Annotated in this window: 111 protein-coding genes, 1 other RNA gene, 2 pseudogenes and 2 other annotated features (1 of these 116 running past the window's edge); of the genes and pseudogenes, 104 read left to right on the top strand and 10 right to left on the bottom strand. The window is 55.2% G+C overall.

Annotated elements, in window-relative coordinates; all coding sequences use genetic code 11:
• The 10 genes and pseudogenes from AC3WQH_RS08605 to AC3WQH_RS08560 all read left to right on the top strand — a co-directional run.
• Positions 1-368, top strand: a pseudogene (locus tag AC3WQH_RS08605) (bifunctional metallophosphatase/5'-nucleotidase); it begins 1,506 nt to the left of the window's first position.
• Positions 369-494: 126 nt separating this feature from the next.
• Positions 495-824, top strand: a complete 330-nt coding sequence (locus tag AC3WQH_RS08600) for a PadR family transcriptional regulator (protein ID WP_005826524.1) — start codon at positions 495-497, stop codon at positions 822-824.
• Positions 811-1,362, top strand: a complete 552-nt coding sequence (locus tag AC3WQH_RS08595; protein ID WP_005826522.1) for an HAAS signaling domain-containing protein — start codon at positions 811-813, stop codon at positions 1,360-1,362. Before AC3WQH_RS08600 ends, AC3WQH_RS08595 begins: the two co-directional genes overlap by 14 nt.
• Position 1,363: 1 nt before the next feature.
• The gene (locus tag AC3WQH_RS08590) at positions 1,364-2,212 is read left to right on the top strand and encodes a DUF4097 family beta strand repeat-containing protein (protein ID WP_005826520.1); all 849 of its coding nucleotides are present in this window, start codon (positions 1,364-1,366) and stop codon (positions 2,210-2,212) included.
• A 139-nt stretch (positions 2,213-2,351) separates the two neighbouring features.
• Entirely contained in the window at positions 2,352-3,389 is a 1,038-nt protein-coding gene (hemE, locus tag AC3WQH_RS08585; protein WP_005826518.1) for a uroporphyrinogen decarboxylase, read from the top strand.
• Positions 3,390-3,405: 16 nt separating this feature from the next.
• Positions 3,406-4,338, top strand: a complete 933-nt coding sequence (gene hemH / locus AC3WQH_RS08580; RefSeq protein ID WP_005826517.1) for a ferrochelatase — start codon at positions 3,406-3,408, stop codon at positions 4,336-4,338.
• A gap of 12 nt (positions 4,339-4,350) precedes the next feature.
• Positions 4,351-5,760: a protoporphyrinogen oxidase gene (gene hemY / locus AC3WQH_RS08575; RefSeq protein ID WP_005826515.1), complete on the top strand. Its 1,410-nt coding sequence runs from the start codon at positions 4,351-4,353 to the stop codon at positions 5,758-5,760.
• Positions 5,761-5,935: 175 nt separating this feature from the next.
• Positions 5,936-7,402 (top strand): LysM peptidoglycan-binding domain-containing protein, encoded by a 1,467-nt coding sequence (locus AC3WQH_RS08570; protein ID WP_025847016.1) that lies wholly within the window; start codon positions 5,936-5,938, stop codon positions 7,400-7,402.
• A gap of 14 nt (positions 7,403-7,416) precedes the next feature.
• Positions 7,417-8,415, top strand: coding sequence for a hypothetical protein (locus AC3WQH_RS08565; protein ID WP_005826512.1), 999 nt, complete (start codon positions 7,417-7,419; stop codon positions 8,413-8,415).
• Positions 8,402-9,397, top strand: a complete 996-nt coding sequence (locus AC3WQH_RS08560) for a protein kinase family protein (RefSeq protein WP_007782449.1) — start codon at positions 8,402-8,404, stop codon at positions 9,395-9,397. The genes AC3WQH_RS08565 and AC3WQH_RS08560 overlap by 14 nt, the downstream gene beginning before the upstream one ends.
• A gap of 39 nt (positions 9,398-9,436) precedes the next feature.
• Here AC3WQH_RS08560 and AC3WQH_RS08555 read toward each other — a convergent pair whose 3' ends face one another.
• The gene (locus AC3WQH_RS08555) at positions 9,437-9,622 is read right to left on the bottom strand and encodes a YszA family small membrane protein (RefSeq protein WP_290426192.1); all 186 of its coding nucleotides are present in this window, start codon (positions 9,620-9,622) and stop codon (positions 9,437-9,439) included.
• Positions 9,623-9,806: 184 nt separating this feature from the next.
• Here AC3WQH_RS08555 and AC3WQH_RS08550 point away from each other — a divergent pair, with 184 nt between their 5' ends.
• The 30 genes from AC3WQH_RS08550 (at position 9,807) to AC3WQH_RS08405 (ending at position 41,233) form a co-directional block, all read left to right on the top strand.
• Positions 9,807-11,615 carry a PP2C family protein-serine/threonine phosphatase gene (locus tag AC3WQH_RS08550; RefSeq protein WP_290426193.1) on the top strand — a complete coding sequence of 603 codons (1,809 nt, stop codon included), beginning with the start codon at positions 9,807-9,809 and terminating at the stop codon, positions 11,613-11,615.
• Between the two features lie 26 nt (positions 11,616-11,641).
• Positions 11,642-12,880 carry an ATP-binding protein gene (locus tag AC3WQH_RS08545; protein WP_005826500.1) on the top strand — a complete coding sequence of 413 codons (1,239 nt, stop codon included), beginning with the start codon at positions 11,642-11,644 and terminating at the stop codon, positions 12,878-12,880.
• A 107-nt stretch (positions 12,881-12,987) separates the two neighbouring features.
• A complete protein-coding gene (locus AC3WQH_RS08540) occupies positions 12,988-13,338 on the top strand; it encodes an STAS domain-containing protein (RefSeq protein WP_005826498.1) in 351 nt (116 codons plus the stop codon).
• A gap of 33 nt (positions 13,339-13,371) precedes the next feature.
• Positions 13,372-13,611 (top strand) — a binding site (T-box leader).
• 42 nt (positions 13,612-13,653) lie between these two features.
• Entirely contained in the window at positions 13,654-16,326 is a 2,673-nt protein-coding gene (locus AC3WQH_RS08535; protein ID WP_290426194.1) for a valine--tRNA ligase, read from the top strand.
• Between the two features lie 43 nt (positions 16,327-16,369).
• Positions 16,370-17,743, top strand: a complete 1,374-nt coding sequence (locus AC3WQH_RS08530; protein ID WP_005826495.1) for a bifunctional folylpolyglutamate synthase/dihydrofolate synthase — start codon at positions 16,370-16,372, stop codon at positions 17,741-17,743.
• Between the two features lies 1 nt (position 17,744).
• Positions 17,745-19,127 carry a UDP-N-acetylmuramate--L-alanine ligase gene (murC, locus tag AC3WQH_RS08525; RefSeq protein WP_005826492.1) on the top strand — a complete coding sequence of 461 codons (1,383 nt, stop codon included), beginning with the start codon at positions 17,745-17,747 and terminating at the stop codon, positions 19,125-19,127.
• Between the two features lie 230 nt (positions 19,128-19,357).
• A complete protein-coding gene (locus tag AC3WQH_RS08520) occupies positions 19,358-20,350 on the top strand; it encodes a ketoacyl-ACP synthase III (RefSeq protein WP_492331983.1) in 993 nt (330 codons plus the stop codon).
• Between the two features lie 118 nt (positions 20,351-20,468).
• The gene (locus AC3WQH_RS08515) at positions 20,469-21,761 is read left to right on the top strand and encodes a hypothetical protein (protein WP_448791806.1); all 1,293 of its coding nucleotides are present in this window, start codon (positions 20,469-20,471) and stop codon (positions 21,759-21,761) included.
• A 171-nt stretch (positions 21,762-21,932) separates the two neighbouring features.
• Positions 21,933-22,172, top strand: coding sequence for a DUF4321 domain-containing protein (locus tag AC3WQH_RS08510; RefSeq protein ID WP_005832348.1), 240 nt, complete (start codon positions 21,933-21,935; stop codon positions 22,170-22,172).
• A gap of 8 nt (positions 22,173-22,180) precedes the next feature.
• Positions 22,181-22,771 carry a Maf family protein gene (locus AC3WQH_RS08505; RefSeq protein WP_007782425.1) on the top strand — a complete coding sequence of 197 codons (591 nt, stop codon included), beginning with the start codon at positions 22,181-22,183 and terminating at the stop codon, positions 22,769-22,771.
• Positions 22,772-22,870: 99 nt separating this feature from the next.
• Entirely contained in the window at positions 22,871-23,569 is a 699-nt protein-coding gene (gene radC / locus AC3WQH_RS08500) for a RadC family protein (protein WP_005832352.1), read from the top strand.
• Positions 23,570-23,616: 47 nt separating this feature from the next.
• Positions 23,617-24,660 carry a rod shape-determining protein gene (locus tag AC3WQH_RS08495; RefSeq protein WP_005832354.1) on the top strand — a complete coding sequence of 348 codons (1,044 nt, stop codon included), beginning with the start codon at positions 23,617-23,619 and terminating at the stop codon, positions 24,658-24,660.
• A 14-nt stretch (positions 24,661-24,674) separates the two neighbouring features.
• The gene (gene mreC / locus AC3WQH_RS08490; protein ID WP_005832356.1) at positions 24,675-25,667 is read left to right on the top strand and encodes a rod shape-determining protein MreC; all 993 of its coding nucleotides are present in this window, start codon (positions 24,675-24,677) and stop codon (positions 25,665-25,667) included.
• Entirely contained in the window at positions 25,668-26,192 is a 525-nt protein-coding gene (gene mreD / locus AC3WQH_RS08485) for a rod shape-determining protein MreD (protein WP_283859009.1), read from the top strand. It begins immediately after the preceding gene.
• Positions 26,193-26,234: 42 nt separating this feature from the next.
• Positions 26,235-28,679 carry a peptidoglycan D,D-transpeptidase FtsI family protein gene (locus tag AC3WQH_RS08480; protein ID WP_005832360.1) on the top strand — a complete coding sequence of 815 codons (2,445 nt, stop codon included), beginning with the start codon at positions 26,235-26,237 and terminating at the stop codon, positions 28,677-28,679.
• Positions 28,680-28,788: 109 nt separating this feature from the next.
• On the top strand, positions 28,789-29,466 hold the full coding sequence (gene minC / locus AC3WQH_RS08475) for a septum site-determining protein MinC (protein ID WP_005832362.1): 678 nt from the start codon (positions 28,789-28,791) through the stop codon (positions 29,464-29,466).
• 20 nt (positions 29,467-29,486) lie between these two features.
• Positions 29,487-30,281, top strand: coding sequence for a septum site-determining protein MinD (minD, locus tag AC3WQH_RS08470; protein ID WP_007782416.1), 795 nt, complete (start codon positions 29,487-29,489; stop codon positions 30,279-30,281).
• 57 nt (positions 30,282-30,338) lie between these two features.
• The gene (gene rodA, locus AC3WQH_RS08465; protein ID WP_005832368.1) at positions 30,339-31,469 is read left to right on the top strand and encodes a rod shape-determining protein RodA; all 1,131 of its coding nucleotides are present in this window, start codon (positions 30,339-30,341) and stop codon (positions 31,467-31,469) included.
• A 232-nt stretch (positions 31,470-31,701) separates the two neighbouring features.
• Positions 31,702-31,902 carry a cold-shock protein gene (locus AC3WQH_RS08460; RefSeq protein ID WP_005832370.1) on the top strand — a complete coding sequence of 67 codons (201 nt, stop codon included), beginning with the start codon at positions 31,702-31,704 and terminating at the stop codon, positions 31,900-31,902.
• A gap of 166 nt (positions 31,903-32,068) precedes the next feature.
• A complete protein-coding gene (locus AC3WQH_RS08455; protein WP_005832372.1) occupies positions 32,069-32,848 on the top strand; it encodes a M23 family metallopeptidase in 780 nt (259 codons plus the stop codon).
• A complete protein-coding gene (locus tag AC3WQH_RS08450; protein ID WP_005832374.1) occupies positions 32,841-33,677 on the top strand; it encodes a M50 family metallopeptidase in 837 nt (278 codons plus the stop codon). The genes AC3WQH_RS08455 and AC3WQH_RS08450 overlap by 8 nt, the downstream gene beginning before the upstream one ends.
• Before the next feature lie 251 nt (positions 33,678-33,928).
• Positions 33,929-35,422 carry an Rne/Rng family ribonuclease gene (locus AC3WQH_RS08445; protein ID WP_327991141.1) on the top strand — a complete coding sequence of 498 codons (1,494 nt, stop codon included), beginning with the start codon at positions 33,929-33,931 and terminating at the stop codon, positions 35,420-35,422.
• A 52-nt stretch (positions 35,423-35,474) separates the two neighbouring features.
• Positions 35,475-35,553, top strand: a sequence feature (ribosomal protein L21 leader region).
• 10 nt (positions 35,554-35,563) lie between these two features.
• Positions 35,564-35,875: a 50S ribosomal protein L21 gene (rplU, locus tag AC3WQH_RS08440; protein WP_005832378.1), complete on the top strand. Its 312-nt coding sequence runs from the start codon at positions 35,564-35,566 to the stop codon at positions 35,873-35,875.
• Between the two features lie 15 nt (positions 35,876-35,890).
• Positions 35,891-36,241 (top strand): ribosomal-processing cysteine protease Prp, encoded by a 351-nt coding sequence (locus AC3WQH_RS08435; RefSeq protein WP_005832380.1) that lies wholly within the window; start codon positions 35,891-35,893, stop codon positions 36,239-36,241.
• A 7-nt stretch (positions 36,242-36,248) separates the two neighbouring features.
• Entirely contained in the window at positions 36,249-36,542 is a 294-nt protein-coding gene (gene rpmA, locus AC3WQH_RS08430) for a 50S ribosomal protein L27 (protein WP_005832382.1), read from the top strand.
• 180 nt (positions 36,543-36,722) lie between these two features.
• Positions 36,723-37,307 carry a Spo0B C-terminal domain-containing protein gene (locus AC3WQH_RS08425; RefSeq protein ID WP_005832384.1) on the top strand — a complete coding sequence of 195 codons (585 nt, stop codon included), beginning with the start codon at positions 36,723-36,725 and terminating at the stop codon, positions 37,305-37,307.
• A 13-nt stretch (positions 37,308-37,320) separates the two neighbouring features.
• The gene (obgE, locus tag AC3WQH_RS08420) at positions 37,321-38,598 is read left to right on the top strand and encodes a GTPase ObgE (protein ID WP_005832387.1); all 1,278 of its coding nucleotides are present in this window, start codon (positions 37,321-37,323) and stop codon (positions 38,596-38,598) included.
• A 9-nt stretch (positions 38,599-38,607) separates the two neighbouring features.
• A complete protein-coding gene (locus AC3WQH_RS08415; protein WP_005832390.1) occupies positions 38,608-39,273 on the top strand; it encodes a PilZ domain-containing protein in 666 nt (221 codons plus the stop codon).
• A gap of 292 nt (positions 39,274-39,565) precedes the next feature.
• The gene (locus AC3WQH_RS08410; RefSeq protein WP_005832392.1) at positions 39,566-40,015 is read left to right on the top strand and encodes a DUF1641 domain-containing protein; all 450 of its coding nucleotides are present in this window, start codon (positions 39,566-39,568) and stop codon (positions 40,013-40,015) included.
• A gap of 39 nt (positions 40,016-40,054) precedes the next feature.
• A complete protein-coding gene (locus AC3WQH_RS08405) occupies positions 40,055-41,233 on the top strand; it encodes an NAD(P)/FAD-dependent oxidoreductase (protein ID WP_005832394.1) in 1,179 nt (392 codons plus the stop codon).
• A gap of 90 nt (positions 41,234-41,323) precedes the next feature.
• Here the strand turns inward: AC3WQH_RS08405 and AC3WQH_RS08400 are convergent, their stop codons facing one another.
• Positions 41,324-41,476 (bottom strand): hypothetical protein, encoded by a 153-nt coding sequence (locus AC3WQH_RS08400; RefSeq protein ID WP_007782400.1) that lies wholly within the window; start codon positions 41,474-41,476, stop codon positions 41,324-41,326.
• A 185-nt stretch (positions 41,477-41,661) separates the two neighbouring features.
• On the opposite strand from AC3WQH_RS08400, the gene AC3WQH_RS08395 reads away from it, so the two are divergent.
• From AC3WQH_RS08395 to AC3WQH_RS08365, 7 genes are all read left to right on the top strand, one after another.
• On the top strand, positions 41,662-42,105 hold the full coding sequence (locus AC3WQH_RS08395) for an ACT domain-containing protein (protein WP_005832396.1): 444 nt from the start codon (positions 41,662-41,664) through the stop codon (positions 42,103-42,105).
• 24 nt (positions 42,106-42,129) lie between these two features.
• Positions 42,130-43,431, top strand: coding sequence for a homoserine dehydrogenase (locus tag AC3WQH_RS08390; RefSeq protein WP_005832398.1), 1,302 nt, complete (start codon positions 42,130-42,132; stop codon positions 43,429-43,431).
• The gene (gene thrC / locus AC3WQH_RS08385; protein WP_007782391.1) at positions 43,431-44,513 is read left to right on the top strand and encodes a threonine synthase; all 1,083 of its coding nucleotides are present in this window, start codon (positions 43,431-43,433) and stop codon (positions 44,511-44,513) included. Before AC3WQH_RS08390 ends, thrC begins: the two co-directional genes overlap by 1 nt.
• Positions 44,510-45,439, top strand: coding sequence for a homoserine kinase (gene thrB / locus AC3WQH_RS08380; protein ID WP_007782388.1), 930 nt, complete (start codon positions 44,510-44,512; stop codon positions 45,437-45,439). Before thrC ends, thrB begins: the two co-directional genes overlap by 4 nt.
• Positions 45,440-45,463: 24 nt before the next feature.
• Positions 45,464-46,327 (top strand): prephenate dehydratase, encoded by an 864-nt coding sequence (gene pheA / locus AC3WQH_RS08375; RefSeq protein WP_005832402.1) that lies wholly within the window; start codon positions 45,464-45,466, stop codon positions 46,325-46,327.
• Between the two features lie 113 nt (positions 46,328-46,440).
• The gene (locus AC3WQH_RS08370; RefSeq protein ID WP_327991140.1) at positions 46,441-47,859 is read left to right on the top strand and encodes a LysM peptidoglycan-binding domain-containing protein; all 1,419 of its coding nucleotides are present in this window, start codon (positions 46,441-46,443) and stop codon (positions 47,857-47,859) included.
• An 11-nt stretch (positions 47,860-47,870) separates the two neighbouring features.
• Positions 47,871-48,899 (top strand): phosphotransferase, encoded by a 1,029-nt coding sequence (locus AC3WQH_RS08365; RefSeq protein ID WP_005832405.1) that lies wholly within the window; start codon positions 47,871-47,873, stop codon positions 48,897-48,899.
• An 86-nt stretch (positions 48,900-48,985) separates the two neighbouring features.
• Here the strand turns inward: AC3WQH_RS08365 and AC3WQH_RS08360 are convergent, their stop codons facing one another.
• Positions 48,986-50,974 (bottom strand): bifunctional 2',3'-cyclic-nucleotide 2'-phosphodiesterase/3'-nucleotidase, encoded by a 1,989-nt coding sequence (locus tag AC3WQH_RS08360; RefSeq protein WP_005832406.1) that lies wholly within the window; start codon positions 50,972-50,974, stop codon positions 48,986-48,988.
• A 259-nt stretch (positions 50,975-51,233) separates the two neighbouring features.
• Between AC3WQH_RS08360 and AC3WQH_RS08355 the strand changes: the two genes are divergently transcribed.
• Entirely contained in the window at positions 51,234-51,803 is a 570-nt protein-coding gene (locus AC3WQH_RS08355) for a BofC C-terminal domain-containing protein (RefSeq protein ID WP_005832408.1), read from the top strand.
• Between the two features lie 83 nt (positions 51,804-51,886).
• On the opposite strand, the gene AC3WQH_RS08350 is transcribed toward AC3WQH_RS08355, so the two are convergent.
• Positions 51,887-52,969, bottom strand: a complete 1,083-nt coding sequence (locus AC3WQH_RS08350) for a hypothetical protein (protein ID WP_007782375.1) — start codon at positions 52,967-52,969, stop codon at positions 51,887-51,889.
• Between the two features lie 132 nt (positions 52,970-53,101).
• Here AC3WQH_RS08350 and AC3WQH_RS08345 point away from each other — a divergent pair, with 132 nt between their 5' ends.
• The 9 genes from AC3WQH_RS08345 (at position 53,102) to yajC (ending at position 60,537) form a co-directional block, all read left to right on the top strand.
• Positions 53,102-53,293: a hypothetical protein gene (locus AC3WQH_RS08345; protein WP_005832411.1), complete on the top strand. Its 192-nt coding sequence runs from the start codon at positions 53,102-53,104 to the stop codon at positions 53,291-53,293.
• Positions 53,294-53,420: 127 nt separating this feature from the next.
• Positions 53,421-53,921 carry a crossover junction endodeoxyribonuclease RuvC gene (gene ruvC, locus AC3WQH_RS08340; RefSeq protein WP_005832413.1) on the top strand — a complete coding sequence of 167 codons (501 nt, stop codon included), beginning with the start codon at positions 53,421-53,423 and terminating at the stop codon, positions 53,919-53,921.
• Positions 53,918-54,535 carry a Holliday junction branch migration protein RuvA gene (gene ruvA, locus AC3WQH_RS08335; protein ID WP_005832414.1) on the top strand — a complete coding sequence of 206 codons (618 nt, stop codon included), beginning with the start codon at positions 53,918-53,920 and terminating at the stop codon, positions 54,533-54,535. Before ruvC ends, ruvA begins: the two co-directional genes overlap by 4 nt.
• Before the next feature lie 4 nt (positions 54,536-54,539).
• Positions 54,540-55,538, top strand: coding sequence for a Holliday junction branch migration DNA helicase RuvB (gene ruvB, locus AC3WQH_RS08330; protein WP_005832416.1), 999 nt, complete (start codon positions 54,540-54,542; stop codon positions 55,536-55,538).
• The gene (locus AC3WQH_RS08325; RefSeq protein ID WP_005832418.1) at positions 55,535-55,753 is read left to right on the top strand and encodes a DUF2905 domain-containing protein; all 219 of its coding nucleotides are present in this window, start codon (positions 55,535-55,537) and stop codon (positions 55,751-55,753) included. The genes ruvB and AC3WQH_RS08325 overlap by 4 nt, the downstream gene beginning before the upstream one ends.
• A gap of 184 nt (positions 55,754-55,937) precedes the next feature.
• The gene (locus tag AC3WQH_RS08320; RefSeq protein ID WP_492331982.1) at positions 55,938-57,881 is read left to right on the top strand and encodes a SpoIID/LytB domain-containing protein; all 1,944 of its coding nucleotides are present in this window, start codon (positions 55,938-55,940) and stop codon (positions 57,879-57,881) included.
• Between the two features lie 42 nt (positions 57,882-57,923).
• On the top strand, positions 57,924-58,952 hold the full coding sequence (gene queA, locus AC3WQH_RS08315) for a tRNA preQ1(34) S-adenosylmethionine ribosyltransferase-isomerase QueA (protein WP_005832421.1): 1,029 nt from the start codon (positions 57,924-57,926) through the stop codon (positions 58,950-58,952).
• Positions 58,953-59,070: 118 nt separating this feature from the next.
• A complete protein-coding gene (gene tgt, locus AC3WQH_RS08310; protein ID WP_005832423.1) occupies positions 59,071-60,201 on the top strand; it encodes a tRNA guanosine(34) transglycosylase Tgt in 1,131 nt (376 codons plus the stop codon).
• 15 nt (positions 60,202-60,216) lie between these two features.
• Complete coding sequence (yajC, locus tag AC3WQH_RS08305; protein ID WP_005832425.1) at positions 60,217-60,537, top strand: preprotein translocase subunit YajC; 321 nt, start codon at positions 60,217-60,219, stop codon at positions 60,535-60,537.
• Positions 60,538-60,601: 64 nt separating this feature from the next.
• Here yajC and AC3WQH_RS08300 read toward each other — a convergent pair whose 3' ends face one another.
• Entirely contained in the window at positions 60,602-61,003 is a 402-nt protein-coding gene (locus AC3WQH_RS08300) for a TIGR04086 family membrane protein (protein WP_005832427.1), read from the bottom strand.
• 132 nt (positions 61,004-61,135) lie between these two features.
• Between AC3WQH_RS08300 and corA the strand changes: the two genes are divergently transcribed.
• Positions 61,136-62,113, top strand: coding sequence for a magnesium/cobalt transporter CorA (gene corA, locus AC3WQH_RS08295; protein ID WP_005832428.1), 978 nt, complete (start codon positions 61,136-61,138; stop codon positions 62,111-62,113).
• A 68-nt stretch (positions 62,114-62,181) separates the two neighbouring features.
• Complete coding sequence (locus AC3WQH_RS08290) at positions 62,182-62,895, top strand: DUF421 domain-containing protein (RefSeq protein WP_122952975.1); 714 nt, start codon at positions 62,182-62,184, stop codon at positions 62,893-62,895.
• Positions 62,896-62,898: 3 nt separating this feature from the next.
• On the opposite strand, the gene spoVB is transcribed toward AC3WQH_RS08290, so the two are convergent.
• A complete protein-coding gene (gene spoVB / locus AC3WQH_RS08285; protein ID WP_005832431.1) occupies positions 62,899-64,485 on the bottom strand; it encodes a stage V sporulation protein B in 1,587 nt (528 codons plus the stop codon).
• An 87-nt stretch (positions 64,486-64,572) separates the two neighbouring features.
• On the opposite strand from spoVB, the gene AC3WQH_RS08280 reads away from it, so the two are divergent.
• The 9 genes from AC3WQH_RS08280 (at position 64,573) to AC3WQH_RS08240 (ending at position 74,659) form a co-directional block, all read left to right on the top strand.
• On the top strand, positions 64,573-64,809 hold the full coding sequence (locus tag AC3WQH_RS08280; protein ID WP_005832434.1) for a post-transcriptional regulator: 237 nt from the start codon (positions 64,573-64,575) through the stop codon (positions 64,807-64,809).
• Positions 64,810-64,987: 178 nt separating this feature from the next.
• On the top strand, positions 64,988-66,226 hold the full coding sequence (gene secD, locus AC3WQH_RS08275; RefSeq protein WP_005832436.1) for a protein translocase subunit SecD: 1,239 nt from the start codon (positions 64,988-64,990) through the stop codon (positions 66,224-66,226).
• A complete protein-coding gene (gene secF, locus AC3WQH_RS08270) occupies positions 66,216-67,130 on the top strand; it encodes a protein translocase subunit SecF (RefSeq protein WP_005832437.1) in 915 nt (304 codons plus the stop codon). The genes secD and secF overlap by 11 nt, the downstream gene beginning before the upstream one ends.
• Before the next feature lie 105 nt (positions 67,131-67,235).
• Positions 67,236-68,144: a cation diffusion facilitator family transporter gene (locus AC3WQH_RS08265; RefSeq protein ID WP_007782353.1), complete on the top strand. Its 909-nt coding sequence runs from the start codon at positions 67,236-67,238 to the stop codon at positions 68,142-68,144.
• Between the two features lie 73 nt (positions 68,145-68,217).
• Positions 68,218-70,572: a single-stranded-DNA-specific exonuclease RecJ gene (gene recJ, locus AC3WQH_RS08260; protein ID WP_310669930.1), complete on the top strand. Its 2,355-nt coding sequence runs from the start codon at positions 68,218-68,220 to the stop codon at positions 70,570-70,572.
• A 12-nt stretch (positions 70,573-70,584) separates the two neighbouring features.
• A complete protein-coding gene (locus tag AC3WQH_RS08255; protein ID WP_005832442.1) occupies positions 70,585-71,097 on the top strand; it encodes an adenine phosphoribosyltransferase in 513 nt (170 codons plus the stop codon).
• 289 nt (positions 71,098-71,386) lie between these two features.
• Positions 71,387-73,558 (top strand): RelA/SpoT family protein, encoded by a 2,172-nt coding sequence (locus AC3WQH_RS08250; RefSeq protein ID WP_221843239.1) that lies wholly within the window; start codon positions 71,387-71,389, stop codon positions 73,556-73,558.
• 84 nt (positions 73,559-73,642) lie between these two features.
• Positions 73,643-74,080, top strand: a complete 438-nt coding sequence (dtd, locus tag AC3WQH_RS08245) for a D-aminoacyl-tRNA deacylase (protein ID WP_005832446.1) — start codon at positions 73,643-73,645, stop codon at positions 74,078-74,080.
• Positions 74,081-74,107: 27 nt separating this feature from the next.
• Positions 74,108-74,659: a short-chain dehydrogenase gene (locus AC3WQH_RS08240; RefSeq protein ID WP_026558420.1), complete on the top strand. Its 552-nt coding sequence runs from the start codon at positions 74,108-74,110 to the stop codon at positions 74,657-74,659.
• Between the two features lie 86 nt (positions 74,660-74,745).
• Here AC3WQH_RS08240 and AC3WQH_RS08235 read toward each other — a convergent pair whose 3' ends face one another.
• Positions 74,746-76,626: an N-acetylmuramoyl-L-alanine amidase family protein gene (locus AC3WQH_RS08235; RefSeq protein ID WP_242507378.1), complete on the bottom strand. Its 1,881-nt coding sequence runs from the start codon at positions 76,624-76,626 to the stop codon at positions 74,746-74,748.
• A 198-nt stretch (positions 76,627-76,824) separates the two neighbouring features.
• Between AC3WQH_RS08235 and AC3WQH_RS08230 the strand changes: the two genes are divergently transcribed.
• The 7 genes from AC3WQH_RS08230 (at position 76,825) to AC3WQH_RS08200 (ending at position 84,621) form a co-directional block, all read left to right on the top strand.
• On the top strand, positions 76,825-76,995 hold the full coding sequence (locus AC3WQH_RS08230; RefSeq protein ID WP_005832458.1) for a hypothetical protein: 171 nt from the start codon (positions 76,825-76,827) through the stop codon (positions 76,993-76,995).
• 94 nt (positions 76,996-77,089) lie between these two features.
• Entirely contained in the window at positions 77,090-78,613 is a 1,524-nt protein-coding gene (locus AC3WQH_RS08225) for a coproporphyrinogen III oxidase (RefSeq protein ID WP_309479576.1), read from the top strand.
• A gap of 481 nt (positions 78,614-79,094) precedes the next feature.
• Positions 79,095-80,375, top strand: coding sequence for a histidine--tRNA ligase (gene hisS, locus AC3WQH_RS08220; RefSeq protein ID WP_007782338.1), 1,281 nt, complete (start codon positions 79,095-79,097; stop codon positions 80,373-80,375).
• Positions 80,376-80,409: 34 nt separating this feature from the next.
• A complete protein-coding gene (aspS, locus tag AC3WQH_RS08215; protein ID WP_025847095.1) occupies positions 80,410-82,200 on the top strand; it encodes an aspartate--tRNA ligase in 1,791 nt (596 codons plus the stop codon).
• A 49-nt stretch (positions 82,201-82,249) separates the two neighbouring features.
• A non-coding RNA gene (gene ssrS / locus AC3WQH_RS08210) (6S RNA) lies at positions 82,250-82,431 on the top strand.
• Positions 82,432-82,500: 69 nt separating this feature from the next.
• Entirely contained in the window at positions 82,501-83,256 is a 756-nt protein-coding gene (locus AC3WQH_RS08205; protein WP_005832465.1) for a tRNA threonylcarbamoyladenosine dehydratase, read from the top strand.
• A gap of 6 nt (positions 83,257-83,262) precedes the next feature.
• Positions 83,263-84,621 carry an AAA family ATPase gene (locus AC3WQH_RS08200; RefSeq protein WP_005832466.1) on the top strand — a complete coding sequence of 453 codons (1,359 nt, stop codon included), beginning with the start codon at positions 83,263-83,265 and terminating at the stop codon, positions 84,619-84,621.
• A 16-nt stretch (positions 84,622-84,637) separates the two neighbouring features.
• Here the strand turns inward: AC3WQH_RS08200 and AC3WQH_RS08195 are convergent, their stop codons facing one another.
• Positions 84,638-84,811: a hypothetical protein gene (locus tag AC3WQH_RS08195; RefSeq protein WP_007782328.1), complete on the bottom strand. Its 174-nt coding sequence runs from the start codon at positions 84,809-84,811 to the stop codon at positions 84,638-84,640.
• Positions 84,812-84,909: 98 nt separating this feature from the next.
• Between AC3WQH_RS08195 and cymR the strand changes: the two genes are divergently transcribed.
• The 8 genes from cymR to AC3WQH_RS08155 all read left to right on the top strand — a co-directional run bounded on the left by cymR (position 84,910) and on the right by AC3WQH_RS08155 (position 92,078).
• On the top strand, positions 84,910-85,329 hold the full coding sequence (gene cymR, locus AC3WQH_RS08190; RefSeq protein ID WP_005832467.1) for a cysteine metabolism transcriptional regulator CymR: 420 nt from the start codon (positions 84,910-84,912) through the stop codon (positions 85,327-85,329).
• A 32-nt stretch (positions 85,330-85,361) separates the two neighbouring features.
• Positions 85,362-86,510 (top strand): cysteine desulfurase family protein, encoded by a 1,149-nt coding sequence (locus AC3WQH_RS08185; RefSeq protein ID WP_007782325.1) that lies wholly within the window; start codon positions 85,362-85,364, stop codon positions 86,508-86,510.
• 211 nt (positions 86,511-86,721) lie between these two features.
• Positions 86,722-86,910: a hypothetical protein gene (locus tag AC3WQH_RS08180; protein ID WP_005832471.1), complete on the top strand. Its 189-nt coding sequence runs from the start codon at positions 86,722-86,724 to the stop codon at positions 86,908-86,910.
• Positions 86,911-87,027: 117 nt separating this feature from the next.
• A complete protein-coding gene (locus AC3WQH_RS08175; protein WP_026558417.1) occupies positions 87,028-88,692 on the top strand; it encodes a methyl-accepting chemotaxis protein in 1,665 nt (554 codons plus the stop codon).
• Between the two features lie 101 nt (positions 88,693-88,793).
• Positions 88,794-91,055: an SF1B family DNA helicase RecD2 gene (gene recD2 / locus AC3WQH_RS08170; RefSeq protein ID WP_007782317.1), complete on the top strand. Its 2,262-nt coding sequence runs from the start codon at positions 88,794-88,796 to the stop codon at positions 91,053-91,055.
• 74 nt (positions 91,056-91,129) lie between these two features.
• Entirely contained in the window at positions 91,130-91,627 is a 498-nt protein-coding gene (locus AC3WQH_RS08165; protein ID WP_005832478.1) for a PRC-barrel domain-containing protein, read from the top strand.
• Positions 91,628-91,645: 18 nt separating this feature from the next.
• Positions 91,646-91,852: a YrzR-like zinc ribbon domain gene (locus tag AC3WQH_RS08160; protein ID WP_005832479.1), complete on the top strand. Its 207-nt coding sequence runs from the start codon at positions 91,646-91,648 to the stop codon at positions 91,850-91,852.
• 31 nt (positions 91,853-91,883) lie between these two features.
• Positions 91,884-92,078, top strand: a complete 195-nt coding sequence (locus AC3WQH_RS08155; protein WP_235694726.1) for a hypothetical protein — start codon at positions 91,884-91,886, stop codon at positions 92,076-92,078.
• Between the two features lie 118 nt (positions 92,079-92,196).
• On the opposite strand, the gene AC3WQH_RS08150 is transcribed toward AC3WQH_RS08155, so the two are convergent.
• Positions 92,197-92,883, bottom strand: coding sequence for a TerC family protein (locus tag AC3WQH_RS08150; protein WP_007782307.1), 687 nt, complete (start codon positions 92,881-92,883; stop codon positions 92,197-92,199).
• 376 nt (positions 92,884-93,259) lie between these two features.
• Here AC3WQH_RS08150 and AC3WQH_RS08145 point away from each other — a divergent pair, with 376 nt between their 5' ends.
• The 14 genes from AC3WQH_RS08145 to AC3WQH_RS08080 all read left to right on the top strand — a co-directional run bounded on the left by AC3WQH_RS08145 (position 93,260) and on the right by AC3WQH_RS08080 (position 109,861).
• On the top strand, positions 93,260-94,324 hold the full coding sequence (locus AC3WQH_RS08145; protein ID WP_007782304.1) for an AI-2E family transporter: 1,065 nt from the start codon (positions 93,260-93,262) through the stop codon (positions 94,322-94,324).
• 323 nt (positions 94,325-94,647) lie between these two features.
• The gene (alaS, locus tag AC3WQH_RS08140; RefSeq protein ID WP_005832487.1) at positions 94,648-97,296 is read left to right on the top strand and encodes an alanine--tRNA ligase; all 2,649 of its coding nucleotides are present in this window, start codon (positions 94,648-94,650) and stop codon (positions 97,294-97,296) included.
• 121 nt (positions 97,297-97,417) lie between these two features.
• On the top strand, positions 97,418-97,678 hold the full coding sequence (locus AC3WQH_RS08135; protein WP_005832489.1) for an IreB family regulatory phosphoprotein: 261 nt from the start codon (positions 97,418-97,420) through the stop codon (positions 97,676-97,678).
• Between the two features lie 9 nt (positions 97,679-97,687).
• The gene (ruvX, locus tag AC3WQH_RS08130) at positions 97,688-98,104 is read left to right on the top strand and encodes a Holliday junction resolvase RuvX (protein WP_007782299.1); all 417 of its coding nucleotides are present in this window, start codon (positions 97,688-97,690) and stop codon (positions 98,102-98,104) included.
• Positions 98,105-98,110: 6 nt separating this feature from the next.
• Entirely contained in the window at positions 98,111-98,401 is a 291-nt protein-coding gene (locus AC3WQH_RS08125) for a DUF1292 domain-containing protein (protein WP_005832492.1), read from the top strand.
• An 86-nt stretch (positions 98,402-98,487) separates the two neighbouring features.
• Entirely contained in the window at positions 98,488-99,945 is a 1,458-nt protein-coding gene (locus AC3WQH_RS08120) for a sigma-54 interaction domain-containing protein (RefSeq protein WP_005832494.1), read from the top strand.
• Positions 99,946-100,227: 282 nt separating this feature from the next.
• A complete protein-coding gene (locus AC3WQH_RS08115) occupies positions 100,228-101,127 on the top strand; it encodes an NAD(P)-dependent oxidoreductase (RefSeq protein ID WP_005832496.1) in 900 nt (299 codons plus the stop codon).
• A gap of 25 nt (positions 101,128-101,152) precedes the next feature.
• Complete coding sequence (locus AC3WQH_RS08110; RefSeq protein ID WP_005832498.1) at positions 101,153-102,613, top strand: CoA-acylating methylmalonate-semialdehyde dehydrogenase; 1,461 nt, start codon at positions 101,153-101,155, stop codon at positions 102,611-102,613.
• Positions 102,614-102,678: 65 nt separating this feature from the next.
• On the top strand, positions 102,679-103,872 hold the full coding sequence (locus AC3WQH_RS08105; RefSeq protein ID WP_007782289.1) for an iron-containing alcohol dehydrogenase: 1,194 nt from the start codon (positions 102,679-102,681) through the stop codon (positions 103,870-103,872).
• 12 nt (positions 103,873-103,884) lie between these two features.
• Positions 103,885-105,222, top strand: coding sequence for a GntP family permease (locus AC3WQH_RS08100; protein ID WP_492331981.1), 1,338 nt, complete (start codon positions 103,885-103,887; stop codon positions 105,220-105,222).
• A gap of 188 nt (positions 105,223-105,410) precedes the next feature.
• Positions 105,411-106,511 carry an endolytic transglycosylase MltG gene (gene mltG, locus AC3WQH_RS08095; RefSeq protein ID WP_283859024.1) on the top strand — a complete coding sequence of 367 codons (1,101 nt, stop codon included), beginning with the start codon at positions 105,411-105,413 and terminating at the stop codon, positions 106,509-106,511.
• A 71-nt stretch (positions 106,512-106,582) separates the two neighbouring features.
• On the top strand, positions 106,583-107,227 hold the full coding sequence (locus AC3WQH_RS08090) for an O-methyltransferase (RefSeq protein WP_221843234.1): 645 nt from the start codon (positions 106,583-106,585) through the stop codon (positions 107,225-107,227).
• Positions 107,228-107,269: 42 nt separating this feature from the next.
• Positions 107,270-107,911 (top strand): uridine kinase, encoded by a 642-nt coding sequence (gene udk / locus AC3WQH_RS08085; RefSeq protein ID WP_005832508.1) that lies wholly within the window; start codon positions 107,270-107,272, stop codon positions 107,909-107,911.
• Positions 107,912-108,031: 120 nt separating this feature from the next.
• A complete protein-coding gene (locus tag AC3WQH_RS08080) occupies positions 108,032-109,861 on the top strand; it encodes a peptidoglycan D,D-transpeptidase FtsI family protein (RefSeq protein WP_122952984.1) in 1,830 nt (609 codons plus the stop codon).
• Between the two features lie 91 nt (positions 109,862-109,952).
• Here AC3WQH_RS08080 and AC3WQH_RS08075 read toward each other — a convergent pair.
• Positions 109,953-110,174 (bottom strand): annotated as a pseudogene (locus AC3WQH_RS08075) (Mov34/MPN/PAD-1 family protein); the annotation flags it as partial.
• A gap of 260 nt (positions 110,175-110,434) precedes the next feature.
• Here AC3WQH_RS08075 and AC3WQH_RS08070 point away from each other — a divergent pair.
• From AC3WQH_RS08070 to AC3WQH_RS08040, 7 genes are all read left to right on the top strand, one after another.
• The gene (locus tag AC3WQH_RS08070) at positions 110,435-111,499 is read left to right on the top strand and encodes an HD-GYP domain-containing protein (protein WP_005832511.1); all 1,065 of its coding nucleotides are present in this window, start codon (positions 110,435-110,437) and stop codon (positions 111,497-111,499) included.
• A 205-nt stretch (positions 111,500-111,704) separates the two neighbouring features.
• Positions 111,705-112,271 (top strand): GNAT family N-acetyltransferase, encoded by a 567-nt coding sequence (locus AC3WQH_RS08065; protein ID WP_007782270.1) that lies wholly within the window; start codon positions 111,705-111,707, stop codon positions 112,269-112,271.
• A 277-nt stretch (positions 112,272-112,548) separates the two neighbouring features.
• A complete protein-coding gene (locus tag AC3WQH_RS08060; RefSeq protein ID WP_007782266.1) occupies positions 112,549-113,178 on the top strand; it encodes an SMI1/KNR4 family protein in 630 nt (209 codons plus the stop codon).
• Positions 113,127-113,543, top strand: coding sequence for a hypothetical protein (locus AC3WQH_RS08055; RefSeq protein ID WP_007782264.1), 417 nt, complete (start codon positions 113,127-113,129; stop codon positions 113,541-113,543). Before AC3WQH_RS08060 ends, AC3WQH_RS08055 begins: the two co-directional genes overlap by 52 nt.
• Entirely contained in the window at positions 113,540-113,959 is a 420-nt protein-coding gene (locus AC3WQH_RS08050) for an immunity 22 family protein (protein ID WP_005832514.1), read from the top strand. Before AC3WQH_RS08055 ends, AC3WQH_RS08050 begins: the two co-directional genes overlap by 4 nt.
• Before the next feature lie 391 nt (positions 113,960-114,350).
• Entirely contained in the window at positions 114,351-114,635 is a 285-nt protein-coding gene (locus AC3WQH_RS08045) for a DUF4183 domain-containing protein (protein WP_005832515.1), read from the top strand.
• A 230-nt stretch (positions 114,636-114,865) separates the two neighbouring features.
• A complete protein-coding gene (locus AC3WQH_RS08040) occupies positions 114,866-115,273 on the top strand; it encodes a DUF4183 domain-containing protein (RefSeq protein ID WP_007782260.1) in 408 nt (135 codons plus the stop codon).
• Positions 115,274-115,343: the final 70 nt, after the last annotated feature.

The raw sequence follows: 115,343 nt of genomic DNA, 5'->3' as shown, positions 1-115,343 counted from the left end.
ACACGCTGGCGATCGTGGAAGTGACAGGGGCAGAGCTGAAGCAAGCGCTGGAGAACGGCGTGAGCCAGGTGGGAACAGGCGCAGGACGCTTCCCGCAAATCAGCGGCATGAGCTTTACGTACAACCCGACCAAGCCTGCAGGCGAGCGTGTTCTGGAAGTGAAGGTTGGCGACAAGCCGCTTGATCTGACCAAAACGTACAAAGTCGCGACCATCGACTTTTTGGCAGCAGGTGGAGACGGCTATGAATCGTTCAAAAAGCCGTTCTTCAACACAGGCTTGTCCATGTACAGCATCGTGGAAGAAGGTCTGATGAAGCGCAAAGTGGTCAATCCGAAAGTAGAAGGCCGCATCGTCGAAGTAAAATAAGCTGGCAGGGAAAACATGCGTGTGAGAGAGGACAGGGAGAAAAGCCGGCTCCCTGTCCTCTTATATCATAAAGTACCTTGCAATATACAGTACCTCTTTGGTAAGCTTTGACATGGGTGATGTGCATTGAACGTACAGTTTAAAAAAGGGGTCCTGGAGCTGTGTGTTCTCGTTTTGACAGCGAAGCAGGACAGATACGGCTACGAACTGGTTGCGAGCATCTCGGAGCGGTTTCATATCGCCGAAGGGACGGTGTATCCTTTGCTGCGGCGCTTGACCCAGGAAGGCTTTTTCATAACCTATTTGGCAGAGTCGCAAGAAGGGCCGCCGCGAAAATATTATCAGCTAACGGAGCGGGGGAGACAGTACATGAACGATCTCGTGCTGGAATGGCGAATATTCAATCGCGGCGTCAACGAAATGATAGAGGAGGGACTGGGCTATGACAAGGCGTGAGTTTATGGACGAGTTGGGGGCATTGCTTGGCGATTTGCCGGACAAGGAGCGTCTGGACATTCTCGCTGATTATACTGAACATTTTTTGATCGGGATCAAGCAGGGGAAAAGCGAACACGAAATTGCCGACAGCCTGGGCAGCCCCAAAGCGCTGGCGAGAGAGCTGCTTGCGGGCTACCGGATCGATCAGGCGCAGTCCAATGCGTCCGTGGGCAACATGTCCAGAGCGATCATTGCCACGATCAGTTTGGGCTTTTTCAACCTCGTGTTCGTCCTGGGGCCGTTTTTCGCGCTGATCGGCGTGCTGATCGCCTGCTACGCCGTCTCCTTGTCGCTTTTGGTGGCGCCGCTCGGCATTTTGATGGAATACGGGTTTCCCGCGCCGTCTCAGGAACGGCTTTTGCTTTTGTTCGGAAGTCTCGTTTCGCTTGGGCTGGGGGGAATGCTGGCGGTAGGCTTGCTGCGGCTGACGAAGTGGCTGTACCGTCTGTTCCTGAAGTATCTGCAGTTTAACGTGCAGATGATTAGGGGGAAATAAGATGAAGAATTGGGGAAAAAAGCTGTTCGGCATAAGCTTGCTGCTGTTTGTCGTGGGAGTGTGCGGGCTCGTCTGGCTGTTTGCCAAGCAGGAGCACTTCGCGTTTTCCTTAAAGAAAATAGAGGAGCAGCGCATCATCGAGCAGCCGTTCAAGGCGGTGGCCGTAGAGACGGGAACAGCGGATCTCGTCATCACGCCTACGAAAGCGGCACAAGCGACCGTGCGTCTGACAGGGGAAATCTCGGAGCAGCAAAAGGAACGGCTGCAATGGACGAGCGAGGTCACGGAAGACGGAACCTTGCGCGTCCAGGTGCAGGAAAAGCTGCACGTCAGCCTGTTTTATCCAGGTAGCGGGGAGTTGAAGCTGGAAATCATGCTGCCGGAAAAAGAGTACGAGAGCATCCGGCTGGAAACGGCTACGGGGGATATCAAAAGCGGAGCGCTCACGGCGAAAACGGGGGAAGTGTCGTCCAGCACAGGTGATGTCGATTTGACCGGGTATGCCGGAGAGCGCCTGGACGTGCGGACAGATACGGGCGATCTGAAGCTGGCCGGTATTCGCGCCAGCCTGAACATCGACAGCTCCACGGGCGAAATCGACAAACTCGTCTTGCCCGAGTTGACGCGCGATGTAACCGTGCGCACGGATACGGGCGATGTGCGGATTGCGGTGGAAAAGCAGCCGGAAGCAGCGCAGTTGGAGCTGGCATCCGACGTGGGCGACATCGAGGTCAAATGGGCCACCCTTTCCTATGCGAAAAGAGAAGAGCAAAACATCAAGGCTTCCGTAGGGACTGGCGGTCCAAAGCTGTCCGTGAAGACTTCTACGGGAGATATCCGCATTCAATAGAAGAAGTTTGGCAACAATGATGGATAGGATTGGAAACGCGCGAAACGAAAAGATTTTGACACAAAAGAGCCATTACTTGTCGAATGCCCAGTGGTATCATATTGGTGGGATAGATTATTGTGCAAAGAGAGGTTTATTCATGACTTCCAAACCATTTAACGATACGTTTTTGAAAGCATGCCGCAAAGAGGCGACAGAGCGTGTCCCTGTCTGGTACATGCGCCAAGCCGGACGCTATCAGCCCGAATACCGCGCCATCCGCGCGAAGTATAGCTTTTTTGAGATGAACTACATACCGGAAGTATGCGCCGAAGTGACCCGTCTGCCTGTCGAGCAGTTGGGCGTGGATGCTGCGATTTTGTTTGCCGACATCATGACGCCGCTAAAGCCGATTGGAGTCGACGTGAACATCGAGTCGGGAATTGGGCCTGTGATCGGCAATCCGATTGAATCGTTGGCGGATGTAGAGCGTCTGCTCGATCTGGAGCCGGAAACGCACGTGCCGTATATTTTGGAATCGATCAAGCTGTTGCGCGAGCAGTTGTCTGTTCCGCTGATCGGCTTTGCGGGAGCGCCATTCACGCTCGCCAGCTACATGATCGAGGGCGGTCCTTCCAAGCATTACCACAAGACAAAGGCGTTCATGTACACCGAACCTGCTGCGTGGCAGGCATTGATGGAAAAGCTCGGCGACATGACGATCACCTATCTGAAGGCACAGATCAAGGCCGGCGCCCAAGCGGTACAGGTGTTTGACTCCTGGGTAGGCGCATTGAACGACGAAGATTACCGCGAGTACATAACGCCTGTGATGACGCGAATTTTCCAGGCGCTGAAAGAAACCGGAGTGCCGACGATCTACTTCGGAATCGGGGCAGGCCATCTTTTGCTGGATTGGAACCGCTTGCCTGTCGATGTTGTCGGTCTGGACTGGCGCACCTCGATTACGACTGCGCGCAACATGGGCGTGACCAAGACGTTGCAGGGCAACCTCGACCCGACGCTGTTGCTTGCTCCGTGGGAGAAGCTCGAAGCCAAAGCAAAAGAAATTCTCGACGAAGGCACGAAGCAGCCGGGATTCATTTTCAATCTGGGGCACGGTGTATTCCCTGACGCCAAAGTAGAAACGTTGCAAAAACTGACCGCATTCATCCATAGCTACAAAAGGGACGTGTGACCAGGAGGGGTATGAGATGTCAAAGCCAAAAACAGGGCTTTTGCTGATGGCGTATGGAACGCCGCGCAGTCCAGAAGAAATTGAGCCGTACTACACGCACATTCGCCGTGGCCGCAAGCCGCCGCAGGAGCTGCTTGACGACCTGCGGGCGCGCTATGAGGCGGTAGACGGCCTGAATCGGTTTGCGGACATCACGGACGAGCAGGTGCGCGCGCTGGAGCGGGAAATGAACGAGCGCTACCCGGACCGGGAGTTTGTCGGCTACCTGGGGCTGAAGCATATTGCGCCGTTCGTGGAGGATGCGGTGGAGCAAATGAAGCGCGACGGGATTACCGAGGCGATCAGCCTGGTGCTCGCTCCGCATTACTCCAGCTACAGCGTCAAAGAATACAACGGCAGAGCTTGCGAGCATTCGCAAGCGATCGGCGGACCGACAATCAAGAGCATCGACAGTTGGTACAGGGAGCCGGGCTTCATTGAGTACTGGGCAAAAGCGATCGAGGACACGTTTGCCTCGATGCCAGCCGAAGAACGCGAACAGGCCGTAGTCATCTTCTCCGCGCACAGCCTGCCGGAAAAAATCTTGAAATCCGGGGACCCGTATCCGCAGCAACTGGAGGATACCGCCAAGCTGATCGCCGAGCAGGCAGGGATTGCCCGGTACGCCATCGGCTGGCAGAGCGCCGGCAATACGCCGGAGCCGTGGCTCGGCCCGGACGTCCAGGATTTGACGCGAGAGCTGTACGAGGCGCATGGCTATCGCTCCTTTGTCTACTGCCCGGTCGGCTTCGTAGCGGAGCATCTGGAAGTTTTGTACGACAACGATATGGAGTGCAAGGCAGTAACGGAAGAGCTGGGTGTTCATTACCATCGTCCGCCGATGCCTAACGCCAGACCTGCGTTTATCTCCTGTCTGGCTGATGCCGTCGGGAAAAAGCTGGCGAACTAGGGGATGAAGCACATGAACGAGAAAGCTTGTCATGTCACGATTGTGGGCGGCGGCATCACTGGATTGACCGCTGCTTTTTACTTGCAAAGGGAGATCGAGGCGAAGCGCCTGCCGATCCGCTTTCAACTGATCGAGGAACAGGACCGTCTTGGCGGCAAAATCAAGACGTGGCGGCACGAAGGGTTCGTCATCGAGCTGGGCCCGGATTCCTTTTTGGAGCGGAAAACAAGCGCAGGCGAGCTGGCGGCTGACCTCGGGCTTGCCGATGAGCTGGTTCGCAACAGTACGGGGCAGGCGTACATCTGGCACAAGGATCGGCTGATGGCGATTCCGGAAGGGGCCGTGATGGGCGTGCCGACCAGGCTGATGCCTTTTGTGACGACCGACCTGATCTCCTGGCCGGGCAAAATTCGCGCAGCGCTTGATCTGATTTTGCCCGCTTCCAAAGGCAACGAAGACATTTCCGTAGGGGAGTTTTTTCGGCGCAGGCTCGGTGACGAGGTCATTGACAACCTGATTCAGCCGCTTTTGTCCGGCGTCTACTCCGGCGATCTCGACAACCTCAGCTTGCTCGCGAGCTTCCCGCAGTTCGCGCAAATGGAAAAGCAGCATCGCAGCCTGATTTTGGCGATGAAGCATTCCCGCCCGCAGGCGAAGGCGCAGGGCAAGCCAAAAGGCATTTTCCTGACGCTCGCGAACGGATTGCAGTCGCTCGTGGAAGGCATCGAAAAAAGCTTGCCTAGTGAAGTGTTGCAAAAAAACAGCGGGATAGCCAAGCTGGAAAAGCAGCCGAACGGCAAGTACACCCTCGTTTTGAAAAACGGCCAGGTGATCGAGACGGACGCTGTCTTGTTCACCGTGCCGCACGCGGTTTCGGAGCCTCTGCTCAGGCCGTACGCCAGCGTGCCTGCTCTGCCGACCGCCAAGCCGCACATGGTGGCGACGATTGCGATGGCATTTCCGGAGAGCGGGATCGAGCTGGGGATGGAAGGGACAGGCTTCATCGTGCCGCGGCACTCGGGCGCGACGATCACGGCGTGCACGTGGGCGCATCGCAAATGGCCGCACATGGCGCCGCCAAACAAAGCGCTCTTGCGCAGCTTTGTCGGAAGAGCGACAGAGCAATCGTTCATGCAGATGAGCGACGAGGAGATTTTGGAGGTCGTGCTGCGCGATTTGCGCAAGATCATGACGATTCGCCAGCAGCCCGAGTTTTACAGCGTGACGCGCCTGCAAAATGCGATTCCGTACGTAGTCGGCCATCAGGCGTGGGTGAAAGATGTGAAGCAGAAGTTGCAAACGAATTTGCCGGGGGTACTGGTGGCAGGCGCCTCCTACGACGGAGTGGGCGTGCCTGATTGTATCGCGCAAGGAAAAAAAGCCGTTTCGGAATTGATCGCATCTGTGCAACCGGGGAGATAACCCCGGTTTTTCCTTTTTTCGGTGCTAAACGGCTCGTCCTGTCCATATAGTATAGGGAAATGTCCTGCACTTGGTCGAGAAAAGGCGGGTTGCCTTGAGTATCGACCTTGGCGCAACAAGGCGTCGCCCAAAAAAAGCTTGGCGAAGCCAAGTTTTCGAAAAAGGAGGAGCACGAATGGCGTTACAGGATGGGCTGCTTTCGTTTGCCATCAAGGAGACCATTTTCCTCTCATCCGATAGAGCCGGAATCGGCGAATTGCAAGAGCTGGAATTGGTACCCGATGTAGAGGTTCTGGAAAACGACTCCTACGTCTCCATCACGGGCTGCTTGCAATTGGTAGGAAAATACGAGCCGATCAGGGAAGCCGCAGAAGCGAACAGCGGCGGGACGGAAACGCTGGTTGAGGCCTTCACTTTTCCGCCATTTCGCCAGGAAGTGTCGGAGGAGGCGCAATACGGCTGGGAGGAACAGATCGGCCATCGCATACCGTTGAACATCACCATTCCGTTGGACCGGATCGCGGAAATCGGCGACATTTATGCCATCGTGGACAGCTTTGACTACAAGCTGGAATCCCCGCATCAAATGTTGATTGACGCCGACCTGAAGATCATGGGGATACTGCTCGGCGACAGTCAGACACAGCCGGCTTCCGCCAACCAGGAGTCAGCGGAGGGGGCACAGGCCTGGGAGTATGCCCGTGTAGCGGACGAGACGCTGCAAGCGCACGCTGCGCCTTCTTCCCTGGACGAAATCGAGGAAAAGCTGAGCGCTTTGGAGGAGGAGCTGGAGCGGGAAGCATTGCCGGCGTCCTATGATTCGGCTGAATCGCCTTCCGTGTTCGACGCCCCTGCGATCGCCTACAACCAGCAGGAGGAGTACCAGCAGCAATACGGGGAAGTGCAGGAGCAGTACGGCGAGGTGCAGGAGGTGTCCAGGAGCGAATCGCAGCAGCCTTGGATCGCAAATCCGGCCGCCTACGGCTCAGATGCGCAGGCAGAGGCCCAGTATGATTCCCCGGCGTACGATGCGCTTGCCTATCGCGATATTCAGACGACAGAGCCTGTCAAAAGGCAGCCGGAAAAAGAAGAGCCGATTTTGGCGATTCACGAGCAGGACGATGTGGATTACGCTCAGGTCGCTACCGATCCAGCCGAGTCCGAGTCTCTCTACGAAGCGGAGCAGGTGCAGGAAGTGCATGCGGACGGCGAGGAAGAAGCGGCAGAGCCGGTAGTCGCGCAGCCGGAAGCGGTGGAGGAGACAGAGCTCAAGGTAGCCATCTCGGGCAAGGCATCCCGCGAAGAGCAGAGCAACGTCAACATTACGTCGATTTTCTCGCAGGCTACGCGCGCCAAGCAGGAAGCGCAGGCGATCGAGGCGGAATCCTCGTCCAGTTCCTCCCGGCAAAGCGCGTCCGTCAGCACCAGCCCGGCGACCGTGGAGGCGATGCAAAATCTCACTTCCTTTGTGCGGCGCAAGGAGGAGAGCACGAGCCAGTTGAAAATGTGCATCATCCAGCGCGACGAAACGCTGGAGCATATTTCCCAGAGATACCAACTGCCCGTTTCCAAAATCGTCGAAGTGAACAGGCTGGCTTCCGAGCAGGTTGTCGCGGGACAAATTTTGTACATCCCACAATAAAGGAGTGGGGGACCGTGGATAAGATCGATCTCTCCGAAGTGTGCCAGCATTATCGAGCGCGCGTGATCCGCATCACGCCGCTCGATGACTGCTATTTACTGGAGACTAACCGGGGCCCCAAGGAACTCCACGTCTGGCCGCGTGTGGATGTGATGCGCTGGTCGTTTGCCTGGCGCGAGCGATTGGCTCGTCAGGGGTTTCGCGCAGTGGAAAGGTTTATACGGACGCGAGACACCAAGCCGTTTCTGGTTGTGGGCAAGCGCGGTGTAACGATGACCGATCACGTCAGGCACATCGAAGCCTGCGAGCCTCGCGCCGAACTTGCCCGAAGCTGCGGCAGAGTCATCGGGATGATGCATCTGTCCCAGCAGGAGAGTCCGCTTCTCTCCGGCGCGGATTACTTGAAGCAGGAGCAGATCGCCGCCGACGCAAAGTGGACGCGGACCAAGGCTTTCGCCGAAGCGTTCCGCAGCAAGCACGGACGCGAGCCGGGAGAAAAAAGGTGGGTAGCCGAGCTGATGCAGCCGATGCTGCAGCGCATGGAGCGTTCCTCGGCCATGCTTTCGCATGAAAGCGTAGCGCCGGATACGGTCAGCGTGTCGCACCGGGAGTTGCAGCGGGACAATTGGGGCATGGTGAAGGGCGAGCTGTACTTGCGGGGCTTTTTTCGGCCAGCTTTGTCCGTGCAGCAGCGCGATGTGGCAAGCTTTTTGCGGGATCATTACTTGACGCACAAAGACATCGGCCAGATTGACGCCTTTTTGGACGGATACGAGGAGGTCAAGCCGCTCAGTTACGGAGACTATATTTTGCTGCTCGCCTTCATGGCTCGTCCGCGCGAGGTGTACAGAAGCATCGAAGCTTATACGAAGCGGGTTGCAGGCAAGGAAGAGGCTTCTGTCAAAGCGATTGAACAGGCTCTGCGCATCCAGGAGTCCGTCGACCAACTGCTGCAGCACATTGCCTACCGGGCAGAGCAATCGAGGAGGGAGGGAGTACATGAGCCGCTATGACGAGATCTACCCGTTGTTCCAGGAGTACGACATGTACGCGCAGAGCATCGAGCCGCTGAAGGAACCGAACGTGTACAAGGCGGCGACTCCCTATGGCTCCTACGTCTGCAAACGGTCCAATATGCCTGCCAAGCGGCTGGTTTTCGTAAGCGACATGCTGCGCCAGTTGCAGCAGCGCGGCTGGGACGGGGCGGTTCCGTTCACGTACACGAAGTTCGACGATCCGTTTGTTGCGCTCGGGGACTCGCTGTACTACGTGACGCCCTTTCAGCCGGGGAACGAGGAGTGGACCGAACAGCCGCTGGCCTGGGCTACCCCGGCGATCGAGCGGCTCGCGGAGTTGCACCATCTGACGCAAAATTACCGCTTTGACGACCCGCGGCAGGTGGAGCCGCTGATCGACTCGCTATTAAACCGTTGGCAGTATTGGCAAAACCAGATGGAAAAAGCGGCGGAGGTAGCGGGAGGGCGGAAGTACCAGTCGCCGTTTGACCTGGTGTTTTTGGCCAACAAAGGGTTTATTACGGAGATGAGCCAGACGGCGACCGAGCTGTTGACGGACTGGAAGGAGCGGCACGAGACGCATGCGCATTTTCGCTTGTCGCTCATTCACGGCTATCCGCATCCGGCGCATATCGTGCCGGATCGCTTTGGCAAAGGAAAGCTGCTCAATTTTGACCGGGCCAGCTTCGATACGCCTGTGCGCGACCTCACACTGTTTTACCGGACGTATTTTCAACTGGCGGGAGATGAAGCAGGCGCCTCCCAGCTTTATCATCGCTACGCTGCCATCTTCCCGTTGCGGCCGGAAGAAATCGAGCTGTTGGCATCGTTTCTCTCGTACCCGGAACGGATCATGAGAGACATCGACATCTACTACCACAACCGCAGGGAGTGGAGCGAGCTGTACGCGGTGAAGCGCCTGGAAAAAGATATGGACCGCCTGATGCGTCTGCATCGCTGGGTCCAGCAAGCCTTTTAACGAGCAACGTCTCACAAGGTGGGGCGTTGCTTTTTGCATTTACAGCCACTCCAGGACGATGGCGACGTACAGCACGGCAAGCAGACCGAGCAGAATCACGTCAAACGAGGTGGGAAACAGGACGGTGCGGATGAACTGAAAAATCATCAAAGGGCTCAGCACTTGTTTGCACCCGTATTTGATTCGCAGGTAGGTAGGGTTATACTTCCAGCGAAAATTCATCATCGGCATATCACCTCATTTCAGCATATGCGAGGCTTCCTGGGACAGTGTCTATATTTCCTCGGACAAAGGCCGGTTTCGCCCGAGGCGTATTTTCTCTACGCCAGTTGTGACACAGGTTTGAGAATGGGAGGAAACGGGAACGTATAGGGCAGGAAGGCCAGGACGAACTTGTAAAGGTGAGCAGATGATCTGGAAAATAGCACTCTACTTGTCAGGAATAGGTGCAGGTGTGTACTTGATTCGCTTATCCTACGGCTTGCAACGGCAAGCGCAGAGAGGGTTTGACCTGTCTTTGCTGCACGGCATCGGGCTGGTGGCCTGGGGGATCGGCAGCTTGCTCGTGCTGTCTTTTGCCTGGTGGGGCAACGGGCTGGGGGTGCCGGTCTGTACAGGGACGTATCTCGCAGGGATCATCTCGCTTGTCTTTTTGCTGCAGACGCACAGACGCTTGCGCCAAAAGACGGAGAGCGAAGGCGCACACGTGGAGTCGCAGCTTTTGCTGGACTGGCAGAGGATCACGCGGCAGCATACGGGGATGGTGCAGGTCATTCTGCTGGTCATAGCCGCGTCTTTGCTCGCGCTGCCCGAGATGCCGCTTTATGTTAAAGGGGGACTGGCGGTCGCCATAGCTTACATGAGTGTTCTTGCATACTTAAACAATCGGGACCATCACTATTTGATGACGGAGACATTGTCATCGGTGAGCACGCTCGAATCGAGGCTGACCCAGCAGCTCGCGCATTCCGAATGGATGAACCAGCAATTGTCGCTCGTCGGGGAACTGAAGCAAAGCTATGAGGGACTGTTGATTGCCAGCAACAAAATCAGCGTGAGCGACGTCCATTACGATAGCATTCACCAGTTGACCAGCGAGCTTGTCGACGCCTGGTTTGGCCAGATTCATACGCTCGTCTATTTGGGCATAAGCTGGGAGTCCGAGCAGGGGGATGTCTATTTTCACACCGAGCGCGGCAAAAGAGCCGATCGAGGTGCGGTCCAGTTTATCGAGGAGCGCATCGTCGTCTCGGAGCAATGGGACACGGCCAAAACGCCGCGGTACGTCAGGCTGGTGGCGCAAACCGCTATCGGCGAGCACGATATGGAGACAAAAGAGCTGGAGCAGTCCTTTTTTCAACTGCTGCTTGTGAACGTGAGAGGACTGATCTTGCGGTGTCTGCACGAACATCAGTCGACAGAGCTGAAGGAGCTGGAGCTGGGAATGGGCCTGGCCCGCCGAATCCAGTCGATGCTGATTCCAAAAGAGGAATGGCAAGTGAACGGCCTGCGCGCCAGGACGGTCTACGTGCCCGTCACCTACGTCGGGGGAGACTACATTGATTTTGTGCGCATCAATGAGCGCTACACCTGTTTTATCGTGGCAGACGTATCGGGACACGGCTTGCCCGCGAGCATCTGGGCGACGGGGATTCGGATTGCGGTTCGCGCCGTTTTGCAGACGAGCTGGTCACCCGATGAAATTTTGCAGCGGCTAAACCAGCTACTGTATGCCGATCTGGCGAAAACCCGCTCGTACATTACGATGCTTGTCGCGGTCTACGATGCGACCCGCCACGAGTTGCTGCTTGCCAGAGCGGGCCATCCGCAGCCGATCTATTTGTCCAGCACGCAAAAAAACGTCTTGCGCTGCCGGGGCGGGGTAGGACTAGGGCTTTTGTCCGATAGCACCTATCAACTGGAAGAAGTACCCTTATTAGAAGAAGGTATATTGCTACTATACACAGATGGATTGTTGGATACGGGAAGAAAAGACGTGCTTCGCAGCTCTCACGGCCTGCTCGAAGATCTTGCCGCCCTGCTGGACGAGCCAGGCAAAGAAGAGACGATGGAACGCGTCGAATCGTACCTGTGGGCGATGACGGGCCAAGGCCAGCAAACAGACGACATCTCCGTTTTGATTTTGCAGTTTCAATCCGGCTCTCATGCCGGACAACGAAGAAGTGAAACTCCTGCACTGATGGAGTACCCGAGCTGAAGCGCCCGTGAATAGGAGGATGAACGGTGATTCTGTGTGAACAGTGTCCGGACAATCCCGCTTGTCGCAACTGTCTTCTTGAGCTCCGTTCCGGCGGGTCTGCCCAAAAAGTGCTGCCGCCGCGCAAGGTGAAGGTGACGGAGCTTGCGACAATGGAAACAAGTCAAGCCCAATTGATAGCAGTCAGCCGGACAGCTATCGGCCTGCTTAGTCCGACCAAAAAGTTGCATGGACGCATGGAGGTCGAGCTCGCTTTCGATTTTCGCATTATCGGCAGCGGGCTGCAGGGAATCAACGGTGTTCCTTACTATGTCGTTGATATCGAGAAGGTTTTGCGCAAGGAAGAAGTGCTGGAACGGTTGCTTCTGGAAGAATTTCATACGTGGCATATGTGCAACGAGCTGAATCCTACAGACGTATTGCATAGTTATAAAGATCGGGATGACGAGCGAGGCCGTCTCATCAAGCAGGAGCTTCAGAAGCTGTCCATCCTGCGCCAGATCGAGACGATTTTCCTCTATCTGCTTGACGATGGCAAAGTGCGTCCGCTCGGCTCGAACCGTGCGGCCCCCGATGTCGAGGGGGAAATGCAGCGCCTGATTGGTGAGGCGACCGTCCACGGCAACTCGTTGCGGGAACAGATTGTCAGTCACGACGGGAAAAAAGTGTTTGAAATGTACGCGTCGATTTTGCCGGATCGCACCTGTGGGATCGCCCTGATTGACGTGACGGCTGCCATCGCGGAAGAACGCAGAAGAAAACGGCGCGAGTGGGAAATATACAGAGACATTCTCGGCGTGGTCACGGCAGGCAAGCTGCTGTTGCTAAGCGACGAGGAGCTGTTTTTTCTGCTGCGCGAGGGGCACAAATCGCTCGCGATGGACATTCAGGCGCCGGAGGATTTGGCTCTGCTCAGAAGGTCGTTCAAGCGCACGCTGGAGCCGCTGGGGTTTGTCGCCAAACGTTTTTTGCACTTTCTCGTCGCCGTCAACGAGGCGGCTTCGAACACGCTCAAGCACGGCAGCGGAGGAACGATCACGCTCTATATCGCCCACGATCAAGATTTGTGCCGGGTGGTCATCCACGACCAGGGCCAGGGCATTTTGCTCGAAGATTTGCCGCGGGCGACGTTGCAGCAAGGATTCTCGACGCGCAATTCGCTGGGAGCGGGCTTTCACGTCATGTTGCAATACTGTGACCGGATTTATTTGAGCAGCACGGCGGCTGGAACGAAGCTGATTTTGGAGTGTGCGCTGACAAGCTGATGAACATTGGAGAAAATACCAAATGTTTGCAAGTCGGGTGAAGCGGGTAACATGAGTGAGAGAGAACAAAATCAGCTACACCGATACCTATTGAGAGGAGTTTGAGCATGGACTACCGAGCAACAGAGACGAACGGACAGGCTACGCTGTTTTTCGCCGGAGAGCTGGACATGGCTGTGGGAGATCGAGTGGGTGAATTGCTCCAGCAGTACGGAGGGCGCAATCATTCCGTTACCGTCGATTTTCAAGGTGTATCCTTTGTAGATTCTTCCGGTATTGGAAGTCTGTATTTTACGACGAAAGAACTGCTTGCTTCTGGCAAACAGGTAGAGATTGTCAATGTCCGCGAAGAAATTTTGGATATTTTAAGCGTACTGGGCTTTACCGAGGCGCTGGGCATTACGGTGGGAAAAGTGGGCGAAACCGGGTTTGACGCGAAACAGCGTGATTGTATATAATAAGCAAAGGCAACGATACCACAATTACATATCGAATCAACGATGATCGGGAAGAGTAGGTCAGGACCCCTTTGCAGAGAGGAGAATCAGTTGCTGGAAGATTCTCTAAGGAGAGATGGACTGAAGGTCGCCCGGGAGTTGTTTTTGGTGAACACGATGTGTCTAGCCAAAAGCGGTTCGCAGCCGTTATCTTGTTTGAGGGAACATACGCTGGACTCTTCTTGCCGTATGTTAACAAAGGTGGTACCGCGAAATAATCCTTTCGTCCTTTGGATGAAGGGTTTTTTTATTTTTCCTAGAGGAGGAAGCCTACCCATGTCAACTCAGCCAACAACCGACATCGACCAATTGCTGCCGAAGAACTACGACCCGAAGGCAGCCGAAAGCAAATGGTATCCGTACTGGATCGAAAAGCAGTTTTTCAAGGCGGAACGCGACCCGGAGAAGCGTCCGTTCACGATCGTGATCCCGCCTCCGAACGTGACGGGCAAGCTGCACTTGGGCCATGCGCTCGATACGACGCTGCAAGACATCATCACCCGCGCAAAGCGGATGCAAGGCTACAGTACGCTGTTTTTGCCCGGGATGGACCACGCCGGGATCGCTACGCAAGCCCGCGTAGAAGCGACGCTGCGCGAAGAGGGCATCTCGCGTCACGACCTCGGCCGCGACAAGTTCATCGAAAAAGTATGGGAATGGAAGCACATTTACGCTTCGCACATCCGCGAGCAGTGGGAAAAGCTGGGTCTTGCGCTGGACTACTCCCGCGAGCGTTTTACGATGGATGAAGGCTTGTCCAAAGCTGTGCGCGAAGTATTCGTCCGCCTGTACGAAAAAGGGCTGATTTACCGCGGCAACCGCATCATCAACTGGGACCCGGCTGCCCGTACCGCCCTGTCTGATATCGAGGTCATTTACAAGGAAGTAAAAGGCGCCCTGCACCATATGCGCTATCCGCTCGCTGACGGCACAGGCTACATCGAAGTGGCGACGACCCGTCCGGAAACGATGCTGGGCGATACGGCTGTCGCTGTCCATCCGGAAGACGAGCGCTACAAGCACCTGATCGGAAAAACCGTCATTTTGCCGATTGTCGGTCGCGAAATCCCGATTGTCGCGGATACGTACGTCGATCCAGAGTTCGGCTCCGGCGCGGTAAAAATCACGCCTGCGCACGATCCGAACGACTTCGAGCTGGGACTGCGCCACCAACTGCCGCAAATCGTCGTCATGGACGAGACTGGCACGATGAACGAGCAGGCAGGCATCTACAAAGGGCTGGACCGTTTTGCCTGCCGCAAGCAAATCATCAAAGACCTGACAGAGCAAGGCGTCATGTTCAAAATCGAGGAGCACATCCACCAGGTAGGCCACAGCGAGCGCAGCGACGCCGTTGTAGAGCCGTATTTGTCCACCCAGTGGTTCGTGAAAATGCAGCCATTGGCTGACCTCGCGCTTGCCAACGCCAACAGCGAAGACAGCGTCAAATTCGTTCCGGAGCGCTTCAAGACCAACTACCTGCGCTGGATCGAGAACATTCGCGACTGGTGCATTTCCCGCCAGCTCTGGTGGGGCCACCGCATTCCCGCCTGGTACTGCCAAGAGTGCGGCGAGACCGTCGTCTCCCGCGAAGATGTCACCGAATGTCCGAGCTGCCACAGCCACAAGCTGGAGCAGGACAACGACGTGCTCGATACCTGGTTCTCCTCTGGTCTGTGGCCGTTCTCCACGCTCGGCTGGCCGGAAGAGTCCGAGGACATGAAGTATTTCTATCCGACAAACGTCCTCGTAACCGGCTACGACATCATTTTCTTCTGGGTAGCGCGCATGATGTTCTCCGGTCTTGAGTTCACCGGAAGAAGCCCGTTTGAATCCGTGCTGATTCACGGCATTATCCGCGACTCCGAAGGCCGCAAAATGTCCAAGTCGCTCGGAAACGGCGTCGATCCGATGGAAGTGATCGAAAAATACGGCGCGGATGCCCTGCGCTTCACGCTGGCGACAGGCAACTCGCCAGGGAACGACCAGCGCTTTTACTGGGAAAAAGTCGAGGCGAACCGCAACTTCGCCAACAAGATTTGGAACGCCTCCCGCTTTGCCCTGATGAACCTGAGCGGATTTACGTACGACGACATTGATCTTAGCGGCGAGCTGTCGACGCCAGACAAGTGGATTCTCTCCCGTCTGCAAGCGACCATCGCTGACGTGACGCGCCTGTCCGACGCATTTGAGTTTGGCGAAGCGGGCCGCGTGCTGTACAACTTCATTTGGGATGACCTGTGCGACTGGTACATCGAGATGGCGAAGCTGCCGCTGTACGGCAGTGACGAAGCAGCGAAAAAGACGACGCAATCCGTGCTCGTGACGGTGCTCGACCAAACGCTCAAGCTGCTCCATCCGTTTATGCCGTTCATCACCGAGGAAATTTGGCAGGCGCTGCCGCACCAAGGCGAGAGCATTACCGTAGCACCTTGGCCGACGGTGAACGAACAATGGATTTTCACCGAGGCGGAGAGCGAGATGACCATGCTGATGGAAATTATCCGCAGCGTGCGCAACATCCGTGCTGAAGTAAACGTGCCGATGTCCAAAAAAATCGAGCTGTTGATTAAGCCAAGCGATGCGACCTCTGCGGCTCGTCTGGCGCGCGGCGAAGAGTACATCGCCCGTTTCTGCAATCCGGAGACGCTCACGATCAGCGCGGAGCTGGCGATCCCGGAAAAGGCGATGTCTGCGGTTGTGACAGGAGCGGAGCTGTTCTTGCCGCTGGCTGGCCTGATCGACATCGAGCAAGAGCTGAAGCGACTGGAAAAAGAACTGGCTACTTTGCACGGCGAAGTGGAGCGGATCGAGAAAAAGCTGAACAACGCCGGCTTTATGGCCAAGGCACCGGAAAAAGTCGTGGAAGAAGAAAAAGCGAAAATGGCTGACTACATGGAAAAACGGGATAAGGTCATCGCTCGCCTTGCCGAACTGAAGGGCGAATGATCCGCCGTACCAACGCATATTTTTGAGAATGGAGCATTTTGGTATGCATGCTGAAGCACAATTTGTTGAATACAAAGAAGCGCTCGACTGGCTGCATGGACTGCTTCGCTTCGGTCAGCGGCCGGGGCTTGAGAGAATGCAGTGGGTACTTGAGCAACTGGACCATCCGGAACGGAGAATCCCGTTCATCCATGTGGCAGGCACCAATGGAAAAGGCTCGACGTGCGCGTTCCTGACGCAAATGCTGATGGAGGCCGGCTACAGTGTCGGCACGTTCACCTCGCCTTATCTGGTAGATTTTCGCGAGCGCATTCGCTACAACGGGAGCATGATCGAGGAAGCCGATCTGCTCCGGCTGGTGAATGAAGTCAAGGTCTTGATCGAGCGCTGCGAGCGCGAGACGGAATTTGGCTCGCCTACAGAGTTTGAAGTCATCACGCTGATCGCCATTCTTTATTTTTCGAGAGTGGCGAGACCGGCTGTCGTCGTCTGGGAGACGGGGCTGGGAGGACGGCTGGACTCGACGAATGTCGTGCTGCCGCTTGTCTCCGTTATCACAAATATTGGCATGGACCATACACAGGTGTTGGGCGATACCTTGGAGGAGATTGCCCGCGAAAAAGCTGGCATCATCAAGCCGGGCGTACCTGTCGTCACGGGCGAGACCCGACCGGAAATACTCGCCGTGCTCAAGGAGCGGGCTGCTGAGACGAAAAGCACCGTGTACAGCTTGCAGGAGCATTTCTTTGCCGAACAGGTAGAAGAAGAGCTGGGGCAGCAGCGGATTCGCTACAGCAGCATCCATCGGCGCCATGAAGCTACCTATCGCTTGACCATGAACGGCATTCATCAAACGGCAAATGCAGCGGTCGCGTTGATGACCATTGATGTCTTGCGCAACTATTTCTCTTTCCTGCTGGAGGAAGAAGAAATATCCCGTGGTTTGCAACAAACACGCTGGCCTGGTCGTCTAGAAGTCGTCTCGCCAAGACCGCTTGTGATCTTGGACGGGGCACACAACCAGGAGGGAATGGAAGCACTCGCCAATAGCCTGGAGCGGCTTTTGCCGAACGATGCAGGGCTGCACCTGCTGTTTTCCGGCTTGGCTGATAAGCCGCTTTCCGAGATGGCAAAAGCGCTGGCGCCCGTAAAGGCGAAAATCAAGTCGCTGAACGTGACGGAATTTGACTTTCCGCGTGCAGCAGCGGCAAGTACGCTGCGCGATGCGTTTTTGCAAGGCGGATGGGCGGAGGAAAACCTCGAAGCCGTCCCGGACTGGCGAGCGTTTCTCCTTTCTTGGATGCGGGAGAAGCAATCGGCGAAAGCGGATGACTGGTTGGTCGTCTGCGGTTCGCTCTACTTCATCGCCCAAGTGCGCGCATTCTTTCCCACTACAGTAGAAGAGGCAGGTGAATAGGGTGGATCAGGCTAGGCACGTCCACTTTGTGGGCATCGGCGGATATGGCATGAGTGCCATTGCCCGCGTCTTGATCGACCTTGGATACAAGGTAACCGGCTCCGACGTCGCCATGAACGAATTGGCGAAGAAGCTGGAAGCGAGAGGGGCGGTCGTTCATATCGGCCATAATGCTGCCCACGTGGAGGGAGCAGACATCATTGTTTACTCTACCAGCATCCCCAAGGACAATCCGGAGGTAGTCGCAGCAGAAGCGAAGGGAATCCCGGTCATGCACCGTTCCCAAATGCTCGCCCGCATCTTGAACGAACGAACAGGTGTAGCCGTTGCCGGAGCACACGGCAAAACGACCACGACCTCCATGATTTCGCACGTACTGGAGGAGTGCGGGGTAGACCCGACCTTCATCATTGGCGGAGAGCTGATGAATGCAGGGACAAACGCCAAGGCAGGGACGAGTGATTTTGTCATTGCCGAAGCGGACGAGAGCGACGGTTCCTTTTTGGAATACAGACCGATGTACGAAATCGTGACCAGCATCGAGCCGGACCATCTGGAGCATTTCGACGGCGATTTCAACAATTTGAAACAGGCGTACGTCCAGTTTTTGAGTCATCTGAAGCCGGGCGGCAAAGCGATTTTGTGCATAGATGACTCGCACGTTCGCGAAGTGATGCCGTCTGTCGCAGGCACGGTAGTAACGTATGCGATCGATCCGGCTTTTGTGTCGCAGGCCGAGTTTCGCGCCGTGTCGATCGAGTGCGGAGATCGGCGCAGCACATGCCAGGTGTATCATGGAGAAAAACTGCTCGGGACGCTCGCGCTGACGGTTCCGGGCAAGCACAATATTGCCAATGCGCTGGCGGCGATCATCGTCTGCCTGGATGCAGGGCTGTCGTTTGAACAGATTGCCGAGGCACTGACTTCGTTTCGGGGAGCGAAGCGCAGATTCCAGATCATCGGAGAGGCGCGCGACATTCTCGTGGTGGACGATTACGCCCACCATCCGACAGAGATCATTGCGACGTTGAACGGAGCCAAGGCGTCCGGCCGACGGGTCATCGCTGTCTTCCAGCCGCAGCGCTACACGCGGACGTATTTCCTGATGGATGAGTTCAGCCGTGCTTTTTCACAGGCTGACGAAGTCATCGTTACGGATATTTACTCCCCGGCTGGCGAAGCCAAAATCGAAGGGGTAAGCTCTGAGGTGCTAGTTCAAAAAATCCGCACCAACAGCCACCCGCGGGCGCAGTACATCCCGACGAAGGAGCAGATGCAGGAGCAGTTGGTCAAGGAATTGCAAGCTGGCGACCTGGTGCTGACCATGGGCGCGGGAGACATTTGGAAGTCCGCCTACTGGCTGGCAGAAAAGCTGGAAAAATAACAGCAGCACGAGTGCTGCAAAGAAGAAAGACTTGGTTCGGAAGCGGAGCCAAGTCTTTTTTCATACAGAAAAGAATTTATAAGATTCTTATCCAGTATAAGTGCAACTAAGGCTGCGCCAAAGGCTTGGCGCAGCCTTAGTTTTCTAATGCGCAAAAGCATAAATTAGTACCAGGTATTAATATCTAGTGTTATAATGTAGTCACAAACAAGCAGAGGTGATGATTCGATATGATGAACGCAAATGCTATTCCTTCCCGAATAACGGCGATCGGCACCTACGTGCCAAGCGGTGTGCTTCGCAATGCCGATCTGGAAAAGATGGTGGAGACGTCCGACGAATGGATTTTGCAGCGAACGGGCATCCACGAACGGCGCATTGCAGCAAAAGATGAGTTTACAAGCGATTTGGCGATTGCGGCCGTAGAGAACATGGCCGCTGCCTATGGCAAAAACCGCACAGACGTCGACTTGATCCTCGTGGCCACGAGCACGCCGGATTTTCCGTTTCCGAGCGTCGCCAGCCAAATCCAGGCTCATTTCGGCATCGCGCAGGCGGGCGCCATGGATCTTTCCGCCACATGTGCCGGGTTTACGTACGCGCTGCACACCGCGAACGCGATGATCGCCTCCGGGCTGCACCGCAAAGTGCTGGTGGTGGCAGCCGAAACGCTTTCCAAGGTGACCGACTACACCGACCGCACGACCTGCATCCTGTTTGGCGATGGAGCGGGTGCAGTGCTGGTGGAAGCCGACCCGGACGCTCCCGGTTTTCATGCTGCCTATTTAGGCTCGAAGGGAGACGGCGGCATTCACGTCTACCGCTCGGGGCTGTCGACGAGCATGGATGGCAGAGAGCTTGCGGGGAATGGCTGCATCGTGCAAAACGGCAGAGAAGTGTACAAGTGGGCGGTTACGACGGTGCCGACAGGCATGCAGGAGGTCGCAAGCCGCGCAGGCATTGCGCTCGATGAGGTGGATTGGTTCATCCCGCACAGCGCCAATTTGCGCATGATCGAGTCGATTTGCGAGCGCAGCGGCTTTCCACTTGAGAAGACGTTGTACAGCTTGGCCTACTACGGCAACACATCGGCCGCTACGATCCCGCTTGCGCTCGGGCTGGGCATCGAGCAAGGCAAGGTAAAGGCGGGGGACAAAATTTTACTCTACGGCTTCGGCGGGGGACTCGTTCACGCCGGGCTGCTTTTGACCTGGCAGCCGTAAGCTTTGGCGAAAAAGCTTCGCCGCTGTGCTAGAGAATTTGCTAGATTTGCTAGATCGCAGTCATAACCCGTCCCGCCCAGACGTAAGCTAGTACAAAGAGCCTGCAAGCTGGGAGGGCATGAGCGTGAACGGAGAAAAGAAAAATCATGTAACAGTCAAGATGAACGGCAGATTTTGGGACGAAAAGCGCGAGACCATCAAGCAAGAAGCGAGTGTGAAGCGTACCCCCAAAGACGACACGCCACGGGTAAAAATTCAGGGGCCACCTATCCCTTTTCACGGCACGCTTCCACCGAAAAAGGAAAACGACGCCTGGGAACGCATGATGCAACTGAGAGGGGCCGCGCAGCGGGAGACGAGCAGAGAGCCGGGGCCGATCCTCGATGATTCGCCCGAGCTGGAAGAGACGCAAGAGCAGGAGGAACTTCTGGGAGCTTACAGCAGCTCCGGCAAAAATCCTGCAAAGCGCTTCCTCGCTTTTTGGCCGAAAACTCCCATCTGGCGGACCGTGCTGACGACAGGGGGAGCAGTAGCGATCGGGTTGTTGTTCGGCTTTTTGGTGCTGTCGGTTTTCACGCAGGAGGAATTTTCGCAATCGTATGGATCAGTTTTAAGCGAGACCGTGCAGACGTTGACGGCACAAGAGGCAAAAGGCGGGCAGGCAGGAGGCCAGGAGGCGCTGGCTGGCCCCGGTTCGTCCGAGGCAGGAGCAGGAACTGCAGCCGGCAATACCGCTTCTGGCGAGCAGCAAAATGTCTCGCTGCAAGTGCCGCAGATCAGCATGTTCGTCGCCCAGGCAGGCGTGTTTCAGCCGGACGCGTCTCCACAGTCTGCGGTAGAGCCGCTGGCGAAAGCGGGAATCCCGCACCTTTTGTACAAGGATGGCAGCAAGCAGTATATGTTTGCCGCTGCCGCGCCTACGCGAGATGCCGTGCTGGGCTTTGCCGCCAGCTTGAAAAACAAGGGGATGGACGTGTACGTCAAGGAGTTTGCCTTCCCGGCCTTCCAGGGAGCGGTTCCGGTGAGCAAACCGGCTGCCGCCACGGAAGGGCCGAACGTGCAGCAGTTTTTTGACAATGGCGTGAAGCTGGCGCAGGCGCTCTCTGCCCAATCCGGCCTGATTATCACATCGGGACAGCTTTCTGCCTCGGCGCAGGAGACGGCCGACCTGAAGGAATGGCATCGCCAATTTTTGGAGGAAAGCCGCTTGATTCAGGTGCAGGATGCGTGGAAGCCGCTGTTCGAAGGGATGGTCAACGGGATCAATCAGGCGCTGGCCGCCCGCGACAAGATGGAGGAAGCAAGCGCCGGAAAAAAAGGGGAAAGCGCCGAATCGTACGCGTGGCAAGTACAGGCGGGCGTGCTCGGATATTTGGAGAGCTACGCGAGCTGGGTGCAGTTGGCGCGCTAAAGACAAATAAGCGAGCGCTGATAAGGCTTCCGCAAGTTTTCTTGCAGGAGGCCTTTTCTTTTTATACAGTAACTAGCAAGAGCAAACAGGGATTGTTTCACCCCCTTCCATTTGCTAAACTTATGGTTGGCAAAAAGAGAATCCCTTCGTAAAAGGGAGTTGGGAAAAGGAATGGGGAAAGAAACGCTTACACTCGTGTTTCTACTGGTGAGTGGCCTTTTGTGCGGGAGCATCGTCGGGGAAATTCTCGGTCCCTGGGTGCCTTTTCTGACCAAAAGCAAAACGATTACATGGTCACCTGCGGCAGATTTAGAAATTTTGAAGTACGACCTGAACTTTCAGGTAAAACTAAATCTAGCCAGTATCGGGGGGCTTGCCCTCGCGTTTTGGATACATCGACGGATAAAGTAGGTTGAAAAATGACGACAGAAAAACATGATACGCTCATTCTTGCTTCATCATCGCCCCGCCGAAGAGAACTGCTGCAGGCGCTGGGCATTCCGTTTACGGTGATGACCAGCGATGTGGACGAGACGACTGCGCCTGGCTTGTCTCCTGCGCAAGTGGTAGAGGAGCTGTCCTTGCGCAAGGCTAAGGAAGTAGCCGCCCGCCTGACAGAAGGCGTCGTGCTCGGTTCAGACACGATTGTCGTTCTGGATGGACATATTTTGGGCAAGCCGGCAGACGAAGCGGACGCGTTTCGCATGCTGTCCATGCTCCAGGGGCGAGAGCATACCGTCTATAGCGGCGTGGCCCTGATTGATGCAGCGTCTGGGCGCTCAGAAGTGGCGCACAGCCACACCGATGTGAAAATTCGCCCGTTGAGCGAAGCAGAGATCAAGTCGTACATTGCAACGAAAGAGCCGATGGACAAAGCGGGTTCTTATGCGATTCAAGGGATTGGAGCGACGATCGTGGAAGGGATAACCGGAGATTACTTTACGGTTGTCGGGCTTCCGCTTTGCTTGACCTCCAAGCTGCTCGCGCGTTTCGGGATGCCGATTTTGTAGGAAAGCTGTGCTTGTGTGCAAGTGACAACGGCCAACCACCTCACGACCTTCTTCTAGTAAGCCGTTGACGATAATGAGATAGGTGGGAGGCGGCGAAAAATGGCAGTAAATACCTGTAACAAAACAGACGGCAAAAACGTCCCTTACTATGACCGTCCACGTGAACGACTGCTTCGCGAAGGAGCGGTCCATCTGTCTGATACAGAGCTTCTTGCCATTTTACTGAGGACAGGCAGTGAGCAGGAGTCAGTCTATCAGTTGGCTCAGCGCTTGTTAGCCAAATTTGGCGACCTGCGTGGATTGGCGCAAGCCTCTCATGCTGAGCTGAGGGAACTGAAAGGGATCGGCCCGGTAAAAGCAGTGGAACTGCATGCCGCCTTTGAACTCGGGCGCAGAATGGTCGGCGTACCGCGGCAAAGCCGCACCTCCATCCGTCTGCCCCGCGATGTGGCTGACTTGATGTCGCCTGAGCTTGCTCATTTGACACAGGAGCACTTTGTCTGCCTTTTTCTAAATACCAAGAACCACGTGATTGGCAAGCAGACTATTTTTGTAGGCAGTCTGGACGCTTCCATCGTGCACCCTAGAGAAGTCTTTAAAGAAGCGATCCGTCGTAGCAGTGCATCGGTAATTTGCCTACATAACCATCCAAGTGGGGATCCGACACCTAGCAGGGAAGATATCGCGATCACGCATACGCTGCGTGAAGCGGGGGAACTGGTAGGGATTTCATTGTTGGATCATGTGATTATCGGGGATGGCAGGTACGTCAGCTTGAAAGAGCAAGGGTACTTGTAGGATGTAACATTGCTTGTCATTTGTATATTATTGGAAGGAGTTTTTTTATGTTTGGTGGATTTACACGTGACTTGGGGATTGACCTCGGCACTGCCAATACACTTGTTTTCGTTAAGGGAAAAGGAATTGTAGTGCGTGAACCTTCTGTAGTAGCCATTCGTACCAACAACAATTCCATTGAAGCGGTAGGGAATGCGGCAAAGAGTATGATCGGCCGCACGCCTGGCAACATCGTCGCCGTTCGTCCGATGAAGGACGGGGTTATTGCGGATTTTGACACGACTGCAACGATGATGCGCTATTTCATCAATCAGGCCCAGAAAAACCAGGGTCTGTTCAGCCGTCGCCCGAACGTGATGGTCTGTGTGCCATCGGGAATTACCGCTGTCGAAAAGCGTGCTGTTGAAGACGCGACGAAGCAGGCTGGCGCGCGCGAGGCTTACACGATTGAGGAGCCGTTTGCAGCAGCGATCGGAGCCGATCTGCCTGTATGGGAGCCGACCGGAAGCATGGTCGTCGACATCGGCGGCGGTACGACAGAAGTGGCGATCATTTCTTTGGGCGGGATTGTTACCTCCCGTTCCATTCGCGTGGCCGGGGATGAGATGGATGAAGCGATCATCCAGTACATCAAGCGCCGCTACAATCTGATGATCGGGGAACGGACAGCGGAAACGTTGAAGCTGGAGATTGGTTCTGCCATCGCGCCAGAGGAACCGGAAAACGTGGATATTCGCGGCCGCGACCTCGTGACTGGCTTGCCAAAAACACTCTCGGTCAGCAGCACGGAAATCGCAGAAGCATTGGCAGAAACAGTTGCTGCCATTATTGAAGCTGTGAAGGTGACCTTGGAGAAGAGTCCGCCGGAGCTTGCCGCAGACATTATGGATCGCGGGATCGTGTTGACAGGCGGGGGAGCGCTGCTGCGCAATATCGACCGTCTGCTCAGCAAGGAAACAGGTATGCCCGTGCATGTTGCGGAAAATGCGCTGGATTGCGTAGCGATCGGGACAGGCCGGGCTTTGGAGAATATCCACCTGTTCAAATCGAAACAAGGCATCACCTCTTCCCGACAAAAACGGGGTAAATAAACGGAGGGTAGGGCATGTCGTTTTTCGGGAATAAGCGGCTTATTATCGTACTTGTAGGCTTGGTCCTGCTAATCTCCGTCGTGGGCTACACTTCCCGTGAACGGGTTAACCTGACCTGGCCAGAAATGTTTTTCAAAGATACGTTCAGCGTGGTGCAGGGCTTGTTTTATCGCCCTGCCCAAGCTGTTTCTGGCTTTTTTCGGGAAATAGAAGACGCGTACAGCGTCTACGAAGAAAACAAGGCCCTCAAGGCAGGGCTGGACCAGTATGCCCGGCTGACGGCAGAACTCCACGACCTCAAGGCAGAGAATGAGCGGCTGAGAAAAGAGCTGGATGCGAAAAACAGGTTCAAGTCGTCGTACAGTCTTCTCTTTGCGGAAGTCGTGGCGCGCAATCCCGATACGTGGAACAACGTCATTACCATCGATCTGGGGCTGAAGAGCGGCATTAAAAAAGATATGGCGGTCATCACGGAAAAAGGGATGATCGGACGTGTACAGAGTGTTGCCAACTTTTCCGCTACGGTTGAATTGTTGACCAGCTATGAACGGCGCGACCACATCTCCGCCGACATTCAGGCCACGTATATCGTCGACGGCAAGACTGTCCATGAGCCTGTCAGCGGTGTCATCGAGGAATACGATCCGCAGGAGCGATTGCTGGTCATGCGCAAAATTCCTTGGGGCAAAAAAATCGAACCGAAGCAGCAAGTCATTACCTCCGGCCGGGGGGGAGTGGTTCCGCGAAATCTGCCGATCGGCTACATTGTCCGGGTCGTGCCGGACGACTACGGGTTGACGCAAACGGCTTACATACAGCCGAGCGCAGACTTTTCGCAATTGAGCGAAGTGATGGTGGTAGAGCGCGACTTTACCATTTCGCCTAACGGTGAGCTGATACCAAAGCAGGCGGCTGGACAAGTGCAGCCGCCTGCGACGGGAGGCAAAGCGGCAACGCCCAATTCGACGGGGACTTCCTCCGCAACTACTGGCGGAGGTGGTCAATAGATGGCGCGTTTTTTATTGACGCTTGGTGTCGTGGTCTTGTTTGTTCTGGAAGGGACAGTCATGCAGGTCCTCTCACCTGATTTATGGGGACTGTCATGGATGACAGTCCCTCGCTTCGCGCTCGTATGCTGTATCTTCATTTCCATGTATCTCGGGAGGCGGGAAGGGCTGTACTACGGGCTTGCGTTCGGCTTTTTGCAGGATGTCCTGTTCGGGCAGGTGATCGGCATTTACACCATGTCCATGATGGTAGCCAGCTATTTTGCCGGTTTGATCGTGCTGTTGTTCCAGCGCGGGATCGGCATGGTCTTTGTGACGAGCTTCTTGATCCTGTTCGGGCACGAATGGCTCTTGTACTCCTTGTACCGTCTGTTCTCGGTCGCTCCCTATGATGTGCAATGGATTCTCACCCGTCAAATTTTGCCCACAGTATTGCTGAACCTCGTCTTCGGCCTGATTGTGTACATACCGATCAAAAACGGCTGCAACAAGGTGCTCGCCAAAAAGGAAATGCACGTGGAGTAACAAGGAGACAGGGGATGTTACCCGGAAAGGAGAGGATCGCTCATGGAAGAGACCAAAGAACCGAAATCGCACATACCCGTGCGGCTTAACATATTGTTTCTGATCGTCTTTCTGTTCTTTGCCGCCATCATTTTGCGGCTCGCCTTCGTCCAACTGGTGGAAGGGGAGCAGTATCGGCACGAGCTGGAAAAGTTCAGTATCCGCGAGTTGCCGATCCCTGCGCCGCGCGGCCGGATTTTGGACAAAAATGGCGAAGTGCTCGTCTCCAACAAACCTGTTTACACGGTTCAATACGTAGAAGAGCAAGGGCAGGACATCGACGAAGAAAAAGTGGCGGATCGTCTGGCGAAAATTTTGCTGCCTGACGGGGAAAAAATCGGCACAGACAAAGAGCTGCTCAAAAAGACGATCGAGCTGCGCTCCACATTGCCGATCGCTTTCAACAACGAGGAAACGAACGCGCTGAAAAACAGGGTGGCAGCCAAGCTGCAAGCCGTTCCCAAGCAGGAAGCTGTCGACAGCATGTCAGACTTCGAGCTGGTCAAAACGGCATTGTATGTCGGCTTGCGCGTGCGCTCGCCTTTTGATGACAACCAGCGCAAAGACGTTATCAAAAAGCTCAATGCCAACGCAAAAGGAGCAGGGACCGTTCTGACGGAAGACAACACTTCCGACCTGGAACTGCTCAAAATGGCGATCAGCGCAAACATGAAGCTCGTGCTCACGCTGGACAAGGAAGACCGCGACGCCTTGATAAAAGAAGTGAAGGCACAAATTCGCAAGCTTCCGGCTCCGAACGAGTTATCGGACAAATCGGACATGGATTTGTTGCGCTACGCTTCCTTGTTCGAGCTGGATGTCAATCTGCCGCTCACCGCGGAGCAACGGCAATTCCAGTGGCACAAGCTTTCGCTGTTGCAGGAAATGCGCTCTCCGCAGATGCCGAGCTACATTCCGCGCCGGGTGAAGGTGAACATCAGCGACGAAGAAATGTTCCAAATCGAGGAGCGGCGCACGGAGCTTCCCGGGATTAGCGTCGTGCTGGAGCCTGTCCGGCAAATTTTCAAAGACCCTGACGGCTCTGCCTTCGGGACTCATTTTCTCGGCTATATCAACGCCATTCGCCCTGAGAGCCTGAAAGAGTACCAGGCACAAGGCTACAATGCGATTGACCGCGTTGGCGTCACCGGACTGGAAAGCTCCTACGAAAGATACTTGCGCGGCAAAGACGGGATCATGGACGTCTACGTGAACAAAAATTCCGAGACGATCAAAAAAGAAATGCGCCCGGGCAGGGAACCGGAGCCAGGCAACGACCTCGTGCTGGCGATGGACTGGCGCTATCAGAGCAAAGTGGAAGCGATTTTGAAGGAAGAAGTAGAAGCGTTTAAAAAACGGCCTACGACGCCAAAAGAGTTCAAGGATGCGCACGTCTTGGTCATGAATCCGAATACGGGCGAGATTTTGGCGATGGCCAGCTACCCGGATTACGATCTGAACCTGTATTACGATCGCAAGGCGTTCAACCAAAACTACACCTCGCTCATTTTGCCGAACGAGTCCAATCGGTTCATCTATACGCCGTACCCGCCGGCCTCCACCTACAAGCCGTTGTCCGTCATGATTGCCCTGCAAGAAGGGCTGACAACGCCAAACGAACCGATTAACGACCGCGGCGGCTTGAATGTCGGGAACTCCTACAAGCGCAACTGGAAGCCTGGCGGACACGGGATCGTCAACGCGCGCCGTGCGCTGCAAGTTTCGAACAACACGTATATGTACGAAATGGCGATCCGCTTGGCGAGAAAAGGCAAAGAAGGCTGGGAACAACAATTTTCCGTGCTGGATTACTACAATGCCCAGTTCGGGCTTGGCGTCAAAACAGGGGTGGACCTGCCAGGCGAGAAGACCGGATGGGAAAACCCGAACTTGTACTACGGGAACTTGGCTGACGCGATGATCGGCCAGTACGACCTGTTTACCCCGATGCAGATCGGCCAGTACGTCTCTGCGATTGCCAATGGCGGATACCGGATTCGTCCGCATCTTGTCAAGGAAATACGCAAAGGTACAACCGATCCGAAGCAGAAGGGCCAGACGCTTGCGCAAATCGAGCCGCAAGTGTTGAACCGGGTCAACATTGATCCGAAGTACATCCAGGTCGTCAAAGAAGGGATGCGCATGGTTACGCAGCCAGGCGGTACTGTGCAGCGTTTCAACGGCTTGCCGTTTACCGTTGCCGCGAAATCCGGTACCGCGCAGACAGGCAGAAGCGCGGAAAACGCCCTGGTTGTAGGCTTTGCCCCTTACGAAAATCCGCAAGTGGTGTTCGTCGTGATCGCGCCAAACAGCTTGCGGGACGGAACCTCCAGTTCCGATGCGACGGGCCCGATTGCGCGTCGCCTGCTGGAAGCTTACAACGAATTGAATCCGGGAGTTCTCACAAACGGAGTCCCGATTCCCAATCCGCCCTCCTCTCATAAATAAGGGAGCGAGCCCCTCTCGTGGCAGCATCTGACCCGTTTCGGCAATTTTTTCATGCAGAGCAGGAGAAATCTTTCTGTATGGCGAATGGTAACGGTCGAGGTGAAACCGGGTGACGACTGTGAAAAGCAAGGTCACAATAAAAGGGACTAAAGAGGGTCTCGTCTTCTTTATGGATGATGCCTGTTCCTTCGACGAGCTGCTGGAAGATGTGCGTGAAAAAATAGAGCACAGTCACCAACAGATATTGTCAGGGCCACTCATACGGGTATCGATCAAATTAGGAAAACGTTACTGCTCGCCTGAACAACAGGAGCAGTTGACACAAATTATCCGGCAAAAGGGAAACCTCGTGATTCACACGATCGAAGCAGATGTAATCACGCGGGAGGAAGCTTTTGCTGAACGCTTAAAAACCCATTTTTCTATACAGGTAAACACCGTACGCTCCGGTCAAGTGTTGGAGTTTGACGGAGATTTGCTCTTATTGGGTGATGTCAATCCAGGGGGAACTGTTCGCAGTACAGGAAGCATATACGTGATGGGACATCTGCGCGGGTACGCCCATGCAGGTATTTCCGGTGATACGCAAGTCATTATTGCTGCTGCTGTCATGAGCCCGACCCAGCTACGGATTGCCGAGGTAATCAGCAAGCCAGGGGAGGAATGGACGAATAATTCCGGAGGCACAGAATTTGCCTATCTGGAAAATGAGACCATGCTCGTAGCAAAAATGAACTACCTGTCGCGAATACGCCCGGATCTTGGCGCGAAAAAGCGTGAGGGTTGAAGGGAAGAGGAGGAACGGACGTGGGTATTGGAATAGTCGTAACTTCAGGAAAAGGCGGCGTGGGCAAGACGACCACATCCGCCAATTTGGGAACTGCGCTTGCATTGCTGGGCCAAAAGGTGTGCATGGTAGATACTGATATCGGCTTGCGCAATCTCGATGTCGTCATGGGACTTGAGAACCGAATCATTTACGATCTGGTCGACGTGGCCGAGGGTGCTTGCCGCCTGCCGCAAGCGCTGATTAAGGACAAGCGATTCGAAAACTTGTCGCTTTTGCCAGCGGCGCAAACAAAAGACAAATCGGCAGTCTCTCCTGAACAAATGGAGGAAATCGTCACGCAGTTGAAGCGCGAGTTTGATTACGTCATTATCGACTGCCCGGCCGGGATCGAGCAAGGGTTCCGCAATGCCGTAGCAGGAGCGGATCAGGCTATCGTCGTGACGACGCCAGAAAAGGCGGCCGTGCGCGATGCCGATCGCATCATCGGCCTTTTGGAGCGGGAAAAAGTCGGGATGCCCAAGCTCGTCATCAACCGCGTGCGCTCTCATATGGTGAAAAATGGCGACATGCTCGATGTGGAAGATATTTTGGATTTGCTTGCCATTGACTTGATCGGTGTCGTGCCTGATGATGATTACGTTATCAAGTCTGCCAACCAGGGCGAGCCTGCTGTCATGAATCATGAATCGCGGGCAGCGCTCGCCTATCGCAATGTTGCGCGCCGCTTGCTCGGTGAAGCGGTTCCGCTGCAGCCGCTGGAGGAAAAGGCAGGCGTGTTCCATAAAATGCGTAAATTTTTTGGGCTAAAATAGGCTATGCATGGCTCCCCTTCTTTTACAGAGGGGAGTCACGTTTTCTAGGAGGAAAACATGGACCTGGAAAAACGTCACTTAAAATCAATTGACTGGACGATTATTTTGATTTTGGCAGGACTGGGTGTGTTCAGCTATCTGGGGATCTCCGGGTCGGCTGCCGGGGTGGACAAGGCCCATCAGCAGGTGATGTGGTATGTGATCGGGTTTATCGTGCTCGGCGTCACGCTGCTGTTTGACTATCGGCTGTTTCACAACCTCGCCTACGTCCTGTATGTACTCGGTCTGATTTTGCTGATCGGGGTCTTCCAGACAAAGCCGATCAACAATACGACGAGCTGGTACGATCTCGGGCCAGTCCTGTTTCAGCCCTCGGAGCCGATGAAGCTGTTTACGATTTTGACGGTCGCCCGCTTCATGGCGAAAAGGGCGGAGGACCCCGACCGCTTCTACTATTTTTACAAGCTGATTCCGGTAGCGGCGCTCGTAGGCGTCCCGCTGCTGCTTATTTTGGTTCAGCCTGACCTGGGGACGGCGATGGTCTTTACGGGGATGCTCGCCACTCTGCTGATCGTCGGCGGAATCCGCATGAAGCACGTCTTGTACTTGGTGGGCATTATCGGCAGCTTTTTTGCCGCGATGACGCTATTGTACGAGTACAAGCAGGAGATTTTTTTCAAGATCATCAAGCCGTACCAGTGGGATCGCGTCGTCTTCTGGATGGACCCTGATCTGGAACCGATGGGGCGAGGCTTCCAGTTGAAGCAGGCATTGATTTCGATTGGCTCGGGCCAGCTTTTCGGAAAAGGCATCGACACACCTACACAGGCGAGCTTTGGCTGGGTGCCTGTCGGGGAAAGCGATTTTATTTTCACGGTAATTGCGGAAAAGCTCGGCTTTGTCGGGGCCGGTCTGTTGATGATCCTGTTCTTCGCCTTGATTTACCGCATGATCCGCATCGCGATGGAAGCCAAAGATCCGTTTGGCTCCTACGTCGTAGCCGGCGTGGTCGGGATGCTCACCTTCCAAATTTTTGAGAACATCGGCATGACGATCCAGTTGATGCCGATTACGGGGATTCCGTTGCCGTTCATCAGCTACGGGGGCAGCTCGCTGATTACCAACTTTTTAATCATCGGCGTCGTCCTCAATATCGGCATGCGCAAAGACAAATTACGATTTGACTAAATGCGTGACAAATCGGAAATCGTGTGATAAAATCATCCTAAGTTAACCATTTTTACAAGTTATAGTGGTTTGGATGATTGGTTATGGAGTCGTACCGTTGTGAGAGACGTCACCATTGTCAATCGCATTGGTACGGCTTTTTTCCTTGACGCAAAAGGCTTATCTGTAAAAAAGGGGTTAACGCTACACTTTTTCGCCTCATGGGGCGAAATGTTCAGGGAGGTTTTGTTTCATGCAACAAGGTATCGTAAAATGGTTTAACGCGGAAAAAGGGTACGGGTTCATCCAAGTGGAAGGCGGAGACGATGTATTCGTACACTACAGCGCGATCCAGTCTGAAGGTTTCAAATCTCTGGACGAAGGTCAAAAAGTTGAGTTCGAAATCGTTCAAGGTAGCCGTGGACCACAAGCTGCTAGCGTAACCAAACTGTAAACTTCGACAGATTCAAAGGCAGTCTCTCAATGGGGAGACTGTCTTTTTTGCGTATGGGAGCGGTTTTGGCAAGAGGGCAAGCGGAGGAAGTCCTGGGAGCGGGCGGCATAAAGCCGGCAGACAAGTCATAAACTGGAACAAAGGCTTGGCCTGCGGAGGGATGGACATGTTCGGTGGAGCAAATCGTGTAAAAGAAAGACGGCGGGAGCGGCTGGAGCGAATCCGTACACAATCACGAGACAGTTTCTCTCCTTACGTGGACGACTGGAAGGACCCAATCGAAGTAGAGACTGATCCGTTCGGGTTTTCCTTGAAGGAAAACGACGAAGGGACGCCGCCGCCTTCTCATGAAAAATGGGGGCTGCAAATTTTTGCATCCGTCCTTTTGCTGGGGATGGCGTACTTGTTGTTCCAAACGTCGCTGATCCCGGCCAACTGGAAAGATTCCGCGCGCGAGGTCATGACGCGGGATTTTAACTTCGCGGGCGTGGCAGATTGGTACGAAGCCCGGTTCGGCCCGATTCCAACGCTGCTGCCTCAGGTTCCGGGGCCAAGCGCGGTTCCGGCGACAAGTACAGCCAAGGATGTGGCTGTCTGGAAGCTGCCTGCGAGCTGGAAAGTCGTGAAAGCTTATGAAGCGCCAGATACGAAGGTTGTGCTGGATACGGGAGTCGGCGAGCAGGTGAAAATCGGGGAGGCGGGATGGGTTTCCTACGTCGGGGAGCAGCCTGGCTTCGGGACGACTGTCATTGTCCGGCTGACCAAAGGACGGGAAGTGTGGCTCGGCAATCTGGACAGTGTCGGCGTGGCAAAAGACGAGGTGTTGTCGCCCGGACAGGTGATTGGAACGGCACGGGTGGTGAACGGAACAGAGCGCCATTTGTACTTCGCAGCGAAAACAGATGAGCAGTTTGTCGATCCGCTGGAAGTGATCCCGTTTGAATAATGGCGGATGGCTGGACATACGTTTTCGCATTCACCTGCTCTTTTGGGCAGTAATCGGTGTGTCTGTGCTTACAGGCCACTTTTTGGAAGTGATTACGCTGTTTGTGATCGTCCTCATTCACGAGCTGGGACACGTGGCGATGGCTCGCGAGCTGGGCTGGCGAGTGCAGGAGGTCCAGTTGCTCCCTTTTGGCGGGGTGGCGACGGTGGAAAACAGCTACGCCACAGACCCGCTGGATGAGATTGCTGTGGCGCTTGCCGGGCCGTTTATGAACATGGTGATGATGGCAGCCTCGTACCTGTTTTGGTACACAGGCGTCTGGACGGAAGAATGGTCCCGGTTTTTTCTCGTCAGCAACGCTACGATCGCGTTGTTCAATCTGTTGCCGATCTGGCCGCTGGACGGCGGGCGGATCGTGCTGGCGATGCTTTGCTGGTTCATGTCCTACCGCCAGGCAGCACTCGTTTCGCTGGCGGGCAGCACCTTGCTCGCGGGCATTCTCGTCGGGGTGTCCGGCCTCGATCTGAAGCTCAACCTGCTCATCATCGGCCTGTACTTGCTCGCGATGAACATTCAGTCGTTTTTGCGCTTTCCGTATCAATTTTTTCGCTTTCTGGTGGAAAAGTACGGGCGCAGGCAGGAAGAAGCGGCCGTGCAGGCCATCCGCGTCCGCCCGGAGGAGACGGTGCTGGCGGTGTCGCATAAGCTGCGCCGGGGCCGCTCCCACCTGTTCTACGTGCAGGGGGCGGGACTTTTGGCAGAAGAGCAACTGCTGCACGCCCTGTTATTCGAACAAAAGCACGATGCTGCGGTGGGCAAGCTCCTGTAACGGTTAACGCTCAACGGATGCTGGCGGACGCCATTCCAGCAGCAGGCAATCGCGCAAGCTTCCTTCGTGCCATTCGGGGCGGGGAAGCTTTTTCTTTTGGCGTAGCCGTACTGCTCTTTGGCCGAAGCGTCGAGCGGGACGGGGGAAATCTCGCCTTTCTTTTTCCGAATGCCTATGTTAGATTACTTCCTGTGAGTCCGGCAATCCTGCTGGGCTGCCGGAAAAGGACGGGAATACGGAGTGTGAGTGCAGTGAGACAATTGGCAATAAGCGGCAGGGGCGGCGTGCGGATCGCATTTCTTACGGATGGGCAACTGAGCGAATGGCGGACGCAGGAGACAGGCGAGCACGTCAGCGCAGGGGATGTTTACTACGGACGGATCGCGGACGTAAAGCCAGGAATCCAATCCGCTTTTGTTGACATTGGGTGCGGGCAAAACGCTTACTTGTATGTCGATGACACGCTTCCAGCCGCGTCTGGCGAAAAGGGCAAGCCGAGCATTTCCGAGCGTGTGCAAGCGGGTCAGTATGTCATCTGCCAGGTCATCAAGGAAGGCTCAGAGCTCAAGGCTCCGAAAATTTCGCTGAAAATCAGCCTGCAAGGGCGCTACCTCGTGTATTTGCCCGTAGAGGAAGGATTGTCTCTTTCGCGAAAAATTAGCGCGCCAGAGGAACGGCAGCGGCTGGAGCAGATGATCGCGCCGCTGCTCGGAAGCAAAGAAGGAGTCATCGTGCGGACGGAGGCGGCTGGAGTGGACAGCGAGCAGTTGACGAGCGAGCTAGCCTACTTGCGCAAGCGGTGGGAGGGCGTCTGCCAGCAGGCTGCTGCGCGCAAGTCGCCCGGGCGAATCGGCAGCGATCTGGACGCGGTCGAAGCGGCGCTGCGAGAGGCGCTGGCGGAAGGGCTCGATGAAGTGGTGGTGGAGGATGCCGCTACGTATCAGCAAGTAAAGGCAGCGCTTGCCGCCTTTGCAGCGGATGCGCAAAGCCTGCTGCGAAAACATACGGGCAAAGCGCCGCTGTTTGACGAACTGGGCGTGCAGGCCAAGCTGGAGCGGGCTCTCCAGCGCGAGGTACCGCTTGGCAACGGCGGCTTTCTCGTGTTTGACAGGACGGAGGCGATGACCGTCATCGACGTGAACACCGGCTCGTTTACCGGAGGAGGCGGCCAGCAGCGAGAGCAGGCTGTCACCGCAACCAACCTGGAGGCGGCAAAGGAAATCGCCAGACAGCTTCGGTTGCGCGACATCGGGGGCATCGTCATCATTGACTTTATTGACATGAAGGAGCCTGCCAACAAAGAAAGGGTGCTGGCGACGCTGAAAAAAGAGCTGGCCCGGGATGCAGTTCCAGCGACTGTGCTTGGAATGACGGCGCTTGGACTGGTCGAGCTGACGCGAAAACGGGTGAGAGCGAGCCTGGTGGAGCGGCTGACCGAGCCTTGTGCGGCGTGCGAGGGACGCGGGCGAGTTTTGCGTGCTGACGAGTGCCTCCGGCGTCTGCAAGACGAGCTCGCCGGACTGGCCCGTTCGCAGCAGGCGGAGGCGGCGGTCGTGGAGCTTTCCACCAGACTTTTCCCGCTCGTGGACGCCGGGGACGGGGGAACAGCCGCTGCCACCAACTGGCCTCTGCGCATCTATAAGCGCGAGCAACCGCGGCTTGCCCCGGACGGCTACCGGATTACCTACGCGGGAAATGCGGTGGAGGCAGAGCGTTTGTCCGAAAACAATCGCAAAATGACTTGACTGGGCGCTTGCTGCTATGATAACCTAATGTTTGTCATGCAGCTATGTCTTGTGCATACTGTAACCGCACGAATCGGGTACATAAGTCGCCGCCAGTCGGCGCACCTGTAGAGGCGAGTCTGAGTATAGGAGGTGCACACAGTGTACGCAATTATCGAAACCGGTGGAAAGCAATACAAAGTTGAAGAGGGTTCCGTTCTCTTCATCGAGAAATTGGCTGGCAATGAAGGAGAAGTTGTTACTTTTGACAAAGTTCTCTTCGTAAGCAAAGACGGCAAAGTTACTGCAGGAGCTCCTACAGTAGCTGGTGCAACGGTAACTGGTAAAGTAGAAAAACACGGTAAAGCTGCAAAAATCATCGTGTACAAATACAAAGCCAAGAAAAACTACCGTCGCAAACAAGGTCACCGTCAACCGTTCACCAAAGTTGTGATCGAAAAGATCAACGCTTAATTTTGGTGACCTGATATGATCGAAGTGATCGTGAGCCGTGCGCAGCACGGTATCCATGAAATTAGTATTTCCGGACATGCCAATGCGGGTGCTTATGGGGCGGACATCGTTTGTTCCGCCGTATCAGGCATCAGCTTTGGTATATTAAACAGCGTGCAGCCGCTGACGGGGCTGACACCGCAAGTTTCAGTCGCCCAAGAAGGCGGCGGCTTTCTGAAGTGGACGCTCGCTTCCTCGGAAGCGGCGGACATACTAGAAAAGCAGCAGCTTTTGGCTGAGAGCATGGTGATCGCCCTGTTATCAGTTGCGGCGCAGTACGGGAAATACGTAAAAGTGAATGACCATAAATGGCAGGGAGGTGTCTGATATGAACATGCTGTTTAATTTGGACCTTCAGTTTTTCGCATCGAAAAAAGGGGTAGGTTCCACTAAAAACGGACGTGATTCCATTTCCAAACGTCTGGGCGTGAAACGCGGTGACGGTCAATTCGTTACTGCCGGAAACATCCTCGTTCGCCAACGCGGAACGAAGATTTACCCAGGTGCGAACGTAATGAAAGGCGGAGACGACACTCTGTTTGCAACTGCAGATGGCGTTGTTCGTTTCAAGCGTCTGGGCCGCGATCGCAAGCAAGTTGTGATCGAACCAGTTGCTTCCGAAGCGTAAATATTTGTTCCAGGAAAACCCAGCATCGTTGCTGGGTTTTCTTTTGCTTTTCGGGCAAACGGAACAAAGCGGAACAGTTTGCGCCAAAATAGTTGGGCGCAGCCAAGTTTTCTCATTGTCCCGGCTTCTTTTATGGTACAATGGTTAGGAAAGAAATTCTTATCGACTTGGGTGAATGTGATGGGGGACGAGCGGAGACTGCTTACGCATCAGACAGACCAGTTGCTGGCCGTACTGAATCGGCAGCGGCATGACTGGTTGAACCACGTTCAGGTTCTGCTCGGCTATTTGCATATGAACCGTACTGAGCAGGGAGAGGCGCACTTGAAGCGCATCGCGCAGATGGCGATGCAGGAATCAATGGTCGCGCGTTTGAACAACTCCCTGTTGTCCGTCTTCTTCTTGACATTCAATGCGCTGAACAAGGAAATGCTTTTGGAAGTAGACGTGTGCAATGATGTGGATCTCACGCGAATAGCATTGGACGAGCAGCACTTGTTTCAGTTGGTGTCGGAGATATTATGCACAGTGAACGATCATGTAGACCAAAATGGCTACGAGCCAGCCAGTATGCACGTAAGCTTGCAGGCGGATCAACGAGGCGTTCATTTTCGTTTTGACCTGGCCGGAGAGCTGAATGCATCCGGAATGGAAAAATTGGAAAAGCTGATACGGAATAGCGAGCAAAGTACGGTGGAGGTCACCGAGTGGATACAGACGGAAGGCGAATGGGTGTTGGACTTGCTGATTCCATTCGCGCAATGAAAGAGGTGACACCATGTTTGTCGATCAGGTAAAAGTTTATGTAAAAGGCGGAGACGGTGGGAACGGAGCCGTTTCTTTTCGCCGGGAGAAGTACGTGCCGCTTGGCGGACCGGCAGGCGGCGATGGCGGTAAAGGCGGCGATGTCGTGTTTGAAGTCGATGAAGGACTGCGCACGCTCGTAGACTTCCGCTACCAAAGACATTTCAAGGCGCCGCGCGGAGAGCACGGACGCAACAAGTCGCAGCACGGAGCCGGAGCGGAGGATATGATCGTCCGCGTACCGCCGGGCACGACCGTCATTGATGACGACACAAAAGAAGTCATTGCCGATCTGGTGGAGCACGGCCAGCGCGCTGTGATCGCCAAAGGCGGACGTGGCGGACGGGGGAATATCCGTTTTGCCAATTCGTCCAATCCCGCCCCACATATTTCGGAGAACGGAGAACCGGGCCAGGAGCGCTACATCGTCATGGAGCTGAAGCTGATTGCGGATGTCGGTCTGGTTGGCTATCCGAGCGTCGGAAAATCGACACTGCTCTCCAGTGTGACTGCGGCGAAGCCAAAGATCGCAGCGTACCATTTTACGACGTTGACGCCGAATCTGGGTGTCGTGGATTTGGGCGAGCAGAGCTTTGTCATGGCGGACTTGCCGGGGCTGATTGAAGGCGCGCACGAAGGTGTGGGGCTTGGCCACCAATTCCTGCGCCACGTGGAGCGCACCCGCCTGATTGTTCACGTCATCGACATGGCAGGGGTGGATGGACGCGATCCTTACGAAGATTACTTGCAGATCAACCGCGAGCTGAAGCTCTACAACCTGAAGCTTGAGGAGCGTCCGCAAATTATCGCGGCCAACAAGATGGACGTGCCGGAAGCGGCGGAAAACTTGCGACGCTTCAAGGAAAAAGTGCCGGATGTCAACGTGTTTGAGATTTCGGCAGCGACCAGACAAGGCGTCCAGGAATTGATGTACGCGATAGGCGACATGCTCTCGACGATTCCGGACAAGCCGACGGTCGAGGAAGTTGTAGAAGTGGAAGAGCGCGTGGTGTTCCGGGCGGAAAAAGAGCCGGAGCCATTCGAGATTACCCGCGACAACGATGTGTTCGTGGTCAGCGGCGAGAAAATCGAGAAGCTGGTGCGCATGACGAACCTCAACAGCTATGACGCCGCTCAGCGCTTCGCAAGACAGATGCGCAGCATGGGCGTGGACGAGGCATTGCGCAAGCACGGCGCAAAAGACGGGGATACCGTTCGGATTGGCAAATTAGAGTTTGACTTTGTGGAGTGACAAACAAAAATGATTGATATCCCATCCCTTACCCCTTTCATGGCGGACAAACGCCTCCAACGCGGTGCTTCTTTGCCGATGATGATCTCAAGACAGGTCAAAGCGCCCATTCAAGTAATGGTAGAGCATGTCAAAAGCAGTTATCTCGTTGTCTCTCTTGAGATGAAGGCCGAAGCAAGGACCGAACTGCTCGGATCAACGGTACGTGTTCGGTGGGAATCGGATGCGGCTATTAACACGATTGATCTGGAAGTCATTTCAGAAGAAACGGTCTGGCCAATCAAGCTGTTGGCGATGGTTCCGGTCAGCGTCGGCGTCGAGATTGTGGCAGGCCGCAAGCAGGAGCCCATCTCCCCGGGAATCGACATCCGCGTCCCGTACAAGGTGATGGGGGCAAGGCCGATCGAGGAAAAAGGAGAGGCTGTGCTGCTGAAGCTTTCCCCCACACGGCTTATTCTCGGCACAGAAGGCTACGTGGCAAAGGGAGAGTTTCTCCACCTCTCGTTCACAGTTCCGTCGACTGGCCAGGAAATCGTCATGATGGCAAAAATCGTGGAGAAAACTTTCGACGACAAGCAAACCGTGATCGAGTTGATTTTTACGGATATCAATGAAAAGCATCACCAACTCATCAAAGATTACTATAAAAAACTCACGTCTGCCGCTTCTTCCTGAGGAAGCGGTTTTTTTTCCTTTGCTGTTCCCGCGAAGAAGGTATATAGTAGAGTACATAGAGTTCTGAATCGAGCCTGTTCACCTGGTGGATTTGTTTTGTACGCTTTCCTGAATATCACTTTGTGAAATCTTGCACTTTTGATTATTCTACGCTGTTGTGTTGCTTCAGTTTGTGAAAAATATTACAAGCACATAGGCTTTTCGGTATTTTGGGAGAATGGCGGCCGTTACTCGTATGAACAGGCATCGAGAAAGAAGGCCTCTATTCCAAAGCAAAGGAGGACGTTTTTCTATGTCTCAAACAACCACGCAACAAGCTCAGGCGGAAGTAGCAAGCACCGCTACCCTGGCACCTGAGCAGCAAATGGATGTACTCGATCAGTTGATGAAGCCAGAAATTCAAGAATCCCTGAATGTGTTGGTGGCAAACTTGCCGAAGCTGGCCGAGATGACAACCATCCTCACCAAAACGTACGACCTGGTACAAACCGTAGCCAACGACCAAGTGCTCATCGAAGACATCAAGGGCGGCGTGGAAGAGTTCGTCAAGCCGATCTCTGACAAGGCAAAAGGCATCGCACAAGCGGCGATCGAAGCAAACGACCGCGCGCACGCGGAGGAATCCACTATCGGTTTGTTTGGCATGCTCAAAATGCTGAAAGACCCGCAAGTACAAAAAACATTGCGTTTCGCCCAGGCATTCCTGGAAGTTTTGGCAGAGCGCCAGCAGCAAAAACGCTAATTACGATAACCTACGAGAGACAAGGACGGAGGATTGGGCATGGCGAAGCATATTCTCATTTTGGGCGGCGGCTACGGCGGATTGCTGTCCGCTTTGACTGCACGTAAACACATGACGGCTGAAGAAGCGACGATCACGGTTGTGAACCGTTTCCCTACGCACCAAATCATCACGGAGCTGCACCGCTTGGCAGTAGGAAACCTGTCTGAGCAAAACGTGGCGCTGCCACTGGAAAGACTGCTGCGCGGCAAAGATATCAACCTCGTGATTGATACTGTGGAAAAAATCGGCCTCGAATCGCAGCGTGTGACGCTGGCGAGCGGCGAGTCTATCAAATACGATGCACTGGTAATCGCGCTGGGCAGCGAGACGGCATTCTTCGGCATTCCTGGCCTGCAAGAGTACAGCTTCACGCTGAAATCGGTAGAGGAAGCAAACCGTCTGCGCGCGCACCTCGAAGAGCGCGTAGCAGAGTACAGCAAGAGCAAAAACAAGGCAGATGCCACCTTCGTGGTTGGCGGTGGCGGCCTGACCGGGATCGAGCTGGTTGGCGAGTTCGCCGACATGCTGCCGAACCTGTGCCGCAAATACGGCGTAGATTTTGCAGACCTGTCCATCTACTGTGTAGAAGCAGGACCATCCATCCTCGCAGGCTTTGCCCCTGACCTGGTAGAGCGTGCGAAAACAAGCCTGGAAAAACGCGGCGTTCAGTTCCTGACGGGCGTTCCGGTAACTGAAATGAAAGAAACGACGGTATGCTTAAAAGACGGCAACACCATCGAAACCAAAACAATGGTTTGGACAGGCGGCGTGCAAGGCAATCGCGTAGTGGCGGAGTGCGGCATTGAAGTAAATCGCGGCCGTGCAACCGTTACCGAATACTTGCAATCCACTTCTCACCCAGAAGTATTCCTCGCAGGCGACAGCGCGGTCGTGATGGGACCAGAAGGCCGTCCATACCCGCCGACTGCGCAACTGGCATGGCAAATGGGCGAAGTGGTGGGCTACAACCTGTTCGCGCACTTCAACGGCTCCAAAATGGACACGTTCAAGCCGGTATTCTCCGGTACGCTGGGCAGCCTGGGCCGCAAAGACGCCATCGGCACCATCGGCGCAAGCCAACTGAAGCTGAAAGGCTTGCCAGCTACCTTGATGAAGGAAGCGAGCAACGTGCGCTACCTGACTCATATCAACGGCCTGTCCTCGCTGGCCTACTAATTCATACGAGTAACACGCACAAAACCCGGGATCTGGCATCCCGGGTTTTTCCTATTTCAGCGAGCAAAGGTGCAGATCACTCTGGCGGACTTATTTGTTGCCGCTCGGATCTTCGACGATGTTCGGGGATTGCGCCATTTTTTTGCCGCGCAGATCAGCGCCAAACTGATCCAGGCTGCTCGGCTTCCCGGCCGGGTGATTGTTGCGGCGCTCTGATTTGTCCGACTTTCCGCGTCCTGCCATCTGTCTTTCACCTCCTCTTCCTCAACCGCTTTTAGTTTGCGCGAAGCGCGCCAAGCTCATGTAACCCGAGTGAACCGAATCAGGTTGGGTGAAAAAAATTGGCGTTCAAGGATTGTCACAGCGGACGGTATCCGTTATAATGTCCTCTATGAAGAAACAACTGTTTTTCTCAGGAGGACACGACGGTGAAACGGGAAGAGAAGTTCTACTTGATACGATCTGACATCTTACCAGAATCTATCGTGAAGACGATCGAAGCGAAAAAGATGCTGGAATCCGGCGAAGTGGACACCGTGAATGAGGCAGTGGAGCGGGTGGGACTGAGCCGAAGTGCTTTTTACAAATACAAGGACGGTATCTTTCCCTTCAATGCCATGATGAGCGAAAAGATCATGACGATCACGTTTTCGCTGGAGCACATGTCCGGTTATTTGTCCAAGGTGCTCACGTACGTAGCAGAACAAGGCGGGAACGTGCTGACGATCAACCAGACGATTCCGCTGCAAGGGATTGCCAACATTTCCATGTCTGTCGATATGGCCAACCTGCGCGTATCCAGCACGGAATTTCTGGAAAGCTTGCAAGAAATCCCCGGCGTTCGCAAAGCGATGATCGTCGGCAGAGGGTAAAAGAAGGGTAGGAGGAGAGAAACAATGGAGAAGCAAAGCATCAAGCTGGGGTTAATGGGGTTTGGCACAGTAGGGACAGGGGTTGTCCGCATCATCCAGGCGCATCAGGACGACTTGCAAAAGCAGACGGGACTGGGGATTGAGATTACGAAAATTCTCGTGCAGGACGCCGAGAAATCCCGCAATATCAGTTCCATGGATAATCTGCTGACGACAGAACCTGCTGAGCTTCTGGATGATCCGGACATTGAGGTGATCGTCGAGGTCATCGGTGGCATCCATCCGGCGAAGGAGTACATTCTCGCAGCACTGGAGCGCGGCAAGCATGTGGTGACAGCCAACAAAGACTTGATGGCGCTGCACGGCGCTGAAATTTTGAACAAGGCGCAGGAAAAAGGCTGCGACGTGTTTTACGAAGCGAGCGTGGCAGGCGGCATTCCGATCTTGCGCGCGCTGGTGGAAGGCTTCTCCTCTGACCGCATCACCAAAATGATGGGCATCGTCAACGGGACGACCAACTACATTTTGACCAAAATGAGCCAGGAGGGGGCAGACTACAGCGACGTTTTGAAGGAGGCGCAAGCGTTGGGATATGCGGAGGCGAATCCTACCTCTGACGTGGAAGGCTTCGACGCGGCCCGCAAAATGGCGATTCTGGCGACGCTCGGCTTCCGCGTACCGATGAAGCTCGAAGACGTGGACGTCAAAGGAATCAGCAAAGTGAGCAAAGAGGACATCGCCTACGGCAAGCAACTGGGCTATGAGATCAAGCTGCTGGGCCTGGCGAGACGCGATGGGGAAGCGATCGAGGTGAGCGTGCAGCCGACAATGGTGCCAAAATCGCATCCGCTGGCTTCCGTCAACGGCGTGTTCAACGCAGTGTACGTTCACGGCGAAGCGGTTGGCGAGACGATGTTCTATGGGCCGGGCGCGGGCGAGCTTCCGACTGCGACCGCAGTCGTGTCCGACCTCGTTACCGTTGTGAAAAACAGAAAGCTCGGGGTAAACGGACGCGGAATGGTCGCTCCGTACAAAGAAAAAATTCTCAAGGACGACAGTGAAAAGCTGTCCAAATACTTCCTGCGGATCGTAGTGACAGACAAGCGCGGCGTTTTGGCGCAGATCACCCAGCTTTTGGCTGACAAAAACATTTCCCTGGAGCAAGTCATCCAGCAGCCGTACAACAATGGCGGCGAGGCGGAAATCATCATGGTGACGCACCTGTCCTCGAAAAGCGACATGGACGGAGTCATTGCCTACATGGAACAAATGGACATCGTGTCCAAGATTGAAAGCTGCTACCGGGTAGAAGGGGGAGACAAATAATGAGTTCGGATCGACAATCTGGCATCATCGCACGCTATCGGGAGTTTCTTCCGGTTACGGACAAGACACCGCTCATCAGCCTGCACGAAGGAAATACACCGTTGATTCACGCGCCAAACCTGTCCAAACAGCTCGGCGTCGAGCTGTACGTGAAGTACGAGGGGCTGAACCCGACAGGCTCGTTCAAGGACAGGGGCATGGTGATGGCTGTCGCCAAGGCAGTAGAGGAAGGCAGCAAAACGATCATGTGCGCTTCCACCGGCAACACGTCGGCTGCTGCCGCTGCTTACGCCGCGCGCTCCGGCTTGCGCTGCATCGTGTTGATTCCGAGCGGCAACATCGCCCTCGGCAAGCTGGCGCAAGCGATCGCGTATGGCGCGGAAGTGATCGCCATCGACGGCAACTTCGACGAGGCACTGAACATCGTGCGCGAAATTACGGCGAAAGAGCCGATTACGCTCGTCAATTCCGTCAACCCGTACCGGATCGAAGGGCAAAAGACTGGAGCGTTCGAAGTGTGCGACGCCTTGGCTGACGCACCGGACATTTTGGCGATTCCCGTGGGCAACGCCGGAAACATCACCGCCTACTGGAAAGGCTTCAAAGAGTACAAGGAAGCGGGCAAATCCAGCCGCTTGCCGCACATGTACGGCTTCCAGGCAGCGGGAGCGGCGCCTCTCGTGCTCGGACAGCCTGTACCCAATCCGGAGACGATCGCAACAGCAATCCGCATCGGCAACCCTGCGAGCAAGGATGGCGCTCTGAACGCGATCGCCGAATCGAACGGACTCGTCGACAGCGTGACGGACGAAGAGATCATGCAGGCGTACCAGCTTTTGGCGAAAAACGAAGGCGTCTTCTGCGAACCGGCATCTGCCGCATCGCTGGCGGGCATCATCAAGCTGCATCAGGCCGGAAAGCTTCCACAGGGCGTCAAGGTTGCTTGCGTTTTGACCGGAAATGGCCTGAAAGACCCGAACATCGCCCTGAAGCTCGTAGGCGAGGAGCCGCGCTCGGTGCCTGCGACACATGAAGCCGTCATGCAACTGGTTCGCCAGAGCGAAAGCGAAGTCGTGTCATGAGCGAGCAGCGCGTAAAAGTAACGATTCCCGCAAGCACAGCCAATCTGGGGCCGGGCTTCGATGCTTTGGGAATGGCTTTTCAACTGTATTCGGTAGTGGAAATGGAAGTAAGCGAGCGGACAACCGTCGAGCTGGTTGGAAAAGAGCTGGAAGGGACGCCAGCAGACAAAAGCAATCTGTTGTATCAAGTAGCCGCGGGCTTGTTTGCAGAAGCCGGGCTGGCAGTTCCGGAGCTGGCGATACGGGCTTCGAGCGACGCTCCCTTGACGCGCGGGCTGGGCAGCAGTGCCGCGGCGATTGTCGGCGCGCTGGTGGCGGCGAATCAGCTTGCCGGGGAGCCATTTACCCGCGAAGAGCTGTTCGCACGGGCAACAGCGATGGAGGGACACCCCGACAATGTGGGAGCCTCGATGTTTGGCGGCATCATCGTGGCGACCATGCCGGAAAAAGCGGGGGAGCCCGTCCCGTATGTTCGCTTCGCCCCTCCCGCCGGGTTGCAAACGCTCGTCGTCATCCCGGATTTCATGCTGGAGACGCAAAAGGCGCGCAACGTTTTGCCGCAGGTGTACAGCAAGGAAGATGTTGTATATAATGTGGGACATAGCAGTTTGCTCGTTGCCGCATTGGCACAAGGCAGACTCGACCTGATGGGACGGGCTATGTCAGATCGGCTGCACCAGCCGTATCGCGCTAAACTTGTACCTGGCTTGAACGAAATCCTGGACAAAGCGACTGAGCACGGTGCCGTAGGCGCTGCCTTGAGCGGCGCGGGTCCGACGATTCTTTGCTTCTTTTCTACCGCAGAAGAGGAGGGACGACTGCGCGCATTCGTGGACAGCGTGATGAAAGGGCACGGCATTACTTACCGTGTCATGATTTTGCAGCCGGACGAAAATGGCGTACAAGTAGAAATCCATCAGAGATAGAGCATAGTTGGATAGGAGAACGCCATGGAGAAGAAACTCGCTTTTCTCGGACCTCGCGGAACGTTCACGGAAGAGGCGGCCCGGTCTTTGACGCAAGACCAGCCGATCTCGCTCGTTCCGTACCCGAGCATTATTGATGTGCTGAACGCCGTTTCCAACAAGGAAGTGGCATTCGGGGTTGTGCCGATGGAAAATTCCATCGAAGGAACCGTCAACTCCACCCTGGATTGGCTCATTCACGAAGTCGACTTGCCGATTATGGCCGAGCTGGCGCTGCCGATTACGCAAAACTTGCTGGTGGCAAAAAGGGAGCAGCCGCTGCCTTTGTCTGCGATTACGAAAGTTTTGTCGCATCCGCAGGCGATCGCGCAAAGCCACAACTTTTTGCGCGAAAACTTGCCGCACGCCCAGATCGAGTACGTGAACAGCACGGCGCTGGCAGCGAAAACCGTGAGCGAGCATCCCGAAGAGCCGTGGGCTGCTGTCGGCACCAGGCTGAATGTGGAGATTTATCCGCTGGAATTCGCACGCGAGCAAATTCAAGATTATTCGAATAACTACACCCGCTTTGTGCTCGTCGGCCAGGAACCGCTTGCGCTGCCGGCGTCTGCGCGCGAAAAGACGACGATTCTCGTCACGCTGCCGGAAGACTTCCCGGGGGCGCTGTACCAGGTGCTGGCGGCGTTTGCCTGGAGAAAAGTCAACTTGTCGCGGATTGAATCCCGCCCGACGAAAAAAGCATTGGGAAGCTACTATTTTGTCATTGATATCGAGCAAAAAATGGATGATGTCCTGCTGCCGGGAGCCTTTGCCGAGATTGAAGCGATCGGCTGTCAGGTGCGCCAGCTTGGAACGTATCCGTTTTATATGCAAAAAGCCAATTTTTAGAAATTGGCTTTTTTCTTTTCTCTCCCCCGTTCAAGAAAGCCAAGGCGTAAAGGAGCAAAACGCCCATGGGTGCATACCATGGTAGGGAGTTTTTACGCAAGGGAGGAGAAACATTGAGGATTCACATCGTACAAAAAGGCGAGAGCATGTGGAAGATCGCCAAAAAATACGGCGTCGATTACAAGGAACTGCTGCGCTTAAACAGCCAGATCAAAACTCCCGACACGCTCTATCCCGGAGCGAGAATCAAAATTCCGGCAAAGCGCGTTCCTGTCAGACCACAGCCACGAACAACGCCTCACCCGATGAGCGAGGCGGCTCCATATGTAAAAGAACGGCCGATTACCGAGCCTGAGTCGGAGGAAGTTCCGCTGCAGATTGAGCGGCGTCCGATCGAGCCGGAAGAACAAGAGGAAGAGGTGCGGATTGAATCGGAATCCAAGCCAAGAGTGAGTCCGGAGATTCCGTTTACGCCGCCAGCGAAGGAAAGGCCCCCGGCTTCGCCAACCCCGTCTGTGTCGCCAGAGACGATCCGGCCAACGCCAACGCCTGCACCGCTGCCGGAGAGGGTCGTTCCGCCAAAGCCACCCGGACCGAACATCAACCTAGAGCCGCAGAGGCCGCCAGTGCCAACGACGCCAGCCCGGCCTGTCGTTCCGCCCGTGCAGCCAACGCAAGTAAGCCCGTATATTTACCAGCCTCCCAGCCCGCCGAACATCGCGATGCCGAACGTACCGCCGCTGCCGCCTACACAGATCAGGCCGCTTCAGCCGCAGACACCGCCTGCGATCCAGTGTCCGCCATGCCCGCCTGTTCAGGCTCAGCCAAACATCCCACCAGGCCAGGTGAGGCCGTTTTCGCCGATGCCTCCGACACAGGTGCGCCCTCTGCAGCCAATGCCGCCACAGCAGGTACGCCCGATGCCGATGCCACCGAGACCGCCGCAGCAGCAAGTGCACCCGCTGCCGCCTGCGCCAAAGCTTCGGCCATGCCCGCCTGTGCGACCTTGCCCGCCGTGCGCGACTCCGAGAATGCCGCAGCAGCCGGGAAGACAACTGGTCAGTCCGGAGCAGATGGGGCCAGGGCCATGGCAAAGGCCGTTCCCAGGTCCAGGCCCGGGACAGCCGATGTTTCCCTACAGGCCGTTTGTCAGCCCGTGGCAGATGATGCCGCCATTCCCGGGGATGATCCCGTTCGGAATGCCGCCGATACGTCCGATGCCGCTTCCAATGCCGCTGTATCCGCTGCAACCGATGCATCCGCCCATGCCTATGCCATATCCACCGTCTCCGCCTAGACAGCCTCGCGCGAAGCTGCCTGTTTGCCCAGAACCAGTGGAGTCATCGTCATCATGTGAGTGTTCCTCGGCCAGCCCGGAGTACAGAAAGCGCAGACGCGTGAGAAGCAGCCGTGGCCCGCAGCCGTTTCACAACAACATGATGTTCCCGCCTACCCAGTGCGTCGCCTCCATGCCAGAGCAAGGCGCATGGCCAAACTGGGGAGACGGGCTCGATGAATCCTCTTCGTACTGAGAGGGACGGTTATGAACAAAGGACTCATACCAGCGATCGAAAAAGCTTTTCGTTGTGAGGTGCACGGGGTTAAGCCTAAGAGGAACGTCAATCTGCTCAAAACAGACCGGGGACACTGGATCATCAAAGGGTATAAGCAGTTGGAAAAAGCAGTATGGGTCACGGAGTTAGCCGATGCCTTGAGGCAAAAGGGCTTTGTTCACACGGTGCACTACGTCTCCGATGCGGAGGGCGCCAAAATTTTTCCTTACGAGGATCGTTATTACACGATTATGAAGCTGATCGACGGCGAGGAAGCCGACAACGCGTCGCTCTATGACGTGAAAAAGACAGCGGAGACGTTGGCGCGCTTCCATGTCGCGGCGCAAGGCTTTCCCGTCTCCCATTCGTATGCGTACGAAGGAAAGCCGAACTTGCTGGATAAATGGGAAAGCCGCCTGGAATACTTCGAGCGGCTCACCTGGATGATTGAGCAAAACGGCCCGCAAAACAAGCTGGAGCAAATCATCGCCCACTCGGCTGATGAAGTGCTGCGCGACGGCCAGCAGTTGCTGCAGTCTGCCTACAAGCTGCCGTTGACGCCGGAAATGTTCCTGGCCATGGAGAGAGGTACGCTCGCGCATCGGGACGTTGCCAGCCACAACTTTTTGCTCACCCAGCGGGGCAACTGCTATCTCATCGACCTGGATACGGTCGGCCACGACATTCAGCTCGTCGACCTCGTCCAGTTGATGTCGCGCATGCTGCTGATGCAGGACTATCGGATGGAATCGTTCGTGGAAGCGATGGAGGCATACAGCAACATTAACTATTTGAGCGACACGCAAATTTGGACCGTTCATCAACTGCTCCGTTACCCGGACAATTTTTTGCGCGAGGTGACAGGGCTGTACAGCAGGCGACCAGGCTACCATATGCGCGGCGTCCTGCAGCTTGTCATGCTAGAGGGAAAACTTGCCCAAAACCGGCAAAAGTTTTTGAATGACGGGGAGCGCATCTTCCAGCGTTCGCCGTGGGGAGAATATCATTTTGTCGGGTAAATTGCTCTTTTGTCCGCTCGGATTGGACGATACGAAAAAAACATCCCTCTTGCAAAAGAGGGATGTTTGTCTTGGAGACGCTAAGCTTACTTGGAAGCTGGCTTGGACAGGTCGATAGCGAACTTGGCAAAGCCGGATTCCAGTTGGCCGATGAATTTCAGGTTGGGCATTTTTTCGGCAAAAGGCTTCGCGTCTGGAGAAGAAGTGAAGGTTACGTTCACTTTTTCTTTGATTGGCGCAAACGTCCAGTTGTTGTCTGCTGCCGGGTTGATGTCTTTTTGGCTCAGGATGTAGTCGATCACTACTTGGCGGTTTTCATCCGGAGAATCGATGACGATGTTTTTGCCGTCCAGGCCAGGGAAGTTGCCGCCGCCGCCTGCGCGGTAGTTGTTGGTGACGACGATGAACTTGTCTTCCGGTTTGACTGGTTTGCCGTTGTAGGACAGGTTTTTGATGCGGTTCGCATCTTTGTTTTCCAGCTTGCCGTCAATCGCGTATTTGGATGGCTGTGTCACGTCGATTTGGTAGGTTACGCCATCAATTACGTCGTAGTTGTAAGTAGGGAACGCTTCGTTTATGAGCGGCTGCTCTTCTGTTTTCTTCACATCAATCTGGTTGAACTGGCCTGCGGAGCGCTCCAGCCATTCTTGCAGTTGGGAGCCGTTAATCAGAACAGCCTTCAATGTGTTTGGATAGATGTACAGGTCAGATACGTTTTTGATGGCGATCGTGCCTGCAGGGATGTTGGTGTAGTAGGATGCGCCGTTGCGGCCGCCTGCCTTGAATGGAGCTCCTGCGGACAGAACCGGAATGCCGTCGTATTCTGTGCCTTTAATGTTTTTCTCTACGAACCATTTTTGTGCATTCGTCACGATCTGGATGGATGGGTCATCCTGTACCAGCGCGAAGTAGCTGAAGATAGGGGAAGACGTTTTCCCTACAGCGGAGCGCACCCATTCCACGGTGTGGTCGTGGTCTTCTTTGACGGCATCGAGAACGGCCTGATCTGCATCTGCCAAGGAAGCTTTGTTTGTTTTGTCGTAGATCGGAATCGTTTTGGTAACCGACTCAGCCACTTTCCATTTGCCGTTTTCTTGCTTCAGCGTCAGGTCGATCACGCCGAGGTTGTTGCCCCAGTAGCCAGGCATGACAGCCGGTTTGCCGTTGATAGTGCCTTTTTCGCCGTCAACGCCAGGGATGTTTTCAAAGCCAGGTCCCGGGAAGACGAGGTGGGAGTGGCCGAACAGGATCGCGTCAATGCCTTCGACCTTGCTCAGTTGGTAGCTCGCGTTTTCCAGGTTCGCTGCCGGTTCAACCGGGCCGATGCCGGAGTGCGGAACCGCTACGATGATGTCGGCACCTTTTTGCTTCATCTCAGGGATGAACTTTTTGGCGCTTTCCACAATGTCTTTGGCGATCACTTTGCCTTCCAGGTTCGCTTTGTCCCACTGCATGATTTGCGGCGGAACGAAGCCGATGACACCGACTTTCAAGGTTACTTCTTTACCGCTCTCGTCCTTGAACTTGCGCTCGAGGATTTGATAAGGAGTGAACATGTTTTTGTCGTTGTTCGGGTTGTTATCCTTGTCGTCGATGTAGACGTTGGAGTTGATGTAAGGGAATTTCGCGCCCTTCAGGCTGCGATCCAGATGTTCCAGACCGAAGTTGAACTCGTGGTTCCCGATGTTGCCAAGGTCGTAGTTCAACAGGTTCATCGCTTTGTAAACCGGGTGAGTTTCTCCGTCTTGCAGCGGATCGATTTTCGCTACGTAGTCGCCCAGCGGGTTTCCTTGCAGCAGATCGCCGTTGTCGATGAGGATGCTGTTTTTCGCTTCGTCTCTCGCTTTTTTAATCAGCGTAGCGGTTTTGGCGAAGCCGAACTCGTCCGTGGCTTTGTCTTGGTAATAGTCGTAGTTTACGATGTTGGTATGGATATCGGTAGTTTCAAGCAGGCGGAGCTTCAGGGTGGAGCCAGTTTCGGCGCTCACAGGGGTAACAGGGAACGTGAGAGCGCTGACAACTAAAGAAGTGCTGAGGAGAAAAGCGGTCAGCATTTGTTTGTTTGTCTTTTTCATTTTTTGGTTGACCTCCAATAAGTTCACAATAAGTGCCAAGCAAAAATAGTTTATCACTACAATCTGTAGATTGGTAGATAATTGTAGGTTAAGATTATTAAATTTTGTCTATTGACAAAAAAGATATAATGATTGCTCAATTTGCCGTTTGCCCGCGATAAATTTCTCGCCAATTACGAATCCTTGAGAGATTCACGTATGTCCCCCTTCAAACATGGCAAAACTAGGAAAAAAGGTATAAGAAGGGGTTCATCAAATCATGCGAAAAAAATGGATGGTGTACGCATCGTGGGGCGCTGCGCTTCTCACCGGTGTCGTATTGGGCATCCTGCTGGCAGGCAGCGGAGGCAGAGAGAACGGACTGCTTCAACTGCTGCATACAGACATCGGCAAGACGGCAACGGTGGCAGGAAAGCCGTATGAACTGGTGTTGACCCGCAGCTACTTGTGCGGCGTCCGGGATGAAGAGCGTCAACCGATCGCCGCAGGCCATTTGCCGGAAGCGATGGGGGATTACAAAGGCTGGGAGATCGTGACAGCCGATCCGAGCAAAATGATTTTAATGAGAAGGGAACAGGACATTTCTCCCGCATGCAAGGAGAACGGCCATTTCGGCTTGTCGGCGGACGGAATGCTGACGCTGTTTCACGGGGTTCCCGCCGAGCAGGACGTCATCCAGACGTTTTACCGCATCAACACGGCAAAAATGGAAGCGAGCCTGCCAAAAGAAGAGCTGGAGAGCTTGAAGCGGGGCATCCGCATTCGCAATCTGGCAGAGTATAACAGCGTCCTGTCGACGTACGGGGAGTTTCAACTGGATGGCGACTAAAGCGAGCAGAGGAAAAAGTCGGCGATCCCGCAGGGGGAATGGTCGGTTTTTTTCGTGCTGCCGTACTGTTGTGCTGCATTTCGTTACAAGTCTACAGCGATAATCCGCCACTTGTCCCACGGCGTGGAGCGGCGCAGCAGAAACGTCCACTCTTCGTTCCGTTCATGGTTGTCATGCGTGAAGTAAGTCAGGTGGACGTGGACCTCCGAGAGCAACGGCCCCCGCTCGTCAGAAGGAATGACGATTTCGGTCTTGCGGACGGAGGCTACGTCAGACAGCCGGGCAGGCAGCGGGAAGCCGTCTGTCGTCATTTGCAGCACGTGGTTGTCCTGTTCGTGCAGGGCAGTGAGGAAATACCCCACCAGCTCCTCGGCAGTAGCGCCTGTGATCGTCGTCGCAAGCGAGCCGGACGCTTTTTCGATCATCAGGCTGTGGCTGGGATCGGGCTCCTTGCGCTTGTGGGTCGAGCTTCCGAAAAAGTGGATGCAAAAATGGCCGGGAAAGTCATTGCCCGCGATCGCCCCTGCACCGTGCGGCATGCCGTGCATGGAGGCGGCAAAATAAACGCCGTTGACCTTGACGAGAATCGCTCTGCGCTTCCATCTCCATTTGCCCTGGTAAATCTTTTTCATCGTCTGCGTATCTGTGCGCGTCAGCGGCTGCACATCGGCATGCCTGCTGCCCGCACGGCGCTGGACGTGGAACCGCTCGCCAGTCTCCAGGTCGATGACGGTGGCGTACTCCATGCGGCCGAAGGTGTGTTTGACCTGCTCCCACGGCGTCGCTTTGGCATAATGCACGCGTTCCACCTGCGCGACAAGCTCCTCGATTCGCTGGTGAACATCCGTCGGCAAAAGGTATTGCAGCGGCTTGTTGCTTTCAAACAAATTCCCGTCGTGGTCGTACACAAACTGGCGCTTTTTGACGGTCAAGGTGGCGCGAACCCAGTGGGGATTCACGAAAGCCGGAACCTTTTTTGCGGCAAACAGCCGTTTGACGAACGAATGCTGGGCGCGAACATTGAGCGTAGAGTGAAAAGGCGAAGTCGGCGATACAGAGACAGAAACGGTAATCGGTTCTTTGCCTTTCGCCTGGGCGGGCTGCTTTGCGCAGCAGACAGAGAAGAGAAGCGTGACGAGTAAGAAAGCGGCTAGTAAACGTCGCACCGAATCAGCACCTCCACCCTATATGGTTTCAAGACGAAACGGCGGAAATGAGCTGTAAATCTTGGCATCATAAGGCCGGAGGCGGGACGCCATACTGTACTCATACGGCGATCGAAGGAGGAATCTTTTCTTATGTCTACCATGCCCAGAGGTAGCTACAAGGACCAGTTCCACCAGCGTTTGTACGTTCAATTGAACCAAGGACACAACAAGCTCAATTACCAGCAGATCAACCGGATCCAGGAGCAGATGCAGAGCGGCGTAGATGAATACGCGCACATGCAGCATGATGTGTCGGACTCACTTGGAATGAACAAACACTAAAAGCGACGCCGTATGACCCGTTCCTTTTGGCAGGAGCGGGTTTTTGCATGGAAATACACGTTCGCTTTTCGAGCGCTTTGTGATACAGTAGAGAGTAGAAACTTTGCACACGGAGAGAGAGTGGACCATGCGCATTTTAGGAATCGACCCTGGCATTGCGATCGTTGGGTTTGGGGTTCTGGATAAACAGGGTAGCCAATTGCGTCCCGTCCAGTATGGCAGCATTCAGACAGAGGCAGGCTTGCCCGTTCCGCTTCGCTTGAAGCAGATTTTTGAAGCGATGCAAAGCCTGCTGGAAACGTATCGACCGGATCAAATGTCAGTAGAAAAACTGTTTTTCAATAAAAACGTGACGACGGCCTTCACGGTGGGGCAAGCGCGCGGCGTCATCCTGCTGGCGGCGGAGCTGGCCGGAGTGCCTGTGTATGAATACACGCCGATGCAAGTAAAGCAGGCGGTGACCGGCTACGGCGGGGCAGAGAAAAAGCAAATACAGGAAATGACCAAGCTGTTGCTGCGGCTGAAAGAAGTGCCGAAGCCTGACGACGTGGCGGATGCATTGGGCATTGCGATTACGCACGCACAGTTTCGGGCGTTCATCTCCATCTCGGAAGGAGTTCAAAAATGATTGATTTTGTGGAAGGGACACTCTGTTACCTCGATTCAGAATACATAGTGGTAGAAGCCGGAGGGATCGGGTATCGCCTGTTTTGTCCCAATCCGTACCAGTTTGTGCGCTACGAAGGCAGCAAAACCAAGCTGTACACGCACCATCACGTCCGCGAAGACGCGATATTGCTCTACGGTTTTGCCACCCGTGACGAGCGCGACCTGTTTCGCAAGCTGCTCGACGTGAACGGTATCGGGCCAAAGGGCGGCCTGGCGATTCTCGCGGCGGCGACTCCCGAGCAGTTGGTCATGGCGGTGCAACAGGAAAATGTGACCTACTTGACGAAGTTTCCTGGAATCGGCAAAAAGACCGCGCAACGAATCATTCTCGATCTCAAGGACAAACTGGTCGGATACACGCCATCGGCGATCCTGACCGTCGCGGCAGGCGATCTGACAGCAGGCGAGCAGGCGGTTTCCGCGTTGAACGAGGCGCTCGACGCCTTGACGGCGCTCGGCTACTCGGACGGCGAGCTGCAAAAAATCAGAAATGCGCTGTCGGAGAAATCAAAAGAGGGCGATAGTGTGGAAAAGCTCATCAAACAAGGGCTTGCCCTGCTCATGAGGGGGTAGGATTTTGGATCAGCGAATCATCACGACGCATATGAACTGGGAAGAAGATGCGGCGGAGTTGAGCCTCCGTCCTCGTTATTTGAATGAGTATATCGGACAGCAGCACGTCAAGGAAAACTTGAAAATTTTTATTGAAGCGGCGAAAATGCGCAAGGAATCGCTGGACCACGTCCTGCTGTACGGACCGCCGGGACTGGGCAAGACGACGCTGTCGCAAATTATCGCCAACGAACTTGGGGTGAACATCCGCACGACGTCCGGACCGGCGATCGAGCGGCCAGGCGATCTGGCGGCGATTTTGACCAACCTGCAGGAAGGCGACGTGCTGTTTATCGACGAGATTCACAGGCTGAACCGGAGCGTCGAGGAAGTGCTCTATCCGGCCATGGAAGACTTTGCGCTCGACATCATCATCGGCAAAGGGCCGAGCGCGCGCAGTGTGCGCCTCGATTTGCCGCCGTTTACGCTTGTGGGCGCGACGACGCGGGCAGGGATGCTCTCTGCGCCGCTGCGCGACCGCTTCGGGGTGGTGAACCGCCTGGAGTTTTACACCGTTCCCGAGCTGACCTTTATCGTCTCTCGGGCAGCGGATATTCTTCAGGTGATTATTCGCGAAGGCGGCGCGGAAGAAATCGCGCGTCGCTCGCGGGGAACTCCGCGCGTGGCGAACCGTCTGTTAAAGCGTGTGCGCGACTTCGCCCAGGTAAAAGGCGAGGGCGTCATCACGACGGAGATTGCCAAAGAAGCGCTGGAGCGGCTGCAGGTAGACGCCTGCGGACTGGACCATATCGACCACAAGCTGCTTCTCGCCATCATCGACCGCTTTGACGGCGGTCCGGTCGGGCTCGATACGATTGCCGCCACGATTGGCGAAGAGGCGCAAACCGTTGAAGACGTGTGCGAGCCGTATTTGATGCAGATCGGCTTCATGCAGCGGACGCCGCGGGGCCGCGTGCTGACCCCGAGCGCGTACCAGCACTTTGGGCGGGAGATGAAATCGTGAATCCAATAGCCAAGCTTCTCATTATCGGCGGAGCCGTGCTGATCGTCATCGGCTTGCTGTGGCAGGTGGGCGGCCGCTTTTTGCCGCTGGGACGCCTGCCTGGGGATATTGTGGTGGAAAAGGAAAACGTCAAATTTTACTTTCCGGTCGTGACGTGCATCGTCATCAGCATCGTGCTGTCTCTTGGGATGTATTTGTTTCGGCTTTTCAAATGAGGGCATTTGCCTTGCACACATAGCCTGTTTGTACGCCATCGGAGCTGTTTCGTCCGGTGGCTTTTTGTTTGCGTCGCCTGGTCCCATTTTGCGGGCGAGGGCAGGAAAATCGCCTGTGATTGTCGAAAAAGATGGGAGTACATGCCAATTTTCGACGAGATGAGATCAGGAGAAAGGAAGGACGTTGGACGACATGAAGAAGTGGATGGGGAAAGTCCTTTCGGTGAGCCTGATGACAGTTGCTCTAATGGGAGGACCAGCGCCGGCCGAGGCGGCTTCTGAACATATCCGGGTGGCGCTCTTTGTGGATACGGGCAAAGGCTACAGGGGAGTTGTTCCTTCCGTTACGCTGACTGCTGAAAAAGGAATGGAAGTGACGTTAGCAGGCCCGGAAGGCAAGATCGAGTTGCCAGAATTAAAAGGGGAAGCTGCCCGTTACCGGGTGGATGAATATCATCTGATCGTGGCGCAGACGCCAGACTGGAACCAAGCGCAGCAAATCGCTCAGCTTTTGAGCCAGCGCAAATATGAAGGCTCGATTCAGGTGGCGAAACGAGGCGGACAAACCGTTTACCAGGTTGTCAGCGGTACATACGACACGTATCAGGCAGCGGCCAATCAAGTGGCGGCCGTGGCCCAGGCGACGGGGCAAAAGCCGGTTGTCCAAGGCCCGCTCCGGCTGGAAGCGGGGCAGTTCAAAAGCTTGAGCGAAGCCCAGAAATGGCAGGAGTCGTTTGAGCAAAAAGGCATCCCGGCGTACCCTGTGCTGTTGTCAAACGGCGAAAAAGTCAAATACGCGGTCTGGATCGGCGACGAGGTCAGCCAGGAAGCGCTTGCGGCATTGGCGCGCAAAGCGAGCAGCGCTTTTCCGAACTTTTCCTACAAGGCGCCTGACAGCCAGTCGTATGTCGTACTGAAGCAAGATGTTTACGGCTCTCCGGATGAGCCGATCTGGAAGTACGTATTCTCGCCGCAAGCCAAGCTGACGGTCGAGGCGAAAAAGGCGGAGCCGGAAGCGTTGATCGGCGTCGTGGAACGCGAGCAGCGGACGTACCGCGGCGAGATGGAGCTGTCGGAATACAACGGTCACCTGACGGTTGTAAATGAACTGCCGCTGGAGGAGTATCTGTACGGGGTTGTCGGCTCGGAAATGGCTCCGGGCTGGCCGCTGGAAGCGTTGAAAACGCAGGCGGTCCTGTCGAGAACGAGAGCTTTGTGGCAAGGAAACAAGTACGGGATTGCCAACGTGTCGGATACGGTGACGGAGCAGGCGTATTACGGCTATGGAAAAGAGTCGGAGGACGTCCGCGAGGCGGTGGATGAGACGGCAGGGGAAGTCATCTACTACCAGGGCAAGCTCGTCGAGTCCCTGTTCTACTCGAACGCAGGCGGAATGACCGCCGATGGCACAGAAGTGTGGGGAAATCCCGTTCCGTATTTGCAGCCCGTCGAGAGCGACGATACGTATCCGCTGGAAGCGGCGAGCCTGTGGTATCGGGTAAAGCTCGCGGACGGGACGATCGGATATGTGCGCAGCGACCTGGTGCGGCTGACAGGCACAGAGGCCAATGGCGCCAGAATAGCCGTCATCACAACGGAAAACACGAACTTGCGCACGGGTCCGAGCACGACGACGCATCGGGTTTTGTCTACCTTGCCAAGCGGCGCTGAGGTGACGATTCTTTCCGAAGAGGCTGAGGAAAATGCTTATGCGTGGACGCGTGGCCCGTTTACTTCCGCTGAACTGACGGCCTTGCTCAATGCGAACCAGGACAAAAACAAGGCACCGCGCATTCAGGGGAACGTCACCAGTCTGAAAGTGACGAAGCGAGGACCGTCCGGGCGCGTGATCGCGATGGAGGCGAACGGGGTTCCGATTGCCGTTCCTTCCCCGGATGCCTTCCGCTCGCTTTTCCAGCAAGGGGGAAGCCCGCTTCGCAGCACGAAGTTTGATGTCGAAGTGATCCAGGGCGGCAAGCAGGGAGGACCGCAGTTCCTGTTCCGCGGCTACGGCTTTGGACACGGCCTCGGGGTGTCGCAATACGGCGCTCGCGCAATGGCCGAGAAAGGGTATGACTACCTGCAGATTTTGCAACACTATTACCAGGATGTGACAATTGACAAGTAAGGCTTTTGCCACATGAACTGTCATTAAAGGAGTTAACGATTCGTGGACGTGCAACAATTTGATTTTGAACTGCCGGAGCATCTGATTGCCCAGCATCCATTGAAAGACCGGACAGCTTCGCGGCTGCTCGTTTTGAACAAACAGACTGGCGCCATTTCCCATCAGCGCTTTACCGACTTGATCGACCATTTGCAGCCGGGGGACGTGCTCGTCATGAACGACAGCCGCGTGTTGCCCGCAAGGCTGATCGGCGAAAAGGCCGAGACGGGAGCGAAGATCGAGGTGCTTTTGCTCAAATCGCTCGGGGACGATCGCTGGGAGACGCTGGTAAAGCCAGGCAAGCGGATGAAGCCGGGAACGGAAGTGGTCTTTGGCAACGGGCTTTTGCGCTGCGTATGCGAAGAAGCGACAGAGACAGGCGGGCGGATCGTACGCTTTTTGTACGAGGGCATTTTTTACGAGATTCTCGACCAGTTAGGTTCGATGCCGCTGCCTCCTTACATTCATGAGCAGCTTGAAGACAGCGAACGGTACCAGACGGTGTATGCGCGCGAGCGAGGCTCAGCGGCGGCGCCGACAGCCGGGCTGCACTTCACCAAGCCTTACCTGGAGCAAATCGCTGCAAAAGGCGTACAGCTCGCGTACGTGACGCTGCACGTCGGACTCGGCACGTTCAGGCCGGTCTCTGCCGACTCGGTCGAGGAGCACGTCATGCACGCCGAGTATTACGAGATTCCGGAAGAAACCGCTGAGCTGGTGAACAAGGCGAAGGCGGAGGGGAGAAGAGTCATTGCGGTCGGAACGACCTCGTGCCGGACGCTGGAGACGGTCGGACGTGCGAACGGCGGCAAGCTGGCGGCGACGTCGGGCTGGACGGACATCTTCATTTACCCGGGATACACGTTCTCGATTCTCGACGGGCTTTTGACGAATTTTCATCTGCCCAAGTCGACGCTCGTGATGCTGGTCAGCGCGCTGGCTGGCAAGGAGCATGTCATGAATGCGTACAAAGCGGCCGTCCAGGAGGAATATCGCTTCTTCAGTTTTGGGGACGCGATGCTGATCGTTTAAAAAAGGTACACATCCCACCCGTATAAGTGTATACTTATAAGTCGGGTGGGTTTACTTCACTCTCAAGTTTTCTTATAATAGGAAAGACTTACATACATAGCTTGAGGAGTGCGACAATTTGGCTGTACGCTACGAATTAATCAAAACATGCAAGCAAACAGGCGCTCGTCTCGGAAAGCTGCACACTCCCCATGGGACGATTGACACTCCTGTCTTCATGCCAGTCGGCACGCAGGCAACGGTCAAGACGATGAGTCCCGAGGAGCTGAAAGCGATCGGAGCGGGCATTATCCTCAGTAATACCTACCATCTGTTTTTGCGTCCGGGGCATGAAATCGTCCGCGAAGCAGGCGGGCTGCACGGCTTCATGAACTGGGACCGCGCCATTCTGACGGACTCCGGCGGATTTCAGGTGTTCAGCCTGAGCAACCTCCGCAAGATCACAGAGGAAGGGGTTTCCTTCCGCTCTCATCTGAACGGGGAAAAGCTGTTTATCGGCCCGGAGGAGGCCACCCAGATTCAAAACGCGCTCGGCGCCGATATTTTCATGGCGTTTGACGAGTGCGCGCCCTATCCTGCGGAGTACGACTACGTGAAAAAGTCGATGGAGCGCACGACCCGATGGGCGGAGCGCTGCCTGAAGGCGCACTCACGGCCGAACGAGCAGGCTCTGTTCGGGATCGTACAGGGCGGAATGTTCAACGACCTGCGCGAGCAAAGCGCCAAAGACCTCATCTCCATGGATTTTCCGGGATATGCGATTGGCGGGCTGAGTGTGGGCGAACCGTTTTCCTTGATGTACGAAGTGCTGGAGCATACCGTTCCGCTGCTTCCGGCAGGCAAGCCTCGCTACCTGATGGGAGTAGGCTCGCCAGACGCTCTGATCGACGGCGCAATCCGCGGCATTGACATGTTTGACTGCGTCTTGCCGACGAGGATCGCTCGCAATGGGACATGCATGACAAGCCAGGGACGACTGGTCATCCGCAATGCCAAATACGCACGCGACTTTACTCCGCTCGACCCGAATTGCGACTGCTACACGTGCAAGAATTACACCCGCGCTTACATCCGCCATCTCATCAAGGCGGAGGAGACCTTTGGCATCCGTTTGACCACCTACCACAATCTGCATTTCCTCGTGAAGCTGATGGAGCAGGTGCGCCAGGCGATTGCTGAAGACCGCTTGCAAGATTTCCGGGACCAGTTTTTCGCTCAGTATGGATTGAGTGAAGATAGATCTTTTTAATCGAGGGGGATTTTCATGGAGGGCTTGACTCAGTTTTTACCGATTATCATCATGTTTGCGATTTTCTACTTCTTGCTGATTCGTCCGCAACAGAAGAAAGCCAAACAGCGCAACGCCATGCTTGCAGCTCTGAAAAAGGGCGACAAAATCGTCACCATCGGCGGCATGCACGGTACGATTCAGGAATTGAACGACGACTCGGTGACGCTGCGCATCGCGCACAACGTCAACGTTACGTTTGATCGCGGCGCGATCAACAGCGTTGTTTCTACAAGCAACGAGCCAGCGAAAAGCGAGCCGGCAAAAGCGGAAGCGGAAAAAGAAGAGTCCAAATAAAGCAAAACAAAAGCAGGTGGGAGTTCCCGCCTGCTTTTGTTTTGCTTTTTGCCTGCCAAGCTTTTTACCGTCTCGGCTTGAAGCCTTTGGGCTTGTTGCTGGAGTTGGCCGAATTGACTCCGAGAATCCCTCCCAGCGCGGCAATGCCGAACGCGCCGAGCAAAAAGAGGAGCGTTCCCCACTGCATCGGGGCATCGAAGCCAAGAAAGCCGATCAAAAGAATCAGAAGAAAATAGGAGAACCCGGTCAAGCCTCCGTAGTACCAGCCTTTGCCGCCGCAGCGCTTTCCGGTGACGAAACCGCCGACGAGCAAGGCAATCGCGTTGATGATGTACGTAAAATAAGGCAGAGAGCCTTCGCGCATGCTGGTAAAGCTAAGAAGCAAGGTAGCGAGCAATGCCCCAAACAAGACAAGTCCTGTCGTGTACAAAAGTCCTGTCAGCACAGAGGTGGACGCACTCCGCACGGTATTTACCCCCTCACTGGTCACTGTTTGTACCATCTATATGAAAGGCCTGGCCGCTGTATTCATCTTCGCGTTGAACATTGGGAGGAATTTTCGTATGATGGATGGGGAACGAGACGGGGGTGAGGAAGAATGATTAAAACGTACTTTTACAACCATTCAGAGCAGAAAATGTTTCACGATGTTGATTTGTCCACAAAAGATCAATGGCTGAAATCTCCCGAGGACTTGCTCTGGATCGACCTGTATGATGTGGGGAACAACGAGTTGCCCTATATTGCCAAAATCTTCGACTTTCACCCGCTGGCCATCGAGGACTGCCTGCACGTCAGTCCGCGGGCCAAGGTAGACAAGTACGACGATTATTATTTCTTCGTTTTTCACGCCCTGCGTTACAATGAAGAAAGCGACGACGAGATTACCACGGTAGAACTGAACGTTTTTCTCGGCCCCAACTACATCGTTACGATTCACAAATCGCCGATGAACACGATAGGCCGGATCGCTGCCATGTGTCACCGCAACAATTCCTATCTGAACCGGGGTCCTGATTACTTGCTCTATGCGATCGTAGACGGGATTACCGATGAGTATTTCCCGATTATCGACCGGATCAGCGTGCGGATTGACGAACTGGAGGACGAGATTTACGAGCATCAGATGGAGGAAATTACGGAAGAGTTCCTGGCGCTGAAGCGGACGATTATTTTGATTAGGCGTGTCATCATGCCGCAAAAACGAATCTTCGCCAACGTGAATGGCCGCTTCTCTTTCGACATTTCCGAGGAAAACGTTCCGTTCTACAGCGACTTGACCGACCACCTGGAGCGCATCTCGGACTCAACCGAGACGTTCCGCGACCTGGTGAACGGTGCACTCGACACGTACTACACGATCATCAGCGCGAAGACGACGGAAACGATGCGTGTTCTCACAATTATTTCCACGATCATCCTGCCGCTTACATTCATTACCGGCTTGTTCGGGATGAACACGTTCGGCTGGCTGGGCGAACAGGCAGAGCCTTACATGCTGATCGTCGCACTCGTCATCATGCTGGCGATGACCTTTTTCATGCTGCACATCTTCCGCAAACGAAAGTGGTTGTAATTGGAGCTAATAGTTGCAAGCCCCCTGCCGAACACTACTAGCAAATGTTCGTTAGGGGGCAGCGGGAAGTGGAAGATATTTCAACAATCATATTGCGCACCCTTTTCTCGTATTTTTTCCTCCTGATCTTGCTCCGCGTCATGGGCAAGCGAGAACTGGGAAAGTTGTCCGTTTTTGATGTCGTGATCTCTATCATGCTGGCGGAAATGGCGGCACTGGCTATCGAAGACGTGGAAAAGCCCGGACTTCGGTTTTATTTGCCGATGCTGCTGATTGCTCTGATGGAAGTCGGAATGGCGTACCTTTCACTCAAAAGCAAAAAGTTTCGCGATGTTGTCGACGGCTCCGCCGATATGATTATCGAAAACGGGGAAATTCGCGAGCAAGCGATGCGCCGAAATCGGCTGAATATGGATGACCTGCTGGTTCACCTGCGGCAAAAAAACGTCAAAAACATCGCAGACGTCGAGTTTGCGCTGATAGAGCCGACAGGGCAGATGAGCATCTTTTTGAAGCAGGAAAAAGAACATCTTACGCGTGAAGATGTGGGACTGCCTGACGAAAAGCCGGTAAGTCCTGTTTCTTATAAAGGTCTGCCGATTCCGTTGATTCTCGACGGCAAGGTCAGGCAGGAGGCTTTGCAAAAAATCGGGCAAAATCAGTTGTGGCTGAAGCGGGAAATCCGCAAGTACGGGATCAAGGACATTCGCGAAGTGTCCTTTTGCAGCATTGACGAGCGTGGCATCATCTACCTCGACAAAAAAGACAAGCCGCTACACTAGGTGTTAGCGGCGGGGGAAGAACACGGCGAGCTGCTCGCCGATCCACGGAATGAGGCGGACGTCCTGCTTGCCCAGGACGCGCATCGCCACGAGCAGCACTACGTACAGCAAGGTGCTGATGCAGGTGCTGGCGAGAAGCAGCTTGCCTGTCGAGGAATGCAGGAACCAGTGATCCGCCATGTACGAGCCGAGGTAACCCATGGCCAGCATGGCGATCCCTATTTTTCCGAACTCCCATACGTCGATGACAAAGCCGATTTTTTTGATGAGACTGGCAAAATGAAGCAGCGTCCCCAACGTGATGCCGATGTTGGTGGCGATTACCGCGCCGTGGATGCCGAAAGCGGGCTGGGCGGTAAACATGAACATAGCCCCTGTCTTGATGATGGCGCTAAGCAGCGTATTGCGAAAGACGACCTGGGCGTAGTCGAGACCTTGCAAGGCAGCAGCCAGCGGCGCCTGGAAAAACAGAAAGACGGAAAAGGGAGCAAGCTCCTTCAACAGCACGCCGACCTCACGATATTCGCTGCCGTAGAGCAGCACGCACAACGGCTCGGCAAAAATAGTTAGCAGGACGGTACAAGGTGCTCCGATTACGAGTGTGATGCGCATCGCTTGGTAGATGCGCCGATGCACGAGAGGAGCATTTTTTTGATAGGCAGCCTCGGCGACGGCAGGAACGAGCGAAACGGACAAGGAATAGGTTAAAAAAGTGGGAAAAAGCAGCAGCGGGACCGCCATCCCGGCAAATTGCCCGTACAGCCCGGTTGCGGCTGCCGTCGTGTAGCCTGCGATGACGAGTGCGAGCGGAACGAGCATCGGCTCCAGGACGTAGGCGATGGAACCGATGATGCGGCTCAGCGTGACGGGCAGGGCGACGTGGATCAGTTGGGACAAGTTCGCCTTGCTTCTGGAAACTGCTTTGCGAAACGGCGTTTCCAGAAGCTGGGCGGCCGCTTTTTTGCTTCCTTTTCGGTATTGCCAGAGAATGTAGAGGAGTCCGGCGGCTTCCCCGAAAATAATGCTGGCGACCGCACCGGCCGTGGCGTACTCGATCCCTGCCGCCAAAAACGACATCGTCATGACGACGACCAGCGCCATGCGGGCTACTTGCTCCAGCAGTTGGGAGACGGCTGTCGGAATCATGTTTTGCTTGCCCTGGAAGTACCCGCGCAGCACGAGGGAAATACTGGAGATCGGAATAACGGGGATGGCGGCGAGCATGACGATATGGGCGCGAGGGTCAGTGAACAGGGCACCCGCAATCCAGTGGGAAAACAACAGGAGCAGCGTGCAGATGAACAGGCTGATGCCGCCGGCCACCGACAAGGCCAACAGCAGGTAGCGCCGGGTCAGCCGCGGATTGTTCGCCGCTTCCGTCTCTGCCACTTGCTTGGCGATGGCAACAGGCAGGCCGAACGTCGTCACCGTAATCAGAAAGTACAACAGGGGCACGACCATTTGATACAGCCCCATTCCTTCCGCTCCGATGATGCGTGAAAGCACGATCCTGTGAGCAAAGCCAAACACTTTGGTGATGCCGCCAGCAATGATGAGGATAACCGTTCCGTAAAAGAATGACTGTCTCATGGAAGGCTCCTTTGCAACGAAAAATTCACTCAGTAAAGAATATGGACGTGCCGCTGTCGGCATGACTACTTTGAGGGGGAAACGGAGATGGACCAAGCGCAAAAACAGGAATGGTATGGGCGAGTAGCAAGTCTTTGCCAGAGCAAGGCCGAGGAATTTGCCATGCTGGGTTATGAAAATGTGGAGGCTACGGACGTGTGGGAATGCGTCACGAACGGGTACAAGGAATTCCCCCCGATGCACCGTCTCGTCAACGATATTCTGTCTCTCAAGCCGAACAAATACATGAACTATCTCATGATTCAAATGTATAAAAATTCTTAGTGAAACTTCCTGTCTCTACATTCGTATAAGTAGCATGCTCATTGTAGATAAGGGGTTGGTTACCATGGTTCGCTCTTCCAGCAATAATTGACACGTTTTTTCATACTTCGCTATAATGGGCATATTGGTTTCTCGCCTTGGCGCGGGACCCTGTTTATGAAAGAGGGGTATCACAACGATGATAAAATGGGGAAGATTTCTCCTGTTCCTGGTTGTTGTCGGCCTTTTGGCGACACTTGTGTCAACTACGACCAAACAGGTGGCAGGAAACATCACTCTCGGTCTGGACCTGCAGGGCGGGTTTGAGATTTTGTACGAGGTTGAGCCTCTTGAGGCTGGACACAAGGTTGATATCGAGCTGTTGAAATCAACCGCACACATGATTGAGAAACGGATTAACATCGGTGGCGTGGCAGAGCCTGTGATCTCTACCGAGCTGCCAAACCGGATTCGCGTGCAAATCGCTTCGCAATCCGCCGATCAGGACAAGCTGCGCGAGCTGATCGGCAAACCGGCTGTACTGACGTTCCGCGACGAGTCGGGCAAGATCATCCTGCAAGGTAGCGACCTGGCGCCAAACGGGGCAGCGGTCGGCTACGATGACTTGAGACGCCCGTTGGTAACCTTGAAATTTTCCGACGCGAAAAAAGTAGAGGAAGTTACCCGCGCGAACCTGTACAAGCGCATGGCGATTTATTTGGATGAAAACATGCAAACAAATCCTACCATTCAAGCTGTGATTACAAACGGAAGCGCTCAAATCACAGGAGACTATACCCAAGAGACTGCACAGGAACTGGCTGACCTGCTCAATTCCGGTGCGATGCCTGCGAAGCTGACAGAGAAGCAAGTGACATCGGTAGGGGCTTCCCTCGGTGCGCTGGCTCTGGAGAAAACGCTCTATGCCGGCTACATCGGGGCTGCCTTGATCTTCGTGTTCATGCTGCTCGTCTACCGCATGCCAGGGATGATTGCCAATATTACGCTGGCCGGGTTTACTTATTTTTGTATGGTCGTACTCGACTGGATGGATGCTACCCTGACGCTGCCTGGTATCGCCGGTTTTATTTTGGCAGTAGGGATGGCGGTCGATGCGAACATCATTACGTATGAGCGTATCCAAGAAGAAATTCGCTCGGGCAAAACGATTTTGTCGGCATTCCGTGCCGGTGAGCGCCGTTCCTTGATTACGATTATCGACGCGCACGTGACGACGTTGATTGCGACAGGCGTGTTGTTCTACTTCGGGACAAGCTCCGTGCAAGGTTTTGCTGTCGTACTGGCAATGACAATCATCGTGAGTGTGATTACCAACGTGTTTGGGTCTCGCTTCCTCCTCTGGCTGGTGGTCCGTTCCAACATGTTTAAAAAGCCGTTCTGGTTCGGGGTAAAGGAGAGTGAGATCGGTGAGCTTTGATCGTGAACACACTGTCGTTCGATTTGACATCGTAAAGAATCGCCGGAAGTTTTTCATTTTCTCTTCCGCGATTATCGTCATCGGTTTTTTGTTTATGCTGTTCCAGGGGCTGCACCTTGGCGTTGACTTCAAGGCGGGGACCCGTCTGGACATTTACGTAGGAAAAGAGTTCAACCCGACTGACGTCGAAGCGGTGTTGAAGCAGGAGATTCCGGACGTATCCTTTTCCAAGGTGACGCCGTACGGAACGAATCAGGCGTACACCCGCTTCGATCAAACGATTTCCTCTGACACACTGATGAAGGTAGAAGAGGCGTTGAAGAAAAAATTCGGCGATCAGGTAACGAAGCAAGTATCGTCCGTTGACCCGAGTATCGCCCAGGAAATGGTGAAAAAGGCAGCGATTGCGGTAGCGATTGCCTCGCTCGGGATCGTCGTTTACATCGCGATTCGCTTCCAGTTGCTGTTCGGGATTGCCTGCGTCGTCGGGCTTTTGCATGACGTGATTATCCCGATCGCGCTGTTCTCCGTGTTCGATCTGGAGGTAGACATTACCTTCATCGCCGCGCTGTTGACGATTCTCGGTTACTCGATCAACGACAAGATCGTTATTTTTGACCGTATCCGGGAGAACTTGCGCACCATGAAGTCCAAAACGATTCCGGATTTGGAGCATCTGGTGAACGTGTCTCTCTGGCAAACGATGCGCCGTTCCGTCTACACCGTAGCGACCGTGTTCTTTACCGCTCTTGCTATCGCGGTACTCGGCAGCGAAAGCATTCGCAACTTCTCGCTGGCGCTTTTGTTCGGTCTGGTGAGCGGTACGTACTCCTCGATCTTTATTGCTGCTCAAGTTTGGGTAAACTTGAAGGAGCGGAATATGAGAAAGAAAAAAGAAGCGTAATCCATTTGCTTCAACAAAAGCTTTCGCAACGTAGACCGCAGGGATTTTTCCCTGCGGTTTTCTACTCTTACACAAAAAAGCGTGCGGATGGAGGAGGAGATAGCGATGGGTGATGATCGGCTGGCAAAAGCCCAGTTTGGCGCGTGGGTAGGCATTGTGGGCAATCTCGCGCTGGCAGGAGTGAAGCTCGCGATCGGGCTTGCGGCAAAATCGCAGGCGCTGATCGCAGACTCCGTCCACTCGGCGTCCGATGTCGTCGGATCGGTGGCTGTTCTGATCGGTCTGCGAGCGGCAGAGCGTCCGCCTGACGCCGATCATCCGTATGGACACGGGAAAGCGGAGTCGATCGCAGCGATTATCGTCTCGGTGTTGCTGGCGATTGTCGGCTTTGAAATTGCGATGTCGTCGCTCAAGGCGTTTTTCGCTCCGCTGGAAGCTCCCGGCTTGCTGGCTGTCTGGGCCGCCATCGGCTCGATGATCGTCAAGGAGTGGATGTTCCGCTACAAGTACAAGCTCGGCAAAAAGCTGAACAGCCAGTCGCTGATTGCCAACGCCTGGGAGCATCGCTCGGACGTCTATTCGTCTTTTGCGGCGCTGGTGGGAATCGGCGGCGCGATTGCCGGGGAGTGGCTGGGAGTAGCGTGGATGCTGTACCTGGACCCGGCTGCCGGCATTTTCGTTTCTGCCCTCGTGCTGAAGATGGCGTACAGCATCATGATAGAATCCATTCACAGCACGCTCGACCACGTTTTGCACGAAGAGGATACGCAAAAGCTGCGCCAGGCGATCGAACAGGTCGAAGGCGTGCTGCGGATTGATTCGTTGCGAGCGAGAGAGCACGGGCACTACCAGATTGTCGATGTAAAAATCAGCGTAGACCCGTCGATTACCGTGCTTGCGGGGCATCAAATCAGCAAGCGTGTCAAGCATACGTTGCTGGAAACATTCGCAGAAGTCCGCGACGTTTTTGTCCATGTCAACCCATACGATCCCGCTCCCCGGCAAAAACCGTAAAAACGCCATGTTTTATGCAGTTGTCAGTCTCCCGCTCCATCCTCTATAATGAATGAGGATTGGAGGAGAGCCTATGCTGAAAGCGAAAACACGCTGGAAACTGGCCACCTACGATGAACAGATTGCGGCCAGTATAGCTGAGGAGTGCCAGCTAACTCCGCTCGTGTCCAAGCTGCTGGTGATTCGCGGCATCGACACAGCGCAGAAGGCCCGTGATTTTTTGCAAGCTGGCCCGGAATTGTTTCATGACCCTTTTTTGCTGGATGGAATGGAACAGAGCGTGCATCGCATTCAACAAGCCATAGAGGGGCAAGAGCCGATCTGCATTTACGGCGACTATGACGCGGACGGGGTCAGTTCCACATCGTTAATGGTACATCTGCTGCGCCAACTCGGCGCTGTTTTTGACTACTACATTCCCAACCGTTTTACCGAAGGGTATGGGTTACATAAAGACGCCTTGGCGCATCTGCATAAAAGCGGTTACAAGCTGATTATTACCGTCGACACAGGAATCAGTGCAGTAGAGCAGGTAGCGTATGCCACACAGTTAGGTCTTGACGTCATTGTAACCGACCACCACGAACCTCCGGCTGTCATCCCGGAGGCATTTGCTGTGATTAACCCGAAAAAGCCGGGCTGTACGTACCCGTTTGACATGCTCGCGGGAGTCGGGGTCGCCTTCAAGCTGGGGCATGCCTTGCTGAAGGAGCCTCCTTTGCACTTGGCCGACCTGGCTGCACTCGGGACGATCGCCGACTTGGTGCCATTGGTCGATGAAAACCGGATTCTCGCCAGGGTAGGACTGAAGCGGCTGAACCAGACGCGCAATATCGGCTTGCAGGCGCTCATCCGCGTGTGCGGGCTGGCTGACAGCGAGCTATCGGCAGGCCATGTCGGATTTGCCCTCGGACCGCGGCTGAATGCGAGCGGACGGCTGGAGACGGCAGAGTCCGCCGTCAAGCTGCTGACGACCGAGGATCAGGCCGAAGCCGAGCAGTGTGCGCAAGCTTTGGACGACCTGAATCGCGAGCGCCAGGAACTGGTGGCGGCGATGACGGAAGAAGCCGTACAGATGGTGAGAGAGCTGTACCCACCGGAAGAAAACAACGTCCTCGTGCTGGCCAAGGAAGGCTGGAACGTCGGCGTCGTGGGAATTGTGGCGTCTCGGCTGGTCGAGCTGTTTTACCGTCCGACCATCGTGCTCGGCATCGACCCGGAAAAAGGCACGGCCAAAGGCTCGGCGCGAAGCATTGCCGGCTTTGACATGTACGAAGGGCTGACCGCGTGCAAGGAATGGCTCCCGCATTTTGGCGGACATACCATGGCGGCAGGGATGACCTTGCCTGTGGAAAATCTCGACCTGCTGCGCAACAGGCTGAACGAACTGGCAGGCCAGTGGCTGACGAAAGAAGACTTTATCCCGCTGACCAAGGTCGATGTGGCGATGAGCATGGAAGAGATCAGCCTGGAGGCAGCGGAGCAGTTGGAGCGGCTAGCTCCGTACGGAATGGGCAACCCGACTCCGCTCGTCATGCTGGAGGAAGTGGAAACCCAGGGAATGCGCACGATTGGGCGCGACGACAATCATTTGAAATGCACACTCGTCAGGTCAGGCCAAGCGTTGGATGCCATCGGCTTCAACTGGGCGCACGTGACGAAAAAGGTGACCCCGAAAGCGCGCTTTCAGGTGCTGGGCGAGCTGTCGGTCAATGAATGGAACGGCAACCGCAAGCCACAGTTGACCATTCGCGATTTGTCGGTCAATCACCAGCAAGTTTTTGATTGGCGGGGAAGTCGTGATAAAGTAGAAAAATGGAAGCAGCTTGCAGCGGAGTCAGAAACGGTGACGATCGTATTTCGCACGGAAAGCTACGAGCAGTTGGCGCAGAAGACGGCAGAAGCGCAGTTGTCGTCGCTGCTGTTGCTCGGGCCATCCGCAAAGCTCGAACACGAAGGGCCGAAGCAGACGATCATCCTCTACGATCTACCCAAGCGCCGGGCGGATTTGCATGCGATCAGTGCCATGCTGCAACAGGCCGAGCGCATCTACTGCCTGTTCGGCGACCCGGATTTGGGGATGGAGCGGCTTTCCTGTCCGAGCCGGGAGCACTTCAAGCAATTGTACCAGTTTTTTGTGCAGGTGCCAGTTGTCAAGCGCATTCATCTCGACGCGCTGGCCCGCAAGCTGCAATGGAAAAGGAACTTGCTGGACGGGATGCTCGCCATTTTTGTCGAGCTGCAGTTTGTCAGCGAGGACGCAGAACAGTACCGCTTGCAGCAGACGGTAGAGAAAAGGCCGCTGGAAAGCTCGGTTATTTATTCGGAGTGGAAGGAAGAGGCACAGCTTGCCACGGATTTGCTGCTTTCTTCTTCGGAATCATTGATTCAAACGTTTCAACAGTTGGTGACACCTGTCACCGTATAGGAGGAATTTTTCATGGATTACAAACAATACATTCGCGTCATTCCGGACTTCCCGCAACCGGGGATTCGTTTCAAAGATATCACCACGCTGCTGAAAGACGGCTCCGCCTACCGCGCTGCGATTCAGGATCTCGCTGAATTCGCCCGCGAAGTGCAGGCAGACGTCATCGCAGGTCCGGAAGCACGCGGGTTTGTTGTGGGGGCTCCTCTGTCTTACGAGCTCGGAATCGGCTTTGTGCCGATCCGCAAATCCGGCAAGCTGCCTTACGAGTCGATCAAAGCGGACTACGACCTTGAGTACGGCAAAGACGCGCTCGCGGTACACGTAGATGCGGTTACGCCTGGGCAACGCGTTCTGATTGCAGACGACCTGTTGGCAACCGGGGGAACGATCGAAACGACGATCAACCTGATTGAACAGTTAGGCGGAAAAGTGGTAGGCGCTGCTTTCTTCATCGAGCTGTCCTACCTGGAAGGCCGCAAAAAAATCGGCGACGTGCCGATCAAATCTTTGGTGCAATATTAATTGAACCATCAACGAAAAACGGGCTATATGCCCGTTTTTTTCTTTTTTCCGCGCCCTGTTCATACTTTACAGGGGAAACAGCTTTACAATACGAACGACATAAAAGATAATAGTATGAAATAGACATGACGTTTTTTTTCATCCAGACAAACGATCGATTATTCGAGCCTGCTTCTACGCAACAACTTCAACCTTTAAAGGCTTTTTTTTATCCGCAACGAAGCCTTCGCCTGTGACATAAGGCTTGGCAAAGCCAAGTTTTCCAATGAGAGGATAAGGGAAGGGAACTATGATTACCGGCATTGATGAGGTAGTAAAAAAAGCAAGCACCTATTTATCACAATCGGATCTGGACCTGATTACTCGCGCCTATCAGTTGGCTGAAAAAGCCCATGAGGGGCAGATCAGAAAATCAGGCGTTCCGTACATCATGCACCCGATTGCCGTGGCAGGGATTCTCGCAAACCTGCACATGGACGCCGTGACGATTGCGGCCGGGTTTTTGCATGATGTGGTGGAAGACACCGACGTTACGCTTGACGATCTCCGGGAACAGTTCGGGCCTGATGTGGCTCTGCTGGTAGATGGGGTAACCAAGCTGGAAAAAATCAAATACAAGTCCAAGGAAGAGCAGCTTGCCGAAAATCACCGCAAGATGCTGGTCGCCATGGCCCAGGACATCCGTGTCATCATGATTAAGCTGGCAGACCGGCTGCACAACATGCGGACGCTGCGGCACATGTCCGAAGAAAAGCAGCGGGAAATTTCCGATGAAACGCTGGAAATTTTCGCGCCGCTTGCCCATCGCCTGGGGATTGCCTCCGTCAAATGGGAGCTGGAGGACACGGCGCTGCGCTATTTGAATCCGCAGCAGTATTACCGGATCGTCAACCTGATGCAAAAAAAGCGGGTGGAGCGAGAGGCTTACCTGAATGAAGCGTCGGACACGATCAGGGAGAAGCTGGGCGAGCTGAATATCGAGGCGGAAATATCGGGGCGTCCCAAGCACATATACAGCATCTTTAAAAAGATGACCAAGCAAAACAAGCAGTTCAACGAAATTTACGATCTGCTGGCGCTGCGCATTATCGTGAACGACATTCGCGATTGCTACGCGGTATTGGGAATCGTCCACACTTTGTGGAAGCCGATGCCTGGCCGCTTCAAGGACTACATCGCGATGCCCAAGACGAACATGTATCAATCGCTGCACACGACGGTGATCGGGCCAAAAGGCGAGCCGCTGGAAGTGCAAATTCGCACATGGGATATGCATCAGACGGCAGAAATCGGGATCGCGGCGCACTGGGCGTACAAGGAAGGCAAAAGTGTCGTGCAAGGCTCGTTTGCCGAGAAGCTGGGCAGCTTGCGCGAGATCATCGAAGGCGGCTCCGAGGAAGCGCCCAACGCCCAGGAGTTCATGGAAAGTCTCAAGCAGGACTTGTTCTCGGATACGGTCTTTGTCTTCACGCCAAAAGGCGATGTCGTGGAGCTGCCAAAAGGCTCCGTGCCGCTCGACTTTTCCTATCGCATTCACTCGGCGGTTGGAAACCGGACGATTGGGGCGAAAGTAAACGGCAAGATTGTCCCGCTCGACTACGCCATGAAAACGGGCGATATCGTCGAGATTCTCACCTCCAAGCATTCGTACGGGCCGAGCCAGGACTGGCTGAAAATGGCCAAGTCCGCCCATGCGCGCAACAAGATCAAGCAGTGGTTCAAAAAAGAAAAGCGGGAAGAAAACGTCGCCAAAGGCCAGCAAATGGTGGAAGCCGAGATCAAGTCGCGCAACTTCGACGTCAAGGAAGCGATGACGGAGACGAACCTGAAGGAAGCGGCGGCGCGCTTTAATTTTCAGGGGGCCGAGGACATGTTTGCGGCAGTCGGCTACGGCGGCATTACCGCCTCGCAGATTGCCACAAGGCTGCTTGACAAGCTCCGCCGCGAGCGGGAAGAGCAAAATCTGGTCATCCCGGAAATCAAGCAAAATCCGGCCCACCGTGCGCAAAAGAGCGAATCCGGCGTCAAGGTGCGCGGCGTAGACAACCTGCTGGTGCGCATCTCGCGCTGTTGCACGCCGGTTCCAGGCGACCAGATCATCGGCTTTATTACCCGGGGACGCGGGGTGTCTGTGCACAGGAAGGACTGTCCGAACGTGCTGGCAGACGAGTGCTCGGAGCGTTTGATCGACGTCGAATGGGACACGGACCAGAAGCACAACTTCAACGTGGAAATCGAGATCACGGGCAACGACCGCAGCGGCCTTTTGAACGACGTGCTGCAAGTCGTAGCCGAGACGAAGACGAATATTGCCGCGGTCAGCGGCAAAGCAGATAAAAATCGGGTGGCGACGATTCATATGACCATCTCGATCAGCAATGTGGATCATCTCTTGAAGGTTGTGGAACGAATCAAGCGCATTAAAGATATTTATTCGGTTCGCCGCATTTTGAGCACCTGATCCTTCGTGGATCGGGTGTTCTTGTTTGGCGGCGAGCGGCTGCGATCAGCAGGGCAAGACGCGAAACGAAAGGAATGGTTCGACGTGAGAGTAGTTGTGCAGAGAACGAAGGAAGCGAGTGTGACCGTTGCCGGCGAGGTGGTCGGGCAAATCGAGCACGGGCTGCTGTTGCTGGTAGGCATCACCCATGAGGACAGCGAAAAAGAGGTGGAGTTCGTCGCGGACAAAATCGCCCATTTGCGCATTTTCGAAGACGAAGAAGGCAAAATGAACGTTTCCGTGCTGGAGACGGGCGGGCAGATTTTGTCCGTGTCCCAGTTTACGCTGTACGGGGACTGTCGCAAGGGAAGGCGGCCAAACTTCATGGCGGCGGCTCGCCCGGAGCAGGCAGAACCGCTGTACGAGCTGTTCAATGCCAAGCTGCGGGAAAAAGGTCTGGTCGTGGAGACGGGGCGCTTTGGCGCGATGATGGACGTGCGTCTGCAGAACGACGGGCCTGTCACCTTGATTGTGGAAGCGTAACACAGAAACGACGTGGGGGGCGGGCAAATGGCGCGGGAAGCATTGGTAATCGGAGCGAGCGGGATGCTGGCAGAGGTGGCGCGCTGGCTCGCAAAAGAAGGCTGGCAAGTAACGGTGGTGGGACGAGATCGCCAAAAGCTCGAACAGGTAAGAAACGGGGCTTTGAACCCTGGCTCTGTTCATCTGCTCGCGCTCGATTACGGGCAGACGGAGACGCTGCGCGCCGCCATGGCAGAGCTGGTGGCGAGCCGAGGGCCGATGGAGCTGGTCGTGGCCTGGATTCATCAAACGGCGCCAGATGCGCTTGCGACCGTATTGGCAGAGCTGTCCCGCCCCAAGCAGCCGTTTCGGCTGTACCACGTCTGCGGCAGTCGCGCCTGGAAAAATCCTCCGGCTGTCCATGTGCCGACGACGTGCGCGTACCAGCGTGTCATTCTCGGCTTCGTGTGCGAAGGGGAAGATGCGCGCTGGCTGACCAACGCGGAAATTGCCAATGGCGTCATCCGGGCAATCGGGGAAAAAGCAGCGCAGACGATCGTCGGCCAGGTCGAGCCGTGGGAGAGGCGCCCAACCTACTGAACAAGCGAACAGGTGCAAGATCCAAACAAAAAACGGCTGCCGAGGCAACCGTTTTTTTGTTTGCGCGAAGGGCGACTCCCCAAAGATCAACCGCCCTGCGGGTGCAACGAGTTGAAATATTGGACAATCCCTTTGAACAGGCCCTCTGCCGCCAGATCCTGCTGCTTCTCCGAGCGGACGCGAATCTCGTCGTTGTAGTTGGAGAGGAACCCGATCTCGGCCAGGATGGAGGGAACGGAATTTTCCCGCAGGACGAAGTAGTCGCCGAAGCGGGACTGCAAGTCTTTGTAGTTCGTCGCCTTCACCAGCTCGTTTTGCACCAGCGAAGCGAGCTTGCTGGAATTGCCTTGATGGTAGAAAAACACGATGGAGCCGTTGGTCGCCGTGTTTGGATGCGTATTGTGGTGAATGCTGACAAAAATGTCGGCTTTGTTCTGCACGGCCACGTCCACGCGCTGCTGCAAGGTGAGTTTGCGGTCGTCCGCCCGCGTCATGATGACTTTGGCTCCGGCCGCTTCCAGCTTGTTGCGCAGGAGCAAGGAGACTTGCAGGTTGACGGTTTTCTCCAGGGTGGAAAAGCTGGAGCCGGTCGCGCCGTTGTCGTTTCCGCCGTGTCCGGGGTCGACGACGATCAGTTTTCCGGCGAGCGCCTGGCTGCGAATGACAGCAGGCGCTCCGCTCGCCGCTACGAGCCAGCCGGCCACATAGCCTGTCGTGCCATCGCTGAGCGTGACTTTGAACCAGTCGCCCTCTCTGTTTTCGATGCTGTATTTCTCGCCTGTCTGTACTTGCCGCAGCACGCTATGTTCGGTGCCGGGACCGGAGCGGACATTCGTATTGGCATTGATGATCGTGACGTATGGGCCGCTTGGCGTAGGCGTGTTTGCTCCCGAGACGGTGACGAGCCAGCCTGCTACCCAGCCCGTTTTTCCGGCAGAAGTTTGCACGCGGTACCAATCGCCTTGCTTTTCCAGCACCTTCAGCTTGCTGCCGATGGGCAGCGTGGCGAGAATCGCGCTGGACGTATTGGACTCGCTGCGCAAATTCAGCCCGTCTGTTTGCACCGTCGCTGTCTGCTCAGCGGGTGTGGCAGGCGTGCTCGGCTGAGCGGGCGTGCTCGTATTGCCTGCACCACCTGTATCTGTGCTTGGCGCCGTGGTGGTGTCTTGGGCAGGTGCGTTGCTGTTCGTGGAAATCCAGGCGTTCACCCCGTCGTAGGGGAACTGAATCCAGCCGTTTTGCTGCGTCAGCACGGTAATCGTCTCGCCCGCGTGCAGTTGTCCGATCGCCGGCGTGCTCGCATCCGGTGTAGGGTACACATAAGGGGCGAACTCCAGCGTCAGGCTGGCCCCCTGAACGGCGGACGGCTTCGGTATGACAGCGCCTCCGGCAGTGCTCGGCGGATTGCCGCCTGCCTGTCCGGTTGGCGGCGTTCCGGCTGTTCCAGCGCCTGGCGTGGAGCCTGTCGAGGCAGACGAGCTGTCTTTGACGAGCCAGGCGGCTACCCAGCCTGTTTTGCCGCCGCTGAGCTGAATCATGATCCAATCGCCGTTTTTTTGCACGATCGGGTAGCGCGTCCCGGGGTTGATCGTCTGGATGACCGGATGAGTCTGGCTGGGACCGGAGCGCACGTTGAGGTTGGTCGTCGTGCTCTCGACAGTCTTTGCCGCAGCGGGCGCGGGCTGCTGCTGTGCCGAGACGAGCCAGTTGGCTACCCAGCCGCTTTGCCCATTGGGCAGCTTGACCTGCACCCAGTCGTTTTTGGTGGAGATGACAGGCAGCACCGTCTTGTTCGGCAGTGTGGTGACGACGGCGTCCTGAAGGCTCGGGCCGGAGCGGACATTGAGCTTGTCCACGGTGACCTGAACAGAACCGGCAGCCCAGGCTGACGAAACGGGGAGGGAGATGGCGCAGACGATAGTCAGTAGCGACCTCACGATTTTTTGACGTACAGACACGGTAGACATCCTTTCCCAATAATTGAAATGCTAGAGTCGTCAAGGGACGTTTCTTTCATGTTTTTGCCAACACAATCACTTCGCGCCTGCTTCGGCTTTTTCCTGCAAGAAGCGACAAAGCTTTGCAAGTCCTTCCGCCGACTGCAATGTCTCGCAATAGGCCATACTAGGACAAAAGAGCACTATTGCACGCAGGAGGAGTAGATTGTGAGGCAGTCCAACAAGGAAACATTTGCGCAAGGCTTGAATCGACAATTTTTTTCCGTCGACTTTCATGACGATTTGGCCAAAGAATCGTCACGGCCAAATGTAGAAATGTCCCAAGATTTTTTTGTCGGCATGCGCGACCTGCAGCAGCCGCGTCAAAAAAGGAAGTAATCGCCTGAAGTGCCGCTCCTTGCTTTTGTTGACCGGGGGGAACTCCGTCAGCTATGATGAGGAGTGGCATTTTAAAAAAGCAGGTGAACGAACGATGATTCAAATAAAGTGCGAGGGACACGCCTTTGAGCGCGAACTCTCCTTGATTCTCGCCTTGTTTTACGAAGACCCCGCGCTCGCCTTCGTCTCTTCGTGGGAAGGCGACGCCGATATGCGAATAAAGCTGGCACTTGCTGTACAGGAAGAGGGAGTTGTAGCTTCGGGCGAGCTTTTCGCCGGAAACAGGCAACTCGCCCATCAAGTCAAGCGCAATTACGTCTCGCGCGATGAAAAAGCGATGCGCAAAACGGCCAAGCAGGCGCTCTGCTACGCCCTGTTGCTGATGCTGGAAGAATATACCGGGATCGAGCAAGGCTGGGGCATCCTCACAGGCATTCGCCCGACCAAGCTGCTGCACCAGTTGAACGTGGCAGGTGTCGGACGCGAGGAAGCGCACCGGAAGCTCCAGCAGGATGTGATTTTGCGCCCGTACAAGCTGAAGCTCTTGCAAGCGATCGTCGACAAGCAGCTTCAGGTGGTACCCGACCTGTACCAGATCGACCGCGAGCTGTCCGTGTACATCGGCATTCCTTTCTGTCCGACGAAATGCGCGTACTGTACGTTTCCTGCCTATGCGATTCGCAGCCATACGGCTTCGGTCAATCCGTTCCTCGAAGGGCTGCACTACGAGATCGAGAAAATGGGCGAGTGGCTGACGAAAAACGACCAGCGCATCACCTCCATCTACTTTGGGGGCGGCACGCCGACGAGCATTACGGCAGAGGACATGAACCAGTTGTTTGAGACGATGCACCGCAGCTTTCCGCATATGGACGGGGTGCGCGAGCTGACCGTCGAAGCGGGCAGGCCGGATACGATTACCGCCGAAAAGCTCAGCGTGATGAAGCGCTGGGAGGTGGACCGGATCAGCATCAATCCCCAGTCGTTCACGCAAGAGACGCTCCGCGCGATCGGCCGCCACCACACCGTCGAGGAGACGATTGAAAAGTACCATCTCGCTATGGAAATGGGCCTGACCAATATCAACATGGACCTGATTATCGGGCTGCCCAACGAGGGCGTGGCCGAGCTTGTGTACAGCCTCGAACAAGTGGAGAAGCTGATGCCGGCCTCGCTGACCGTGCATACCTTGTCGTTTAAACGAGCTTCCGAGATGACCCAGAACAAGGAGCGCTACAAGGTAGCCAGCCGCGACGAGATCAGCAGGATGATGGAGATGGCTTCCGCCTGGACAGCCGCGAACGGCTACGATCCGTATTATCTGTATCGCCAAAAAAACATTTTGGGTAACCTAGAGAATGTCGGCTATGCCAAGCCCGGTCAGGAAAGCATCTACAACATCATGATTATGGAAGAGGTGCAGACGATTCTCGGCCTTGGCTGCGGCGCCGTCTCCAAGCTGATGGCGCCGGGCAGCGGCAAGCTGAAGCGGTTTCCGAATCCGAAAGACCCGAAGACGTACAACGACACGTACAAGACGCTGGTGGACAACAAGCTGCGCGACCTTGACGAAATTTACGCCGGGGCGACAGGTAGAGAAAAAGAGGCGCACGCATAGGGCGTCTTGCCGCATAGCGTAGTAAAAAAAGTTTTATGGGGCGCCTGTTGACGCCCGCTGACTGGTTTGCTATGATTCACATTAAGCTTTTTGATACAACGATCTGATGACGGGAACAAGTATCCAATGAAACGGATAACCAGAGAGGAAGCGCCGTGGCTGAGAGTGCTTTCGTATCACGACTTGGTGAATGACATCCCCGAAGACCGCAGTGAACGGGCGAGGCATCGGCCTCGACTCCTCAGTAACTGGCAGGCGTCCGCCGGCGTTAACGGCTAATAAGTGGGATAGCCTTTTTACATAAGGCTGTTCAAACAGGGTGGCACCACGGGAGTATAACCAGTCTCTCGTCCCTGACATGTGGCGAATTGCTGAATGTCAGGAGGCGAGGGACTTTTTTATTTGTCAGCGAAAAAAGTTGTCTCATCCTGGAGGTTTGGCGTAGCCCGAGTTTTTCAAAAGACATGGAGGTTCGAGAGGAATGACGAGAATCCAGATTCCCCGCGGTACGCAGGATATTATGCCAGGTACCGTAGAGCTGTGGCACTACGTAGAAGCAAAAGCCCGCGAGCTGTGCCGCCGCTTTAACTACGCGGAGATTCGCACGCCGCTGTTCGAGAGCACGGAGCTGTTTCAGCGGGGCGTAGGCGAGACTACGGACATCGTGGAAAAAGAAATGTACAGCGTGGCCAACCCGCGCAGCAACGATGCGCTCACGCTGCGTCCGGAAGGGACGGCGGGCGTCGTTCGCTCCTACGTGGAAAACAAGCTGTACGGTTCGCCAAATCAGCCGACCAAGCTGTACTACCTGGGGCCGATGTTCCGGCACGAGCGTCCGCAGGCAGGGCGCTACCGCCAATTCGTGCAATTCGGGGCCGAAGCGATCGGTTCGAGCGATCCGGCGATTGACGCCGAGGTGATCGGGCTTGCCATTCGTCTGTACCAGGAGCTGGGACTGACAGGGCTGTCCGTCGAGCTGAACAGCGTCGGGACGGTAGAAGACCGGGCGCGCCACCGCGAGCATCTGCTGGCGCATCTGAACGGCGTGCGCTCCGAGCTGTGCGAGGATTGCCAATCCCGGATTGACCGCAATCCGCTGCGCGTGCTCGACTGCAAAAACGAAAAGTGCAAAACATTGACCAAAGACGCTCCATCCATTCTGGATTACTTGAGCGAAGAGTCGGCGGCTCACTTCGAAGCCGTGAAAGACTACCTGACTGCGCTCGACATTCCGTACCATGTCAACCCGCGTCTGGTTCGCGGACTGGACTACTACACACTGACCGCTTTTGAAATCAAGATGGCGGAAATCGGCGCGGTGGAAACGCTTTGCGGCGGCGGACGCTACAACGGTCTGGTCGCGGAGCTGGGCGGCGACGACATGCCGGGAATCGGCTTCGCGCTGAGTATCGAGCGCTTGCTGCTGGCCCTGGAAAAGCAGGGCGTGCAGTTGCCGATTACCGGCGGGATCGACTGCTTCGTCGTCGTGCAGACGCCGGAAGCGAAAAAAGGCGCGTTTATTCTCGTCGACCAACTGCGTCAGGCGGGCGTGGCCGCTGAGCTGGACTATCTCGACCGGAAAATGAAGGCGCAGCTCAAGCAAGCGGATCGGCTGTCTGCCCGTTTCACCGCGATCATCGGAGAGTCCGAGCTGGCAAACGGCACGGTTGTCCTGAAGGAAATGGCAACAGGCGAGCAGCAGGAGATCAAGCAGGACGAATTTATCTCTGTCCTGGCGGCAAAAGTACAACAAGCAAACTAACAAAACCAACAAACCAAAAGTGGGGGAAATCATCATGTCTTGGCAATATCGCACCGTACATTGCGGTGAAGTGACAACAGCACATGTAGGGCAGGAAATCGTACTGAACGGCTGGGTGCAAAAGCGCCGCGACCTCGGCGGGGTCATTTTCATCGACTTCCGCGACCGCACAGGGATCGTGCAAATCGTCTTCAATCCGGAGCACAACAAGGCAGCGTGGGAAGCCGCTGACAAAGTGCGCAGCGAGTACGTGCTGGTGGTAAAAGGAAACGTCGTGAACCGCGCGCCGGAAGCCGTCAATCCGAAGCTGAAAACGGGTGAAGTCGAAGTTCACATCTCCGAAATCCAAATTTTGAACGACGCCAAAACGCCTCCGTTCCAAATCGAGGACGACATCGACGTCGATGAACAGGTTCGCCTGAAATACCGCTACCTCGACCTGCGCCGTCCGGAAATGCAGCGTTCCTTGATTCTGCGCAGCAAAGCGGCAAAAGCATTCCGCGACTACCTCGACGAGAACGGCTTCGTGGAAGTGGAGACGCCGATGCTGACCAAGAGCACGCCAGAGGGCGCGCGCGACTACCTCGTGCCATCCCGCGTGCATCCAGGCGAGTTTTACGCGCTGCCGCAATCGCCACAGTTGTTCAAGCAGCTTCTGATGGTATCCGGTCTGGAGCGCTATTACCAGATCGTGCGCTGCTTCCGCGACGAAGACTTGCGCGCTGACCGCCAGCCTGAGTTCACCCAGGTGGACATCGAGACGTCCTTCCTATCGATGGAAGAAATTTTGCCGATGATGGAAAAAATGGTCGCGCACGTGTTCAAGCAAACGATCGGCGTGGACGTTCCGACGCCGTTCCCGCGCCTGACTTACGCGGAAGCGATGGCGCGCTACGGCTCCGACAAACCGGACGTGCGCTTCGGCATGGAACTGACAGACGTATCCGACCTGGTTGCGACAAGCGACTTCAAAGTTTTCGCAAGCGTTGTCGCTGGCGGCGGACAAGTAAAAGCGATCAACGCCAAAGGCTGCGGCCACTACTCCCGCAAAGAAGCGGATGACCTGCAAAAATTCGCGGCCCGCTACGGCGCGAAAGGTCTTGCGTACATGGGCTTCAAGGACGGCGAAGTAAAAGGCCCGATCGCCAAGTTCTTTAAAGAAGAAGAGATCAACGAACTGAAAAAACGCCTCGAAGTCGAAGAAGGCGACCTGCTTTTGTTCGTGGCCGACAAGCCAAAAGTCGTCGCGGACGCATTGGGCGCCTTGCGCTCCAAGCTCGGTGCGGAACTCGGCCTGATCGACCAGAGCAAGTTCGCGTTCCTGTGGGTCGTCGACTTCCCGCTGGTCGAGTGGGATGAGGAAGCAAAACGCTACGTGGCGCTGCACCATCCGTTCACTCGTCCAAAAGACGAAGACCTGCACCTGTTCGACACCGATCCGGGCCAAATCCGTGCGCAAGCGTACGACATGGTACTGAACGGCTACGAGCTGGGCGGCGGTTCCATGCGGATTTTCAAACGCGACGTGCAGGAAAAAATGTTCAAGGCACTCGGCTTCACACAAGAAGAAGCGCATGAACAATTCGGCTTCCTCCTGGATGCATTCGAGTACGGCACGCCTCCGCACGGCGGTATCGCGCTCGGCCTGGACCGTCTGATTATGCTGCTGGCTGGCCGCACCAACCTGCGCGAAGTCATCGCGTTCCCGAAAACGGCTAGCGCAAGCGACCTGATGGTCAATGCGCCAGATGTGGTAGCGCCAAAGCAACTGACAGAGCTGTCTATCGCCACGCTGGCAAAAGAAGAAGAAAAGGTAGAAGCGTAATCGACTTGCGCAACTGCATTGCTCTTTGATACATTGGTAATACTAGCTACAAGCCCTGCGATGTTCGTGACATCCGATAGTTTTGAGCCACAAAGTTTGTCTCGGGAGTTTTTCGTCCGCAATTGTAAAGGCATGCCTCCGTCGAGTGGACGTCTGCAACAGTTGGGCAAGACACCCACCTGCGATTAGCAGGTTCAAAACTAAGGAGCTACACGGCATAATGGGGCTCCTTTTTTCTTTGTGATTCCTACTTTTCCGATTGACTATCATTTTACTTGCGAATGAAAGGTGAAACCTACGATGCTTCATCAATTTTCCCGTTGCGAATTGGCCTTCGGTCCCGAAGGTTTGGAAAAAATGAAAAACAGCCGCGTCGCCGTTCTCGGTGTCGGCGGCGTCGGCTCCTTCACAGTGGAAGCGCTGGCCCGTACAGGTGTCGGCAAGCTTGTGCTCGTGGACAAGGATGTGGTTGACATCACCAACATCAACCGTCAAATTCACGCGACGCTCCACACGATCGGACAGAAAAAGGCAGAGCTGATGAAAGAGCGGATCGCCGCGATCAATCCGGAATGCGAAGTCGTGACGCTCAACATGTTTTACAACGAAGAGACGGCCGAGCAACTGTTTGCCCACGAGTTCGACTACATCGTGGACGCCATGGATACGATGTCGGCCAAGCTGCATCTGATCCAGGAAGCGAAGCGCCGCCATATTCCCATCATCTCCAGCATGGGGGCCGCCAACAAGATGGACCCGACCCGTTTTGAGGTCGCGGATATTTCCCAGACGAGCTATGACCCGATTGCCAAGGTCATTCGCCGCGAACTGCGCAAAAAAGGCATTTATAAAGGCGTCAAGGTGGTTTACTCCAGAGAGATTCCGGTGACCGTTCGCACAGATGTGCGGGAAAAAATCGTGTCCAACCCGAACTCCCCGATCAGCAAAGTGCGGCAGCCTCCAGCGAGCAACGCTTTTGTTCCATCCGTAGCTGGCCTGATTCTGGCCAGCGTCGTCGTGCGTGACCTGTTGGACTGGCAGCCCGTAAAAGGATAGGATAGCATGAACGATCTGTTTTCGTATGCCTATGACCAAGAAGGGGGCCGCAAGCAAAAGCCGCTCGCTGCGCGCATGCGGCCCAAGACGATTCAGGAAGTGATCGGCCAATCGCACATTTTGGCGCCGGGCAAGCTGCTGCGCCGGGCGATTGAAGCCGATCAAGTGTCGTCGCTCATTTTTTACGGTCCGCCCGGCACGGGAAAGACGACGCTGGCCAAAGTGATTGCCCGCACCACCCGGACGCATTTTTCCGAGCTGAACGCGGTCACGGCAGGGGTGGCGGACATCCGCAAAGTCGTGGACGCAGCGAAAGAGCGGCTCGTGATGGACAACCAGCGGACGACGCTGTTCGTCGACGAGATTCACCGCTTCAACAAGTCCCAGCAGGACGCGCTTCTTCCTTACGTGGAGGAAGGAACGATCATTTTGATTGGCGCCACGACGGAAAATCCGTATTTCGAGGTCAATCCGGCCTTGCTGTCGCGCTCGCAAGTGTTTGCCCTGCAGTCGCTGTCGCATGAGGAGCTGCAGCAGGTGATGGAGCGGGCGCTGAACGATGAAGAAAACGGATTGGCAGAACTGTCTGTCACCGTGACGAAGGAAGCGGCCGAACACTTGATCCAGTACGCGGAAGGAGACGCCAGACGGCTGTTGAACGCCTTGGAGCTGGCGGTGACGACGACGCCTCCTGGTCCGGACGGCGGCGTGACGGTGACCCTGGACGTGGCCGTCGAGTCCATCCAGCGGCGCGCTGTTCGCTACGACAAGAGCGGCGACAATCATTACGATACGATTTCGGCTTTTATCAAATCCATCCGCGGCTCTGACCCGGATGCCGCGTTATATTGGCTGGCGAGGATGATTGATGCGGGAGAAGATCCCCGTTTCATTTCGCGCCGACTGGTGATTTCGGCTTCCGAGGACATTGGAAATGCGGACCCGCAGGCGATCTCGGTTGCGGTGGCCTGCTTTCAGGCGGTAGAATTGGTGGGGATGCCCGAGGGACGAATCCCTCTGGCCCAGGCAACGACGTATTTGGCTACGGCTCCGAAAAGCAATGCTGCCTACAACGGAATCAACTCGGCGCTGGCCCGGATTCGGACGGACGGCCACAAGCAGGTTCCGATTCATTTGCGAGATTCGGCGTACAAGGGCGCAGCCAAGCTGGGACACGGTCAGGGATATTTGTACCCGCACGATTACCCGTATGGATATGTGCCCCAACAGTATCTGCCTGACGGTGTGAATTATTCGTTTTATCAGCCAAAGGATTTTGGCTATGAGCGGCATATCCGGCGCTTTCAGGAAGAGCGGCAAAAGCTGGATGCTCGCGGATTGCCGAAGAAAAACTCCCCCGAGTAAGAGGGGGAGCCAAACATCAGGTGCGGACGTCTCCGCCGGGTTTGTTCGGCAAATCGCCGTTTTCATTCGGCTGTTTGCTCTGTTCGCTTGCCCCGTAGCGGGCTTTGTGGGCAATGGTGCCCGCAGGCTGGTCGTACAAGGTGTCGGACGGGTGGTTGCGTCCTCGTTCCGAGCGTTTGTTCGTTGCCATTTTAATTTCACCCCCCAAGATGCTAGTGTGTCCCAGGACGCCCAAGTCATGTAGGCTAAGGGAGTGGGTAAACACAAGAATAAGAGGAGAGTTGCTACGTGAAGATTTCTACGAAAGGACGCTACGGACTGACAATCATGATGGAGTTGGCCAACCGTGTAGGAGAGGGACCGACCTCCTTGCGCAGCATTGCCCAGAAGCACGAATTGTCCGAGCATTACTTGGAGCAGTTGATTGCGCCTTTGCGCAACGCAGGATTGGTAAAAAGTATTCGCGGAGCCTACGGCGGCTACGTTTTGGCAAAACAACCGGATGAAATCTCCGCAGGGGATGTCATTCGCGTACTGGAAGGGCCGATCAGCCCAGTTGAGTTTGCGGAGGAAGAGGACCCGGCGAAGCGCCATTTGTGGCTGCGCATTCGCGACAGCATTTCGGCGGTGCTCGATGCCACCTCGCTGCAAGATTTGATTAGCTATGAAGACGACGGGCATACCGATAACTATATGTTTTACATTTAAGCACGGCTACCAAGCCAGTAGAAGGTGACACAGTGTCTGACATGTTGTATTTTGACCACGCTGCTACGACTCCGGTGCATCCCCGCGTACTCGCGGCGATGACTCCGTACTTGACGCAAGTATTTGGCAACCCGTCCAGTGTCCACGCTGCCGGACGCGAGGCGCGCAAGGCACTGGAGCAAGCACGGGATGCGATCGCAAGCTTTATGGATGCCGATCCGCAATCGCTCATCTTTACCAGCGGCGGGACGGAAGCCGACAATATGGCGGTCATTGGCGGGGCGATGGCGCAGCGCGAACGAGGCCGTCACGTCATTACGACGCAAATCGAGCACCACGCCGTCCTGCACGCTTGCGAATATTTGGAGCAGGCAGGGTTTGAAGTGACGTATTTGCCTGTAGATAAGACAGGCTCTGTCCGGCTGGAAGATGTGAAGCAGGCTGTCCGACCGGATACCGTGCTCGTCTCGATCATGTACGGCAACAACGAGGTTGGAACGATTCAGCCGATTGAAGAAATCGGCGTTTTCCTGCAGGAAAAAGGCATTATTTTTCATACGGATGCCGTTCAGGCATTCGGCGTGCTGCCGATTCGCGCAAGACAGCTTCCTGTGGACATGCTCTCCGTGTCCGCGCACAAAATCAACGGTCCCAAAGGCGTAGGCGCCCTGTACCTCGGGCGCAAGGTGCCGGTTTCGCCGATCTTGCACGGCGGGTCGCAGGAACGCAAGCGCAGGGCAGGCACGGAAAATCTGGCGGGAATCGTCGGATTTGCCGAAGCGACAAAAGTAGCGACGGAGGAGATGGCAGACCGCGTTGCCAAATACGAGCAAATGAAGGCTGCCATGCGCGCGGTTTGGGAAGAGGCGGGAATCGCTTTCCACGTCAATGGACACCCGACAAACGTGCTGCCGCACATTCTCAATGTCAGCTTCCCGGGCGTACACACGGAAACGATGCTGATGAATCTCGATTTGGCGCGAATCGCAGCCGCCAGCGGCTCGGCGTGCACGTCAGGCTCCCTGGAGCTGTCGCACGTGCTCGTGGCGATGCAACTGGAAGACGAAATCGCCCGGTCCGCGATCCGCTTCAGCTTCGGCATTACGAACACCGTCGAGGAAGCAAGACAAGCCGCGCAGACAGTGGCGCAAATCGTCAATCGTCTCGTGCGCAGCAAGTAATGGAACACACGACAAACCAGCGAAAACCGCCCGGAAGCAGGAAAGTGCCTCCGAGCGGTTTTTTTGTGCAACCAAAGCTTCGCCAATCGCCTGGCACAGCCAAGTTTTATTGGTTTTTGTCTCGTGGAAAAAAATGGTTGATCGAACGGCTTCCAACCGTACCTGCCAAGCATACGTTACTACTGACGTCGGTTTTCCAAGGTGAGCATACATGTTTACGAACAAAGCTTCCGAGCTGCAAGCGAGAAAAATCGAGGCTCCGCTGTTCAGGGAGGCGGAGGCGATCAGGCAGCAAAAGCTGTTGAAGCCTGAAAATTGTCCTGACAGCGACGACGACGACCGTGACGTAAAGAAAAAGCAGATTGCAAGCATAGTTTGCAATCTGCTTTTGTTTTTCTAACCAATTTTTCTAATTATGTGGCACTTGTGGTTAATTGTGGATGACAATGATAAAATGAGTCTGTAGAACTATGTCAGAAGAACCAAATCTTTCGGCATCTTAAAGGAGAGGAAAATCATGATGGCCAGACGTTTCTCGATTCGCTACAAACTGGTGCTTACCATTCTCTTCCTGACCATGCTTCCGCTGATGGTAGTCGGGTATATCCAGTTTGAAAATGCTCGGAGTGCAGTCTATCGGTTGACTGTTTCCGACTTGCAATACATAACCAAAATGAAAGCGCGGGAACTGGCCCCTTACGTCCAGGCGACGACGCTCAATGACGGAAATAGACAGAAAATTGATGAAATCATTCGCGAGGTAGCCGACAGCTACTACAAGCCGAATGGCATGGTCGGCTACGCCTATATTGTCGATGAAACAGGGGTGCCGATCTTCCACCCTGACCCGAGCGTGCAAAATACGTCGCTTGCGGGCGAGGCGTTCATGCAGGAGATGCTGAGCAAGAAGAACGGCTGGCTGGAATACGAGTTCCAGGGAGCGACGAAGCTGGCCGTGTACGAGGCTTTGCCGAACGGATGGATTCTCGCCATCGGCAGCTATCAGGACGACTTGCTCGCGCCGATCGAGAGCAGCCGTCCGGTGATGTTTTTGTTGAATCTAATCAGCGCAATCGTGGCGCTCGCTACCGGAATTTTTATCGTCAACAGGCTCGTTCGTCCGTTGAAGGAGCTGGTAGCGGCGATGAAGATAGCCGAGGCAGGCGATCTGACCAAGCGGGCGACTGTCCGCTCGCGGGACGAGCTTGGCGAGCTGTCTGCGATGTACAACGAGATGATGGAAGTGTTCTGCAACATGTTGAGCGAGGTGCAGCGCGTGTCCCAGCAGGTGGCGGCCGCCTCCGAGGAAATGACGGCCAGTGCCGCAGAAAGCGCTCGCGCCGCGGAGCAAATCTCGCTCGCCTCCACAGAGATCGCGTCTGGCTCTGAGGCGCAAAAACAGACGGTAGCCGATACGACGCGGTTTTTGACGCGGATCGGCGGCGACATCCAGCAAATCGCGACCGCCACAGAGCGGGTCAATACCGATGCGACACAGGCGTTCCGCTTGGCGCAGGATGGCGAGGGCAAGCTGAAAGGGCTTGTGCAAGAGATGGACGAGATTACGACCCACGCCCGCAATACCGAGCAGGTCATCCGCGAGCTGGGTATGCAATCGGAAAAAATCATCGGGATCATTACGATCATCCGGCAAATTTCCGATCAAACGAACCTGCTGGCATTGAATGCGGCGATTGAAGCGGCACGCGCAGGCGAACAAGGGAAAAGTTTCGCCGTAGTCGCGCAGGAGGTGCGAAAGCTCGCGGAGCAGTCAGGGCATGCTGCAGAAGAGATTGCCTCCCTGATTCATACGATTCACACCGATATTTTGGCGGCCGTCCAGGCGATGGGGACGACGACAGAAGCGGTTCAGAAAGGACGAGGCGGCGTAGCCGTCGCAGGCGAGAGCTTCCAGCAAATTTTGGTCGCCGTCCAGGACGTCAGCCAGCAAGTGTACCGCATGAACGAGGCCGCGCAGGCCATTCACCGCGATACGCTCCGGCTCGTCGAACACTCCGAAAAAATCGCTGAGCTGGCGGATACGGCCGCGAAGGATACGCAGGAGGTAGCGGCCGCTTCCGAACAGCAGACTGCGACGACCGAGGAAATGACGGCAGCGTCCGAAACATTGGCCCAGATGGCGGAGCAGTTGTCAGAGCAAGTAAAACGCTTTACAATTTAAAACGTATGACTACGAGAAAAATCCACTTTAACAGGAAAAGTGGATTTTTCTGTTCGTGCCACTTTGCTCGTCTTTGAGCAGGCAAGAGAGGAGAGGGTGAGATGGAGGAGCAGCAATCAATCTCCCTGTTTGCGGAAACTTTTATTCGCGGCTATATGACACAAGAAATTTTTTACAACGAAGAAACGTGGTACGGCGTGATTCGTCTAAAAATAGAAGAGACGACGGAAGCGATCAAGGAATCGGACGTCATCATTGTCGGCAACTTCCCTCGTCCTCACCCGGACGAGCTGTACACGTTCTACGGCGAGTGGAAGACCCATGCGCGCTTTGGACAGCAGTACGTAGCCAAGCGCTACGAGCGGGAAACGCCGAAGACGTTGGCAGGCGTGGAGCGCTATTTGGCCAGCGGGCTGTTTCAAGGCATCGGCAAAAAGATGGCGAAGCGCATCGTGGAGCACCTTGGGGTAGATGCGTTGACGATTATTGCAGATCATCCGGAGCGGCTTGCCGAAATCCAGGGCATTTCCGAATCGCGCGCCAAGCTCATTTACGAGTCCGTCCTGGAGCATCGCTCGCTGGAGAGCGCGATGGTCTTTCTGTACGACTTCGGGATTGGCGTGAACATGGCGCTCAGGATTTACCAGACGTACAAGCTGGAGACGATGACGGTGCTCAAGGAAGAGCCGTACCGGCTGATTGAGGATATTACCGGAATCGGGTTCAAGCGGGCAGACGATATCGCCCGCGCGACAGGCATAGCGGCCTCATCGGAAGAGCGCGTAAAAGCGGCGGCCTTGTTCGTGCTGCAGGAGGCGTCCTATTCCGAGGGCCACGTCTATTTGCCCGTGGATGAGCTGTGTGAAAAGACGCTCCGCCTGTTGACGGAGTGCGGCGGGCACGCTTTTTCCGGCGAAGACATTACGCGCGCTGTCGAGGCTTTGTTTGTCGCGAGCAAAGTTGCCTGGGAGGACGAGCGCGTCTATTTGCCTTCCCTGTTTTTTGCGGAGCTGGGCTTGGCGAAAAGGCTGCGGCACTTCGCCCGGCGCGATTCGTTCGGATCGTTTCCGGCCTCCGAATTTTACCGGGCCCTGGGAGCCGTGGAGGACGAGCTTGGAATCAGCTATGCCCAGACGCAGCGGGATGCGATTGAACAGGCGATTACATCCGGGCTGATGCTACTCACAGGTGGACCGGGTACGGGCAAAACGACGGTGATTCGCGGGATTTGCCGCGTCTTTTCGCAGTTGCACGGACTGTCGCTCGACCTGAAAAAATACAACGAAGAAAATCCGTTCCCGATCCTGCTCGTGGCCCCGACCGGACGCGCTGCCAAACGGATGACGGAGACGACGGGCTTGCCTGCAATGACCATCCATCGGCTTTTGGGCTACAAAGGCGAGAGCTTCGAGCACGACGCCGAGCATCCGATTCGCGGCAGGCTGTTGATCGTGGACGAGATGTCGATGGTCGACATTTGGCTGGCGAACCAGTTGTTTCGCGCCGTGCCGGACGACATGCAGATCATCATGGTCGGCGACCCCGACCAGTTGCCGTCCGTCGGCCCGGGTAACGTGCTGCTCGACATGATCCGCTCCGGCCTGCTGCCGCTGGTGCAGTTGACGGAGATTTACCGCCAGGCCGAAGAGTCTACCATCATCCGGCTGGCGCATGATGTGCGCAAAGGACACGTTCCGGCCGATTTGCTCGATACGACCCCGGATCGGCGATTTTTCACAAGTTCGCCACAAGATGTCCCCGAAGCGGTGAAACAAATTTGCCTGGGAGCCGTAAAAAAAGGATATACGGCAAAAGATGTACAGGTTTTGGCACCTATTTATAAAGGAAATGCCGGGGTAAACCGGCTGAATGAAGAACTGCAGGAGCTGTTTAACCCGAAAACGCCACAAAAGCGCGAGGTGACGTTTGGGGACACGACTTTTCGCACAGGCGACAAAGTCCTGCAGTTGGTGAATAATGCCGAGGAACAGGTGTTCAACGGTGATATGGGTGAAATTGTTGCGATTTTTTTCCCGAATGAAAACGCAGAAAACCAGGAGATGCTGGTTGCTGCCTTTGACAATCGGGAAGTGGTGTACAAGCGTTCGGATTACCATCAACTGACGCTTGCCTACTGCTGTTCCGTACACAAATCACAAGGGAGCGAATTTCCGATCGTCGTGATGCCGTTCGTCAAAAGCTACTACCGGATGCTCAGGCGCAAGCTCGTTTATACGGGCATTACGCGGAGCAAGTCTTTTCTCATCATGTGCGGGGAGCCGGATGCGTTTCGCGCAGCCGTGGAAACCGACGAGGAAGGTGTGCGGTACAGCTTTTTGCAGGAGCGGCTGAAGCAGGAGTAAAGCTGGAACCATTTGCGCCGAATGGACATGCGCCTTTCGCCCGATACTAAAAGAGCGGAAGGGGGATGTCCCACATGCGCAAGGCAATGGATGCAGTCGGCTTGCCAGTAGTTTGCCTCCAAACCGGAGAGACGCTTGGCACCGTTCGTGACATTCTTTGCGACTCCACTTGGCATGTACGAGGAGTCTTGCTGAGCGAGCAGGGTTGGTTCCATTCAGGCACCTATATTCCTACCGAACAGATTCACGCGGTAGGGGAGTCCTGCCTTACCGTAACGGGGAAAGACGCGATCACGCCCTTGCCTCATCTCGCCGGTTTTGAACCTGTCGGCATCGTGACGGGAAAAACAAAGCTAAAAGGAAAAGCGGTCATTACCGCTTCCGGAGAACTTCTCGGCAGGCTGGAAGATGTTTACTTTTCAGCGAACTGGGAGAAACTTGTAGGGTACGAACTGTCTAACGGCTGGTTTGCAGATGTGACAGAAGGGCGCAAGCGCCTGTCTGCACCGGCTTCCGTCATCATCGGGGAGGAAAACCTGATCGTGCCGGACTTTGTTCGTAGCCAGGCGTGATAAGGGAGGAAAAGCGTGATGCGTGTCATTTGCCCGAACTGCAGTTCCAAAGACGTAGGGAAGATTGGAACCAATCAATACTACTGCTGGAATTGCTTTATAGAGATGAGCGTTTCCAACGAGCAGATTGCTTCTGTCTACCAGGTGGAGGAAGACGGGTCCTTGCATTCGCTCAACGATCTGTTTATTGAAGATCAAACCGTTTCCGCACAACTGAACATGTAGCTACTGCTCAATGCGGTAAAAACAACTGGAGGTGGCACGCTTGTTTACTCGAAGCCTTTTGCGCGTCCTTGCCACAAGCGGAATTGTGGCTGTCATCGGCTATTTGATGGCCCCGCGCCGCCGCAGTCGGTTTTCGCTGAATTGGAACCAGTTGCCCTTCTCCATGCGCGATGTGACGCGGATGATGAAGACGGGACGCAAGCTGATGCGTGCGGTTACCCGGTAACGAGAAGTGGCGGCAACAGGAACGTTCAGAAGCACCCGAACATAGGATGAGTTCGGGTGCTTTTTTTGTGCATGAAAAAACTCCGTCGCATCGAGGCGACGGAGCTTTGGAATACAGCTTAGTTTTGTTCGGCCAGTCGTTTTTGCTGCTGGCTTTTCATGCGTCCGATCAACAGCACGCCGACGACGACAGCGACGATGAACACCCATTTGACCCACGGGTACGCGGTGAAGAACGGCACCAGGAATTTTTCGGTTGTCACCATGCTTGCGGCCGTATAGGCGAGAACGCCAGCCCCGATGTAGATCACGATCGGGAAACGCTCCATGACTTTCAAAATCAGCGTGCTTCCCCACACCATGATCGGCACGCTGATGACCAGCCCGATGATGACGAGCAGAAAATCACCATGCGCAGCACCGGCAACGGCGATGACGTTATCGAGACCCATGACCGTATCGGCCACGATGATGGTCCAGATCGCAGCGCCAAGGCTTCCGCTTGCCTTCATGTTTTCGTGGCCATCATCCGAGACGAGCAGCTTGAGGGCAATCCACATCAGGATCAAGCCACCGACAAGCAGCAGACCAGGGATTTTCAGCAGCCAGACAACGGCCAGCGTCGCCAAAGCCCGGATGATAATCGCACCGACCGTTCCCCAGACGATTGCCTTTTTTTGCTGTTCGGCAGGCAGATTTCGCGCGGCCATCCCGATGACAATCGCGTTGTCCCCGGCCAACACGAGGTCGATGACGATGATGGCAAGCAGGGCGGACCAAAATTCAGGTTGCATTAATAATTCCATTTTCTCTTCCTCCTCCTCATCCTGTTTGAAAATAAAGCGAGTCATCCACCGGCCGTTTTCTCGATACCTCCTAATAGTGTGTGTAAAGGGAGACAAAAGAAAACGACCTTTCCCTGGACAGGCAAAGGTCGTTTGAAAACAAAAATAGACCTTTTACCTGTTAGGCAAAGGTCTTGCTTACAACATCCAAAAAGCATGTTGCCAACATAGCCGGGGATTTCTCCCGTAATGACGACTATGTTGCGAAAAAGCTACTCCCCTTTGGAGATATCCTCTTGTAACTCCATACTACTGCGGCGTATTCCGGGTGTCAATAGGTTACATGATTTTTGTGCGAAGAACACACCCTAATGGAAATGGAGAGGAGGTGTCCTTCGTGGATGAACTGCGCCGAAGCCGTCTGTTTGCTGCTGCGCTTTGGCTGATCGCGCTGCTCGTCATCGGCAACCTGCTGTGGATGCTTCGCCCGGTCCTTGCCCAGCTTTTTGCTCTTTTGGAGGAAGTGCTGATTCCCATCATCCTGGGCCTGGTCATTGCGTATTTGCTGCACCCGATTGTCGTGCTGCTGGAAAAAAGGAGAGTCCCACGGCTGATGGCCGTTCTGCTTATTTACGCATCGTTTGTGCTGGTCATCACGGTCGCTGTCATCAACGCCATCCCCGTTTTCACCAATCAGCTTGTGGAGCTGTCCGACGACTTGCCCCGGCTGATGGATTGGTACTACACGTGGATGAGCGAGTGGGAGGCGCACAAATACTTTTTGCCGGACAGCATCTCGCACGGGGTCGACCGGGTGATTATCCAGTCGCAGGAAGGGATGTCCCACTCTGTGACCAAGCTCGTCAACAACGCGCGCAATTCGCTTGGCAAGCTGTTCGCCTTCGCCATCGTTCCGTTTATCGCCTTCTATTTTTTAAAAGACATGAAGGCGCTGCATGAGACGGGCATGTCGATCGTGCCCAAGTCGTACCGCAAGCAGGTGCTGGTCGTCTTGCGGGACATCAACGAATCGCTCGGCAACTACATACACGGGCAGATGATCGTGGCCCTGGTCGTCGGCGTGCTGGCTTACCTCGGCTATTGGCTGATCGGCATGCCGTATCCGTTCGTGCTCGCCGCAGTCGTGTGCCTGACGAACATCATTCCTTACATCGGGCCATTGATCGGCGCTGCGCCTGCGATGGTCGTCGCCTTGACGATCTCGACGAAAATGCTGCTGTTCGTCATCGTCGTCAACCTCGTCATACAGGTGGTGGAAGGAAACATCTTGTCGCCCAACATCGTCGGACGCTCCTTGCAACTGCATCCGCTAACGATCATTGTGGCGCTGCTGGTCGGGGAGACGCTCGGGGGCATTATCGGCCTGATCGTGGCGGTGCCTGTGCTCGCCGTATGCAAGGTGGTCATTAGCCGAATCGCCGTCATGATGCATGAAAGTTGACATGGATCAGGAAAAAAATTTATAATACGAACAAATGAGTACAAGTGAGATCAATGAGGGAACGAGTACGTTGCAGACCTTCTACAGAGAGGGTGCTCCACGGTTGAGAGGGCGCTCAGAAGAAGTGCAACGGAAGGCTACTCCTAAGACCGGGCAAAAACCGGCGGGTTGGCACCGTTACATGCCCAAAAGCGACAGACTGTCCGCGCCTTTTGGCCTGCAATGGAGTCTGTAAGCAGGGTGGTACCGCGAGAAAAAACAGTTCTCGTCCCTGAGGGGATGGGAGCTTTTTTATTTATTTTTCTTAACAGAGGAGAATGCAGATGAAGAAGCTGACAGGCAATCAAATCCGCCAGATGTTCCTTGATTTTTTTGTAGAAAAAGGACATCGCATCGAGCCGAGTGCTCCGCTTGTTCCAATCGACGACCCGTCCCTCTTGTGGATCAACAGCGGCGTGGCGACGCTCAAAAAGTATTTTGACGGCCGCATCATTCCAGACAATCCGCGCATCACCAATTCGCAAAAATCAATCCGTACCAACGATATTGAAAACGTTGGCCGCACGGCTCGCCACCATACGTTCTTCGAAATGCTGGGCAACTTCTCTATCGGCGACTACTTCAAGGCAGAAGCGATTGAGTGGGCATGGGAGTTTTTGACCAGCCCGAAATGGATCGGCTTTGATCCGGAGCGGCTCTCCGTCACCATTCACCCGGAAGACGAAGAAGCGTTTGAGCTGTGGAACAAAAAAATCGGCATTCCGGAAGAGCGCATCATCCGTCTGGAAGGCAACTTCTGGGACATCGGGGAAGGTCCGAGCGGTCCGAATACGGAAATTTTCTACGACCGCGGAGAGGAGTTCGGCAACGATCCGAACGATCCGGAGCTGTATCCGGGCGGCGAAAACGAGCGTTACCTCGAAGTGTGGAACCTGGTGTTCTCCCAGTTCAACCACAACCCGGACGGCACCTACACGCCGCTGCCTAAGAAAAACATCGACACCGGCATGGGGCTGGAGCGGATGGCCTCCATTCTCCAGGGCGTGGACAACAACTTCGAAACAGACCTGTTGTTCCCGCTGATCGAGCAAACGAGCGCGATCTCCGGCGTGAAGTACAAGACAAGCCCAGAGCTGGACGTAGCGCTGAAAGTCATTGCGGACCACGCGCGCACGGTCGTGTTCGCGATCGGGGACGGAGCGCTTCCTTCCAACGAAGGCCGCGGCTACGTCATCCGCCGTCTGTTGCGCCGCGCTGTGCGCATGGGCAAAAAGCTCGGTGTGGAGAAGCCGTTTCTGTACAGCCTGACCGAAACAGTCGGCAAAATGATGGGCGAATTTTACCCGGAAGTTGTGCAAAAGCGCGAGTTCATTGAAAAAGTGATCCGTGCGGAGGAAGAGCGCTTCCACGAGACGCTGAACGACGGACTGGCGATCCTGTCCGAGATGGTGAAGGCGGCAAAAGAAAGCGGCCAATCGCAACTGTCCGGTCAAGATGTGTTCAAAATGTACGACACATACGGCTTCCCGGTCGATCTGACAGAGGACTTCGCGAACGAGCAAGGTCTGACAGTGGATCGCGACGGCTTCGAGCAAGCGATGGAGGAGCAGCGCGAACGTGCGCGTGCAGCCCGTCAGGACGTGGACAGCATGCAAATCCAGGGGGGGCCGTTGTCCGAATTGACGGTTACAAGCGAGTTTGTTGGTTATACTGAATTGGTAGCAACAGGAAAAGTAGAAGCGATTATTTTGGACAACCAGTTGGCTGACGAAGCAGAAGAAGGCCAAACGGTACAGGTCATTCTCGACCAGACGCCATTCTACGCTGAAAGCGGCGGTCAGATCAACGACGAAGGGTACTTGCTCTCCGATTCTGTCAAAGCGCGCGTGACAGATGTGCAAAAAGGGCCAAAGGGCCAAAACGTTCACTCTGTCATCATCGAAGCAGGCACACTGCGCAAAGGCGACACTGTTCGCGCGGAAGTAAACCGCGAAGCTCGCCTGGCGATTACGAAAAACCATACAGCGACACACTTGCTGCACCAGGCGCTCAAAGACGTATTGGGCACGCACGTCAATCAGGCAGGTTCCCTCGTGGCACCGGAGCGTTTGCGCTTTGACTTCACGCACATCAGCGCGATCACGCCGGAAGAGTTGGAGCGCATCGAAGCGATCGTCAACGAAAAAGTGTGGGAAAACCTGGCTGTCGAAATTTCCAACAAGCCGCTGGCGGAAGCCAAAGCAATGGGCGCGATGGCGCTGTTTGGCGAAAAATACGGCGACATCGTGCGCGTGGTCAAAGTCGGCGACTACAGCCTGGAGCTTTGCGGCGGATGCCATGTCAATAACACGGCCGAAATCGGACTGTTCAAGCTGGTCAGCGAAAGCGGCATCGGCGCGGGTACGCGACGGATCGAAGCTGTGACCGGACGCGGGGCTTACCAGTTCCTCAACCAGCAGTTCACGACGCTCAAAGAAGTGGCTCACGCACTGAAAGCACCTGTGCTGGCAGAAGCGCCTGCGCGCGTGGAGAGCTTGCAGCAGCAACTGAAAGAGGTTCAGCGTGAAAACGAATCGTTGCGTGCCAAACTGGGCAACATCGAAGCGGCATCCCTGACCGATCAACTGAAGCAAGTAGACGGCATGAACGTGCTCGCTACCCGCGTATCGGCTTCTGACATGGACAACCTGCGCGGCATGGTGGACGAGCTGAAAAACAAGCTCGGCTCCGCAGTGATCGTGCTCGGCTCCGTCGATGGCGAGAAGGTCAATCTCGTGGCTGGCGTCACCAAAGACCTGATGGATCAAGGCATCCACGCCGGAAAAATCATCAAGGAAGTGGCAACCCGTTGCGGCGGCGGCGGCGGCGGTCGTCCTGACATGGCGCAGGCGGGCGGAAAAGATCCTTCCAAGCTGCAAGAGGCATTGGATGCGGTCGCGGAGCTGGTCAAAAGCCAGGCCGTAGCGAAATAGCCGATTCCCGCCAAGAAATTTGCAAAATCGACAAGGAGTAGGTTGCATCCGAGTCGAATACAGTAAGGAAGCGAAAAGTCCATACAACCTTTAAGTCTTGAAGGAAATCGAGGTGTTGATTGTGAGTTCGTTGGATAATACCATGAAATTCACGGTGCCCAAGGAAGCGAATACGGCGGATGTGCAGGCAACATTGACAGAGGTGTACAAAGCCCTGCAGGAAAAAGGATACAACCCGATCACCCAGATCGTCGGTTACTTGCTTTCTGGCGACCCGGCGTTTATCCCTCGCCACAACAACGCGCGCAGCCTGATTGGCAAACTGGAACGGGACAAAATCATAGAAGAGTTGGTGACCGTTTACTTGTCCGAGCGCAAGTAGACCTTGAACATGACGAGATTGATGGGATTGGATGTAGGCGACAAGACGATTGGCATCGCGGTCAGCGATGAGCTGGGGTGGACCGCCCAAGGGGTGGAAACGATCAAGCGGCAATCAAAGGAAAAAGATTTGGCCCGCATCCAGGAATTGGTAGCGCACTATCAAGTAGGTGCTTTCGTAGTAGGATTGCCGAAAAACATGAATGGCACAATCGGACCGCGCGCCGAGATGTGCCAGGCATTCGGCAAGCTTTTGGAGGAACGGACATCTCTTCCTGTCCACATGTGGGACGAGCGATTGACGACGATGGCAGCGGAGCGCATGCTGATCTCTGCGGATGTCAGCCGTCAAAAGCGCAAGACAGTAATAGACAAAATGGCGGCCACATTGATCCTGCAAGGATTTTTGGACGCGAAATCGAGGTGACCCAAAGTGAGTGAAGAGATGATGGAAGAATTCGAAGTAGGCGACGTGATTGCCCTGACAGAAGAGGGAACGGAGGAGCCGCGCGATTTTCGGATCATGTACATTTTTGATATCGAGGACCGCAGCTACCTGGTGCTCGTTCCGGTCGATCAGGAGGAAGAAGAAGAGTACGAGGTTCACTTCCTGCGCTACGACGGTACGGACATGCTGCAGCCAATCGAAGACGATGAAGAGTGGGAGCAAGTAGAAGCGACCTTCGAAACGTTGATTGCTGATTTGGAGAAAGACGGGATTTAACATTTGGAGAGGGGGCGCATGCCCTCTCTTTTTCCTATCAAAATAACTGTTTTGTAAACGAAAACAAACAGATAGGAGAAAGCGAAATGGATATCACGGGCGCATCCGGCTCCGAATTGATTTGGGAAAAGTACAAGGAAGCCGAAAAACGGTTGAAAGAGCTTGAAAATTCAATCGAATGGTTCAAAGTTTGCTTCGATACCGCGTACGAAGGCATTACGATCGTGGACGAGCGCGGCTACATACGAATGATGAACGATGCGTACTGCCGCTTTATCAGTGTGCGCAAAGAAGATGTCGTCGGGCGTTATGTGGAGGAAGTGATCGAAAATACGCGTTTGCCGGTCGTGCTGCAAACAGGGATACCGGAGCGAAACCAGGCGCATCGGCTGCTCGGCCAGGACATGGTCGTACACCGCATCCCGATCTGGAAGGACAACAAGGTCATCGGCGCAGTCGGCATGCTGATTTTTGAAGGCGTGTCGGAGCTGTACAAAATTTTTGAGCGCATGCAAATCTTGCACGAGAAAATCGGCGACAACCGGATCGTGTTCGAATCGCCGAAGCCGAAAAGCAACAAAGTCACCTTTGACCAGATCATCGGAGAAAGCGAGTCGATTGCCGAGGCGAAAAAAATCGCCCGCCGCGCCGCACAAACGTCCGCTACGATTTTGTTGACCGGAGAGAGCGGTGTGGGCAAGGAGCTGTTTGCCAAAGCGATTCATTATTTAAGCCCGTTTCAAAACGGACCGCTCGTGAGTGTCAATTGCGCCTCTATACCGGAAAATTTGCTCGAATCGGAGCTGTTCGGCTATGAAGAAGGCGCATTTACCGGCTCGCGAAAAGACGGAAAGCCAGGCAAATTCGAGCTGGCGAACAAAGGGACGCTGTTTCTCGACGAGATCGGGGACATGCCGCTGCACATGCAGGCGAAAATTTTGCGCGTGCTGCAAGAGCGGGAAGTAGAGCGGGTCGGGGGAACGAAGAGCATACCTGTCGATTTTCGCCTGGTGGCGGCTACCCATCGCTCCCTGGAGGAAATGGTGCGGGAGGGGACGTTCCGCAAAGACTTGTACTACCGCCTGAACGTCATTCCGATTCACATTCCGCCGCTGGCACAAAGAAGGACGGATATCCCGCTGTTGATCGCCGCCCAACTGCAAGCGATCAGCCAGAAAAACAACATGCCGGCAAAAGACATCGACAAGGAAGCGATGTCTTTGCTGATGAACTACGACTGGCCGGGCAACATCCGCGAGCTGGTCAATACGGTCGAGCGGCTCGTCACCTTGTCCGAGGACGATCGCATCCGGACGAGTGATTTGCCGGAAGTGTTTTTCGGCAAAGGGGCTTGGCGTGGCGAGCAGGAGCCAAGCGCGTCATGGAAGCAGCCTGTCTCGGTCAAGCGCGGCCAGCAGGATGAAAAAAAGCGCATCCTCGAAGTACTGCAGGAAATGAACGGCAACAAGTCCAAGACAGCGAAAAAGCTCGGCATATCCCGGGCGACGCTGTACAACAAGCTGAACAAGTATCAACTGGGTTAAGCGGTAAGCGGGCGGTCGCTGAAAAAAAGTGTCTAGACAATCGTTGTGTAATGTCTGGACACTTTTTGTATTTTCTGAACAGTCAGACTCAAAAAAGAAGCGGCGCGGCAACATCATCGTCTGCTGGCATGCAATGTGCTAGATAACGATAGTCAAAAGGCAGCGCTTGCGCTCCGGGGGAAGCGGGGACTTTCGGCGGCTTCAGGCTTGGGAATGCCAGCTTCGTCAAGGAAACTTTTCGCAACCGCTGCCAGCGCGAACAAATGACAGAGGGGGAAGCATATGGCGGATACACCTGTAATCGGCATCATCGGTCTTGGCAATATGGGAATGCCCATGGCGACCAATTTGGTACAAGCGGGCTATGAAGTGTACGGCTTCGACGTCAATGCGAAGGCGGAGCTGGAATTTGCAGCCGTCGGCGGAAAGACGGGCTTGACGGTCGCGGAGGTCGTGCAAAAAACAGACGTCATTCTCACCAGCCTGCCTTCGCCGGACATTGTTGAAAGCGTTTTTACAGGCCTGGACGGCATCCTGGAACATGCGCGGGCCGGACAGACTGTAGTCGATACGAGCACAGTAACGCCCCAGTTGAACGAGCGGCTGGCACGGGCGAGCCAGGCAAAGGGAATCGGGTATTTGGCCGCCCCTGTCAGCGGCGGGGTTGTCGGGGCGAAAAACAGGACGTTGACGATTATGGTCGGCGGCCCGAAGGAGCTGTACGACAGCGTCTATCCGGTTTTTATGGCGCTCGGCCAAAATATTTTTCACGTCGGGGAACGAGTGGACAGCGGCACGGCGGTCAAACTCATCAACAATTTGCTGATCGGCTTTTACACGTCTGCGGTCAGCGAAGGGGTGGCGCTGGCAAAGCAGATGGGCCTCGACCTCGACCTGCTGTTTGACATTTTGAATGTCAGCTACGGGCAGAGTCGCATCTACGAGCGCAATTACAAAAGCTTCATTGCCCCCAACGATTTCGCGCCCCATTTCTCGTTGAATTTGCTGCTGAAAGACTTGCGGATCGCCCAGGAGATGGCGCAGCAGTCCGGCCTGTCCTTGCCGATCACGGCCGAGCTGCTCGCGATTTACGAGCAGTCGCAGGAAGCCGGCTTTGGCGAGCAGGATATGGCTGCCCTGTACGCCTACATCTGCCAGTCGCAAAGCGCGGTTCAATCGTAACCATTTACGGAGAGGAGAGTTTTTCATGACGACAACAGCGGTCAAACGCATCCGCAACTTTATTAACGGCGAGTGGATTCCGTCCAGCTCCGATCGCTTCGAAGCGGTTATCAATCCGGCCACGGGGCAAGTGATTGCCGAAGTCCCCCTGTCTTCCCGCGAAGACCTGGAGGCGGCGGTGAAGGCGGCGGAGGAAGCGTACACCTGGTGGCGAAAAACGCCTGTGCCCAACCGCACGCGCATTTTGTACCGCTACCATCAGTTGCTGGTGGAGCACGCCGAAGAGTTGGCGGTCATCATTACGAAAGAAAACGGCAAAAACATCAAAGACTCGCGCGGAGAGGTGCAGCGCGGCATTGAGGCGCTGGAAGTGGCTACCGCGACTCCTACGCTGATGATGGGGCAGGCGCTGCCGGAAATTGCCACGGGCATCGAAGGGGTCACGTACCGTTACCCGCTTGGGGTAGTGGCTGGCATTACGCCGTTCAACTTCCCGATGATGATTCCGCTGTGGATGTTCCCGCTCGCTCTCGCATGCGGCAACACCTTTGTGCTGAAGCCGTCCGAGCGCACGCCGCTTTTGGCTGAAAAGCTGGTAGAGCTGATGATGGAAGCAGGTCTGCCAAAAGGGGTGCTGAACATGGTGCACGGCGCCCACGACGTCGTCAACGGCATTTTGGAGCATCCCGCCATCAAAGCGATTTCTTTCGTCGGCTCCCAGCCAGTGGCGGAGTACGTCTACAAAACCGGAGCAGCCAATGGCAAGCGGGTCCAGGCTCTCGCCGGGGCGAAAAATCACGCGGTAGTCATGTCCGACTGCCACCTGGAGAAAACCGTGCAAGGAATCATCAACGGGGCTTTTGGCAGTGCCGGAGAGCGATGCATGGCAACTTCTGTCGTGTGTGTCATGGAGGATATTGCCGATGCGTTTATCGCCCGTCTCGTAGAGGAGGCGAAGCAGCTTTTGGCAGGCGATACGCTGGACGAATCGGCTTTTATCGCTCCGCTCATTCGCGATTCGCACCGCAAGCGGGCGCTCAGCTATATCGAGAGCGGCGAAGAGCAAGAAGCAAGCCTGCTGCTTGATGGCAGAAGCGTGATGCAGGAGCTGCCGGACGGCTACTACCTCGGGGCGACCATTTTTGAAGGGGTCACGCCGGAGATGAAGATTTGGCAGGACGAAATCTTTGCCCCGGTCTTGAGCATCGTCCGGGTGAAAAGCCTGGATGAAGCGATCGAGCTGGCGAACAAATCGAATTTTGCCAATGGAGCCGTACTCTACACCACCTCTGGCGAAAACGTGCGCCATTTCCGCGAAAATATTGATGCCGGCATGATTGGCGTGAATGTCAACGTGCCTGCGCCGATGGCGTTTTTCACCTTTGCTGGCAACAAAGCGTCGTTTTACGGGGATTTGGGCACGAACGGAACAGATGGCGTCCAGTTTTTCACCCGCAAAAAAACGGTGACCGCCCGCTGGTTCTGATTTGTCTAAAGAAACGGATCAGGGGGCGAGCGCAGCGTTTGCCCCCATTCAAGGAGGGAGCCGTCATGGCGTTTCATGAACTGTTGATGCCGCAGCGCATCGTCTACGGGCAAGGAAGCTTTGCCGAGGTCGGCCAGGAAGCGCGGCGACTGGGGCAAAAAGCATTGTTGATTAGCGATCCGGTGATGGAAAAGGTGGGCAATGTAGCTGCCTGCGAAGAGCACTTGCAGGCGCAGGGCCTCGTTTGCGTCACCTATGCGAAAGTGGATTCAGAGCCGACGGACATTCATCTCGCGGAAGCGCTGGCCCTCTGCCGGGACGAACGGTGCGACGTGATTGTGGCCGTAGGGGGCGGGAGCTGCCTCGATACGGCAAAAGCAGTCGCTTTGCTGATGACCAATGAAGGGCAGATCGCGGAGTACGTCGCCAAAGCCAAAACGGTTGTCAATAAGCCGCTGCCGCTGATTGCCGTGCCGACGACCGCAGGCACAGGCTCGGAAGTGACGAAAATGACCGTCATTACCGATACGGCCCGCCAGGTGAAAATGATGCTCGCAGACCCCGCGCTGCTGCCGCACGCGGCGATTGTCGATCCGCTGTTGAGCGTGTCCTGCCCGCCGAATGTTACGGCAGCGACAGGAATTGATGCCCTCTGCCATGCGATTGAAGCCTACCTCTCCCGGCGCGCCCAGCCAGCTACCGACATATGGGCAAGGACGGCGATTGAGCTGATCGCCACCCATTTGCGGCGCGCGTACGAAGACGGAGCGGACTTCGAGGCCCGGGACAAGATGGCGTTTGCCTCGATGCTGGCTGGCGCCGCCTTTTCCAATGCGTCTGTCGCGCTCGTGCACGGCATGTCCCGGCCGATCGGAGCCGTTTTCCACGTCCCGCACGGCATCTCAAACGCGATGCTCTTGCCTGCCGTGCTGGCCTATACAAAAGAGGCGGCAGTGGGCAGGCTCGCCGAAATCGGAAGGCTGATGCAGCCGGAAATCAAAGCGCTTTCTGACGAGCAGGCGGCAGAAGCGACAATCGAAGAGATCAAGAGCTTGTGCCTCGATTTGCACATTCCGAGCTTGCGCCATTGGGGAATTGACCAGCAGGCCTTCCAGAAGGCCGCGCCCAAGATGGCTGTGGACGCTTTGGCGAGCGGAAGTCCGGGTAATAATCCGAAAATTCCTACAGTTGAGGAGATTGTCCGGCTGTATCACATTGCCTATGACTACGATTTTCGCGGCAAGCTACAAAATGCGTGAGGAGATGAGGGCATGCTGCTCAGCTTTTTCGGCTTGATAATTGGATTAGGTCTGCTCATCTTTTTGACGATGCGCGGCATCAACATCATCGTCGCGGCCATCGTGTGCGCTGCCGTGGTGGCGGCAAGCGGCGGGCTGGGACTGGAAGAAGCGATGTCGACCCATTACATGGACGGGTTCACGGGCTTTTTTAAATCGTGGTTTTTGACGTTTCTGCTCGGCGCTGTTTTCGGAAAAGTGATGGAGGACACGCAGGCAGCGAAAGCGATCGCCGACTGGGTACGGCGAAAGCTCGGAGCGGGTCGGGCCGTTTTCGCTGTCGTGGCGGCGTGCGCGATCATGACGTATGGGGGCGTCAGCGTATTTATCGTCGCCTTTTCTGTCTATCCGATTGCGGTAGCCTTGTTCAAGGAAGCCGACCTTCCGCATCGGTTCATTCCCGCCGCGCTCGTCTTCGGCTCGATTACGTTCACGATGACGTCCCCCGGCTCGCCGGAAATTCAAAACTTGATTCCGACCCAGTTTTTCGGGACGACGCCTGGGGCGGGCGGCTGGATCGGCGTCGCGATGGCGCTGTTGCTGATGGTGTCTGGCGGGCTTTACTTGAGCCGCGCCGTTGCGAAAGCGGTGAAAAACGGCGAAGGCTTCGGATATACGTACGACCCGAAATCAGCCGGCTCGGCAAACGAGGAAGTCGCGGCGACCGCCGCAGAAGCAGCCGAGACGAAGCTGCCGCCTATTTTGCTGGCAATAGCTCCGCTCGTCCTCGTTGTCGCAGCGCTCAACCTATTGTCCTCTTACATTTCCACTACTTCCGCCGTTTTGATCGCGCTTTTGATCGGGATATTCGCCGGGCTTGTGCTGATGAACAAATACGCGAGACATTACTGGGCGATGTTTGCCAAAGGGACAGAAAACGCCCTGATCGCCACGGCCAATACGTGCGCGGTCGTCGGCTTCGGAGCTGTGGCGGCGAAGGTCCCTGCTTTTAGCGCGATTGTGGATACGCTCGTGGGGCTGGAGGGCCTGGAATACGTGAGTCTGGGCCTGTCTGTCACGCTGATTGCCGCGATCACAGGCTCTGCCTCCGGTGGCTTGGGCATCGCCCTGCCGATTTTGGCGCCGATCTACATGAGCCAAGGTCTGGACCCGGGAGCCATGCATCGCATCTCTGCGCTCGCTTCCGGCGCTCTCGACTCGCTGCCGCATAACGGATACATCGTGACGACTGTGCGCGCGGTCTGCCATGAAACCCATCAGCGGGCCTATCGACCGATTTTTGTGTTGAGTGTCGTCATCCCGTTTGCCGTCCTTTGCCTGGCTATCGTTTTGTACATGATGTTTACTTGAGAGAAAAGTTCAAAAGTGTGCTGCAAGCGCTGCTACCGGGCAGCGCTTTTTTTGAGTGGAGAGTTTTCGCTACCATTCCTGATCTTTTGTCTTTTTTCGCCAAAAAACCGTATGCAGTGACAGCGAATGACAGCTCTTGTATAATAGACAGGATGGAGAGAAGAGACCCTAAAGGGAGGATTTCTAGCTTGAAACCAATGTCAGCGAAGCCTGATTTCAGATCAGACAGACCTGCTGCGTACCGGCGCAGGAGAGGCGGCCGGATTGTCATGTGGCTGGTAGCCTTGTTTCTCATCGCCATCGTGGCTGCCGGGGGAGCAGCGTGGTATATGTACGAAGGACTGCAACCCGTAGACGGACCGCAAACGGCCAAAAACGTGACGATTCCCACTGGTTCTTCCGTGCGGGAAATCGGCAGATTGCTGGAAGAGCAAGGGCTGATCCGCAATGCCGATCTGTTCCAGTACTACGTGAAGTACAAAGGCGTGGCCCCGCAACTGAAGGCAGGCGAGTACCAGTTTACAACAGGACAAGCCATTGACGATATGCTCACGGCGATGGCAGAGGGAAAAACGGTAGTGAACGCAGCGCGTTTTACCATCCCGGAAGGCTGGAACATTGAGCAGATTGCCGAACATCTGGACAAGGAAGGCATTGTCGAGAAAGCAGCTTTTCTGAAAGAAGTGAACGAAGGAGAATTTCCGGAGTACGAATTTGTGGCGCAGATTCCGAAAAACAAGGATCGCAAGCACCGTCTCGAAGGGTATTTGTTCCCGGAGACGTACGAGGTGGACAAGGACGCCACTGCGCATGAAGTCGTCTCGCGGATGCTGGCCCAATTCGAGAAAGTATGGCAGCCGCAGTGGACAGAGCAGCTCAAACAGCGCGGACTGACGCTCGATGAGGCGGTCAGCCTCGCTTCCATCGTGGAACGGGAAGTGACGGTAGACAAGGAGCGGCCGCTCGTCGCCGGCGTGTACTACAACCGCATCCGCGATAAATGGCCGCTGCAGGCCGACGCCACCGTGCAGTTTATTTTGGGCAAGCAACGCGATCGGCTGACGTATGAAGATTTGAAGGTGAAAAGCCCGTACAACACGTACCTGAACCCGGGCTTGCCGCCGGGACCGATTGCCAATCCGGGCAGAGCCTCACTGGAAGCGGTTGTCAATCCCGCACAGCACGACTACTTTTTCTACGTCACGAAAAAAGACGGAACCTCGGAGCATTACTTCTCCAAAACACTTTCTGAGCACAACGCAAATGATGCAAAAAGCAGGGGAAACTAACCAGGTTTCCTCTGTTCTTTTTGGCGAGGTATGCTATAATAATGCGGTTGTAACGAAAGAGGAGTGAAATCATGATAACCAATCCCGCAATCGACGACTACGTGTCGGGCCTGGTTCCGGCGCGATCGCCGCTTCTGGCGCGACTGGAACAGGAAGCTGCCGAAGAAAATATTCCGATCGTTCAGCTTGCTTCCGCTCAGGTGATGAGAATGCTGCTTTTGCTGCATCGCCCCCAATCGATTTTGGAGGTAGGTACAGCGATCGGCTATTCGACCATTTGGCTTGCCGAAGCAGCACCACAGGCGCGGATTGTCACGATGGACATAGATGAAGAACGCCTGGCGCGGGCACGGGCCAATGTAGCGGAAGCGGGCTGCGCGGACCGGGTTGAAATCCTGTCGCGCGACGCGACGCTTGGACTGCCTGATTCCTATCAGTTTGACTGCCTGTTTATCGACGCGGCCAAAGGACAGTATCGGGCGTTTCTCGATTTGTACTTGCCCCTGCTCCGGGAGGGGGGACTTGTCATCAGCGACAACGTCCTGTTCCGCGGATTGGTGGCGACGCCAGACGAGGCAGGCAAAAGACAACGGCCGATGGTGGACAAGCTGCTCGCCTTCAACGCGCATTTGGCAGAGCGGCAGGATTTGGAGACGACGTTCATACCAGTAGGGGACGGACTGGCTGTCAGCTTGAAGAAACGCATGCAGCCGTAGGGTGATTTCGTTAGAAGCAGCATGAGGAAGGGGACATGTGGCATGGGTAACCCCGTATTGATTGGGGTAGCAGGAGGCAGTGGTTCGGGAAAGACCACGGTGGCAAAGGAGCTGTATCACCAGTTCCGCAACGATAGCGTGACGATGATCGAGCAAGATTCGTACTACAAGGATCAGAGCCATCTGAGTATAGAAGAGCGCGCCTTGACGAATTACGACCATCCGCTTGCATTTGACAACGATCTGCTTTTGCACCACTTGCAGGAACTGCTGCAAGGACGGGCGATCCAAAAGCCGATTTACGATTTCAAGGTGCACAACCGCAAGAGCGAGCAAATCCAGGTAGACCCGAAGGACGTCATCATTCTCGAAGGGATGCTGATTTTAGAAGACGAGCGGATTCGCAATCTTATGGATATCAAGGTGTTTGTCGACACGGATGCGGATGTGCGCATCGTTCGCCGGATCGTGCGCGATATCGAGGAGCGCGGCCGTTCGCTGGATTCTGTGGTCAATCAATATTTGAATGTTGTGCGTCCGATGCACCTGCAGTTCATCGAGCCGACCAAGCGCTATGCGGATGTCATCATTCCCGAGGGCGGATACAACCGCGTGGCACTCGATCTTTTGTCGACGAAAATCAAAAACATCCTGTTGGAAAAACAGCAGCCAGCCAGGCTGTAGCATCCAATCCGGTTTTGAACGAAAGCACACTGCCAGTTGCAGTGTGTTTTTTGCATGGAAAAGTTTCTCGCCCGGCGATTCCGGCAATACTGGGAAAAAAAGGGCGGGGAGGGAAACGGCATGCAGCTTGATCGACGGATCAAACGACGGCATTTTCTCGTGTTGATGGCGATGACGCTACTCTGGGTAGGGCTGATTGCCCGGCTGTGGTGGATACAGCTCGGCGCGCCCCATCGCTTTTCCCGGCGCGGAATCGACTTGGTGAAAGCTTCGGTGAAGCAACGGCAGCAAAGCTTTGTGCTGCACAGCGGCCGCGGAGATATTTTGGATCGCGGCGGCTATGCGTTTACAGGCGTAGAGCATCTCGCCCTGATTTTGTTTCCGCTTGCCCGCGGCAGCCTGGAAGGGACAGAAGGGCTTGCCAGGCTGGCGGAAATTACAGGCCAGCCAAAAGAACGGCTGTCCGAGACGATGGAAAAAGCAAAGGTCCCGCTGCTTCTGCGCAGCGAAACAGGCAAGCTGATCGAGCTTACCCAAAAGCAGGCAGACGAAATCAACGCGCTTGCGATTCCCGGTGTAGTAGCATTGGCGGTGACGGAGCGCTACCGCACAGACGAAGTGGCCAAGCATCTGATCGGCTTCATTCACAAAAATCCTGGCATGGTCGAGACGCTCTACCCGGACGAATGGGCGAGCGGCAAAATGAATGCGGAATCTACCGTTGGCGCATCCGGGCTGGAAAGAAGCTTTGACCGCTTTTTGCAAGGAGTGGAGCCGTCGGTCTTGTCCTACTACGTCGACGGCCAGGGCAAGCCGCTGCGCGGACTGGACATTCGCTATACGAAGCCTAGCAATCAATATTACCCGCTTTCGCTGTCGACCACGCTCGATGTGGACATTCAGCGGCGAATGGAGGCGGCGGCAGATCAGGTCGGCCTGCGGGAAGGCAGCGTCGTCGTCCTGGATGCGCAAAACGCCGATATTCTCGCCGCTGTCAGCCGGCCAAGCTACGACCAGACGAATGTAGGCGGCCAAGCCGGCGAGTGGAAAAACAGGGCGTTCAAGCAGTTGCCGCCAGGCTCTGTCTTCAAGACGGTGGTAGCCGCTGCCGCCTTGGCGGAAGGCGTGATTTCCCCTACGGAGCGGTTTACGTGTACGGGCGAGTACGGCAAGTACCATTTTTCCTGCTGGAAAAAGGAAGGGCACGGCAGCGTCACGATGGAGGAGGCTTACGCCGAGTCGTGCAACATCGCTTTTGCGGAAATTGCGAAAAGAGTCGGCTCAGAAAAGCTGGAGGAGTACGCCCGGAGACTGGGCTTGACCGCTCAGGTGGGGCATGCAACTGCGCATCTGTTCAAGCTGGATGGATTCAAGCAGCTCGATGGCGAAGAAAGCGGCCGTGTGTTTGCGAAGGATGTCTCCTACAGCGACGAGGGCGTCTTGATCCAGAGCGCAATCGGCCAGCGCGATGTGCGGATTACTCCGCTGCAGGCGGCGAACATGATGGTGACGATCCTGCGCGGCGGCCAACCCGCGCAGGTACGTCTGGTCAAGGAAATTGCTTATCGAAACGGACAGCCGTTCTACCAGTTTCCGGAGCAGAAGCTCTCTGCCGCCGGAATCGACTATGTGACAGCGAGCAAGCTGCGCAAAATGATGCGCAAGGTCGTTACAGATGGGACCGGCCAAATACTGCTGGATTCTTCCTGGCAGGTTGCCGGGAAGAGCGGGACCGCCCAGACAGGGAGTACAAGCGATTCCAAAAATCACCTTTGGTTTGTCGGCTACGCTCCTTTGGAGGAGCCGCGCTATGCGATCTGTGTCGTATCAGAGAACCAGCCAAGCTGGGGGAAGAACCAGGCGATGGAGCTTTTTCGCCGGGCTGTCGATGAGCTTGCCGATTATACAGCTCGATCTTCCCAACTTCGCGCAGGGTATTCCCGAGAATGAACCCGCGCGCCTGAAGCTGATTGCGCTTGCCAAGCCCGACAATCAGCATCAGCGGGGAGGAAGACATGTACACGGATTGCGAAGCTTTTGCCCAGATGGTTCGTTTGTCCCCTTTGCTCGGGGACAGCCGCTTGATCGTGTGGCTATGCCAATCGCCGATGTACTGCCACTGGCGGTTTCGGCTCAGCTTGCGGACGAGCCTTTTCAAGTAGTCATCATCGAAAAAGATCGAGTGCGGCTGGTGAATCGCATTTGGCCCCGGGTCGCTGGCAAACGTCACGACCCACTTTTCATCCCCGAGCGGATATCCCATCATGATCCCTCCTGTTTCCAGCGAGGGTTTTTTTCGTACAGTCTGTTCGATCTGTTTCCATGCCTTTGGCGTGATGTACAGTGTCGTCATGAAACGCGTTCCCTCCTTGAAATCACCGCTAGCATTCGCTCTATATCGTATGTGCGGCGCAAGCAGAACGTCCCGCTCGCGAAATCATGACAATTGTCGAAAAAAAGATTGTAACTCTTCCTCTTCCTTTCTATAATTTAGGAAAATACATGACTGGAAAGGTTGATTGTATGCCTACGGCACCCGTCGATCACAAACTGATTGGGCAAGTATTAGCAGAGGATCTTTACTCCAACAGCGGAGTTTTGCTGCTGGGAAAGAATACGACGATTACGGCTGCACATGTACATATTCTTCTGAAACAGCGAGTGCGAGAGGTTGCGGTCGTGCAAACCTGGACGGAAGGAACGGGGGAGCAGGTTTCTACACAATTATTCCAGTTGGAGGCTGACGCGGAGACTGTCGCCGCTTACGTACAAGCCTTGGACCAGACGCGGCTGCTTTTCGATCAACTGCAGCAGGACAAGGTGGGCAGTCTGGAGCAGTTTTCGCAAATTTTTGCGAATGTGCTGGAAAAATCGACGAAGCATCTGGGACTGTTTCGTTCCCTGTACGTGTTGGAAGGGGCGGACAGTTATACATATCGGCATTCGTTGAACGTAGGTATTCTGTGTTCGCTGATCGCCCGGCTGTTGAAGTGGGACGAGCAGCAGGTGACGTTTATGGGGAACGCAGGATTTTTGCATGACGTGGGAAAAATGCGCATTCCCAAGGAAGTGCTGCTCAAGCCGGACAAGCTGACAGAGGAAGAATTTGCGATCATGAAAAAGCACACGACTTACGGCTACGACATGATTCGCAAGATGGAAGGCGGCTCAGAGAAGCTGGCGCTCTGCGCGCTGCTTCACCACGAGCGGCTGGATGGCTCCGGGTATCCTGAACAGCGAAAAGGCGACGAAATACCGCTGGAGTGCCAGGTTTTGGCGATCGCCGACATGTTCGACGCGATTTGCTCCGACCGGGTCTACAAAGGCAGAACTTCTCCGTTCGAGGCGGCGCAGCTTCTGTGGAAGGAAGCTTGCAACGGGCTGTTGAACATTGAGGTGGTCTCGGTTTTTGTGCGCTACATCGCTTTGCTGTACGTCGGGGCGAGGGCGCGCCTGAGCAGCGGGGAAGAGGTCGAAGTAATTCTGATTCACCAGGACGAGCCGATGCGGCCATTGGTGCGGCGCAGCGGCGAGTTTCTCGATTTGCGTTACGAGCGCAAGCTGACGATTGAAAAAATGATCGGGTAGGCGTAGACAGACCGCTCTCTATGTGAGAGCGGTTTCTTTGTTGCCAATTTGTGACAGTTGTGCGGGTAGCTCGACCTTGGGCGCAAAGTGTGCCACAATGAGACTGATGTTGGCTTTGGCCAGCAAAAAAACGTGTCGCCTTTCGCAGCCGTCTGTTTAGGGGACGGCGCATGGACACGTACAGTACACGCAAGGAGAGAGTACCATGATACGTAAAGCGGAACCGAGAGATGCAGCATTTGCGGCACCGCTGATTTATGAAGCCATTGGAGATATCGCGTACACCTTGACGGGAGCGACGGAGGCTGACGAGGCCATTTCGCTGATGGCGCAGTTTTTCGCGCAGCAACAAAATCGGCTCAGCTACGAAAATGCCGTCATTGCCATGGAAGGAGACGAGCCAATGGGACTGGCGCTGTTTTATCATGGCAGCCAGACCGAAGCGCTCGATCGGCCGTTTGTCGAGTTTGTCCAAAAGCGGACGGGCGTAGCTCCCGCGCTGGTCAAGGAAGCGCGCGACGATGAGTTTTACCTCGATTCGATAGCGGTGCGCTCGGACAAGAGGGGCAGAGGGATCGGCAAAAAGCTGCTGGCAGCGTTCGAGCAGGAGGCAATCCAGCGCCGCCATGACCGCATCGCCCTTTTGGTGGACGAGGAAAATCCGCGTGCGCGCCAGCTCTACGAAGCATTGGGCTATCGCCAGGACGGGACGGTAATGGTGAGCGGACATCAATTCCGCCATATGGTTAAAAGCGTATTAGTGCCGGTATAGATCGTAGCGGTGTAGGAAAAACGTTTCCGATTCGAAGGAAACGTTTTTTTGCATGCGGGTGTGCGGTGGCATGGGGAGATGGAGCGGCTGGAGTGATTGGTAAGTGGCGGTTGGGGACGACAGGTACGGTCAGCATGGGGCCAGCCAAGTTTTGAGCATGTTAGCGTGGAAAATTTGGTTGAAATTGGTTCTTTGGAAGATTGAAAATCGACGGCTACATTCGTAACAATAAGAAAAAGCAGGTCAAGTCAAGCATGGACAAAAAGGAGCTGCCTGAATGCGCGAGCAGATGGAAAAGTGGGTTCACGCGTGGAAAACGCTTATGACGGACATGGAAAGACAAGGGGCGCGTATTTGGCCGCTCATCATCGGGCCGCCTGCTGTGCCAGAGCAAGTCGCAGAGGCGGAAGCGCGGCTGGGGATCAGGTTGCCTGCGGCCATTCGCCGGATTTTGCTTGCGGGGACGAGTCGCGTCCAGGTTGGCTGGTCGTTGCCAGCGAGAACGGGCGAGCCTTTTTCCCTCAGCGGGGATCTCGGCTGGAGCCTGGACGGCTTCGAGTGGCCTTATTTTGGCGACGAGGAAGACCCGAGCGACGAGCAGCGGTATCTTTGCTTCCACACAGGAGGCAATGGCGACATGCTGCTGCTGGATTTGCGAGCTGGCGCAGACGATCCGCCCGTGTATGCCTGGGGGCATGAGACAGGCGAGTTTCTTTTGCTCGGGCAAAGCTTCACGGCATTTGTCGACCGGGTGACAGCGCTTGGGTGTATCGGGGCAGAGAGCTGGAACTACGAGCCGTTTGCCGGAGCGGATGGCCTGGATGTGCACGGGCACAACGCAGAAAGCTGGAAGCGGTGGCTGCAGAGCGTTCGCTGGAAGAAGCGGCTACTGACTTTTCCTGGCTGATCGAATACGCCGCGATGCACGGAGCAGGGGACGAACGCGTCCGGGTGGCGTTTCGCCAGTATGCGCCGGACAGCATTTTGCAAGCATGGGTGACGAAAATCGCGCAGGAAAAGACCTTTTCCGGAAGGGAGCCATGGTGCGAGCTTTTGGCGGAAACGCAGGGAGCCAATGCTGCGGGCTGGGTTCGTTCGCTGTGGAAGCCGCAGGAAGGAGAAAAGCTCGTGTCTGGCAGCCAGCGGGCTTATTTGACCGCAGCGTGCCTGCCCTGCCGGAAGCAGAAGGGCTGCCGCTCGTTCTTGCGGAGTTGGACGAAGAGGCCGGGAGTGGAGGCAGATCATGTCGGGCAGGAGGGGAACGGGGAATGAAGCATGTCGTTGCGATTTGGGGAACGACCTTGCAGACGGACGAAGAGCTGCAGTCTTTCCTGCAGCCTGAGTACACGGAGGACGGGGACGTGATCCCGTCCGGATTTATGGCCGCCGCAGGGCTGGATTGGGTTGACGAAGATTTTTTCGAGGTGCACGCGGTGGCGCAGGTAGAGGAGCGGGCAGCGTTTTTGGCTTATTTGCAGCGCGAGTGCGTATCCGCCGGGGAGAGTTTTGCCGAAAAAATTCCGCCGAACCTGTCCGGGGAGATTGCCCGTTTTCCGACAGTTATTTTGCTCTACGGGCAAGTGACCAACTACGGGACTGTGAATGAAGCTTTGTTTGCGCTGACGGGTGAGCAGCACGTAGGCGATGGGCTTGTGGAGCTGTTGGCGACAATCGAATATGAGGAATGAGCAGGGGCGTCCGGCTGAGTGCGGGCGCTTTTTCTATTTTTCAAGCTGGGGAGAGGTTGAGTCATAAAGGGGAAGCAGAAGGCTAACGTTTGGGAACAGACGCGCTATTGCCTTTCTTCTATTGAAGAGAGGTGCCGAAAGGGCAGCAAGGCAAGAGGGGGCACTTTTCTAGCAAGAAGGAGCCTAGATTATCTTTTGTTTCGAATAGGGCTCATTCCGTCTGGCTGCGTTGTTCTGGCAACGCAGATAAATACACGGTGTGCAGGTTCGAAACCGATAAAATATACGTCCTCCCAGATGATGTTTGTCCGTTTCGGGAACGCAGATTCGTTCATTTGATATGTATTGTAAGGTTTTTTCCTTAGGAACTTTACATGAGGAGTTGGTGTGCATGCCAATCATCAAACCATTTATGACGTCTCTGCGCTTCACCTCGACGATGGGAGCCGGAACAGGTACAGGAGCCACTTTTGCGATTGCAGCAACCGAGTTCAGTACAGATGCGGGTACTGCGGCTACTGCATTCCCAAGTACCTTTGCCTTCTACAATCTCTACATCAACGGCGTCCTGCAGCCAGGAAACACGTCCACCATCAGCACAACCACTATCACGATCCCGGATGGCGACGCTGAGAATGCGGGGACACCTGTCTTGGTTGAATTCGTCGTCAACTAAAACAAGAGATCCACTCAAACGGGAAGCCCCAGGCGATTGTACATGCCTGGGGTACTCTCGTTCCGTCGCCAGACTGTCTGACATGGGGGGGAGAAGTGGCGCACGCTCCTTTTTTGCCCGTTCTCGTTGGACCAAAAACAGCTTAGCCGAGTTACGCATGGAAAGCTTTGGAGGTGAACCGGCAGCCGCAAAAACGCACGCATCATTCGTATAGAGAGGAGGGAAAAGTTTTGCAGCAAAGAAACATCCAGTGCAGCGCCGCCAATCGGACGTACTCCCTAAATGTGCGCTATCAGCTCATGCCTTTGGGATGTCCAGACATTTTTCCGGGACAGCCGTGCCCTACCTGCCCCCCTTGCCCGCCGTGTCCGTGCACGCCAGGACTGCTGACCACCACGATTTATCAATACACGACGTTTTCCGATGGACAAAAAAATGTGTACACCGACGCGGATGCCGCGCCACAGCTCAGCACCTCAGGGATTCTCGGACAGCAGTCGGTTTCGATCGTCAATTTGTTCATCAACGGGATTTTGCAACCGCCCAACAGCTATGTCGTGCAAAACGGGCTGCTGGTTCTGAGCGAGGTACCCTCCCAAGGCGTCCCGATTATTTTGCAGTTTATCCAAATTCATTAGCGTTGCATAAAAAATGAATCCATCTATTGTCAAATTATTCTGAATGACATTTTCAACTTCACAACCAAAA

The sequence above is a fragment of the Brevibacillus sp. FW301-21C12A genome, assembly GCF_058788915.1.
Note: the sequence above shows the minus strand (reverse complement) of the source record. Positions and strands in the feature narration are given on the sequence as shown.

Coding starts and splice junctions, on each gene's coding strand:
- AC3WQH_RS08595 (WP_005826522.1), top strand. CDS start 811: ATGACAAGGCGTGAGTTTATGGACGAGTTGGGGGCATTGCTTGGCGAT.
- AC3WQH_RS08590 (WP_005826520.1), top strand. CDS start 1,364: ATGAAGAATTGGGGAAAAAAGCTGTTCGGCATAAGCTTGCTGCTGTTT.
- hemE (WP_005826518.1), top strand. CDS start 2,352: ATGACTTCCAAACCATTTAACGATACGTTTTTGAAAGCATGCCGCAAA.
- hemH (WP_005826517.1), top strand. CDS start 3,406: ATGTCAAAGCCAAAAACAGGGCTTTTGCTGATGGCGTATGGAACGCCG.
- hemY (WP_005826515.1), top strand. CDS start 4,351: ATGAACGAGAAAGCTTGTCATGTCACGATTGTGGGCGGCGGCATCACT.
- AC3WQH_RS08570 (WP_025847016.1), top strand. CDS start 5,936: ATGGCGTTACAGGATGGGCTGCTTTCGTTTGCCATCAAGGAGACCATT.
- AC3WQH_RS08560 (WP_007782449.1), top strand. CDS start 8,402: ATGAGCCGCTATGACGAGATCTACCCGTTGTTCCAGGAGTACGACATG.
- AC3WQH_RS08555 (WP_290426192.1), bottom strand. CDS start 9,622: ATGATGAATTTTCGCTGGAAGTATAACCCTACCTACCTGCGAATCAAA.
- AC3WQH_RS08550 (WP_290426193.1), top strand. CDS start 9,807: ATGATCTGGAAAATAGCACTCTACTTGTCAGGAATAGGTGCAGGTGTG.
- AC3WQH_RS08540 (WP_005826498.1), top strand. CDS start 12,988: ATGGACTACCGAGCAACAGAGACGAACGGACAGGCTACGCTGTTTTTC.
- AC3WQH_RS08535 (WP_290426194.1), top strand. CDS start 13,654: ATGTCAACTCAGCCAACAACCGACATCGACCAATTGCTGCCGAAGAAC.
- AC3WQH_RS08530 (WP_005826495.1), top strand. CDS start 16,370: ATGCATGCTGAAGCACAATTTGTTGAATACAAAGAAGCGCTCGACTGG.
- AC3WQH_RS08520 (WP_492331983.1), top strand. CDS start 19,358: ATGATGAACGCAAATGCTATTCCTTCCCGAATAACGGCGATCGGCACC.
- AC3WQH_RS08515 (WP_448791806.1), top strand. CDS start 20,469: ATGAGCGTGAACGGAGAAAAGAAAAATCATGTAACAGTCAAGATGAAC.
- AC3WQH_RS08510 (WP_005832348.1), top strand. CDS start 21,933: ATGGGGAAAGAAACGCTTACACTCGTGTTTCTACTGGTGAGTGGCCTT.
- AC3WQH_RS08505 (WP_007782425.1), top strand. CDS start 22,181: ATGACGACAGAAAAACATGATACGCTCATTCTTGCTTCATCATCGCCC.
- radC (WP_005832352.1), top strand. CDS start 22,871: ATGGCAGTAAATACCTGTAACAAAACAGACGGCAAAAACGTCCCTTAC.
- AC3WQH_RS08495 (WP_005832354.1), top strand. CDS start 23,617: ATGTTTGGTGGATTTACACGTGACTTGGGGATTGACCTCGGCACTGCC.
- mreC (WP_005832356.1), top strand. CDS start 24,675: ATGTCGTTTTTCGGGAATAAGCGGCTTATTATCGTACTTGTAGGCTTG.
- mreD (WP_283859009.1), top strand. CDS start 25,668: ATGGCGCGTTTTTTATTGACGCTTGGTGTCGTGGTCTTGTTTGTTCTG.
- AC3WQH_RS08480 (WP_005832360.1), top strand. CDS start 26,235: ATGGAAGAGACCAAAGAACCGAAATCGCACATACCCGTGCGGCTTAAC.
- rodA (WP_005832368.1), top strand. CDS start 30,339: ATGGACCTGGAAAAACGTCACTTAAAATCAATTGACTGGACGATTATT.
- AC3WQH_RS08460 (WP_005832370.1), top strand. CDS start 31,702: ATGCAACAAGGTATCGTAAAATGGTTTAACGCGGAAAAAGGGTACGGG.
- AC3WQH_RS08455 (WP_005832372.1), top strand. CDS start 32,069: ATGTTCGGTGGAGCAAATCGTGTAAAAGAAAGACGGCGGGAGCGGCTG.
- AC3WQH_RS08435 (WP_005832380.1), top strand. CDS start 35,891: ATGATCGAAGTGATCGTGAGCCGTGCGCAGCACGGTATCCATGAAATT.
- rpmA (WP_005832382.1), top strand. CDS start 36,249: ATGCTGTTTAATTTGGACCTTCAGTTTTTCGCATCGAAAAAAGGGGTA.
- AC3WQH_RS08425 (WP_005832384.1), top strand. CDS start 36,723: ATGGGGGACGAGCGGAGACTGCTTACGCATCAGACAGACCAGTTGCTG.
- obgE (WP_005832387.1), top strand. CDS start 37,321: ATGTTTGTCGATCAGGTAAAAGTTTATGTAAAAGGCGGAGACGGTGGG.
- AC3WQH_RS08415 (WP_005832390.1), top strand. CDS start 38,608: ATGATTGATATCCCATCCCTTACCCCTTTCATGGCGGACAAACGCCTC.
- AC3WQH_RS08410 (WP_005832392.1), top strand. CDS start 39,566: ATGTCTCAAACAACCACGCAACAAGCTCAGGCGGAAGTAGCAAGCACC.
- AC3WQH_RS08405 (WP_005832394.1), top strand. CDS start 40,055: ATGGCGAAGCATATTCTCATTTTGGGCGGCGGCTACGGCGGATTGCTG.
- AC3WQH_RS08400 (WP_007782400.1), bottom strand. CDS start 41,476: ATGGCAGGACGCGGAAAGTCGGACAAATCAGAGCGCCGCAACAATCAC.
- AC3WQH_RS08390 (WP_005832398.1), top strand. CDS start 42,130: ATGGAGAAGCAAAGCATCAAGCTGGGGTTAATGGGGTTTGGCACAGTA.
- thrC (WP_007782391.1), top strand. CDS start 43,431: ATGAGTTCGGATCGACAATCTGGCATCATCGCACGCTATCGGGAGTTT.
- thrB (WP_007782388.1), top strand. CDS start 44,510: ATGAGCGAGCAGCGCGTAAAAGTAACGATTCCCGCAAGCACAGCCAAT.
- pheA (WP_005832402.1), top strand. CDS start 45,464: ATGGAGAAGAAACTCGCTTTTCTCGGACCTCGCGGAACGTTCACGGAA.
- AC3WQH_RS08365 (WP_005832405.1), top strand. CDS start 47,871: ATGAACAAAGGACTCATACCAGCGATCGAAAAAGCTTTTCGTTGTGAG.
- AC3WQH_RS08360 (WP_005832406.1), bottom strand. CDS start 50,974: ATGAAAAAGACAAACAAACAAATGCTGACCGCTTTTCTCCTCAGCACT.
- AC3WQH_RS08355 (WP_005832408.1), top strand. CDS start 51,234: ATGCGAAAAAAATGGATGGTGTACGCATCGTGGGGCGCTGCGCTTCTC.
- AC3WQH_RS08345 (WP_005832411.1), top strand. CDS start 53,102: ATGTCTACCATGCCCAGAGGTAGCTACAAGGACCAGTTCCACCAGCGT.
- ruvC (WP_005832413.1), top strand. CDS start 53,421: ATGCGCATTTTAGGAATCGACCCTGGCATTGCGATCGTTGGGTTTGGG.
- ruvA (WP_005832414.1), top strand. CDS start 53,918: ATGATTGATTTTGTGGAAGGGACACTCTGTTACCTCGATTCAGAATAC.
- yajC (WP_005832425.1), top strand. CDS start 60,217: ATGGAGGGCTTGACTCAGTTTTTACCGATTATCATCATGTTTGCGATT.
- corA (WP_005832428.1), top strand. CDS start 61,136: ATGATTAAAACGTACTTTTACAACCATTCAGAGCAGAAAATGTTTCAC.
- spoVB (WP_005832431.1), bottom strand. CDS start 64,485: ATGAGACAGTCATTCTTTTACGGAACGGTTATCCTCATCATTGCTGGC.
- AC3WQH_RS08280 (WP_005832434.1), top strand. CDS start 64,573: ATGGACCAAGCGCAAAAACAGGAATGGTATGGGCGAGTAGCAAGTCTT.
- secD (WP_005832436.1), top strand. CDS start 64,988: ATGATAAAATGGGGAAGATTTCTCCTGTTCCTGGTTGTTGTCGGCCTT.
- AC3WQH_RS08265 (WP_007782353.1), top strand. CDS start 67,236: ATGGGTGATGATCGGCTGGCAAAAGCCCAGTTTGGCGCGTGGGTAGGC.
- recJ (WP_310669930.1), top strand. CDS start 68,218: ATGCTGAAAGCGAAAACACGCTGGAAACTGGCCACCTACGATGAACAG.
- AC3WQH_RS08255 (WP_005832442.1), top strand. CDS start 70,585: ATGGATTACAAACAATACATTCGCGTCATTCCGGACTTCCCGCAACCG.
- AC3WQH_RS08250 (WP_221843239.1), top strand. CDS start 71,387: ATGATTACCGGCATTGATGAGGTAGTAAAAAAAGCAAGCACCTATTTA.
- AC3WQH_RS08240 (WP_026558420.1), top strand. CDS start 74,108: ATGGCGCGGGAAGCATTGGTAATCGGAGCGAGCGGGATGCTGGCAGAG.
- AC3WQH_RS08235 (WP_242507378.1), bottom strand. CDS start 76,626: ATGTCTACCGTGTCTGTACGTCAAAAAATCGTGAGGTCGCTACTGACT.
- AC3WQH_RS08225 (WP_309479576.1), top strand. CDS start 77,090: ATGATTCAAATAAAGTGCGAGGGACACGCCTTTGAGCGCGAACTCTCC.
- hisS (WP_007782338.1), top strand. CDS start 79,095: ATGACGAGAATCCAGATTCCCCGCGGTACGCAGGATATTATGCCAGGT.
- aspS (WP_025847095.1), top strand. CDS start 80,410: ATGTCTTGGCAATATCGCACCGTACATTGCGGTGAAGTGACAACAGCA.
- AC3WQH_RS08205 (WP_005832465.1), top strand. CDS start 82,501: ATGCTTCATCAATTTTCCCGTTGCGAATTGGCCTTCGGTCCCGAAGGT.
- AC3WQH_RS08200 (WP_005832466.1), top strand. CDS start 83,263: ATGAACGATCTGTTTTCGTATGCCTATGACCAAGAAGGGGGCCGCAAG.
- AC3WQH_RS08195 (WP_007782328.1), bottom strand. CDS start 84,811: ATGGCAACGAACAAACGCTCGGAACGAGGACGCAACCACCCGTCCGAC.
- AC3WQH_RS08180 (WP_005832471.1), top strand. CDS start 86,722: ATGTTTACGAACAAAGCTTCCGAGCTGCAAGCGAGAAAAATCGAGGCT.
- AC3WQH_RS08175 (WP_026558417.1), top strand. CDS start 87,028: ATGATGGCCAGACGTTTCTCGATTCGCTACAAACTGGTGCTTACCATT.
- recD2 (WP_007782317.1), top strand. CDS start 88,794: ATGGAGGAGCAGCAATCAATCTCCCTGTTTGCGGAAACTTTTATTCGC.
- AC3WQH_RS08165 (WP_005832478.1), top strand. CDS start 91,130: ATGCGCAAGGCAATGGATGCAGTCGGCTTGCCAGTAGTTTGCCTCCAA.
- AC3WQH_RS08160 (WP_005832479.1), top strand. CDS start 91,646: ATGCGTGTCATTTGCCCGAACTGCAGTTCCAAAGACGTAGGGAAGATT.
- AC3WQH_RS08150 (WP_007782307.1), bottom strand. CDS start 92,883: ATGGAATTATTAATGCAACCTGAATTTTGGTCCGCCCTGCTTGCCATC.
- alaS (WP_005832487.1), top strand. CDS start 94,648: ATGAAGAAGCTGACAGGCAATCAAATCCGCCAGATGTTCCTTGATTTT.
- ruvX (WP_007782299.1), top strand. CDS start 97,688: ATGACGAGATTGATGGGATTGGATGTAGGCGACAAGACGATTGGCATC.
- AC3WQH_RS08120 (WP_005832494.1), top strand. CDS start 98,488: ATGGATATCACGGGCGCATCCGGCTCCGAATTGATTTGGGAAAAGTAC.
- AC3WQH_RS08115 (WP_005832496.1), top strand. CDS start 100,228: ATGGCGGATACACCTGTAATCGGCATCATCGGTCTTGGCAATATGGGA.
- AC3WQH_RS08110 (WP_005832498.1), top strand. CDS start 101,153: ATGACGACAACAGCGGTCAAACGCATCCGCAACTTTATTAACGGCGAG.
- AC3WQH_RS08105 (WP_007782289.1), top strand. CDS start 102,679: ATGGCGTTTCATGAACTGTTGATGCCGCAGCGCATCGTCTACGGGCAA.
- AC3WQH_RS08100 (WP_492331981.1), top strand. CDS start 103,885: ATGCTGCTCAGCTTTTTCGGCTTGATAATTGGATTAGGTCTGCTCATC.
- AC3WQH_RS08090 (WP_221843234.1), top strand. CDS start 106,583: ATGATAACCAATCCCGCAATCGACGACTACGTGTCGGGCCTGGTTCCG.
- udk (WP_005832508.1), top strand. CDS start 107,270: ATGGGTAACCCCGTATTGATTGGGGTAGCAGGAGGCAGTGGTTCGGGA.
- AC3WQH_RS08080 (WP_122952984.1), top strand. CDS start 108,032: ATGCAGCTTGATCGACGGATCAAACGACGGCATTTTCTCGTGTTGATG.
- AC3WQH_RS08070 (WP_005832511.1), top strand. CDS start 110,435: ATGCCTACGGCACCCGTCGATCACAAACTGATTGGGCAAGTATTAGCA.
- AC3WQH_RS08065 (WP_007782270.1), top strand. CDS start 111,705: ATGATACGTAAAGCGGAACCGAGAGATGCAGCATTTGCGGCACCGCTG.
- AC3WQH_RS08060 (WP_007782266.1), top strand. CDS start 112,549: ATGCGCGAGCAGATGGAAAAGTGGGTTCACGCGTGGAAAACGCTTATG.
- AC3WQH_RS08050 (WP_005832514.1), top strand. CDS start 113,540: ATGAAGCATGTCGTTGCGATTTGGGGAACGACCTTGCAGACGGACGAA.
- AC3WQH_RS08045 (WP_005832515.1), top strand. CDS start 114,351: ATGCCAATCATCAAACCATTTATGACGTCTCTGCGCTTCACCTCGACG.